General features: G+C 56.4%; 88 protein-coding genes (1 of these 88 cut by a window edge). 32 read left to right on the top strand and 56 right to left on the bottom strand.

All coding sequences use genetic code 11. From position 1 onward, the window contains the following. From B3041_RS12530 to fkpA, 9 genes are all read right to left on the bottom strand, one after another. A partial coding sequence (locus B3041_RS12530; RefSeq protein ID WP_292975240.1) for a GTP-binding protein occupies positions 1 to 114 on the bottom strand: 114 nt, incomplete at its 3' end. Between the two features lie 69 nt (positions 115 to 183). Beyond that, the gene (gene fusA, locus B3041_RS12525; protein ID WP_065648598.1) at positions 184 to 2298 is read right to left on the bottom strand and encodes an elongation factor G; all 2115 of its coding nucleotides are present in this window, start codon (positions 2296 to 2298) and stop codon (positions 184 to 186) included. Positions 2299 to 2391: 93 nt separating this feature from the next. Next, positions 2392 to 2862, bottom strand: coding sequence for a 30S ribosomal protein S7 (gene rpsG / locus B3041_RS12520; RefSeq protein WP_007886246.1), 471 nt, complete (start codon positions 2860 to 2862; stop codon positions 2392 to 2394). Between the two features lie 96 nt (positions 2863 to 2958). Beyond that, on the bottom strand, positions 2959 to 3333 hold the full coding sequence (rpsL, locus tag B3041_RS12515) for a 30S ribosomal protein S12 (RefSeq protein ID WP_010616440.1): 375 nt from the start codon (positions 3331 to 3333) through the stop codon (positions 2959 to 2961). 124 nt (positions 3334 to 3457) lie between these two features. Further along, entirely contained in the window at positions 3458 to 3745 is a 288-nt protein-coding gene (gene tusB / locus B3041_RS12510) for a sulfurtransferase complex subunit TusB (RefSeq protein WP_065648597.1), read from the bottom strand. Between the two features lie 9 nt (positions 3746 to 3754). Further along, positions 3755 to 4114, bottom strand: a complete 360-nt coding sequence (gene tusC / locus B3041_RS12505) for a sulfurtransferase complex subunit TusC (protein ID WP_065648596.1) — start codon at positions 4112 to 4114, stop codon at positions 3755 to 3757. After that, entirely contained in the window at positions 4114 to 4500 is a 387-nt protein-coding gene (gene tusD, locus B3041_RS12500) for a sulfurtransferase complex subunit TusD (protein ID WP_065648595.1), read from the bottom strand. The genes tusC and tusD overlap by 1 nt, the downstream gene beginning before the upstream one ends. After that, complete coding sequence (locus tag B3041_RS12495) at positions 4500 to 5222, bottom strand: helix-turn-helix transcriptional regulator (RefSeq protein WP_065648594.1); 723 nt, start codon at positions 5220 to 5222, stop codon at positions 4500 to 4502. Before B3041_RS12495 ends, tusD begins: the two co-directional genes overlap by 1 nt. Before the next feature lie 196 nt (positions 5223 to 5418). Then, positions 5419 to 6249: an FKBP-type peptidyl-prolyl cis-trans isomerase gene (gene fkpA, locus B3041_RS12490; RefSeq protein ID WP_039380847.1), complete on the bottom strand. Its 831-nt coding sequence runs from the start codon at positions 6247 to 6249 to the stop codon at positions 5419 to 5421. Between the two features lie 279 nt (positions 6250 to 6528). Between fkpA and B3041_RS12485 the strand changes: the two genes are divergently transcribed. Further along, positions 6529 to 6747: a protein SlyX gene (locus tag B3041_RS12485; RefSeq protein WP_039380849.1), complete on the top strand. Its 219-nt coding sequence runs from the start codon at positions 6529 to 6531 to the stop codon at positions 6745 to 6747. A gap of 69 nt (positions 6748 to 6816) precedes the next feature. On the opposite strand, the gene slyD is transcribed toward B3041_RS12485, so the two are convergent. The 4 genes from slyD to kefG form a co-directional block, all read right to left on the bottom strand. Then, the gene (gene slyD / locus B3041_RS12480; RefSeq protein WP_065648593.1) at positions 6817 to 7365 is read right to left on the bottom strand and encodes a peptidylprolyl isomerase; all 549 of its coding nucleotides are present in this window, start codon (positions 7363 to 7365) and stop codon (positions 6817 to 6819) included. A 195-nt stretch (positions 7366 to 7560) separates the two neighbouring features. Then, positions 7561 to 7755, bottom strand: a complete 195-nt coding sequence (locus B3041_RS12475) for a YheV family putative zinc ribbon protein (protein ID WP_006120567.1) — start codon at positions 7753 to 7755, stop codon at positions 7561 to 7563. Between the two features lie 87 nt (positions 7756 to 7842). Continuing rightward, positions 7843 to 9645, bottom strand: coding sequence for a glutathione-regulated potassium-efflux system protein KefB (kefB, locus tag B3041_RS12470; protein WP_065648592.1), 1803 nt, complete (start codon positions 9643 to 9645; stop codon positions 7843 to 7845). Next, positions 9645 to 10196 carry a glutathione-regulated potassium-efflux system ancillary protein KefG gene (kefG, locus tag B3041_RS12465; RefSeq protein ID WP_065648591.1) on the bottom strand — a complete coding sequence of 184 codons (552 nt, stop codon included), beginning with the start codon at positions 10194 to 10196 and terminating at the stop codon, positions 9645 to 9647. The genes kefB and kefG overlap by 1 nt, the downstream gene beginning before the upstream one ends. Before the next feature lie 115 nt (positions 10197 to 10311). Here kefG and B3041_RS12460 point away from each other — a divergent pair, with 115 nt between their 5' ends. Next, positions 10312 to 12216 carry an ABC transporter ATP-binding protein gene (locus tag B3041_RS12460; RefSeq protein ID WP_292975218.1) on the top strand — a complete coding sequence of 635 codons (1905 nt, stop codon included), beginning with the start codon at positions 10312 to 10314 and terminating at the stop codon, positions 12214 to 12216. Between the two features lie 93 nt (positions 12217 to 12309). Here B3041_RS12460 and tauD read toward each other — a convergent pair whose 3' ends face one another. The 4 genes from tauD to tauA are packed head-to-tail and all read right to left on the bottom strand — an operon-like array spanning position 12310 to position 15731. After that, entirely contained in the window at positions 12310 to 13149 is an 840-nt protein-coding gene (gene tauD, locus B3041_RS12455) for a taurine dioxygenase (RefSeq protein WP_292975215.1), read from the bottom strand. Further along, positions 13146 to 13976 (bottom strand): taurine ABC transporter permease TauC, encoded by an 831-nt coding sequence (tauC, locus tag B3041_RS12450; protein WP_292975212.1) that lies wholly within the window; start codon positions 13974 to 13976, stop codon positions 13146 to 13148. Before tauC ends, tauD begins: the two co-directional genes overlap by 4 nt. Next, positions 13973 to 14740: a taurine ABC transporter ATP-binding subunit gene (gene tauB / locus B3041_RS12445; protein WP_065648587.1), complete on the bottom strand. Its 768-nt coding sequence runs from the start codon at positions 14738 to 14740 to the stop codon at positions 13973 to 13975. Before tauB ends, tauC begins: the two co-directional genes overlap by 4 nt. A gap of 10 nt (positions 14741 to 14750) precedes the next feature. Then, on the bottom strand, positions 14751 to 15731 hold the full coding sequence (gene tauA, locus B3041_RS12440) for a taurine ABC transporter substrate-binding protein (RefSeq protein WP_292975209.1): 981 nt from the start codon (positions 15729 to 15731) through the stop codon (positions 14751 to 14753). A 233-nt stretch (positions 15732 to 15964) separates the two neighbouring features. Here tauA and B3041_RS12435 point away from each other — a divergent pair, with 233 nt between their 5' ends. Beyond that, complete coding sequence (locus tag B3041_RS12435) at positions 15965 to 16945, top strand: LacI family DNA-binding transcriptional regulator (RefSeq protein ID WP_292975206.1); 981 nt, start codon at positions 15965 to 15967, stop codon at positions 16943 to 16945. Between the two features lies 1 nt (position 16946). On the opposite strand, the gene B3041_RS12430 is transcribed toward B3041_RS12435, so the two are convergent. Next, positions 16947 to 17549: a LysE family translocator gene (locus B3041_RS12430; RefSeq protein ID WP_065648584.1), complete on the bottom strand. Its 603-nt coding sequence runs from the start codon at positions 17547 to 17549 to the stop codon at positions 16947 to 16949. Between the two features lie 60 nt (positions 17550 to 17609). Here B3041_RS12430 and B3041_RS12425 point away from each other — a divergent pair, with 60 nt between their 5' ends. From B3041_RS12425 to B3041_RS12415, 3 genes are all read left to right on the top strand, one after another. Beyond that, positions 17610 to 18632, top strand: coding sequence for a hydrolase (locus B3041_RS12425; protein ID WP_065648583.1), 1023 nt, complete (start codon positions 17610 to 17612; stop codon positions 18630 to 18632). After that, positions 18629 to 18847, top strand: a complete 219-nt coding sequence (locus tag B3041_RS12420; RefSeq protein WP_065648582.1) for a YheU family protein — start codon at positions 18629 to 18631, stop codon at positions 18845 to 18847. The genes B3041_RS12425 and B3041_RS12420 overlap by 4 nt, the downstream gene beginning before the upstream one ends. 61 nt (positions 18848 to 18908) lie before the next feature. After that, positions 18909 to 19778, top strand: coding sequence for a phosphoribulokinase (locus tag B3041_RS12415; protein ID WP_292975202.1), 870 nt, complete (start codon positions 18909 to 18911; stop codon positions 19776 to 19778). 96 nt (positions 19779 to 19874) lie between these two features. Here B3041_RS12415 and B3041_RS12410 read toward each other — a convergent pair whose 3' ends face one another. After that, on the bottom strand, positions 19875 to 20279 hold the full coding sequence (locus tag B3041_RS12410; RefSeq protein ID WP_039380892.1) for an OsmC family protein: 405 nt from the start codon (positions 20277 to 20279) through the stop codon (positions 19875 to 19877). A gap of 290 nt (positions 20280 to 20569) precedes the next feature. On the opposite strand from B3041_RS12410, the gene crp reads away from it, so the two are divergent. Continuing rightward, a complete protein-coding gene (crp, locus tag B3041_RS12405) occupies positions 20570 to 21202 on the top strand; it encodes a cAMP-activated global transcriptional regulator CRP (RefSeq protein ID WP_000242755.1) in 633 nt (210 codons plus the stop codon). A gap of 59 nt (positions 21203 to 21261) precedes the next feature. Then, a complete protein-coding gene (locus B3041_RS12400) occupies positions 21262 to 23337 on the top strand; it encodes a YccS/YhfK family putative transporter (protein ID WP_065648580.1) in 2076 nt (691 codons plus the stop codon). On the opposite strand, the gene argD is transcribed toward B3041_RS12400, so the two are convergent. The 5 genes from argD to ppiA all read right to left on the bottom strand — a co-directional run bounded on the left by argD (position 23338) and on the right by ppiA (position 26690). Next, positions 23338 to 24558, bottom strand: coding sequence for a bifunctional acetylornithine/succinyldiaminopimelate transaminase (gene argD, locus B3041_RS12395; RefSeq protein ID WP_292974426.1), 1221 nt, complete (start codon positions 24556 to 24558; stop codon positions 23338 to 23340). A gap of 87 nt (positions 24559 to 24645) precedes the next feature. Then, the gene (gene pabA / locus B3041_RS12390; protein WP_292975235.1) at positions 24646 to 25221 is read right to left on the bottom strand and encodes an aminodeoxychorismate synthase component 2; all 576 of its coding nucleotides are present in this window, start codon (positions 25219 to 25221) and stop codon (positions 24646 to 24648) included. A gap of 41 nt (positions 25222 to 25262) precedes the next feature. Next, positions 25263 to 25856, bottom strand: a complete 594-nt coding sequence (locus B3041_RS12385; RefSeq protein WP_292974424.1) for a putative adenosine monophosphate-protein transferase Fic — start codon at positions 25854 to 25856, stop codon at positions 25263 to 25265. Next, positions 25846 to 26016: a YhfG family protein gene (locus tag B3041_RS12380; protein WP_075050720.1), complete on the bottom strand. Its 171-nt coding sequence runs from the start codon at positions 26014 to 26016 to the stop codon at positions 25846 to 25848. Before B3041_RS12380 ends, B3041_RS12385 begins: the two co-directional genes overlap by 11 nt. 101 nt (positions 26017 to 26117) lie before the next feature. After that, entirely contained in the window at positions 26118 to 26690 is a 573-nt protein-coding gene (ppiA, locus tag B3041_RS12375) for a peptidylprolyl isomerase A (protein ID WP_065648576.1), read from the bottom strand. Between the two features lie 260 nt (positions 26691 to 26950). Between ppiA and tsgA the strand changes: the two genes are divergently transcribed. Beyond that, the gene (tsgA, locus tag B3041_RS12370) at positions 26951 to 28129 is read left to right on the top strand and encodes an MFS transporter TsgA (protein WP_292974421.1); all 1179 of its coding nucleotides are present in this window, start codon (positions 26951 to 26953) and stop codon (positions 28127 to 28129) included. Positions 28130 to 28219: 90 nt separating this feature from the next. Here tsgA and trpS read toward each other — a convergent pair whose 3' ends face one another. The 12 genes from trpS to pilM form a co-directional block, all read right to left on the bottom strand. Further along, positions 28220 to 29224 carry a tryptophan--tRNA ligase gene (gene trpS, locus B3041_RS12365; RefSeq protein ID WP_065648574.1) on the bottom strand — a complete coding sequence of 335 codons (1005 nt, stop codon included), beginning with the start codon at positions 29222 to 29224 and terminating at the stop codon, positions 28220 to 28222. 15 nt (positions 29225 to 29239) lie between these two features. After that, a complete protein-coding gene (locus tag B3041_RS12360) occupies positions 29240 to 29917 on the bottom strand; it encodes a phosphoglycolate phosphatase (RefSeq protein WP_065648573.1) in 678 nt (225 codons plus the stop codon). Further along, positions 29901 to 30584, bottom strand: coding sequence for a ribulose-phosphate 3-epimerase (rpe, locus tag B3041_RS12355; protein WP_065648572.1), 684 nt, complete (start codon positions 30582 to 30584; stop codon positions 29901 to 29903). The genes B3041_RS12360 and rpe overlap by 17 nt, the downstream gene beginning before the upstream one ends. Before the next feature lie 65 nt (positions 30585 to 30649). Then, positions 30650 to 31459, bottom strand: a complete 810-nt coding sequence (gene dam / locus B3041_RS12350; protein ID WP_065648571.1) for an adenine-specific DNA-methyltransferase — start codon at positions 31457 to 31459, stop codon at positions 30650 to 30652. Positions 31460 to 31553: 94 nt separating this feature from the next. Then, positions 31554 to 32585 carry an SPOR domain-containing protein gene (locus B3041_RS12345; RefSeq protein WP_065648570.1) on the bottom strand — a complete coding sequence of 344 codons (1032 nt, stop codon included), beginning with the start codon at positions 32583 to 32585 and terminating at the stop codon, positions 31554 to 31556. A 120-nt stretch (positions 32586 to 32705) separates the two neighbouring features. Next, positions 32706 to 33794 (bottom strand): 3-dehydroquinate synthase, encoded by a 1089-nt coding sequence (aroB, locus tag B3041_RS12340; protein ID WP_065648569.1) that lies wholly within the window; start codon positions 33792 to 33794, stop codon positions 32706 to 32708. 39 nt (positions 33795 to 33833) lie between these two features. Further along, positions 33834 to 34355 carry a shikimate kinase AroK gene (gene aroK / locus B3041_RS12335; protein WP_039380929.1) on the bottom strand — a complete coding sequence of 174 codons (522 nt, stop codon included), beginning with the start codon at positions 34353 to 34355 and terminating at the stop codon, positions 33834 to 33836. A 483-nt stretch (positions 34356 to 34838) separates the two neighbouring features. After that, entirely contained in the window at positions 34839 to 36098 is a 1260-nt protein-coding gene (gene hofQ, locus B3041_RS12330; protein WP_292974416.1) for a DNA uptake porin HofQ, read from the bottom strand. Beyond that, positions 36016 to 36357, bottom strand: a complete 342-nt coding sequence (locus tag B3041_RS12325) for a DUF2531 domain-containing protein (RefSeq protein WP_292975232.1) — start codon at positions 36355 to 36357, stop codon at positions 36016 to 36018. Before B3041_RS12325 ends, hofQ begins: the two co-directional genes overlap by 83 nt. A 55-nt stretch (positions 36358 to 36412) precedes the next feature. Further along, complete coding sequence (locus B3041_RS12320) at positions 36413 to 36901, bottom strand: hypothetical protein (RefSeq protein WP_065648566.1); 489 nt, start codon at positions 36899 to 36901, stop codon at positions 36413 to 36415. Next, positions 36894 to 37436 carry a PilN domain-containing protein gene (locus B3041_RS12315; protein ID WP_292974413.1) on the bottom strand — a complete coding sequence of 181 codons (543 nt, stop codon included), beginning with the start codon at positions 37434 to 37436 and terminating at the stop codon, positions 36894 to 36896. The genes B3041_RS12320 and B3041_RS12315 overlap by 8 nt, the downstream gene beginning before the upstream one ends. Then, positions 37430 to 38245, bottom strand: a complete 816-nt coding sequence (gene pilM / locus B3041_RS12310; RefSeq protein WP_292974411.1) for a pilus assembly protein PilM — start codon at positions 38243 to 38245, stop codon at positions 37430 to 37432. Before pilM ends, B3041_RS12315 begins: the two co-directional genes overlap by 7 nt. A 153-nt stretch (positions 38246 to 38398) precedes the next feature. On the opposite strand from pilM, the gene mrcA reads away from it, so the two are divergent. Beyond that, the gene (gene mrcA / locus B3041_RS12305; RefSeq protein ID WP_292974409.1) at positions 38399 to 40948 is read left to right on the top strand and encodes a peptidoglycan glycosyltransferase/peptidoglycan DD-transpeptidase MrcA; all 2550 of its coding nucleotides are present in this window, start codon (positions 38399 to 38401) and stop codon (positions 40946 to 40948) included. Between the two features lie 31 nt (positions 40949 to 40979). Here the strand turns inward: mrcA and nudE are convergent, their stop codons facing one another. After that, on the bottom strand, positions 40980 to 41546 hold the full coding sequence (gene nudE / locus B3041_RS12300) for an ADP compounds hydrolase NudE (RefSeq protein ID WP_065648563.1): 567 nt from the start codon (positions 41544 to 41546) through the stop codon (positions 40980 to 40982). Between the two features lie 388 nt (positions 41547 to 41934). Here nudE and B3041_RS12295 point away from each other — a divergent pair, with 388 nt between their 5' ends. The 5 genes from B3041_RS12295 to pckA all read left to right on the top strand — a co-directional run bounded on the left by B3041_RS12295 (position 41935) and on the right by pckA (position 47604). After that, positions 41935 to 44070, top strand: coding sequence for an intracellular growth attenuator family protein (locus tag B3041_RS12295; protein ID WP_065648562.1), 2136 nt, complete (start codon positions 41935 to 41937; stop codon positions 44068 to 44070). Positions 44071 to 44112: 42 nt separating this feature from the next. Beyond that, positions 44113 to 44403, top strand: coding sequence for a hypothetical protein (locus tag B3041_RS12290; protein WP_292974406.1), 291 nt, complete (start codon positions 44113 to 44115; stop codon positions 44401 to 44403). 13 nt (positions 44404 to 44416) lie between these two features. Beyond that, on the top strand, positions 44417 to 44818 hold the full coding sequence (gene hslR, locus B3041_RS12285) for a ribosome-associated heat shock protein Hsp15 (RefSeq protein ID WP_065648561.1): 402 nt from the start codon (positions 44417 to 44419) through the stop codon (positions 44816 to 44818). A 25-nt stretch (positions 44819 to 44843) separates the two neighbouring features. Beyond that, positions 44844 to 45716, top strand: coding sequence for an Hsp33 family molecular chaperone HslO (gene hslO, locus B3041_RS12280; RefSeq protein ID WP_292974403.1), 873 nt, complete (start codon positions 44844 to 44846; stop codon positions 45714 to 45716). Between the two features lie 268 nt (positions 45717 to 45984). Next, positions 45985 to 47604: a phosphoenolpyruvate carboxykinase (ATP) gene (gene pckA / locus B3041_RS12275; RefSeq protein ID WP_065648559.1), complete on the top strand. Its 1620-nt coding sequence runs from the start codon at positions 45985 to 45987 to the stop codon at positions 47602 to 47604. Between the two features lie 54 nt (positions 47605 to 47658). Here pckA and envZ read toward each other — a convergent pair whose 3' ends face one another. Both envZ and ompR read right to left on the bottom strand, forming a co-directional pair. After that, complete coding sequence (gene envZ / locus B3041_RS12270) at positions 47659 to 49017, bottom strand: two-component system sensor histidine kinase EnvZ (RefSeq protein ID WP_065648558.1); 1359 nt, start codon at positions 49015 to 49017, stop codon at positions 47659 to 47661. Beyond that, the gene (ompR, locus tag B3041_RS12265) at positions 49014 to 49733 is read right to left on the bottom strand and encodes a two-component system response regulator OmpR (protein ID WP_001157751.1); all 720 of its coding nucleotides are present in this window, start codon (positions 49731 to 49733) and stop codon (positions 49014 to 49016) included. The genes envZ and ompR overlap by 4 nt, the downstream gene beginning before the upstream one ends. Positions 49734 to 50230: 497 nt before the next feature. Here ompR and yjbE point away from each other — a divergent pair, with 497 nt between their 5' ends. Next, positions 50231 to 50470, top strand: a complete 240-nt coding sequence (gene yjbE / locus B3041_RS12260; protein ID WP_065648557.1) for an exopolysaccharide production protein YjbE — start codon at positions 50231 to 50233, stop codon at positions 50468 to 50470. A 56-nt stretch (positions 50471 to 50526) separates the two neighbouring features. Here the strand turns inward: yjbE and greB are convergent, their stop codons facing one another. Next, positions 50527 to 51012, bottom strand: coding sequence for a transcription elongation factor GreB (gene greB, locus B3041_RS12255; protein ID WP_065648556.1), 486 nt, complete (start codon positions 51010 to 51012; stop codon positions 50527 to 50529). 191 nt (positions 51013 to 51203) lie between these two features. Between greB and B3041_RS12250 the strand changes: the two genes are divergently transcribed. Both B3041_RS12250 and B3041_RS12245 read left to right on the top strand, forming a co-directional pair. Further along, positions 51204 to 53525, top strand: a complete 2322-nt coding sequence (locus B3041_RS12250; protein WP_414692383.1) for a Tex family protein — start codon at positions 51204 to 51206, stop codon at positions 53523 to 53525. 126 nt (positions 53526 to 53651) lie between these two features. Then, positions 53652 to 55337 carry an alpha-amylase family glycosyl hydrolase gene (locus B3041_RS12245; protein WP_065648554.1) on the top strand — a complete coding sequence of 562 codons (1686 nt, stop codon included), beginning with the start codon at positions 53652 to 53654 and terminating at the stop codon, positions 55335 to 55337. Here B3041_RS12245 and bioH read toward each other — a convergent pair. After that, positions 55318 to 56091, bottom strand: a complete 774-nt coding sequence (gene bioH, locus B3041_RS12240; protein ID WP_065648553.1) for a pimeloyl-ACP methyl ester esterase BioH — start codon at positions 56089 to 56091, stop codon at positions 55318 to 55320. The genes B3041_RS12245 and bioH overlap by 20 nt on opposite strands. A 35-nt stretch (positions 56092 to 56126) precedes the next feature. On the opposite strand from bioH, the gene gntX reads away from it, so the two are divergent. Beyond that, on the top strand, positions 56127 to 56804 hold the full coding sequence (gene gntX, locus B3041_RS12235) for a DNA utilization protein GntX (protein ID WP_292974379.1): 678 nt from the start codon (positions 56127 to 56129) through the stop codon (positions 56802 to 56804). 58 nt (positions 56805 to 56862) lie between these two features. Beyond that, positions 56863 to 57438: a Fe-S biogenesis protein NfuA gene (gene nfuA / locus B3041_RS12230; RefSeq protein ID WP_039380973.1), complete on the top strand. Its 576-nt coding sequence runs from the start codon at positions 56863 to 56865 to the stop codon at positions 57436 to 57438. Between the two features lie 39 nt (positions 57439 to 57477). On the opposite strand, the gene malQ is transcribed toward nfuA, so the two are convergent. The 4 genes from malQ to glpE form a co-directional block, all read right to left on the bottom strand. Further along, positions 57478 to 59532 (bottom strand): 4-alpha-glucanotransferase, encoded by a 2055-nt coding sequence (gene malQ, locus B3041_RS12225; protein WP_292974375.1) that lies wholly within the window; start codon positions 59530 to 59532, stop codon positions 57478 to 57480. A 133-nt stretch (positions 59533 to 59665) separates the two neighbouring features. Next, positions 59666 to 60424, bottom strand: coding sequence for a DeoR/GlpR family transcriptional regulator (locus B3041_RS12220; protein ID WP_065648550.1), 759 nt, complete (start codon positions 60422 to 60424; stop codon positions 59666 to 59668). Between the two features lie 32 nt (positions 60425 to 60456). Next, the gene (gene glpG, locus B3041_RS12215) at positions 60457 to 61287 is read right to left on the bottom strand and encodes a rhomboid family intramembrane serine protease GlpG (protein ID WP_292975229.1); all 831 of its coding nucleotides are present in this window, start codon (positions 61285 to 61287) and stop codon (positions 60457 to 60459) included. A 33-nt stretch (positions 61288 to 61320) separates the two neighbouring features. Next, positions 61321 to 61647, bottom strand: a complete 327-nt coding sequence (gene glpE, locus B3041_RS12210) for a thiosulfate sulfurtransferase GlpE (RefSeq protein ID WP_065648549.1) — start codon at positions 61645 to 61647, stop codon at positions 61321 to 61323. A 228-nt stretch (positions 61648 to 61875) separates the two neighbouring features. Here glpE and glpD point away from each other — a divergent pair, with 228 nt between their 5' ends. Then, positions 61876 to 63384 carry a glycerol-3-phosphate dehydrogenase gene (gene glpD / locus B3041_RS12205; protein ID WP_065648548.1) on the top strand — a complete coding sequence of 503 codons (1509 nt, stop codon included), beginning with the start codon at positions 61876 to 61878 and terminating at the stop codon, positions 63382 to 63384. A 174-nt stretch (positions 63385 to 63558) separates the two neighbouring features. On the opposite strand, the gene iolE is transcribed toward glpD, so the two are convergent. From iolE to iolD, 3 genes are read right to left on the bottom strand one after another with little or no spacing between them, the layout of a single operon-like run. Further along, entirely contained in the window at positions 63559 to 64455 is an 897-nt protein-coding gene (gene iolE, locus B3041_RS12200) for a myo-inosose-2 dehydratase (RefSeq protein ID WP_292974371.1), read from the bottom strand. A 59-nt stretch (positions 64456 to 64514) separates the two neighbouring features. Continuing rightward, positions 64515 to 65528, bottom strand: coding sequence for a Gfo/Idh/MocA family protein (locus B3041_RS12195; protein WP_065648546.1), 1014 nt, complete (start codon positions 65526 to 65528; stop codon positions 64515 to 64517). A 59-nt stretch (positions 65529 to 65587) separates the two neighbouring features. Then, positions 65588 to 67522 (bottom strand): 3D-(3,5/4)-trihydroxycyclohexane-1,2-dione acylhydrolase (decyclizing), encoded by a 1935-nt coding sequence (gene iolD, locus B3041_RS12190; RefSeq protein ID WP_292974369.1) that lies wholly within the window; start codon positions 67520 to 67522, stop codon positions 65588 to 65590. Between the two features lie 538 nt (positions 67523 to 68060). On the opposite strand from iolD, the gene B3041_RS12185 reads away from it, so the two are divergent. After that, positions 68061 to 69974: a bifunctional 5-dehydro-2-deoxygluconokinase/5-dehydro-2-deoxyphosphogluconate aldolase gene (locus tag B3041_RS12185; RefSeq protein WP_065648544.1), complete on the top strand. Its 1914-nt coding sequence runs from the start codon at positions 68061 to 68063 to the stop codon at positions 69972 to 69974. Positions 69975 to 70235: 261 nt separating this feature from the next. Next, positions 70236 to 71081, top strand: a complete 846-nt coding sequence (locus B3041_RS12180; RefSeq protein ID WP_065648543.1) for a MurR/RpiR family transcriptional regulator — start codon at positions 70236 to 70238, stop codon at positions 71079 to 71081. 57 nt (positions 71082 to 71138) lie between these two features. On the opposite strand, the gene iolB is transcribed toward B3041_RS12180, so the two are convergent. The 3 genes from iolB to B3041_RS12165 form a co-directional block, all read right to left on the bottom strand. Continuing rightward, on the bottom strand, positions 71139 to 71957 hold the full coding sequence (iolB, locus tag B3041_RS12175) for a 5-deoxy-glucuronate isomerase (RefSeq protein WP_065648542.1): 819 nt from the start codon (positions 71955 to 71957) through the stop codon (positions 71139 to 71141). Between the two features lie 21 nt (positions 71958 to 71978). Further along, on the bottom strand, positions 71979 to 73484 hold the full coding sequence (locus tag B3041_RS12170) for a CoA-acylating methylmalonate-semialdehyde dehydrogenase (protein WP_065648541.1): 1506 nt from the start codon (positions 73482 to 73484) through the stop codon (positions 71979 to 71981). A gap of 406 nt (positions 73485 to 73890) precedes the next feature. Beyond that, positions 73891 to 75099: an MFS transporter gene (locus B3041_RS12165; RefSeq protein ID WP_292974366.1), complete on the bottom strand. Its 1209-nt coding sequence runs from the start codon at positions 75097 to 75099 to the stop codon at positions 73891 to 73893. A gap of 204 nt (positions 75100 to 75303) precedes the next feature. On the opposite strand from B3041_RS12165, the gene B3041_RS12160 reads away from it, so the two are divergent. From B3041_RS12160 to B3041_RS12140, 5 genes are all read left to right on the top strand, one after another. Further along, the gene (locus B3041_RS12160; protein ID WP_065648539.1) at positions 75304 to 76371 is read left to right on the top strand and encodes an AI-2E family transporter; all 1068 of its coding nucleotides are present in this window, start codon (positions 75304 to 75306) and stop codon (positions 76369 to 76371) included. Between the two features lie 251 nt (positions 76372 to 76622). Then, positions 76623 to 78212, top strand: coding sequence for an EAL domain-containing protein (locus B3041_RS12155; protein ID WP_292974364.1), 1590 nt, complete (start codon positions 76623 to 76625; stop codon positions 78210 to 78212). A 315-nt stretch (positions 78213 to 78527) separates the two neighbouring features. Then, the gene (gene proP, locus B3041_RS12150) at positions 78528 to 80033 is read left to right on the top strand and encodes a glycine betaine/L-proline transporter ProP (RefSeq protein WP_065648537.1); all 1506 of its coding nucleotides are present in this window, start codon (positions 78528 to 78530) and stop codon (positions 80031 to 80033) included. Between the two features lie 135 nt (positions 80034 to 80168). Then, positions 80169 to 81146 (top strand): porphobilinogen synthase, encoded by a 978-nt coding sequence (hemB, locus tag B3041_RS12145; protein ID WP_065648536.1) that lies wholly within the window; start codon positions 80169 to 80171, stop codon positions 81144 to 81146. A gap of 271 nt (positions 81147 to 81417) precedes the next feature. Continuing rightward, positions 81418 to 81852: a helix-turn-helix domain-containing protein gene (locus B3041_RS12140; protein ID WP_065648535.1), complete on the top strand. Its 435-nt coding sequence runs from the start codon at positions 81418 to 81420 to the stop codon at positions 81850 to 81852. Between the two features lie 48 nt (positions 81853 to 81900). Here B3041_RS12140 and B3041_RS12135 read toward each other — a convergent pair whose 3' ends face one another. Next, positions 81901 to 82248, bottom strand: a complete 348-nt coding sequence (locus B3041_RS12135; protein WP_065648534.1) for a hypothetical protein — start codon at positions 82246 to 82248, stop codon at positions 81901 to 81903. Between the two features lie 268 nt (positions 82249 to 82516). On the opposite strand from B3041_RS12135, the gene B3041_RS12130 reads away from it, so the two are divergent. After that, positions 82517 to 83461 (top strand): glycosyltransferase family 32 protein, encoded by a 945-nt coding sequence (locus B3041_RS12130; protein WP_065648533.1) that lies wholly within the window; start codon positions 82517 to 82519, stop codon positions 83459 to 83461. A gap of 3 nt (positions 83462 to 83464) precedes the next feature. Here the strand turns inward: B3041_RS12130 and B3041_RS12125 are convergent, their stop codons facing one another. Further along, the gene (locus B3041_RS12125; RefSeq protein ID WP_075050717.1) at positions 83465 to 84649 is read right to left on the bottom strand and encodes an NAD(P)/FAD-dependent oxidoreductase; all 1185 of its coding nucleotides are present in this window, start codon (positions 84647 to 84649) and stop codon (positions 83465 to 83467) included. Positions 84650 to 84890: 241 nt separating this feature from the next. Here B3041_RS12125 and pitA point away from each other — a divergent pair, with 241 nt between their 5' ends. Beyond that, positions 84891 to 86390 (top strand): inorganic phosphate transporter PitA, encoded by a 1500-nt coding sequence (gene pitA, locus B3041_RS12120; RefSeq protein WP_065648531.1) that lies wholly within the window; start codon positions 84891 to 84893, stop codon positions 86388 to 86390. Positions 86391 to 86467: 77 nt separating this feature from the next. Here pitA and uspB read toward each other — a convergent pair whose 3' ends face one another. Then, the gene (uspB, locus tag B3041_RS12115) at positions 86468 to 86803 is read right to left on the bottom strand and encodes a universal stress protein UspB (protein WP_065648530.1); all 336 of its coding nucleotides are present in this window, start codon (positions 86801 to 86803) and stop codon (positions 86468 to 86470) included. 141 nt (positions 86804 to 86944) lie between these two features. On the opposite strand from uspB, the gene B3041_RS12110 reads away from it, so the two are divergent. Both B3041_RS12110 and uspA read left to right on the top strand, forming a co-directional pair. Further along, entirely contained in the window at positions 86945 to 87154 is a 210-nt protein-coding gene (locus B3041_RS12110) for a hypothetical protein (RefSeq protein ID WP_167350665.1), read from the top strand. 64 nt (positions 87155 to 87218) lie between these two features. Next, entirely contained in the window at positions 87219 to 87656 is a 438-nt protein-coding gene (gene uspA, locus B3041_RS12105) for a universal stress protein UspA (RefSeq protein ID WP_065648529.1), read from the top strand. 50 nt (positions 87657 to 87706) lie between these two features. Here uspA and rsmJ read toward each other — a convergent pair whose 3' ends face one another. Together rsmJ and prlC are read right to left on the bottom strand one after the other, a co-directional pair. Beyond that, positions 87707 to 88456, bottom strand: a complete 750-nt coding sequence (rsmJ, locus tag B3041_RS12100; RefSeq protein WP_065648528.1) for a 16S rRNA (guanine(1516)-N(2))-methyltransferase RsmJ — start codon at positions 88454 to 88456, stop codon at positions 87707 to 87709. Positions 88457 to 88464: 8 nt separating this feature from the next. Next, positions 88465 to 88905 carry the end of an oligopeptidase A gene (gene prlC, locus B3041_RS12095; protein WP_065648527.1) on the bottom strand. Its footprint extends 1602 nt past the window's final position, so 441 of the gene's 2043 nt are visible here — the last part of the coding sequence; the start codon falls outside the window, past its right edge — the gene reads right to left on this strand; it ends in the stop codon at positions 88465 to 88467.

Here is an 88905-nt window from a genome sequence, read left to right as displayed (position 1 = left end):
TTTAGCCAGAGCGGGGGTGATTGCTGCAGTTAGTGTGGTTTTACCGTGGTCAACGTGGCCGATGGTGTCCATGTTTGCGTGCAGTTTGTTACGCTGAAATTGCTCTTTCGCCATGGCGATAATCCTTACGTTATGCCTTCATCATTGATGAAGGCATCAGTTAACAATTTTTAAACCGTAGCCTTATTTGCCACGAGCTTCAATAACGGCCTGAGCGACGTTGTTCGGCGCATCATCGTACTTCAGGAACTCCATGGAGTAAGAAGCACGGCCTTTTGTCAGAGAACGCAGCTGAGTTGCATAACCGAACATTTCGGAAAGCGGAACTTCAGCGTGAATCTGAACGCCAGTAGCGTTAGATTCCTGACCTTTAAGCATACCACGACGGCGGCTCAGGTCACCGATAACGTCACCGGTGTTCTCTTCTGGCGTTTCTACTTCAACCTTCATGATTGGCTCAAGCAGAACCGGGGTTGCTTTCTTAAAGCCGTCTTTAAACGCAAGAGAAGCAGCCAGTTTAAACGCCAGCTCAGAGGAGTCAACGTCATGGTAAGAACCGAAGTGCAGACGCACGCCCAGATCAACTACCGGGTAACCCGCCAGTGGACCAGACTTCAGCTGCTCCTGGATACCTTTATCAACGGCAGGGATGTATTCACCAGGAATCACACCACCTTTGATGTCGTTAACAAACTCGTAGCCTTTCGGGTTTGAGCCCGGCTCCAGTGGGTACATGTCGATAACAACATGACCATACTGACCACGACCACCAGACTGCTTGGCGTGTTTACCTTCAATACCGGTAACTTTAGAGCGGATCGCTTCGCGATACGCAACCTGAGGTTTACCGATGTTTGCTTCAACGTTGAATTCACGCTTCATGCGGTCAACGATGATGTCGAGGTGCAGCTCACCCATACCAGCGATGATGGTCTGGTTAGATTCTTCATCAGTCCATACGCGGAATGATGGATCCTCTTTCGCCAGACGACCCAAAGCCAGACCCATTTTTTCCTGGTCAGCTTTGGTTTTCGGCTCAACGGCGATAGAAATTACCGGCTCCGGGAATTCCATACGCTCGAGGATGATGACGTTATCCGGATCACACAGGGTGTCACCGGTAGTCACATCTTTCAGGCCGATCGCAGCGGCGATATCGCCCGCGCGAACTTCTTTGATCTCTTCACGCTTGTTAGCGTGCATCTGAACGATACGGCCCAGACGCTCACGGTTTGACTTAACCGGGTTAAACACAGTATCACCCGTGTTAACAATACCCGAGTACACGCGGAAGAAGGTCAGGTTACCAACAAACGGGTCGGTTGCGATTTTGAACGCCAGCGCAGCAAACGGCTCGTTGTCGTCAGAATGACGCTCAGCCGGCGTGTCTTTACCGTCGTCCAGCATACCGTTGATCGCGGTAACGTCAGTCGGTGCTGGCAGGTATTCAACTACCGCATCCAGCATCGCCTGAACACCTTTGTTCTTAAATGCAGAACCACAGGTTACCAGGATGATTTCGTTGTTCAGAACGCGCTTACGCAGAGACGTTTTGATCTCTTCTTCAGTCAGCTCTTCACCGCCGAAGAATTTCTCCATCAGCTCATCAGAACCTTCAGCTGCGGATTCAACCAGCTTCGCACGCCATTCGTCAGCCAGATCCTGCATATCAGCCGGGATATCTTCGTAGACGAAAGTAACGCCCTGGTCTTCATCGTTCCAGTTGATGGCTTTCATTTTCACCAGGTCGATAACACCGGTGAATTTCTCTTCAGCGCCGATTGCCAGCTGAAGTGGAACCGGGTTTGCACCCAGACGCACTTTCATCTGATCAACAACTTTCAGGAAGTTAGCACCCATGCGGTCCATTTTGTTAACGAACGCGATGCGTGGAACTTTATATTTGTTAGCCTGACGCCATACGGTTTCAGACTGTGGCTGAACACCACCAACTGCACAGTAAACCATTACTGCGCCATCAAGCACACGCATAGAACGTTCTACTTCGATGGTGAAGTCAACGTGTCCTGGGGTGTCAATGATGTTGACGTGGTGTGGCTCAAACTGCTTAGCCATACCAGACCAGTAGCAGGTGGTCGCAGCGGAAGTGATGGTGATACCACGTTCCTGTTCCTGCTCCATCCAGTCCATGGTTGCGGCGCCGTCATGAACTTCACCGATTTTGTGGTTTACACCGGTGTAGAACAGAACACGTTCGGTAGTGGTAGTTTTACCGGCGTCGATGTGAGCACTGATACCGATATTACGATAGCGCTCAATGGGTGTTTTACGAGCCATTTGATTCCTCTGATTCTGAGACGTTCATAGTTAAAAAAGCCCAGCAGGTAAGCCACTGGGACGCCCGCTGGGTTAATAACAACTACGCGGCTGTTACCAGCGGTAGTGTGCGAACGCCTTGTTGGCTTCAGCCATACGGTGAACGTCTTCACGTTTCTTAACTGCAGTACCTTTGTTCTCTGCAGCGTCAGAAAGTTCGTTCGCCAGGCGAAGAGCCATTGATTTATCACCGCGTTTACGAGCAGCTTCTACGATCCAACGCATTGCCAGAGCATTACGACGAACCGGACGGACTTCAACTGGAACCTGGTAGGTTGAACCACCAACGCGACGTGACTTCACTTCGACAGTCGGACGTACGTTTTCGAGTGCAACTTCAAAAGCTTCCAGACCATCTTTACCAGCACGCTGAGCCAGGGTATCAAGTGCGGTATAGACGATAGATTCTGCAGTAGATTTTTTACCATCTACCATCAGGATATTTACAAATTTAGCCAGCAGCTCTGATCCGAACTTAGGATCCGGCAGAATTTTACGCTGACCAATGACGCGACGACGTGGCATGGAAATACTCCGTTGTTAATTCAGGATTGTCCAAAACTCTACGAGTTTATTTTGACATTAAAGTTAAAACGTTTGGCCTTACTTAACGGAGAACCATTAAGCCTTTGGCTTCTTCACGCCATACTTGGAGCGAGCCTGCTTACGGTCTTTAACACCTGAGCAGTCCAGCGCGCCACGAACGGTGTGGTAACGCACACCTGGCAGGTCTTTAACACGACCGCCACGGATCAGGATCACGGAGTGCTCCTGCAGGTTATGACCTTCACCACCAATATAGGAGGTAACTTCAAAACCGTTGGTCAAACGCACACGGCATACTTTACGCAGTGCGGAGTTTGGTTTTTTCGGGGTAGTGGTGTAAACACGAGTACAAACACCACGTTTTTGCGGGCAAGCTTCCAGCGCCGGCACGTTGCTTTTAGCAACCTGACGAACGCGTGGTTTGCGAACCAGCTGGTTAACTGTTGCCATTAAATAGCTCCTGGATTTAGCTTTTGCTTCGTAAACACGTAATAAATCGCCTCGTATTTCTACGAGGAGGCAGAATTTTAGGGCTGTGCCTATAGGGTGTCAAGAAATAACCAGGTTTTCGCGTTTACCAGGCCACTTGCTGTTGATGCTTTGCCGTCAGCGCAACGAATCCAGTATAGTCCACACGAACAATACTGGTTGAAATTTGAGCAGACAATCCACGTGCAATGACATCCTCTTCCAGTACCCACAGCGTCGCGGGCGATGCAAGGAGCCGGCTGAGCATCGTACTGCCCTGTAGCGCTCCGGTGACGCCATCCTGTAACAGCAGCAGATCATCCTCCGGCCGCAGCAAAAGCAGCAGCGTTTCGATATCACACTGCCAGGGGGAGTTCATCAGCGTATAAAGCATGGCGATTTCTCAAAAACAGATAATGCGATCGAAAGAGGCCAGCGTCTGGCGCAGAGTGTCACTCTCCAGCACTTCAGCAGACAATACGCGTTCTGCGCTCAGGCTCACTCCGCGTGCCAGTAACGAATGCCGGCAGATATAGCACTGCTCAATATCATAAAGTGCCAGCACACCAAAGGTAGCGATATAGTCGCGCGCCAGTATAGTCTCTGGCTGCTGCTGTTCAGCGAGCTGCAGCACACCGTCGCCGATAAAAAAGAGGCCGATATCTTCGCTCAGCGCGCCGGTAGCGAGAACGGCATCCAGCCCTTCTCTGCCGGCGCTGCTGCCGTGCGGAGCACGGGTAAACAGAAACGCAATGCGGTTCATCAGAATTGCACCAGTCTGTCGCAGCTGAGCGCCGCTTCAGCCAGAGCGCCCAGACCACTGAGTTCAAAACCCGGCTGCAGATTACTGCCCGCCAGCTGCAGACGCGTCGCTTCCTGCCGATCGGTAATGCCCCGCCGCAGTGCGGCAGCCACGCAGACGTTAAGCGCAACGCCGCAGGCATCGTGCAGATGCTGCCAGGCGCGCACAACGTCAGTTTCATCACTGGCAGGTGCGCTCAGTTCGCTGGCATTCAGCACGCCTTCACGATAAAAAAATACGCTCTCCAGCACGTGGCCTGCAGCAATCAGCGCACGGGCAAACAGCAGTGCACTGGTTGCATTCTGGGTGCCGTAAGCCGGTCCGGTCACCAGCAGGGTGTAACGCATCAGCGATCCTGCCCCTGAAAATCGCCATTCTTAAACTGACGTATGTAGAGGTAGACCGTATGCCTGGAGATATTCAGACGAGCGGCAACCTGGTTAATGGCATCTTTGATGTCAAAAATACCTTTCTCATACAGATTAAGTACGATCTGCCGGTTCTTGGCGTTGTTAGACACGTTGCGATCCGCGCTGACCTCTTCAATCGTGAATTCCAGCGTCTGCATCACCAGATCTTCAACCGAACTGGCAAAGTTTACGCTTGAATCAACCTGCTGCATCTCTGGCGGCATAAAGGTTGACATGATTTGCGAGAACGGTACATCCAGATTCATATTGATGCAGAGCAGACCAATGACGCGCTGCTGGCGATTACGAATAGCGATGGTGACCGACTTCATCAGAACACCGCTTTTGGCACGCGTAAAATAGGCGCGGGAGACATTGCTGTCAGCGCCATGCATATCATGCAGCATGCGCAGCGCCAGATCGGTAATCGGCGATCCCACTTTGCGCCCCGTATGTTCGCCGTTAGCGATACGCACGGCTGAACATTTCAGATCTTCCAGCGAGTGCAGCACGATTTCGCAGTGCGAGCCAATCAGCATCGCCAGGCCATCAACCACTGCTTCGTAAGATTTGAGAATATCGTAATCAGCTTGCTCAAAAGGGCGCTGCTCCAGTAAATCGAAGTCAGTCAGTTCACCGGGATTAAATGGATTAGACATCGAAGACATTACCCTACGTGGCTGGAGCCTGTCGCGACAGCATTGGGGCAGACTCATCTTATGATCATTATGCAGGCGTTAGTCTGGCAAATGTCGCCCGCTTTAGCCAGAGCTTTGCACATATGCAGCAGGAATTGAACGTACAGGGGAAATGCAGAGGGAACCGCCGCCCGAAGGCGGCGGCAGAACACAATAATTACTGTGCTTTCTTCTCAGCAGCGGCCGGAGCCTGTGCTTTTTCATCCGCTTTTGGCGCTGCTTTAATATCCAGCAGTTCAACATCAAACACCAGCGTAGAGTTGGCCGGAATGCCCGGTACGCCGTTTTTGCCATAGGCGAGGTTCGGTGGGATCACCAGTTTGATCTTGCCACCTTTTTTCACGTGCTTCAGGCCTTCGGTCCAGCCCGGAATGACGCCATCCAGACGGAAAGAGAGCGGTTCGCCACGGGTGTAAGAGTTATCAAACTCGGTACCGTCAATCAGTGTGCCTTTGTAGTTGACCACAACAGTGTCGCTGTCTTTAGGCGCGGCGCCGCTACCCTCTTTCTCAACCTGATAGAGCAGGCCTGATTCAGTCTTCTTCACGCCCTTCTCTTTTGCGAATTTTTCAGCAAAAGCGTTGCCTTTATCAGCATTCTCTTTTGCATCTTTTTCCAGCTTCGCCTGAGCGGCGCCCTTCACGCGGCCTTCAAAGGCCTGCAGGGTCTGCTCGATCTCCTGATCAGAGAGTTTGCTTTTACCGCCAAATGCGTCCTGAACACCAGCAATCAGCTGATCTTTGTCCAGTTTGATGCCCAGTTTCTCCTGTTCCTTCAGAGAGTTGTCCATGTAGCGACCCAGCGAGGCACCCAGTGCATAGGCAGATTGCTGATCTTCATTTTTGAAAGCAGCATTTTTTGGTGCCTGTGGCGCAGCCTGCGCCGCGTCAGCCGGAGCGGCAGCGGTTTCTGCTGCCATCGCCAGCGGTGCATTAAGTGCGACAGCCATAGTGGTAGCTAACAATGTGACTTTAAACAGTGATTTCATCCTTTCTCCAAAACCGAAGCTTCAAACCTCGGGAATCATTGCGGACAGTGGTCCACACTATAACTTTACGCGGCAGTAACGAACACTCCCGCAGTGTAATTACCCGGTTAACCTCCGACCTTTTTTGCTTCAGGAAGTTTCATCTGAGATGTAGGCGCTGCGGGTAAATTCAATGGCAGGAGATAAATGCCGGGTAAATATCAGGTGATTCTGACCACAAACGCCGTAGAATCACGCCGGTTCATATCAATGCGCAGTACGATGACAGGAGGAGTGATGATGCAACAGACAGACTGGGATCGGCGCCTTGAAGCGCTGGAGAGCAAGCTGGCTTTTCAGGAAGACACCATTGAGCAGCTTAATCAGACGGTAGTCGAACATGAACTGGAGATGAGCAGACTGCGGGAACACGTCCGCTTGCTGGTCGACAAAGTTAAAGCGGCAGCGCCCTCAATGGTCGCTTCGCCGTCGGAAGAGACGCCCCCGCCGCATTATTAATGCCTGCCGGCAGCGAAAAGTAAAAAACAGAAAGGCCACCCGCAGGTGGCCTTTTTGTACCGGCAACGCTTAGTGATTGCAGCCGCAACCGCCACCGTGGCCATGATCGTGGTCGTGGTCGTGACCATGCTCGTGGTCATGATGATGACCATCAGCGCCATGCACGTGACCGTGCGCCAGCTCTTCTTCCGTGGCTTCGCGGATAGCAACCACTTCCACGTTGAAGTTCAGGTTCTGACCAGCAAGCATGTGGTTACCATCAACCACAACGTGCTCATCTTCTACTTCAGTGATTTCAACCGGCACCGGGCCCTGGTCGGTTTCTGCCAGGAAGCGCATGCCAACCTGCAGTTCGTCCACACCCATGAAGACATCTTTAGGTACGCGCTGTACCAGATTGTCATCATACTGACCATAGGCGTCGTTTGCCGGAATATGCACGTCAAACTTGTCGCCGACCGCGTGATTTTCCAGCGCTTTTTCCAGACCAGAAATCAGGGAACCATGACCGTGCAGATAGTCTAACGGTGCACTTACCGGCGACTCGTCAACTAACACACCATCTTCGGTACGAACCTGATACGCCAGGCTCACCACCAGGTCTTTTGCTACTTTCATGATATCTCCTAACCGTTGAGAACTAAGGATCCCGTCTCATTGGTCTATTTTTGCGTGCAATAACCAACCAGAAAGGTTTAAGGCTGAACAGATTTTCCCTGCAAAAAATGCAGACCATTCAGCGTTAGTGGCGCCGATTGTAACGGAATTCAACACCACTGTAAGTCTAAGCGTAAAAAAAGCTGTGCCGGCACGCTACTCAGGATGAAAAATGCCAATCACCTGCTCATTACTGCGAACCTGATCGCGCGCCTGCTTATCTGCCTCACGCATCTGATGTCCGCATTTTACGCATTCAACCACATCGACATTGTTTTCGCGCCACATGGCCAGGGTATCTTTTTCCTGACAGTGCGGACAGACCGCACCGGCGATAAAACGTTTACGCATCTTTTTTCCTGCCCGCTCGTTGTTCACGGATACCTTAAGTGTATACCCTGCGCACCGCAAATTGCAGCGATGGCTCTGAATGGCACCTTATTCATCGTCCCAGCCGTTTATCTGTCGCTTCTCATGCTGCATCTCACGCTGGAAGATATCCTCCAGTTCGCGTCGTGCCTCACGCACGCGGGAAACCTGCACGCTGTCATCGTGGCCGGGCATCAGCTCGCGCAGCATTCGCATATCAAGCCGGCGAAAATGCTGCTGCGCACGCTGCGCCTGATGAGGATGCATACCAAGAGAAATCAGCGCCTTGCGGCCAAGTTCCAGCGCACTGGAGAAGGTTTCACGGGAGAAGAGTGTGACGCCCGCCTGCAGTAATTCGTGCGCCTCCACACGCCCGCGCGCCCGCGCCAGGATCTCCAGCTGCGGAAAATGGTGCTGGCAAAGGTGCACAATGGTCATGGCATCTTCCGGATCGCTGCAGGTGATCACAATTGACTGCGCATTCTCTGCGCCAGCGGCGCGTAACAGCTCCAGCTCGGTGGCGTCACCGTAGTAAACTTTATAGCCATATTTGCGCATCAGGCTGACTGCAGAAATATCCCGCTCCAGCACCGTGATGCGTTTGTTGTTGGCCATCAGCAAACGGCCTACGACCTGCCCGAAGCGGCCAAACCCGACCACGATGACCTGTGGCTGATCGTCCTCTACAAAAGGCTTCTCATCACTGTCCTCTTTGTCGTTAAAGCGGCGGGCCAGAATCTTATCCACACCCTGCATCAGCAGCGGGGTGGTCATCATTGAGAGGGTCACCGTGACCAGCAGCAGCGGCAGCTGATCGCCGCTGAACAGATGGGCTGATGACGCCGCAGAGAACAGGACAAACGCGAATTCGCCGCCCTGACTGAGCACGCCCGCAAACTGCAGACGCTCTGAGCTACGCAGGCCGTAAATGCGCGCCAGCACGTAAAGCACCAGCGCTTTTACCGCCACCAGTACCAGCACGCCGATCAGAATCGCCACGATATGCGTGTAGAGCACGCCAAGGTTCAGCGCCATGCCAACAGAAATAAAGAACAGGCCCAGCAGCAGCCCCTTGAACGGTTCAATAGCGACTTCAAGTTCATGCCGGTACTCGCTCTCCGCCAGCAGAATACCGGCAATAAAGGTCCCCAGCGCCATCGACAGGCCAAGCGCATCCATAAACAGCGCCGATCCCAGCACCAGCAGCAGTGAGGCGGCGGTAAAGACTTCCCTGACACCGGAAGCCGCAATAAAGCGCAAAATGGGCCGCAGTAAATATCGCCCGCCAACCAGCATGCCGGCAAAGGCCAGCACTTTCATCGCGACTTTAAGCCAGTCAACATGACCACTGTCGCCGCCAGCCAGTAACGGCACCAGCGCCAGCGCCGGTATCACCGCCAGATCCTGAAACAGCAGTACCGAAAAGCCCAGCTGTCCCGATTCGCTGCGGTTCATCCCTTTATCACGCATCAGCTGCAACGCCATAGCCGTAGAGGACATGGCCACACCAATGCCGCCTATCACGGCCGCCTGCCAGCTGAAATCGCTCAGCCACAGCAGTACGCCGAGGATCGCTGCAGAAAATATTACCTGCGCCGCCCCGACGCCGAAAATGGAGCGCCGCAGTGACCAGAGTTTGGCAGGATTGAGCTCCAGGCCAATAATAAACATCAGGAACACGACGCCCAGCTCAGAGAAGTGCAGGATCTCATCCACATCGCTGATAAAGCCCAGCCCCCACGGACCAATCGCAATACCTGCGAGCAGATAGCCCAGCACCGCACCAATCCCCAGTCGGGCGGCAACAGGCACCACCAGTACCGCCGCCACCAGATAGATGACGCCAGCGGTCAGTAACGTTTCGCCTTGCATTACACTCCTCCCTGCGGCAGTGGTGATGTGAGCCAGTCGCCATAGGCGCGGGCAAAATGACGCAGCGTTTCTGGCGTCTGCCGCCGCGCCCAGTGGATCACCATCGGTGTCATCCAGTGCATACGGCACATCTGCGCTGTGAGCTCAAATGGCCGCATAATATCGCTCATGGGATAGCGGTTCAGGCCGTCGTGATGATAGGCCGCTTCAGGCTCACCGGTCGTCACGACGCTCCGCCAGTATTTACCTTCCAGTGCGTTCCCATCCACGCCGCTGGCAAAACCGCGCGACAGCACGCGATCCAGCCACTCTTTCAGCAGAGCAGGACAGCTGTAGGTATAGAGTGGATGCTGAAACACCACGATCTCGTGATCGCGCAGCAGCTGCTGTTCATAGTGAATATCTATAAAAAAATCCGGATAGTGGGCATATAAATCGTGCACGGTGACGTGTTCAAGTTCCCTGGCCGACTGCAGCAAAACCCGATTGGCGATCGAATCCTGTGACTCCGGATGGGCATAAAGCAGCAAAACTTTTGGTGGCTGCGACATCCTTCCCCTCCAAAGCGTCGTCACCGCAGCGGAATTCCGCTACCATGCTCAACGCAACTAAACATTATTGAATTATGTTGCCGATAAATTACCATATTCTGACGATACGGCGCCTATGATTGTCTTTTCCGCACTACAGATACGACGTGGCACTACTGTGCTGCTGGACAACGCAACCGCAACCATTAATCCCGGCCAGAAAGTGGGCCTGGTGGGTAAAAACGGCTGCGGCAAATCTACCCTGCTGTCACTGCTTAAAGGTGAAATCAGCAGCGACGCCGGCAGCGTCACCTTCCCCGGCAGCTGGGCGCTGGCGTGGGTCAACCAGGAGACGCCTGCGCTGAGTAAAGCCGCGCTGGAGTATGTTATCGACGGCGACCGTGAATATCGTCAGCTGGAATCTGAATTAGCGGATGCCAACGTGCGCGATGATGGCAACGCGATTGCGCTGCTGCACGGCAAGCTGGATGCGATTCAGGCGTGGAGTATACACGCACGCGCCGCCAGTCTGCTGCACGGCCTGGGCTTTAGCCAGGAGCAGCTGACGCGGCCGGTCAGCGACTTCTCCGGCGGCTGGCGCATGCGTCTCAATCTGGCACAGGCGCTGGTGTGTCGCTCTGACTTGCTGCTGCTGGATGAGCCAACCAACCACCTCGATCTCGACGCCGTAATCTGGCTGGAGCGCTGGCTGAAAAGCTATGAGGGCACGCTGATCCTGATTTCGCATGACCGCGATTTTCTCGATCCGGTGGTGGACAAAATTATTCACATTGAGCAGCAGACGCTTATCGAATATACCGGTAACTACAGCTCCTTTGAGCGGCAGCGCGTCGCCAAACTGGCACAGCAGCAGGCGCTCTATCAAAGCCAGCAGGAAAAAGTGTCGCACCTGCAGAAGTATATCGATCGCTTCCGCGCTCAGGCGACCAAAGCCAAACAGGCACAGAGCCGCATCAAGATGCTGGAGCGCATGGAGCTGATTGCGCCTGCACACGTGGATAACCCGTTCAGCTTCAGCTTCCGCGCGCCGGAAAGCCTGCCTAATCCGCTGCTGAAAATGGAGAAGGTCACGGCGGGCTACGGCGAGCGCATTATTCTTGATGCGATCAAACTCAATCTGGTGCCGGGCTCGCGTATCGGCCTGCTGGGGCGTAACGGTGCGGGTAAATCAACGCTGATCAAGCTGCTGGCGGGAGAACTCGATCCACTGGAGGGCAAGGTGGGTCTGGCGAAAGGCATTAAGCTCGGTTACTTCGCCCAGCATCAGCTTGAGTATCTGCGGGCTGAAGAGTCGCCGCTGCAGCATCTGGCGCATATCGCGCCAGCCGTTCTGGAGCAGCAGCTGCGCGATTACCTGGGCGGCTTTGGCTTTCAGGGTGATAAAGTCAGTGAAGCCACCGCCCGCTTCTCCGGCGGCGAAAAAGCACGCCTGGTGCTGGCGCTGATCGTCTGGCAGCGTCCCAACCTGCTGCTGCTGGATGAGCCCACTAACCATCTCGATCTCGACATGCGTCAGGCGCTTACCGAAGCCCTGATCGATTTTGAAGGCGCGCTGGTGGTGGTGTCGCATGACCGGCATTTGCTGCGTTCCACTACTGACGATCTCTATCTGGTCCACGATCGCAAAGTCGACGTATTTGAAGGCGATCTGGACGACTATCAGCAGTGGCTGAGCGATCTGCAGAAGCAGCAGGCGCAGCAGGATGCCGCACCCAGGCAGGATAATGCCAATAGCGCCCAGTCCCGCAAAGATCAGAAGCGCCGTGATGCTGAGCTGCGCGCGCAGACGCAACCGCTGCGCAAAGAGATCGAGAAGCTGGAGAAGCAGATGACAAAGTGGCAGAGTCAGCTGAGCGAGGCAGAAGCCCTGCTGGCCGACAGCGCGATTTACGACCAAAGCCGTAAAGCCGATTTAACTGCCGCCCTGCAGCGCCAGGCGGAAAGCAAATCAGCGCTGGAAGAAGTTGAAATGGCGTGGCTGGATGCGCAGGAGCAGCTGGAGCAGATGCTGGCGAATTAACGGTCAGCCTGCATGCCGCCCCTACAGAGTAGCCTCTGCTACAGGGTCGGCATGTATGCCGACCTGGCCGCCTCCGCAACCAACACTACCCAATCAAACCGGCACATCCCCCAGCACCGTCGCGCGATGCATTACCCGGCGCGCCGGATAATAATCTGCGTTGGCGTAATGCTGCGTCACGCGGTTATCCCAGATAGCAATGTCGTTCTCCTGCCAGCGCCAGCGCACCTGAAACTCTGGTTTAGTGGCGTGCGCAAACAGATAATTCAGCAGCGCGTCGCTCTCTTTTTCACTGACGCCCGTCAGACGTGTGGTGAACCCCTCGTTCACAAACAGCGCTTTACGCCCGCTGACCGGATGGGTGCGGATCGCCGGATGGCAGACCGGCGGATGTTTAGCCACCGCCTGCTGCCAGCGCTGATGCTCCTCCGGCGTGCGGCGATATTTATACTCCTGAAACGACTTCTTAAAGTCGTGCTCCGCCTGCAGCCCGCTCAGCAGCTGTTTAACCGGCTCAGAAAGCGTTTCATAAGCGGCTATCCCGCTGCTCCAGAGCGTATCGCCCCCGCTTTCCGGCAACAGTTTCGCGGCCAGCAGGGCAATGGCCGGCGGCGTTTCAATAAAGGTGACATCGGTATGCCAGTTGTCATTATCCGGCGGGTTATCCTGATGGGTATCCAGCTCGATGATCTCTTCCACGCCTGCCGCATGCGGGTAGACCGGATGAATATGCAGATCGCCAAAACGCACCGCCAGCGCCCGCTGCTGCTGTGGCGTAATCACCTGGTTACGTAAAAACAGCACCTGATAACGCAGCAGGCCGTGATAGAGCTGTTCAAACTGCGCATCGCTCAGCGGGCGGCTGAGATCGACATCGCTGACCTGCGCGCCGATCCAGGGACCCAGCGCGGTAAAAGTAAGACGTTCGTTCATTGCTGCTCTCCATACCAGGGCGTCAGGCGGCGTTGCAGCGCGCGCAGACCCAGTTCTAAACTAAATGCGATAACGGCAATGACGCCGATACCCGCCAGCACCACATCCGTGGCCAGAAACTCTCCTGCCGACTGCACCATAAACCCCAGGCCCCGCGTGGCGGCGATGAGCTCTGCAGCGACCAGCGTGGACCAGCCGACGCCCAGCCCGATACGCAGACCGGTCAGGATTTCCGGCAGCGCGCCAGGCAGGATCACAAAGCGCAGCACCTGCCAGCGGGATGCGCCCAGCGCCTGCGCTGCGCGCACGCGTACCTGACGGCACTGCTTCACGCCGGCCAGCGTCGCCAGCGTCACCGGTGCAAAAATCGCCAGGTAGATAAGCAGAATTTTTGAGGTTTCACCAATACCAAACCAGATCACCATCAGCGGCAGGTAGGCCAGCGGCGGCACCGGCCGGTAAAGCTCAATCAGCGGATCGAGCAGCCCGCGCAGCGCCGGGCTCAGTCCCATAGCAATGCCGGTCGGAATACCAATCAGTGCGGCAAAGAACAGCGCCACCAGCATGCGCGTCAGGCTTGCGCCCAGATGCTGCCACAGCGTGGCGTCCATAAAGCCCTGCGCACTGGCAATCAGCAGCAGTTTCTGCAGCACCTGCTGCGGCGCGGGCAGAAACAGTGGCGCAATCAGCCCCAGCGCCGTCACGCCCCACCACATCACCAGCAGCAGCCCTGTGCTCAGCAGGCTAAGCGACAGCTGGCGCGACAGTGGCCAGCGCAGACCACGGGCGCGCGCTGCACCACGTTTCTCATCGATCACCGCACTCATACAAACGCCTCCCGCCGGGCAAACACCTGATTAAGCACATATTCACGGCGCTCGATAAACGCCGGATCGGATTTGATGCTGCGGCACGGTTCACCGCCAGCGAAGCGCTGGCCAAAGTCGAGCTTCAGCCGTTCCACAATGCGTCCAGGTCCGGGCGACAGCAGCACCAGCTCGCTGGCCAGAAACACCGCTTCTTCAATGTCATGGGTAATCAGCAGGATCTGCTTGCCGGTATCGCGCCACAGCGTCAGCAACAGGGTTTGCATCTGCTCGCGGGTAAACGCATCCAGCGCGCCAAAGGGCTCATCCAGCAGCAGCAGCTGCGGATCGGCCGCCAGCGCACGCGCAATTCCCACGCGCTGACGTTGCCCCCCGGAGAGCTGCCAGATAAAACGTTTTTCTGCCCCTTCCAGACCGACGTTGCGGATCAGCCGGCGGGCAACGGCATGACGTTCCGCTTTTGCCATACCGGCCAGCTGCAGACCCAATGCCACGTTATCGATCACATTGCGCCACGGCAGCAGCCCTTCATTCTGAAACACCACGCCGCGCCCGGCGCCTGGCCCGGTCACCGCCTTGCCATCCAGCGTAATGCTGCCGGACTCCAGCGGCAGAAAGCCGGCAATTAAGTTCAGCAGCGTGGTTTTGCCACAGCCGGACGGCCCCAGCACCACCAGCAATTCACGGCTGTCCAGCTGCAGATGGATATCCTGCAGTACGGGCTGACCGGCATAACGTGCGTTGAGATGCGTGACGCTAAGCATACGGCCTCCGTTATTTCGCTAAAGGTGCAACAAAGCGGCTGGTAACAAAGCGGCTGTAGTCGCCGGCCGCTTCAGGTACCCGCCCCTGCTCTTTCAGGAAATGCACGGTATCGACAATGGCTTGATTCACCGGTTTACCGAGTTGCTCAACCTGCTGTTGTGCCGTCAGGTAGGTATTACCTTTAACCAGGCCCGGCACATCGCCTTCCGGCACGCCGCTCAGACGCGACAGCTTGCTGAGGTTATCCGGCTGCTTCAGCCACTGTTCAGGCTGAGCGAGATAGGCCTGCTGCGCGTTAATGGCGCTGCGGGCAAACGCGGTCACCACCTCCGGATGCTGCTGCGCAAAATCTTTACGCACTACCCAGACATCCAGCGTTGGTGAGCCCCATTGCCCCACCTGCGAGGAATCGGTCAGCACATGCCCCTCTTTTTCCAGTTCATTCACGGCGGGCGCCCAGACGTACGCACCGTCAATATCGCCACGCTGCCAGGCGGCAACGATTGCAGGCGGCTGCAGGTTCACTAACTGCACCTCTGAAGGCTTAATGCCCCAGTGTTTCAGCGCTGCCAGCAGGCTGTAATGGGTCGTGGAGATGAAAGGCACGGCAATACGTTTGCCTTTCAGCTGTGCCGGATCGCTGATCTCTTTTTTGACCACCAGCGCCTCGGAGTTACCCAGCTGTGAGGCAAGCAGAAACGCTTCAATCGGCAGCTGCTGTGTGGCAGCGATCGCCAGCGGGCTTGAGCCGATATTACCAATCTGCACATCGCCCGACGCCAGCGCACGCAGCACGCTGGCCCCGCTGTCGAACTTGCGCCAGTCCACGGTTGCCCCGCTCTCCCGGGCAAAGGTGTTATCCGCCTGGGCGACTTTGGCAGGCTCTGCAGAGGTCTGATACGCCACGGTGACATTGAGCGCCTGCGCCTGAAACGCTATCAGTCCCAGCGCCGCCGCCAGCGAAATTACTGTTTTTTGCATTGCCATCATCCTGTTCCCCGAAGTGAAGTTATGACGGCAGTGTCGCCAGCGGCGAAAGTTTCATAAAGGAATTAAAAATTATCCCTCATGCCAATCAGTTCTTAGATCAACATCAGGCAAGGCTATGCAAAAAAAGCAAATAGGCCGGACAGAAACGGTGACAAATTTGTCAGGCGCTCACATCCTGACTGTGTTATTGATCTCTTCCTGATTTCCTCACCTGACTGGCGGTTGTTATTTCTATGTCCATCGAAAAAGTCGCACGCCTGGCAGGCGTATCAAAAGCTACCGTTTCCCGGGTTCTGAACCAGCACCCCGGCGTGCGCCCCGATACGCGCAGCAAAGTGCTGGCGGCGATCAGCGCATGCGACTATCAGCCTAATTTGCTGGCGCGCCAGCTGCGCACGGCGCAAAGCAACATGCTGCTGGTGCTGATTTCAGATATTACCAATCCCTTCTGCTCACGCGTGGTACAGGGGATTGAAGCGGAGGCAGAGGCGCAGGGTTATCATATTTTGCTCTGCAACAGCGCCTCTCAGCTGCGACGTGAAACCGCTTATCTGGCGCTGCTGGCCGGCAAGGTCGTTGATGGTGTGATCACCATGGATGCCGCCGCCTGTTTGCAGGGATTAAAAGATCTGATTGGCGATGCGCCGTGGGTGCAGTGCGCCGAATATGATCCCTCTATTAATGCATCCAGCGTGACCATTGATAACCGGCAGGCGGCCTTTGAGACGGTGCAGTACCTGGCAGGAAAAGGCCGAAAACAGATTGCGCTGGTCAACTGCGACATGCGCTATCTCTATTCACATCAGCGTGAAAGCGGCTACCGCGAGGCGCTGACAGCGCTGAATATGACGTGGAATCGCGTAGCGTATGCGGAAGATATCTCCTGCGAAGCGGGCAGCGCCGCGCTGCATACGCTGCTGGCACAGCCCTCTCCGCCCGACGCCATTTTTACTGTGTCAGATGTGCTGGCCGTGGGTGTTATTCACGCGGCGCTGGAAGCAGGGCTGCGCGTACCGGAGGATCTGGCCGTGGTGGGTTTTGACGGTATTCCGTTTACCAGTAGCCTGAATCCGCCGCTGACCACCATCGCGCAACCGATGAATCAGATGGGTGCCCGCAGCGTGCAGCTACTGCTGAACCGCATTCGCCAGCCGCATACCGCTATCGTGCACGAAGTGCTCCCCTGGCAGCGTCTGGAGCGCGCATCCAGCTAACCTAGCGCCAGATCAGCAGCACACAGGCAGCGGTCAGGGCGCCCATCGCCAGGTTAAACAGTTTCCAGGCGCGCGGGCTGTGCAGCAGGCGGCCAATCAGTGAACCAAATCCCATCCAGATAAGGCCGGATAGCAGATTCACCAGCGCCATCCCCATGCTGATCGCCACCACGGAATGCTGATAGGCTGCCCCCGCCAGACTGAAACTTGCTATCGCTCCCAGCGCCATCAGCCAGGCTTTAGGGTTAATTAACTGTAGCAGTCCGCCCTGCCAGAAGGGCATCTGCTTTACCGAGCGATCTTCGGTTTCCAGCGTCTCATAAGTGGCCGTCGCAATTTTCCACGCCAGCCAGAGCAGATAGAGACTGCCGGCAATCTTCAGCACCAGATGCAGCGACGGGTAGAGCAGAATCAGGCCGCCGATACCAAATGCCACCATCAGCAACATCACCTGCATACCCAGCATGATACCAATAAGCAGCGGCAGCGTGCGCAGAAAGCCAAAATTAGCACCTGAGGCCGTAAGTAACATATTATTGGGCCCCGGCGTGATGGCCGCGACCCAGAGAAAACCTAACATCGACAAAAAAAGACTGAGTTCCATGAGTATCCGGATGCTCCTCATCCTTAAAAGCAGACAACCCATCGAAGCTATCAGCGAGTTATGCATCAGACAAGCACTATCCCTGGTTATTTAGATTGCGTCACCGGCAATCCTTTTGTTCCGCTGCGCGGCTTCGGCAATGCGCATTTGCAGACCCTGCTGCCGCGCCTGCTGCGGCGGCGCGTCACGCTCAGACCCCACTGGCAGCGGCTGGAGCTGCCGGATGGCGACTTTGTCGATCTCGCCTGGAGCGAGGATCCGGCCCGGGCGCAACACAAACCGCGCATGGTGATGTTCCACGGGCTTGAAGGCCACTTTCGCAGCCCTTACGCACACGGTCTGATGCAGGCGTGTAAAGCGCGCGGCTGGCTTGGTGTGGTCATGCACTTCCGCGGCTGCAGCGGCGAACCTAACCGGCTGCAGCGCATTTATCACTCCGGTGAAACCGAAGACGCGACCTATTTCCTGCACTGGCTGCGGCGGGAATGGGGCAGCGTGCCGACGGCGGCGGTGGGCGTATCGCTGGGCGGTAACATGCTCGCCTGCTTACTCGGCCTGCAGGGCAACGAGGCACCGCTGGATGCAGCCGTGGCGATATCCGCGCCGCTGGCGCTGGCGCCCTGCAGTGAAAAACTGGATATCGGCTTTTCCCGCTTCTATCAGCATTATTTGCTGACGCAGCTGAAAAAGAATGCAATGCGCAAACTGCGCGCCTGGCCCGGCACGCTGCCGGTTGATGTGCTGCAGCTGCGCGCGTTTCGTCGTCTGCGCGAATTTGACGATGCGATCACCGCCCGCGCGCACGGTTTTCTCGACGCCAGCGATTACTATCAGCGCGCCAGCGCCCTGCCGCTGTTGACCGGCGTGCGCAAGCCGATGCTGATCATTCACGCCAAAGACGATCCCTTTATGACAGACGCGGTGATCCCGCAGCCGCAGCAATTGTCTGCCACAATTGAGTACCAGCTGACGCAGCAGGGTGGACACGTTGGCTTTGTCGGCGGCAGCCTGCTTAAACCCCATATGTGGCTGGAGCAGCGCGTGCCGGAGTGGCTCTCAACTTATCTGGATGGACAATTGTGATTATTCCGTGGCAGGAACTGGAAGTAACAACGCTGGAAAACCTGATTGAAAGTTTTGTCCTGCGCGAAGGCACTGACTACGGTGAGCAGGAGCGTAGCCTGGCGCAGAAAGTCGCTGACGTGCGCCGCCAGCTGCAGCAGGGCGAGGTGGTGCTGGTCTGGTCTGAGCTGCATGAAACGGTCAATATTATGCCGCGGCGCGAGTTTCGTGGCTGATGCGCTGCCGGATAATTCATGGTAACAATGCTCATCGCCCGATCTCACAGGGAGCACCCGTATGTCAGCCAGACACCCCGTTATCGCCGTTACCGGTTCCAGCGGCGCCGGTACCACGACAACCAGCCTTGCCTTCCGTAAAATTTTTCAGCAGCTGGGGCTGCATGCGGCCGAAGTAGAAGGCGACAGTTTTCATCGCTATACCCGGCCGGAAATGGATATGGCGATCCGTAAAGCGCGCGATCTGGGCCGTCACATCAGCTATTTTGGTCCGGACGCCAATGATTTTGGCCTGCTGGAGCAGACGTTCCGGCATTATGGTGAAAACGGCATCGGAGAGTCGCGTAAATATCTGCACACCTATGACGAAGCGGTGCCGTGGAATCAGGTACCGGGCACGTTTACCCCCTGGCAGCCGCTGCCGGAAAACACCGACGTGCTGTTTTATGAGGGCCTGCACGGCGGGGTGGTCACACAGCAGCATAACGTGGCAGAGCATGTTGACCTGCTGGTTGGCGTGGTGCCCATCGTTAACCTTGAGTGGATCCAGAAACTGGTGCGCGATACCAGCGAACGGGGCCACTCGCGCGAAGCGGTAATGGATTCCGTGGTACGGTCGATGGAAGATTACATCAATTACATTACGCCGCAGTTTTCCCGCACGCACCTTAACTTTCAGCGCGTACCGACCGTTGATACCTCCAATCCGTTCGCCGCCCGCGAGATCCCCTCACTGGATGAGAGTTTTGTGGTGATCCATTTTCGCGGCCTGGAAGGCATCGCTTTCCCCTATCTGCTGGCGATGATTCAGGGATCGTTTATTTCGCATATGAATACGCTGGTGGTACCGGGCGGCAAGATGGGGCTGGCGATGGAGCTGATTATGATGCCGCTGGTGCAGCGGCTCATCGAAGGCAAGCGGATTGAATAGGGTCAGTGCCTGCCAGTCGGCGTAACATCGGTCGCCATGAATGGCGACCCTGCATAGCCTGTTTCACGGGTACAGAGGGACGTGCAGCGGCGCCTGTTACAGCTCAACCACCTCGTGGCTATGGGTGATCTCCACGCCTTTGCCGAGCATGATCGCCACCGAGCAATATTTTTCTGCCGACAGGTCAACCGCTCGCGCTACCGCTTTCTCGCTCAGCGCTTTTCCACTGACGATAAAATGCAGGTTAATCTGTGTAAAAATACGTGGCGCTTCTTCACGCCGTTCTGAGGTGAGTTTGACCTCACAGTCAGCCACATCATTGCGCCCTTTTTGCAGGATCGACACCACATCAATCGCGCTGCAGCCACCGGCCGCCATCAGTACCATCTCCATCGGGCTTGGCGCTTTATCGCCTGAATTCCCGTCCATTAATAACTGATGTCCCGATGAGGATTCTCCGAGAAAGGTCAGCCCTTCCACCCATTTTACACGTGCCTGCATTATTCTTTCTCCTGAAGCGGCGTTTTGCGCCAGAGTACGCGTTCATCCGGCAAACAGCAATCGCCCGCCTGCTGAAGCGAGACAACACAAGACAGCCTGCAAAAGCTGTGCTACAAACAGAGCTGAAAATTTCTTCGTCGTGGCTGATGAAGACGGGCAGAATCAAAAGCAGAGCTTACACATCCGCCCGGATAATTTTTATTAACAGGACGCGCTGGACGATTTCATCGCCTGACAGGGAATGAATGCCCCTGTATTTTGGGCACGATTACAATAGAGGATAATAGCGAATGGTTCTCGGCAAACCGCAAACAGACCCTACACTCGAATGGTTCCTGTCCCATTGCCATATTCACAAATATCCATCCAAAAGCACGCTGATTCATCAGGGTGAAAAAGCAGAAACGCTCTACTACATCGTTAAAGGTTCCGTTGCGGTACTGATTAAAGATGAAGAAGGCAAAGAGATGATCCTCTCCTATCTCAATCAGGGAGATTTCATCGGCGAACTCGGCCTGTTTGAAGAGGGCCAGGAGCGCAGTGCCTGGGTGCGTGCGAAAACAGCCTGCGAAGTTGCTGAAATTTCATACAAAAAATTTCGTCAGCTGATTCAGGTTAACCCGGATATTTTGATGCGCCTGTCGGCGCAGATGGCACGTCGCCTGCAGGTGACATCAGAAAAAGTGGGTAACCTGGCCTTCCTGGACGTTACCGGCCGCATTGCACAGACGCTGCTTAATCTGGCTAAACAGCCGGATGCCATGACGCATCCTGACGGTATGCAAATTAAAATCACCCGTCAGGAGATTGGTCAGATCGTGGGTTGCTCACGGGAAACCGTTGGCCGCATCCTGAAAATGCTGGAAGATCAGAATCTGATCTCCGCACACGGTAAAACCATCGTCGTCTACGGCACCCGCTAAGCTGTTTCACCCCCACGGCGTGATGGCACCATCACGCCGTTTCTGTTTGCGATAAGCTGATGTGGCGCCGAATCATCTACCATCCCGAAGTCAACTACGCTCTGCGTCAGACGCTGGTGCTGTGCCTGCCTGTCGCGCTGGGATGGCTGTGTGGCGATCTGCAAAAAGGCCTGCTGTTCTCGCTGGTGCCCGCCTGCTGCAATATTGCCGGCCTTGATACGCCGCATAAACGTTTTTTCAAACGTCTGATCGTGGGCGGTACGCTTTTCGCCACCGGCAGTTTCCTGATCCAGTATCTCACTGACGCCGCGATCCCGCTGCCGCTTATTATGCTGGTGCTGCCGCTGCTTATTGGCGTGACGGGCGAAATCAGCCCGCTGCACGGACGTCTGCTGCCCGGCACGCTGATTGCCGCTATTTTTACGCTGAGTCTGGCAGGACGCATGCCGATCTGGGTGCCGCCGCTGCTCTATATTGGCGGCACGTTCTGGTATGGCCTGTTTAACTGGTTCTGGTACTGGCTGTGGAAAGAGCAGCCGATGCGTGAAACGCTGAGCCTGCTCTATCGTGAACTGGCGGATTACTGCGATGCCAAATATACCCTGCTGACGCAGCTGACCGATCCGGAGAAAGCGCTGCCACCGCTGCTGGCGCGTCAGCAGAAAGCAGTTGATCTGATCACCACCTGCTATCAGCAGATGCATATGCTCTCTGCCAGTCGCGACAACAGCCATAAGCGGCTGACGCGTGCTTTCCAGGTGGCACTCGATCTGCAGGAGCACATCGCTGTCAGCCTGCACCAGCCGGAGAAAGTGCAGAAGCTGGTCGAGCAGAGTCATGCCGAAGCCGTTATCCGCTGGAATGCAAAAACCATTTCGGCACAGCTCAGGCTGCTGGCGGATGCCATCCTCTATCATCAGTTGCCCGCCCGCTTTCAGATGGAAAAGCCGCTCAGCGCGCTGGAAAAGATAGCGCGGCAGCATCCGGATAATCCGGTTGGTCACTTCTGTCTTTATCATTTCAGCCGTATCGCCCGCGTGCTGCGCACTCAGAAACCGCTTTATACGCGCGACCTGATGGCCGATCGCCAGCGGCGTCTGCCGCTGCTGCCCGCCCTGCGCAGCTATCTGTCGTTCAGGTCCGGCGCCCTGCGCAGCGCAGCCCGCTTTGCCGTTATGCTGATGTTCGGCAGCTTTATTGCGCTGTTTTTCAATATTCCCAAGCCCTACTGGATCCTGATGACCATTATGTTTGTCAGTCAGAACGGCTACAGCGCTACGCGCGTGCGCATTCAGCACCGGGCGCTCGGGACCTTTGCCGGACTCCTGATTGCCGCCGCCTCGCTGCGTTTCGCCGTACCGGAGTCGATCGCGCTGCTGTTTATGCTGGCCATCACGCTGGCCAGTTATCTGGTGACGCGCAAATATTATGGCTGGTCGATGATTGGCTTTACCGTGACGGCGGTGTATTCACTGCAGCTGCTGTCGCTGAACGGTGCTCAGTTTCTGCTGCCGCGCATGATGGATACGCTGATGGGATGTCTGATTGCATTCGCCGGTATGATCTGGCTATGGCCGCAGTGGCAGAGCGGTTTGCTGCGGCAGAATGCGCACGATGCGCTGGAGGCCTATCAGGAGGCGCTGCGCATGCTGCTGGGGCCGGAACACTCGCCGGAAAAGCTGGCTTATCAGCGGGTAAAGGTGAATCAGGCACATAACGCGCTGTTCAATGCGCTGAATCAGGCGACCAGCGAACCCGGTTTCAACGCGCAGTATCTGAAGGATATGCGACTCTGGGTAACGCACAGTCAGTTCATCGTGGAGCATATCAACGCCATGACCATCCTGGCGCGTGAGCACACCATGCTGACGCCGGCGCTGGCAGAGCGCTATCTGCAGTCGTGCGAAATTGCGCTGCAGCGCTGCCAGCAGCGGCTGACTTACGACGGACCGGGCAGTGAGAACAATGTGATGGAGGCGCCGGAAAACCTGCATGAAGGGCCGGTGACCATTGTCGAGCAGCATGTTAAACGCATTTTGCAGCATCTCAGCGTCATGCACACCATCTCATCTCTGGCGTGGAGCCAGCGGCCGCATCATGGCCGCTGGCTGCGGGCTATCCGTCCGAAAGGATAGTCAGGCCGCGAGAACCTTGCGCAGTGCGGCAGCAAACCGCGTCATACCGGCATCAATCTCCTCCGGTGCGATGACCAGCGAGGGCACAAAGCGGATCACATCGCTGCCGGCGGTCAGGATCATCACGCCTTCTGCCGCCGCCGCATTGAGAATATCGCGGGCTTTACTGGCATGTTCCGGTTTCAGTACCGCGCCCATCAGCAGACCCTTTCCGCGAATTTCGCTAAAGAGGCCCAGCTCACGATCCAGCGCCGTCAGCGCGTCAGTAAACTGTTGCCGCCGGGCTTCCACGCCGGCAAGCACCGCTGGCGTGTTAATGATATCCAGCGCGGTTTCTGCAATCGCACAGGCGAGCGGGTTACCGCCATAGGTGGTACCATGTACGCCAGGCGCCATAACGGATGCGATCTCATGCGTGGTCAGCATCGCGCTGACTGGGAAACCGCCGCCCAGCGCTTTAGCCGTGGTGAGAATATCAGGCTGAATGCCGTAGTGCTCATAGCTGAACAGCTTGCCGCTGCGCCCCATGCCGCTCTGCACCTCATCCAGCACCAGCAGCGCGTTATGCTCATCACACAGCGCACGCAGCCCCTGCATGAATTCCGGCGTTGCCGGCATCACACCGCCCTCACCCTGAATCGGTTCCACCACAATCGCGCAGGTATGATCATCAATCACAGCTTTTACCGCTGCCAGATCGTTGAACGGAACGTGGACAATATCCGCCGGTTTCGGACCGAAACCGTCAGAGTATTTAGGCTGTCCGCCAACGGAGACGGTAAACAGCGTACGGCCGTGGAAAGCATTATGAAACGCGATGATCTTACTTTTAAACGGGGAGTGCTTTTTACAGGCGTAGTAGCGCGCCAGCTTGAACGCGGCTTCGTTGGCTTCCGCACCGGAATTACCAAAAAATACGCGATCGGCGAAGGTGGCGGCAATCAGCTTACTCGCCAGACGCAGCGCCGGCTCGTTGGTAAAGACATTACTGGTGTGCCACAGGGTTTCGCCCTGGCGCTTCAGCGTCTCTACCAGTGCCGGATGGCAGTGGCCCAGCGCGGTGACCGCTATACCGCCAGAGAAGTCGATATACTCTTTACCCTGCTGATCCCAGACGCGGCTGCCTTTGCCCTTTACGGGCACAAACTGCGCAGGTGCATAAACAGGCAAAATAACGTTATCAAACGTCTCCCGGGTTACCGCTATGTTTTCCGCTGCCATTGCTGACCTCATCCGGTTATTAGGTGATTTAAAATGAAATTATAATCACGAAATATGCATAAAAAATCACAGAATGGCAAACGGAAGTTAGCGCTCAAGGAAATTTTTCAGCAGCTGATGGCCCTGTTCGCTGAGCACGCTTTCCGGATGAAACTGCACGCCTTCCAGCGGCAGCGTGCGGTGACGAAAGCCCATGATTTCATCAGGCTGGTTATCACGCAGGCTCCAGGCGGTGATCTCAAATGCGTCAGGCAGCGATTCACTCGCCACAATCAGCGAGTGATAACGCGTAACGGTAAGGGGATTAGCGAGGTTGCGAAACACCCCCTCTCCGTTATGGCGTACCGGAGAGGTTTTCCCGTGCATCACCTGACGCGCGCGTACTACCTTTCCGCCAAACGCCTGCGCGATGGCCTGGTGTCCGAGGCAGACCCCCAGCACCGGCAGCCGGCCGGCAAAATAACGAATGGCATCCAGGGAAACACCCGCCTGATCGGGCGTGCAGGGGCCGGGCGATATGACCAGATAGCTCAGCGGTAATGCCGCCATCTCAGCCAGCGAAATGGCGTCGTTGCGCACGACGCGCACCTGCGCGCCCAGCTCGCAAAAATACTGGTAAAGATTCCAGGTAAAAGAGTCGTAGTTATCAAGCAGCAGCAGCATCATGACCTCAGGTCGATCAAACCGCCGCTATTCTACGCACTTTATCGCGCCGGGCTTACCACTTTTGTCAGCTGTGCGGTCAGTGCCGTAAGATCGCCGGCGACCGCTTCATGGATTGCGTCCCGCCACGGCGCCGGTTCCAGCCGATCCCATTCCAGCAGATAGCCAGCGTGCAGCGCCAGCTGCTCAAAAAAGATACGCTGAGCGCGTCCATTGCCTGCCCGGAACGGATGCAGCACATAGAGTTCACAATAGTAGTGCGCCAGACGGGCAACAAAGGCGTCCGCATCCAGATCGGCCAGCCCCTGCTCTTCCTCCAGCGCGCTCATCAGCGCATTGCCCTCTTTCTCAATGTATTCACAGTGGCAGTAAGGGGTCTCATCGCGCCAGATATCGATGGTGCGGAGCTCGCCCGCCCAGCTGTAGAGATCCTGAAACAGCGTGCGATGAATATGACGTAAACGCGGCAGGCCCGGTATGCGCGGACCTAAATCCAGCGTCGCCAGCCGCGCGGCGCTGAACGCCAGCTCCGCCTTGCGCAGCTGCGCGGCATCATGAATTTCCAGTCGGTTTTTCAGCACATCGTCGTTGTGCCATAGGTAGGGATCGCGTACCGCCAGTGAATTATCCGCCATACTGCCTCCTCAGCGAAGTGAGCCGATCTTCCGCTGTCTCAGCGGTCACAGCAGGCTCAGTCAGGGTATAACCAGACAGCCTGCAGCTGGCCTGATAGCTGGCAGCACGACGCTGCAGCCACAAAGTGGCTTTCTGTTTTTCAGTGAGTTTCTGCGGCATAGCGCCTCCGGCTGACAGGATTTGCCCTAAGTATAAGAGCAAATTCTGGCTTTGCCGGAGCGCGGTCAGCGGCGTCACGCTAAAGGCGACGCTGAAACAGATTAAGGCAGGATTTTCGCGGCGGTAATAACAACCGGTTTTGCCGGTACATTCTGATACGGGCCCACGTCTTTAGTCGGGACCTGGGCAATCTTATCGATCACATCCATCCCTTTCACAACTTTACCAAATACCGCATAACCGAAGTCGCGCTGTCCGTGATCCAGGAAAGCGTTGTCAGCCACATTCAGGAAAAACTGGCTGGTTGCGCTGTCTTTCTCAGCGGTACGCGCCATAGAGATGGTACCGCGCAGATTACGCAGCCCGTTATCAGCTTCGTTTTTGATTGGCGCAGTGGTCTGCTTCTGCTGCATATCCGTGGTAAAGCCGCCGCCCTGGATCATAAAGCCCGGGATCACACGATGAAAAATGGTGTTGTTGTAGAAACCGTTATTAACGTAATCCACAAAGTTTTTTACTGAAACCGGCGCTTTCTGGTTATCCAGCTCAAGTTCAATGTTGCCTGCCGACGTGGTAAGCAGTACATGTGTATCCCCTTTTGCAGCCAGTGCAGAAGCAGATACGGAAGAGAGTGCTAACAGGGCGAGCGCCGCTGTCAAAGTACGTTTAAGCATGGAAGAGTCCTTACCCTGGAGATCGGCTTAAAAAACAGAATTGATTGTAAAGAGCATGTAATACAAGAGCCAGCGTTTTACCTATATTTACCCGAATGTTGCAAACGTCATACTTTTGCCGCTGCGCAATCATTTGCGTGATTGAAATCACACATATCATGAAATTTGCGTAGCTTATTTCACTCCTTGTTTATTAAGATCACAGTTCCATTTACAATTCATGACACTTTCGCTTCATCGTCCCCCCACAGGTTATGAACATGACAAACCGTAATCGCATCGGCCTTACCTGGATCAGCTTTTTCTCTTATGCGCTCACTGGCGCACTGGTGATTGTGACCGGTATGGTGCTGGATAATATCGCGCAATATTTCCAGCTGCCCATCTCAGAGATGAGCAACACCTTCACTTTTCTTAACGCCGGCATTCTGGTTGCCGTTTTCCTGAACGCCTGGCTGATGGTCATTGTGCCGCTGAAACGCCAGCTGATTTTTGGCTTCGTGCTGATGATTCTGGCGGTTGCGGGCCTGATGACCAGCCATAATCTGCAGATCTTTTCCCTCTGCATGTTTATTCTGGGCGTGGTCAGCGGCATTACCATGTCGATAGGTACCTTCCTGATCGCCCATATCTACGATGGCCGTCAGCGTGGTTCACGCCTGCTGTTTACAGATTCATTTTTCAGCATGGCAGGGACGATATTCCCGATCATTGCTGGCGTCCTGCTGGCGCGTGCGCTGCCGTGGTACTGGGTATATGCCTGCATTGGCGTTATCTATCTGGCTATTTTCGTGCTGACGCTGATGGTGGAGTTTCCGGTGCTTAAAAGCGAAGCGGCCGTTCAGGGCGGAGAAAAAGAGAAATGGGGCGTGGGCGTGCTGTTCCTCTCCATCGCTGCGCTTTGTTATATTCTGGGTCAGCTGGGCTTTATCTCCTGGGTACCGGAGTACGCAACCAAATCGATGGGCATGGATATCGCCTCTGCCGGCCAGCTGGTCGGTAACTTCTGGACCGCTTACATGGTGGGTATGTGGGCGTTTAGCTTCCTGCTGCGCTTCTTTGACCTGCAGCGCATTCTGATGGTGCTGGCTGCGCTGGCTACCGGCCTCATGTACTGGTTTGTCTCCTCCCGGGAGGCGGGCATGCTGCACTGGATCATTATGGCGCTTGGCTTCTTCTCCAGCGCAATTTATACCACCATCATTACGCTGGGATCGCTGCAGACCAAAGCGGCATCCCCTAAACTGGTTAACTTTATCCTGACCTGTGGCACCGTCGGCACCATGCTGACCTTTGTGGTTACCGGCCCGATCGTGGCCAAAGGTGGCGCGCATGCAGCGCTCTCTACCGCAAACGGCCTTTATGCCGTGGTGTTTGTCATGTGTGTGCTGCTCGGCTTTGTCACAAAGCACCGTCAGCACGGTCATGTGACCCACTGATGATTCCGGCACTGCCGTCTCCCGCGGCAGATGCGACCTAATAAAAAGGCGAGCCTTCTGGCTCGCCTTTTTTATGTCATCCGCGCTGGTTTACGGCTGTGCGACGAAACCGACGGCGTCGTACACCTTCTTCAGCGTCTCCTGCGCATGCGCACGCGCTTTGGCAGCACCGTCACGCATTACCTGATTGAGCAGCGCTTCATCGTTGCGGAAGTGATGATAGCGCGCCTGCAGTTCAGTCAGCATGCCGGATACCGCATCGGCAACCTCGCCCTTGAGGTGTCCGTACATTTTGCCTTCAAAATGCTGTTCAAGTTCCGGAATCGGTTTGCCGGTAACGCCCGAGAGAATATCCAGCAGGTTAGAGACGCCCGCTTTCTCTTTCACATCATAGCGCACCACCGGCGGCTCTTCGGAGTCAGTGACCGCCCGCTTGATCTTTTTCACAACCGATTTGGTATCTTCCAGCAGGCCGATAACGTTGTTGCGGTTGTCATCCGACTTCGACATCTTTTTCGTCGGCTCCAGCAGCGACATCACGCGTGCGCCCGATTTCGGGATAAACGGCTCCGGAACCTTAAACACGTCACCATAGAGCGCATTGAAGCGGGCAGCAATATCGCGGCTCAGCTCCAGATGCTGCTTCTGATCCTCGCCTACCGGCACCTGATTGGTCTGATACAGCAGAATATCGGCCGCCATCAGTACCGGGTAATCAAACAGACCGGCGTTGATGTTCTCTTCATAACGGGCAGATTTATCCTTGAACTGGGTCATACGGCTCAGCTCGCCAAAATAGGCGTAGCAGTTCAGGATCCAGCTCAGCTGCGTATGCTCCGGCACGTGCGACTGAACAAAAATAGTGCTTTTTTCCGGATCAATGCCGCAGGCCAGATAGAGCGCCAGCGTATCCAGCGTCGCTTTACGCAGCGTGGCCGGGTCCTGACGCACGGTGATCGCGTGCAGATCGACGATGCAGTAAATGCAGTGATAATCATCCTGCATCTGCACCCACTGACGCAGCGCACCCATGTAGTTGCCAATGGTCAGTTCACCTGAAGGCTGGGCGCCGCTGAAAACGATGGGTTTGCTCATGTTATATCCTGATAATCACAGCCCGAGTGCGGGCAGAAGTTCGCTAAAAGTGTCGAGAGTTAAATCGGGCTGGCTGGTGGTAATGGACTCACCGTAGTTGTAGCCAAATGTCATACCGACATTCGGTACACCGGCAGCCTGTGCCGCGAGGATATCATTGCGCGAATCCCCGACAAACAACAACTCTCCCGGCAGTACGCCAAAATGCCCCAGCACGAGGAAGATGCCGGCCGGGTGCGGCTTTTTCACCGCAACATCATCACCGCCGATGATCAGTGAAAAACAGTCGCTGATGCCGAGCGATGCCAGCAGCGGAGCAACAAACGGCGTCGGTTTATTGGTGACGATAGCGAGGGGCAACCCCTGCCCGCGCAGTGCAAGCAGCGTCTCTTTTACCTGCGGAAATAGCGTGCTGCCAGACTCAACCGTGTCAGCATAGTGGCGATCAAAACAGGCGCGTGCATCACGCTGCTCTTCCGCATGCGGCTCACGGCCCAGCGCCCAGGTCAGGGCGCGCGCCATCATGATATCGGCGCCGTTACCAATCCAGGTGGACGCGCGTTCAATACCCGGTGCCGGCAGCTGCAGATCGCCCAGCGCCCGGTCGATCGCCTGTGACAGACCGGGTGCGCTATGCACCAGCGTGCCGTCGAGGTCGAACGCCAGCGCGCGGATATCAGTGAAATGAGCCATTGACTTTCTCCAGTTCAGTGCGCATTTCATCAATGACTTTTTTATAATCGGGATGACCGAAGATGGCTGAACCGGCAACAAACATATCCGCACCGGCGGCGGCAATCTGTCCGATATTGTCAATCTTCACGCCGCCATCCACTTCAAGCCGGATGTTATAGCCGCTCTGATCGATCAGCCGGCGCGCCTCACGCAGTTTATCCAGCGTGCCCGGTATAAATGACTGGCCGCCGAAGCCAGGATTAACTGACATCAGCAGGATGATATCCAGCTTATCCATCACATAGTCAAGGTAGCTCAGCGGCGTTGCCGGATTAAATACTAGGCCCGCCTTACAGCCATGCTCTTTAATAAGCTGCAGGGTGCGATCCACGTGGTCACTGGCTTCCGGGTGGAAAGTGATGTAGCTGGCACCCGCTTTAGCAAACTCCGGGATAAGTGCGTCCACTGGCTTTACCATCAGGTGCACATCAATCGGTGCCGTGATGCCGTAGTCACGCAGCGCTTTCAGCACCATGGGTCCCATTGTCAGATTGGGCACGTAGTGATTATCCATCACATCGAAATGCACGACATCGCCGCCTGCCGCCAGTGCTTTGGCGGTATCTTCACCCAGACGGGCAAAGTCAGCGGCAAGAATTGAAGGGGCCAGTAAAAATTGTTTCATCCGATTCTCCCAATGTTGTGCGCCAGCCTCAACTGACGTAATGCGTTGGTCGCGGACGAAACAGGCTAGCGGAAAAGCGCCAGCAGTTCGTCCACCTGCGTACGACCACTTATGCTTCGGCTGATAGAACGCCGGGCTTTTACTACATGTAAATCCGCGTTCTGATACCACTCCCGGGTCAGCAGCGTATCGTGATTGGAAATCAGGACCGGTATCTGGCTCTGTGCCAGCTTCCCGGCCAGCTCAGCAAGATGCTGCTGCTCGCGCAGGCTGAAACTGTTGGTGTGATAGGCCGTGAAGTTGGCCGTTGCCGACAGCGGTGCATAGGGCGGATCGCAATAGACCACTGAACCTGCAGCAGCCCTGTTCAGGGTAACATCGTACGATTCACAGACAAAGGTCGCTTTCTGCGCGCGCTCTGCAAACCAGAGTAGTTCAGCTTCCGGAAAATAGGGTTTGCGATAGCGGCCAAAAGGCACGTTAAACTCACCGCGCAGATTATAGCGGCACAGGCCGTTATAACCGTGACGATTCAGATAGAGGAACAGCACGGCGCGCTGGTAGGGATCGCGGCTGGCGTTAAATGCCAGCCGCTGCGCATAGTAATGCTCTGCGCTGTTTCCTTCTGGCGTAAAAAGCTGACGCGCATCCGCAATAAAGGTCTGCGTACGCGTTTTGACGATGTTGTAAAGATTGATGAGATCGCCGTTGATGTCCGCCAGATGATAGCGGTCATAATCGGTATTGAGAAATACGGAACCGGCGCCCACAAAGGGTTCAACTAAACAGTCACCTTGTGGCAGGTGACGACGAATATCGTCAAGCAGTGGGTATTTCCCACCGGCCCATTTCAGGAAAGCGCGATTTTTTTTCATGCTGTCGTGGTTATTACATCTTCATTGTAGCTGTGGTGAAACCGACAGCAGATCTGCGCTTAAACGGGGCCGCAGTAGCAGGCCCCACATCAATTTACTGACTCTCTTTTTTAACCTGGCTCAGCGGTTTTACCCACGGATTGACCGCACGTACTTCAGCAGGCAGTGCAGCTACAGCCCTTTTTGCTTCGGCAGGCGTCGCGTAAGCGCCGCTGACCAGCACGTACCAGGGCTGACCATTACGTGTGGTTTTATACACGTGATAACCGCTCAGATTCTGTTTTTTTGCCCACGCCGTCAGGCTTTCCTGCTTCGATGCCCCGCTCAGCTGCAGCGTATAGTTGCCACCTGAAGGCAAAGACTTACTGGCGCTGCTGGCAGGCGGGTTGTGAGCTGCCGTGGTGTGGGTCTGGCTCTCTCGGGTCGCAGACGGTTTTGCCGCAGCCGCAGATTTATGACTGCTCCCGGATGCGGTTGAGCGTGAAGTATTGCTGCTGGCACGCGGCGCGTTATCCGCCCGCACAGCTGGCGGCGTAACCGCTTTTGCTGCTGTGCTGCCAGCATTACCGCTTACGGTAGCCGGCGCGGTGGGCAGAGATGAGCCGCCCTGTGCACCCTGCGCCGCAGCGTCTACCGGGCCCTGCTGATTACTCAGCGCGCTATTGAGATCGCCCGGCAACGTGACGCGCTGCTGATTCGCAGGCGCCTCTGTTACCTGCGCCTGCGTTGGCGTAGATGAAACGGAAGGCATTGAGATCGCCTGTCCCTCACCGCCTGCTGCTGGCTGGGTGGTATCCTGCGGCGCGCTGCCTTCAGCCGTTGGTGCCGCTGTCTGCTGGCCGCTCATGGAGGTGGAGTCAGAGAGATCGATATGTTTTTCACTGCCGCCAGATGTCGCCGCACTGCCGCTGTTACGGTTAGCCGCCGGTTTATCATCCGGCCCGGTCAGCGCTGAACCAATGCCCAGCACCAGAACCAGCAACACCAGAATGCCAATTCCCATCATCATATGCTGACGGGAGACCGGCGCTTTGGCTTTTGGCGCAGAAGACGCTTTACGGGATCGCGCGGGACGGCGATCGCTGGCATCAGGTTTTAACTCATCTTCCGGTTTGAACTCATCCATCTCGCCTCCTCCGTAAAACGGCACGCGTCCGACGCACCGTATCACAACGTTCTTCTTCAGCCTGAACTTGCCTGCCGCAGCGGTCTATGACGGTCTGCTGTCAGAACGCTACCTTCGCGCTCAGTTACTGCGACAATCGTTAATTGCAGCCAGCACCATATCATGAGCAACACCGGCACGCACTTCAGAGCGACCAATAGCGAGAGGCAGCACCAGACGCAGTTCGCCCCCTACTACTTTTTTGTCGCGCATCATATGCGGCAGATACGCTTCCGCTGTCATCTCAGCAGGACCGGTTACCGGCAAGCCCGCGCGCTGCAGCAGCGCAATCACGCGTTCGCTCTCTGCGGCGGTAAATTGCCCCAGCCGTTGCGCCGTTCGCGCGGCCATCACCATACCGGCGGCCACGGCTTCGCCATGCAGCCAGTTGCCATAGCCCATATGCGCTTCAATCGCATGACCAAACGTATGGCCCAGGTTGAGCAGCGCACGCTGGCCGTTTTCACGCTCATCGGCAGCAACCACTTCTGCTTTCAGCTCGCAGCAGCGGCGAATACACCAGGCGATTGCGCGCGCATCCAGCGCCAGCAGCGCATCAAGATTTTGTTCCAGCCAGTGGAAGAATTCACCGTCCAGAATGATGCCATATTTGATCACTTCTGCCAGGCCAGACGCCAGCTCGCGCGGCGGAAGCGTGGAGAGGCAATCGGTGTCAATGACCACCGAGGCGGGCTGATAAAACGCGCCAATCATATTTTTACCCAGTGGATGATTGACGGCGGTTTTTCCGCCTACTGACGAGTCAACCTGCGCCAGCAGTGTGGTGGGCACCTGAATAAATCGGACGCCGCGCTGATAGCTTGCAGCGGCAAATCCGGTGAGATCGCCTATCACGCCGCCACCCAGCGCAATCAGCGTGGTGTCACGGCCGTGTGGCTTCTGCAGCAGCGCGGTAAAGACCTCATCCATGACGGTCAGCGTTTTATACTGCTCACCATCAGGCAAAATCACCTGATCAACATGGATACCCGCCTGAGTCAGCAGCGTTGCTACTTTCCCGAGATAGAGCGGGGCCAGCGTCTGGTTGGTTACCAGCATGGCGCGATCGCCTGCCTTCAGCGGCCAAAAAGAAGCCGGATCATTAAACAATCCGGCAGCAATGGTAATGGGGTAACTACGATCCCCCAGTGAGACAGTGATCTTCTCCATGATGACCGATACCTGTTGCTGAGCCCTCAGGATGCTGGATTAATTTTTTTCCAGCATGTTGATGATCTGATTGGCGACCACTTTGGCACTTTGATCATCAGTGCGAATAGTGACGTCAGCGATCTCTTCATAAAGCGGATTACGTTCATCTGCCAGTGCTTCAAGCACTTCACGAGGCGGTTCATCAACCTGCAGCAGCGGGCGCTTTTTATCGCGCTGCGTGCGGGCAAGCTGCTTTTCGATGGTGGTTTCCAGATAGACAACCACGCCGCGGGCGGAGAGACGATTGCGCGTTTCACGGGATTTGACGGAACCGCCGCCGGTCGCCAGTACGATGCCTTGTTTCTCGGTCAGCTCGTTAATGATTTTTTCTTCGCGATCGCGGAAACCAGCTTCGCCTTCCACATCAAATACCCAGCCTACATCCGCTCCGGTACGTCGCTCAATTTCCTGATCGGAATCGAAAAATTCCATATTGAGTTGCTGAGCTAACTGACGACCAATAGTGCTTTTGCCGGCACCCATCGGCCCAACCAGAAAGATATTGCGTTTCTCTGCCATTTTGTCGGTATTACTAAGAATTCGTTGATGATACCCCGCGTTCAGCGCGTTGCTGGCGGGACAGGAACTGAGACCTCATAAGCATTAGCAAGAGTCAGATAGAAAATTATCTCAACACTCATGGCCGTTTGGCAACCGAATAAATCGCCTCCGGCAACCTGCACACAGGTATGGTCTTTGGTTCGCGAGACGGTAACGCTCTTCCTTACGTGCCTTCATGAAATGGGCTACAGCTGCGCAGGCCGGGGGTTGTCGGTGCTTATCATCGGCTGATATTAGCGCTGAAACCTGCCCTTTATCTGCTTGCTGCTGCCCGCTTTATGCTGGCATATTTCTTTTTTGACGCCAGTATCGCTTGTGACTGACGCCCGTCGGAAGATTATCCTGCCGCGTACCGCTACACCGTTTTAAAATCGCTAAACCTTGTAAGCTAATTCCTCTCCGGCGTCAACGCGCACGGCACTACAGAACGAATTTTCCGCTTTATCCGGCAGAAAGCGCTGCTTCCCTGACCAGTCTGGGGGTAATAAAGATAACCAGCTCACGCTTTTTCTGTTCCTGCAGCTGCTGCCGGAACAGCGCACCAAGCAGGGGCATCTCTCCCAGCCACGGCACGCGTTTTTCACTCTGCGTGCGCTGCTGCTGAAAAATGCCGCCCAGCGCCAGCGTTTCGCCATCACGCAGCGTCACCTGTGTCTCAATTTCCTGCTTTTCAATGCTGAGTACCTGATTCTCTCCCAGCGTCAGGCTGCGGCCAGGCATGTTCTGGCTCAGACGCAGCCGCAGCTGAATGCGGCCGTTGCCCAGTACCGAGGGAGTGACCTCCATACCCAGCACTGCCTCTTTGAACTCAATGGCCGTCGCGCCGCTGTTGCCTGACTTCACCTCATACGGAATTTCGGTGCCCTGCTTAATGGTCGCGGTCTGCTGATGCGCAGTAAAAAGCCGCGGACTGGCGATGATATCGATCTGATTCTCCTGCTCCAGCGCGCTCAGCTCAAGAGTGAGCAATTCACCGCTCATTTTTCCCAGCGTCACTCCGGCGCGCAGTGCAGGCGCACTGACGGCCAGCGGCAGACTAAGCTGCGGATTGCGCAGCGTCGCCGCCACCGCATCTGCCGGTGAGAGCTGCCAGCTGACGCCCAGTTCGCGCAGATGCTCTTCGTTCAGCGTAACGATATGTGCCTGCAACTCCACCTGTTCCAGCGGCCGATCAAGGGCTTTGATCCAGCGCGTCGTGTTTTCCAGGACCTGCGGCATATCGCGCAGCAGCAGTGAGTTAGTACGGCTATCCACCGTAACGCTGCCGCGCGCTGACATCAGAGAGGGCTCGCCCTGCAGGCTGCGATGAATGTCGCTGGCGCTGGCGTAATGCAGCGCAACTGTGCGCTGCTCCAGGGTCCGCTGCGCCTGCTTCTCTTCCTGTTCCTGCCTGACCCGCTGCGTCTGACGCTGCTGCCAGCTTTGCGGATAAACCAGCAGCACCCCCTCCTCTTCTACCAGCACCAGGTCCGCCAGACGTGAAATCAGCGTCAGGGCATGCTCTGCGCTTACCTTCTCCAGACGCAGCGACAGCCGGCCCTCAACGCCGGGCGCAATCAGCAGGTTAGTCTGCTGATAGTCCGCCAGCGCCTGCAGAATGCGCTCCACCGGTGCATCGTCAAATACCAGGCTTAGCGTGCTTGTCTGCGCCTGCAGCGGGGCGCTTAACATAAGCCCCAGCAGCATCCCGATCCGTTTCATAAAAGCCTCCTTTAATTGTCCAGACTATCTGTTGCTGCACACAGCGGCGCGGTGCGGTTAACGTCAGCGTACGCGCGGTTATCTCCGCGACCTGCCAGGGATAAACCGGAAAAGGGGAGGATGGCGCCAGCCGATAGCTTTTCCCCTCGGGAGATATCACCCAGGCGACGAAGTGAGGTGCACGACCTGCTACGCCCTGCAGACGCCAGTTCTGCGGCGCTGCCGCGGCAGGTTCGCAGGCGCGGGTAATCAGAGGCATAAAAGGATCGCGTGCCGCTGCGGCGCCATGCCAGAGCAACAGACACAGCAGTGCGCTACTCCGCATCAGATGGCTCCAGCCACAGCTCTGCCGTCAGCAAACGCGGTCCGGACCGCAGTGAGAAACGCTGCGGTATCGGCTGCGCGGTTCCGGCCAGCTCACCAAACAGCGGCATAAATTCACGCCAGGCTAACTGCAATACCAGTTCTGATGGCTGAGCCTGCGGCTGCCAGTTTTGCAGCTGCGCGCCACGCGTGTTCACCAGTTGCTCCAGCGACGACGTTGTCGCGCTCTCGCGCTGCCGTGCCTGCAGCTTAGCGATCTCTGTTGCAAGGCTGTCTATTGACGGATGTAACGCCTGCTGCAGCTGACGCTGCTGCACGGTAAGCTCTGCCAGCGCTGTCCGCTGCTGTGCCAGCGCCTGGTGTTGAGGACGCAGCTGCAGCAGCCAGAGCAGCAGCAGCATTGTTGCGACAACCAGCACGCTGCAACCGGCACGCCAGGCAAAAGGCCACAGCACATAGCGCCACATCAGCTCATTCACCGGGCTGCTCCCGCAGTCGTGCCTGCAGCGTAAACCGGTATCTGCCCTCTGACTGCCGGACTATTGCCCTCTGTCTGACGGCCGCAAACAGCGGCTGCGCCAGCAACCGGTGGCGCAGCTCACTCACCGCCGCCACGCTGTCACTCCACCCTTCTATCCGCAGCAGCAGCTGCTGACGCTCAATACGCTCCAGCCATAACGCTTCCGGCAGTAGCGCCGGCAGCTGCTGCCAGAAATGTTGCCAGTGCTGATATTGCCGCATTACCTGCTGTCGCTGACGCTCTGTCTCCAGCAGCCTGTCGCGCGCCTGCAGCAGTGATTGCTGCTGCGTGCGCAGGTGCTGCAGCGTAAGCAGCTGCTGCCGGACCTGCTCTGTCGCGCTTTCTGCCTGAAAAAGCTGTTGTCTGTTATACCCTCCTAGGATCAGGGCAGTGAGCAGCGGCAGCGTTAACGCGGTAACCAGCAGATATTGCGTCTGCCGGCAGCGTTTCTGCCACAGCCGTTCGCGCCACGGCAGCAGATTAACGCTTAGCATGCGCTGTCTCCGGGACGCAGTGCCAGCCCCAGCGCCAGGGTAAACTCTCCCTGTTGTGCGGGCAGTGGCGGCTGCTGATAGCGTAATAGTGACAGCGGCAGGCACAGCTTTGCCTGCCGCGCGGTCGGGGCTGACGTGGAGGTACAAAGCTGATCGGACACCTGCGGAAACAGCTGCGCAATGATGTCTGCATTGAGCGTCCCTGCAACGGCCCCGCAGCGCAGCGTGCCGTCATTAAACGCCCAGAAGGCGTGATCGCCTGTCGGGTGGATCAGCAGCGTATGCAGGGCAAGCGGCAGCTGTTGTGCGACCTGCATCAGAGCCTGCGTGCTCAGTTCAAAGATGTCAGGCTCAAGACCGGCCTGCTGCAGCGGCTGAAGCCACTGGGCCATCACGTCCCGCCGGGCAGCCGTCACCTGCAGCGTGTTTGCAGCAGCGTCACACTGGTAGTCAAACGCCAGCAGCGCGGTTTCCATCGGGAAGAGATTGCGGGCGGCGGCAGTGACATAACGATTTAACGCGGGTTCACGCAGCGTGGTGCCAGGCAGCGGCAATGTCCGCTGCAGCACCAGTTGTGGCGGCAGGCCAACGCGCAGTGAGAACTGCGCCGGTAGCTGCCGCCGCCACGCCGCTAACATCTCCTGTAACAGCGGCGAGCTTTGCAACACACCGTTGCGTAACGTATCGTGCGGCAGCGCTTGCTGCCACCAGTGTCGCAGCTGCCAGCCATGACGACGGCGTTCAATACCCAGCGCACACAGGTGCCTGTTCTGAATATCCAGTCCAATTTGCCAGCGCTGAAAAGCCATATGCGCAATATCCTTATTATCAAAGGTCAACGCTAAACCCGGCTATGCTGAATGACAGACAAATGACGGGTATATCAAAGCGTCAGGCTTGCCTTTATACTACCGCGCGATTGTTTATAAACTGCCCAAACGCCAACAGATGGGAATTCTCAGGTGAAGTTCGTAAAGTATTTATTGATTCTTGCAGTGTGTTGCATTTTGCTGGGAGCCGGTACGGTTTATGGCTTGTACAAATACATAGAGCCACAGCTGCCCGATGTGAACACATTGAAAGATGTGCGTCTGCAGACGCCGATGCAGGTTTACAGCGCCGAGGGCGAGCTGATCGCCCAGTATGGTGAGAAACGCCGCGTACCGCTGACGCTGAAGCAGATGCCGCCAGAACTGATCAAAGCATTTATCGCTACCGAAGATAGCCGCTTTTATGAGCATCACGGCGTCGATCCGGTGGGGATTTTTCGTGCTGCCAGCATCGCACTGATGTCAGGCCATGCGTCGCAGGGAGCCAGTACGATTACTCAGCAGCTGGCGCGTAACTTCTTTCTGAGCCCTGAACGTACGCTGATGCGTAAAATCAAAGAAGCGTTCCTGGCGATCCGCATTGAACAGCTGCTGAGCAAAGATGAGATCCTTGAGCTCTACCTTAATAAAATCTACCTCGGCTATCGCGCTTATGGCGTTGGCGCGGCGGCTCAGGTCTATTTTGGTAAAACGGTCGATCAGCTGTCGCTGAGTGAAATGGCGATGATCGCGGGTCTGCCAAAAGCGCCCTCAACCTTTAACCCGCTCTATTCGCACAGCCGGGCGCTGGCGCGCCGTAATGTAGTACTGGCGCGCATGCTGGATCAAAATGACATCACACAGCAGCAGTATGAAGAGGCCCGTAATACGCCGCTGACCGCCAGCTATCACGGTCCTGAGATCGCTTTTTCTGCCCCTTATCTCAGTGAAATGGTGCGTCAGGAGATGGTGAAACGTTACGGCGACCGCGCCTATGACGACGGCTACAAGGTGTATACCACCGTAACCCGTCGCCTGCAGGAAGCGGCGCAGCAAGCGGTACGTAACAATGTCATGGCTTATGATATGCGCCATGGCTACCGCGGCCCGACCACCGTGTTATGGAAAGTCGGTGAGACAAGCTGGGATCAGGCCCGTATTCTGAAAACGCTGAAAACGCTGCCTGCCTACGGACCACTGAATGCGGCAGTGGTGACCAGTGCCAGTGCTCAGGAGGCCACGGCCTTACTGAAAGATGGCAGCACGGTCGCGCTGAAGCTCTCCGGCGTGCGCTGGGCTCGGCCTTATAAATCAGACACGCTGCAGGGACCGACACCGCGCACCATTACGCAGGTGCTGCAGGCCGGTCAGCAGATCTGGGTGCGTAAAGTGGGCGATGAGTGGTGGCTGGGTCAGGTTCCGCTGGTGAACTCTGCGCTGGTATCACTGAATCCGGAAGATGGCGCGGTGCGTGCGCTGGTGGGCGGATTCGATTTTAATCAGAGCATGTTTAACCGTGCTACCCAGGCGCTGCGTCAGGTGGGATCAAACATCAAGCCGTTTCTCTATACCGCCGCGATGGATCGTGGCCTGACGCTGGCTTCGATCCTCAATGATGTTCCAATCTCCCGCTGGGATGCCGGTGCCGGCGCTGACTGGCGGCCTAAAAACTCGCCGCCAACCTATGCCGGCCCTATCCGTTTGCGTCAGGGGCTGGGAGAATCTAAAAACGTGGTGATGGTACGCGCCATGCGCGCCATGGGCGTCGATTATGCTGCAGAATATCTGCAGCGCTTTGGCTTCCCGGCGCAGAATATTATTCATACCGAATCGCTGGCGCTGGGTGCCGCTTCATTTACCCCGCTGCAGGTGGCGCGTGGCTATGCGGTCATGGCAAACGGCGGTTTTCTGGTTGACCCCTATTTCATCACCCGCATTGAGGATGAGCAGGGCGGCGTAATTTTTGAAATCCGGCCTAAAATCGCCTGTCCGCAGTGTAATCTGCCGGTGATTTACGGCGATACCAGGAAGTCAGTCGCGCTGAATGAAGAGAGCGTGGAGAACGTTGCCACCTCTGATGAGTCGCAGAACCAGTCGGTGCCAAAGCCGGCGCTGGAGCAGGTTCCGGCACAGTCGCAGCCAGCAGGCGATCAGCAGTATGCACCGCATGTGATTAATACGCCGCTCTCGTTCCTGATCAAAAGCGCGCTTAACTCCAATATTTTTGGCGAGCCCGGCTGGATGGGTACAGGCTGGCGTGCCGGACGCGATCTGAAGCGGAATGACATTGGCGGAAAAACCGGTACGACCAACAGCTCTAAAGATGCCTGGTTCTCCGGCTATGGTCCGGGTGTGGTGACGTCGGTCTGGATCGGATTTGATGATTCACGCGCGCTGGGGCGTTCAACCGTGTCGGGAGCAATTCCGGATCAGATTTCCGGTTATGAAGGCGGCGCCAAGAGCGCGCAGCCGGCGTGGGATGACTACATGAAATCTGCGCTGGAGGGCGTCCCGGTGCAGCCACTGACGCCGCCGGATGGCGTGGTGACCGTTACCATCGACCGTGCAACCGGTAAACTGGCTAACGGCGGTGGCAATACGCGTCAGGAATATTTCATCAACGGTACACAGCCCACGGAGTATACGGTGCACGACGTCGGCACGACCATTATGGACAATGGCGAAAGTCACGAACTGTTCTGATAACAAGGCGCCTGCGGGCGCCTTTCTTTATTCAGTAATCAAGCCGGCCCTGTTTTACCAGCCATTCGCGCACCAGAAACAGCGCACTGACATTACGCGCCTCGCTGAAATCAGGTTCTTCCAGCAGCGCCAGCAGGTTCTTCAGCGGCCAGCGCCGTACCACCAGTGGCTCAGGCTCATCACCTTCCAGTTTCTCTTCATAGAGTCCTTCCGCCACAACGATATTCATTTTACTGGAGAAGTAAGAGGGTGCCATCGTGAGCTTGCCCAGCGCTTCAAGGCGGGTCGCTCCGTAGCCGACCTCTTCTTTCAGTTCGCGGTCAGCCGCCTCAAAGGCGCTTTCGCCCGGATCGATCAGTCCCTTAGGGAAACCAAGCTCATAGCTTTCCAGCCCTACCCCATACTCCTGAATCAGAATCACGTCGTCGCCGAGAATCGGCACAATCATTACCGCTTCGCGTTCAGAAGGTTTCATGCGCTCATAAACACGGCGTGCACCATTGCTGAAAGCGAGATCGACGGCTTCAATGGTAAACAGGCGGGAGCGCGCCACCGCTTCTACCTTGAGGATGTCAGGTTTTTTCAATGGAGTGGTCATATCAGCCTCAGACGTTGCACAACCTTGTGAAATGCGATAGCGCCAGCATACCGAAGGCTGCGCAAATGTGCGACAGGCAACATAGGCTAAGCCGCCGCCGGATTGCGCAGCCCGGAGTACGGCGTGTTCTCTGCCTGCCTGTTTTAAGCGTAAGTCAACGCTTTGGATCCAAATTCAGAAAATGCCGATATTTAATTGAGTATTGCCTGGTTAACATCCTATCAGGGATTAATCTAATAATTTATAATCCGATGATTTAGCGCATTATTTTATCTGTGTTTCTTCTTGTCAGAACCTCATCTGCTCGCCAGAATTGACACATCTTACGATTTTCGCCGGGAGTAGAACGTTAACGTGAAGGCATTTCGTTGGCTGGAATGAGCGTAGCATGAGCACTTTTATTGTCATCCTGACAGTGATGCTGGTCGGCTCATCATTAGCTGGTATCGCTTACTGGTACGCTATGCGGCATCGTCCGCCGTTAGCGCGACCCCTGCCGTTTATCAGTCCGCCCTGCCGCAAACTCTCTGATGATGAGCGCACTGCAGTAGAAAAGTATCTGGCTGCGCTGGCTAAACGTCAGCCGCCGCGCACCCGTGCGCGCTTTACCAGGGAGGCGGAAGCGCTAACGCTGACGGCACAAAGCAACAATGTCTATCCTGTTACCCGTTCTATTACCCGTTACGGCCTCTCAACCGACGATCCCCATAAATGGCGCTACTATCTGGATGAAGTTGAAGTACATCTGCCGCCGCTCTGGGAACAGTATATTGCAGACGAAAACTACGTTGAGCTGATCCGCACGCAGTCGCTGCCGCTGGTCATCTCTCTGAATGGTCACTCGCTGGTTAATTACGCCATTGAGCAACCTGCTCTGCCGCCGCTGATACAGCCTGCCAGTACCAACGCCTCTATCCGCAAAGCAGAGAGCGAAAACGTCGAATTACTGCGGGTACGCAAAGAGTCGCATGAGGAGTACCAGCTTTCGCGGCCTGACGGTACGCGTGAAGCCGTGGTTATCTGCTGCGCTTTTCTGCTGTTTTTTCTCGGTCTGGTGCTGCCAGGCAATCTCCTGATCTGGCTGGTAGCTCCCGGCTGCGTGATGATCGCCGTCAGCCTCTGGTTTCTCTGTCGTTTTCCCGGAGAGAAAGGCCTGCGCGATATTCACTGTCTGCGCGGCGCACCGAAACGCTGGGGCCTGTTTGGTGAATCGAACCAGGAGCAGAGCAATATTTCGCTGGGTATTATCGATCTCATTTATCCGCCGCACTGGCAGCCCTACATTACCCACGATCTTGGACAGATCACCGAAGTGGATATCTATCTGAACCGCCAGGTCGTGCGTCAGGGGCATTTTTTGTCGCTGCAGGATGAGGTCAGAAATTTTCCGGTACAACGGTGGCGCAAGAATCTGGTACTGACCTGCGGTTCACTGCTGGTGCTGGCGATGCTGCTGACCTGGATCCCGCTCAGTATGCCGCTCAAGCTGAGTCTGGCATGGGTCAAAGGTACGGAGAGTATTCAGGTCGACAGCGTAGATAAGCTCTCTGCCCTGCCGCTGCACGTCGGCGATGTACTCAGAGTAACGGGGACCGGTATGTGCTCTGTGCCAGGCAATTACCAAAGTAATCGCACCTACACTTACATGCCTTTTGACTGCTCGGCTATCTACTGGAACAAAGCCGCTCCGCTGCCGCAGCCGCAGTCTGACATTATCGATAAGGCCGCCGCGCTGCTGGATACCACCCTGCGCCAGCTGCATCCGGAAACCAGCACCGATCCCAAGCTTAATCCGCAGCTCGCCTCCGCGATTCAGAAGTCAGGCATGATTCTGCTGGATGATTTTTCAGAGCTGGTGCTCAGGACACAGGATCTCTGCAGTCAGCAGCAGGATTGTGTCCGGCTGAAAAATGCCCTGGTGAATCTGGGCAATGCCAAAGACTGGGATTCGCTGATCCATCGTGCAGATACCGGCAAACTCAGCGGCATGAATGTGCTGTTAAGGCCTGTCAGTGCCGAAGCGCTGGAAAATCTGGTGAATACCGCGACCTCGACCTTCTTTTCCCGTGAGACCCGTCGTGCTGCGGAAACGCTTAACAGTCCGCCGCCGGGCGGTTTTCTCATTATCAGCGATGAAGGACGTCAGCTGGTGACGCAGCCGCAGCCTGCCGTTTCCCTGTTTGATCTTGACGCGCCTTCGCAGTGGCGCGAGCTGCAGCGTATCGCGGGCATGCTGCTGCATACCCCGTTCAGCGCCAGCGGTATTATCACCAGCATGAGTACGGATGCGAACGGGACGCGCCATATCATGCTGCATAACGAACCCGATGCAATGGCGCAGTGGCGCTACATTGGCAGCGTTGTGCTGATGCTGATACTGCTGATTTCAGCGGTGGTAAACGGCTTGCTGACGCTGCGACGCATCCATCGTAACCGGCTGCGTATGGCGGAAATTCAGCAATATTACGATAAATGCTTTAATCATAATCTCAGCACTATGCAGAGCGTGCGCTCGCTGTTCTGACCCTCCGCCCTTGTGTGCTACCCTGTCGCGCGTTTTTTGGCAGTGGCTGACGGAGCCGGCATTTACGCTAAACTGATAGAGTGCGGCATCGCGTCGCACCTTGATTTCTCACTTTCTGCCCATATTTCCGGATATCTGCCGATTTGTCTCTGCGGCGTGTCGCCGCATAGCCTGTCGCATACTGCGCGACACGTTAATGACAGTGAACCCGTTCCGGCTAACGTCCGGCGCAGAGACTCAGGCGTCAGCCGCTTCGACGCCAGTCGGCCGCTACCCTTTTTCAGCGCCGCGCTGCCGGACCCGTTTACCGGTAAAGATGAAACGCTGCGTTAAAGCAGGAGCCACAATGAAAGAAAAAATCAGCGACGGCGTACGCCTTGATAAATGGCTGTGGGCCGCGCGCTTCTATAAAACCCGCGCGCTGGCACGTGAAATGATCGAAGGCGGCAAGGTTCACTATAACGGCCAGCGCAGTAAACCCAGCAAGCTGGTTGAGTCCGGCGCAGAATTAACGCTGCGACAGGGAAACGACGAGCGGACGGTTATTATCAACGCCATCAGCGATCAGCGCCGTCCCGCCAGCGAAGCGCAGCTGATGTATAGCGAAACCGACGCCAGCGTGGAAAAGCGGGAAAAAACGGCGCTGGCGCGCAAGATGAATGCGCTGACCATGCCACATCCGGATCGCCGGCCTGATAAAAAAGAGCGCCGTGATTTGATGAAATTTAAACTGTCGGGTGATGAATAGTTCGCACCCCTGTGAGAGAAAACTTATGTCTGTTCAAGATCAATTACACCGTTACCTGTTTGAAAACGTTGCCGTACGCGGCGAGCTGGTCAATGTCTCCCACACCTGGCATGAAATTGTGCGTAACCATGACTACGCAGAGCCGGTAAAAACGCTGCTGGGCGAGCTGCTGGTCGCAACCAGTCTGCTGACCGCCACGCTGAAATTTGACGGGGACATTACGGTACAGCTGCAGGGCGACGGCCCGCTGACGCTGGCAGTGATCAACGGTAATAACCGCCAGGAGCTGCGTGGCGTGGCGCGTGTAAAAGAGGATGCAGAGATTGCCTCCGGCAGTACGCTGAAAGAAATGGTGGGTAACGGCTATCTGGTGATTACCATTACGCCAGAAAAAGGCGAGCGCTATCAGGGTGTGGTAGGACTGGAGGCGGATACGCTGGCAGGCTGCCTGGAAGACTATTTCATGCGTTCTGAGCAGCTGCCTACCCGCCTGTTTATCCGCACCAATGAGCAGGGCGCGGCCGGTATTTTACTGCAGGTTCTGCCTGCGCAGGATACCAGTCAGAATGATTTCAATCATCTGGCCATGCTGACTGAAACGGTTAAAGCGGAAGAGCTGATTACGCTGCCGGCAAACGATGTGCTGTGGCGCCTCTACCATCAGGAAGAAGCCACCGTTTACGATCCGCTGCCCGTTATCTTCAAGTGCACCTGCTCACGCCAGCGCTGCGGTGAAGTGCTTAAAACGCTGCTAGAAAGCGAAGTGGATGAGATCCTGGCGGAAGATGGCAAAATCGATATGCATTGTGACTATTGCGGCACGCACTATGTCTATGATGCAGTGGATATTGCCGCCATCCGTAACGAATCTGTCAGCGACAGCGACCAGCTGCATTAATCCCGCTGCGGGCGGCCACGCCGCCCGTTTTGCATAAAACTATACCTCTATGTTTTTTCACGGAAATTAACTAATTTTCGCTAACTTTACTTTTATAAGTAGCCGATTTCTCCGCTTGTCACGTTCCAGTTCGCATTTTTAACTATCTTCACTTTCCGCTTCTGCTCAGATGTGTACACTGCGCGCGATCTGTTCTGCGCAACCGAGTGCGCCACGCGGCAGACACCCCCTAAAAATGCAATGAAGTACCGATTTAAGGAGCAGTCACATGCGCGTTAACGGCCTGACATCGCAAGACCTCGCCGACCTGGGCATCAGCGGCACTACCGAAGTGGTGTATAACCCTGACTATGACACGCTGTTTCAGGAAGAAACCCGCCCGGAGCTGGAGGGTTATGCGCGAGGCACCCTGACGCAGAGCGGCGCTATCGCCGTGGATACCGGCATTTTCACTGGCCGCTCACCGAAAGATAAATATATTGTCCGCGATGACACGACGCGTGACACGCTGTGGTGGAACGGTACCGGCAACGGTAAAAACGATAATCAGCCGCTTTCCCAGGAGACCTGGCAGGCGCTGAAGGATCGCTGTACGCAGCAGCTTTCAGGCAAACGCCTGTTTGTGATTGATGCATTTTGCGGTGCCAATCCTGACTCCCGCCTGAGCGTACGCTTTGTGATGGAAGTCGCCTGGCAGGCGCACTTTGTCAAAAACATGTTTATCCGTCCGACCGATGAAGAGCTGGCCAGCTTCACGCCTGATTTTGTGGTGATGAACGCGGCGCAGTGCACCAATCCGGACTGGCAGGCGCAGGGGCTGAACTCAGAAAACTTCGTTGCATTTAACCTCACTGAGCGCATGCAGCTGATCGGCGGCACCTGGTACGGCGGCGAAATGAAGAAAGGCCTCTTTGCCATCATGAACTACCTGCTGCCGCTGAAAGGCATCGCCTCAATGCACTGCTCCGCAAACGTGGGTAAAGCGGGCGACGTGGCCGTGTTCTTTGGCCTCTCCGGCACCGGTAAGACCACGCTCTCCACCGATCCTGAGCGGCAGCTGATTGGCGATGATGAGCACGGCTGGGATGACGACGGCGTCTTTAATTTCGAAGGCGGCTGCTATGCAAAAACCATCAACCTGTCTGAACAGGCAGAGCCGGAAATCTATCGCGCCATCCGTCGCGATGCGCTGCTGGAAAACGTGGTAGTGCGTGCCGACGGCAGCGTGGATTACGCCGATGGCAGCAAAACCGAAAACACCCGCGTCTCTTATCCGATCAATCACATCGAAAACATCGTGCAGCCGGTGTCCAAAGCGGGTCACGCGAAAAAGGTGATTTTCCTTACGGCTGACGCGTTTGGCGTGCTGCCGCCGGTGTCACGACTGACGCCAGAGCAGACGCAGTATCATTTCCTTTCCGGCTTTACGGCCAAGCTGGCCGGCACGGAACGCGGCGTCACGCAGCCAACGCCCACCTTCTCTGCCTGCTTTGGCGCCGCATTTCTGACCCTGCATCCGACGCAATATGCTGAAGTGCTGGTTAAGCGCATGGAGGCGGCAGGCGCACAGGCTTATCTGGTTAACACCGGCTGGAATGGCAGCGGCAAGCGTAACTCATTGAAAGATACGCGGGCGATCATCAATGCGATTCTGGCAGGCGAGCTGGATAACGCCGCGACCGAGACCCTGCCGGTGTTCAATCTGCAGATCCCGACGCAGCTGACCGGGGTGGACGCCGCCACGCTGGATCCGCGCCGCAGCTGGCAGAGCGAAGCGGAGTGGCAGCAGGCCGCGCAGGATCTGGCACAGCGTTTTATCACCAACTTTGAGAAGTATACTGACAACGACGCGGGTAAAGCGCTGGTACAGGCGGGTCCGCAGCTGTAAGTACGGCTGAGCAGTGGCAGCGGGCGGCATTATTGCCGCCCTTTTTTTATCTGTTCAGGCGCTGTGCGCGACGCTGGCCAGCGCGGTGCTGTTTTCCGGCATCGGCAGCCACGCGCGGATACGTAATCCGCCACGCTCGCTGGCCCCGATCTCCAGCGACCCTTCATGCGCATCGATTATGCGCTGCACAATCGCCAGCCCCAGCCCGGTGCCGCTGGTGCTCCGGGCGCTGTCGCCGCGCACAAACGGCTGGAACAGATGCTGCAGCTGATCGGGTTTAATGCCGGGACCATCATCATCCACCTGGAACCAGGCGCGGTTAAGCTCCTGACCGCTGCTGACTTTGATCCAGCCGTTACCATAACGCGCAGCGTTGACCACCAGATTCGCCACCGCGCGTTTAATAGAGAGCGGATTGATATCCAGTATGAGCTCATCGGTCATGACCGCATTTTCAATCTCGCGTTCATAACCGCTTTCAGCCGCAACCACTTCTCCCAGCACGCTGTTGAGATCGGCCCGCTCGGTCTGCATCTCCTGCCCGGTGCGCAGATAATCGATAAACTGCTCAATGATGGCGTTGCACTCTTCGATATCTTTATTAATCGACTCAGCCAGATAGCCATCCTGCTCACCCATCATTTCGGTCGCAAGACGGATGCGCGTCAGCGGCGTGCGCAGATCGTGGCTGACACCCGCCATCAGCAATGTGCGATCGTCAGCCAGCTGCTTGACCCCTGCCGCCATCTGATTAAAGGCGCGTGTCACCGAACGGACCTCAGAGGCACCATATTCACGCAGCGGTGGCGGAATAATGCCTTTGCCCACCTGCAGCGCCGCGTGCTCCAGATCCACCAGCGGCCGGTTTTGCATCCGGATAAACAGCCAGGCTCCGCCAATCGCCAGCAGCATAATCGCCAGCGTGTAGCGGAACAGCGGTGAGAAGTCGCCCTGATGAATTTCCGTCAGCGGCACCCGTACCCAGATATCGGGCGAAAGCCAGGTTTTCAGCCAGACGACCGGCGAGTTTTTGTTGACCTCGACGCGCACATCGGTCGGGCCGCCAAGCTGCTGCGCCATCTGCTCACTAAGAAACTCATAGTGCTGCGCCCAGCGCAGCCCGCTCTCCTCTGCCGCCGCGTTGGTATAGAGCGAAATCCCCAGCTCGCGGTAAATTTCGCGCCGGAAGGCGGGTGGCACTTCCAGCTGTGTCCCATCTTCCAGCTGCAGCCGATCGGTCATCAGCATACGCACTTCGTAGGCCAGTACCTTATTAAACTGCTGCAGGCTGGGAAGAATAGCGAAGTTCAGCACCACCAGATACGTCGTTACCAGGCTGACAAACAGCAGGGTAACGATCAGCAGCAGGGTGCGGGCAAAGGAGCTGCGGGGCGAGAAGCGCAGTCGCCTCATGCTTTACTGCCGTCCGGCACAAAGACGTAGCCCAGACCCCAGACGGTCTGGATATAGCGCGGATGCGCGGGATCTTCTTCCACCATGCGGCGCAGGCGCGAAATCTGCACGTCGATTGAACGTTCCATGGCGCTGTATTCACGCCCGCGGGCCAGGTTCATCAGCTTGTCACGCGAAAGCGGCTCGCGCGGATGACTCACCAGCGCTTTCAGCACGGCAAATTCTCCGCTGGTCAGCGGCATAGGCTCATCTTCACGGAACATTTCACGTGTGCCGAGGTTCAGTTTGAATTTACCAAACGCGATTACCGCCTCTTCCTGTGACGGCGCACCCGGCAGCTCGTTGGCCTGACGGCGAAGTACCGCGCGGATACGCGCCAGCAGTTCACGCGGGTTAAACGGCTTGGGAATATAGTCATCGGCGCCGATTTCCAGTCCGACAATGCGGTCAACCTCTTCACCCTTAGCCGTTACCATGATAATCGGCATCGGGTTGCTCTGGCTGCGCAGACGGCGACAAATAGAGAGGCCATCTTCACCTGGCAGCATTAAATCCAGCACCATCAGATGAAAAGATTCACGCGTCAGCAGGCGATCCATCTGTTCAGCATTCGCGACACTGCGCACCTGAAAGCCCTGTTCGGTGAGATAGCGTTCCAGCAGCGCGCGCAGACGCATATCGTCATCAACGACCAGAATTTTGTAGTTCTCTTGCATGTTCAACTCCCAAAGGCGCCATTGCCTGAAGCAATATTGTGAGGATAAGGGACCTGTCTGTGACAGACATTTATGGTTTATATTCTAAGCGAAATTGTTACAAAGCATATTAAACAGGAGCTTATATTTAATTTCTCGCCTGAAATGCGGCTCTGCTCCCGCTTTTGGGCGCTGATTTTACCCTGTTTAGCGCTTGTCTGAAAAAACGGCACTTTTTCTCACTGCGCGTGGTTCAGTCACACTTTTCTGGCTGTGTGACGGCCTGCCCTGTACTTTCCCCCCAATTCAGCGGGATAGCGCCCCCAAGCAGCACAAAACTGCGCAGATTCCGGTTAGCGCCTGATAACGCTCTCGGAAGAGTGCCAGCAGCGGTACAATCCAAGACCACTTATAAATAAAGACAGTTAAATCAGCGAGTAAACACCACTTTCGTCCGGCCCGATGATCTCCGACACTTCTGCTGTATCGACCCTATCGGTGTCATGTGGAGAAGAAAAATGAAAAAAGTTGTTCTGCTGAGCGCGCTGGTTCTCTCCAGCCTTACCCATGTTCAGGCGGCAACGTCAGTCGGTGAAGCCGCGGGTGCGCAGGCGTCAACGACGGCAAAAGGCAACTCGGATGCAATTGGCGTGGGCGCGGTAGCAGCATTGCTGGGTGTGGCGCTGGCGACCATGGGCGGTGGTGATGGTAATGGCAGCAGCACCTCAACCACGACCGCAACGGTGCCGGGCAAGTAAGCGTCATAAAGCGGCCTGCGCTGCCTGTGACTGTCGTCACGTGCAGCGCAGTTCACTCATGCCGGGTTGTGATAGTTAATCTGATTCACAAACCAGGTCTTTTGTCCTTCAGGCGTATTAACGGTGACTTCATCATCGACCTCTTTTTTGATCAGCGCCCGCGCCATGGGTGAATCAATGGAGATGTACGCTTTCACATTGTCGCCATAGATCTCATCCGGTCCGACGATGCGAAAACGCTTTTTCTCACCCTGCTCATTCTCCACTTCAACCCACGCGCCGAAAAAGACCTTGCCCTCCTGCTGTGGGGCGTAATCAACAATTTTCAGTTCAGCGAGGCATTTGCGCAGGTAGCGTACCCGCCGGTCGATCTGCCGCAGCAGGCGCTTGTTATAGGTGTAGTCCGCATTTTCTGACCGATCGCCGAGGCTGGCGGCCCAGGAGACGATACGGGTGACCTCCGGACGCTTCTCATTCCACAGATGATCGTGCTCGGCACGCAGCTTGTTATAGCCTTCGCGGGTTATCAGTTGAGTTTTCATTACATCGGCTCATTCATGTCAGTTTTGCAGGTCGCCAGCTGCGTACAATAAGCGACGCTGCCGCAGGCAGCAAGATGCGGGCGCCATTCAGAAAAAGATGGATTGCCGCCCTGCCGGCTGGCAATTTACGCCCTCAGTCCGTATAACTGTCCCCTGTTTTTAACCCCGGATAAGCAAGATCGTTACTGATGATGAAAGATTCGCTGAGCCAGATTATCGCAGGTGAGCTGCAGGCACGCGCCGAACAGGTCGATGCCGCCATACGCCTGCTGGATGAAGGGAATACCGTCCCCTTTATTGCACGTTACCGTAAGGAAGTCACCGGCGGGCTGGATGATACCCAGCTACGCGCGCTGGAGAGCCGCCTGAGCTATCTGCGCGAGCTGGACGATCGCCGCCAGTCAATTCTGAAGTCGATTGACGATCAGGGCAAACTCTCGCCGGAACTGGCGCAGGCTATCAACAGCACGCTGAGTAAAACCGAGCTGGAAGATCTCTATCTGCCCTATAAGCAGAAGCGCCGTACGCGCGGGCAGATCGCCATTGAAGCGGGCCTGGAACCGCTGGCTGAGTCATTGTGGAACGATCCCTCGCAGCAGCCGGAAGCGGTTGCGGCAGGCTTTGTGGATGCGGATAAAGGCGTGGCGGATACGCGCGCAGCGCTTGATGGTGCACGCTATATCCTGATGGAGCGGTTTGCCGAGGACGCTGCGCTGCTGGCTAAAGTGCGCGACTATTTGTGGAAAAATGCCCACCTGACGGCACGCGTCATTGAAGGCAAAGAAGATGCGGGCGCTAAATTCCGCGATTACTTCGATCATCACGAGGCGCTGAGCAGCGTGCCTTCGCACCGCGCTCTGGCGATGTTTCGCGGCCGCAACGAAGGTGTACTGCAGCTGTCGCTGAATGCCGATCCGCAGAGTGAAGAGGCACCACGTGAAAGCTATGGCGAAACGCTGATTGCCGATCACCTGGGTCTGCGCCTGAACAATGCGCCGGCTGACAGCTGGCGCAAAGCGGTGGTGAGCTGGACATGGCGCATCAAGGTGCTGCTGCATCTCGAAACCGAACTGATGGGAACTATCCGCGAACGCGCTGAAGATGAAGCGATCAACGTCTTTGCCCGCAATCTGCACGATCTGCTGATGGCCGCTCCGGCCGGGATGCGCGCGACAATGGGGCTTGACCCTGGCCTGCGCACCGGTGTGAAGGTTGCCGTAGTCGATGCGACCGGCAAGCTGGTGGCCACCGATACGGTCTATCCGCACACCGGTCAGGCGGCGAAAGCTGCTGCTGCCGTTGCAGCACTCTGCATAAAACATCAGGTTGAGCTGGTGGCGATTGGTAACGGAACCGCCTCGCGTGAAACCGAGCGCTTTTTCCTCGATGTGCAGAAACAGTTCCCGCAGGTCAGCGCGCAAAAAGTGATTGTCAGTGAAGCGGGCGCCTCTGTTTACTCCGCCTCCGAGCTGGCAGCTCTGGAATTTCCCGACCTCGACGTCTCGCTGCGCGGTGCAGTCTCTATTGCCCGCCGCCTGCAGGATCCGCTGGCCGAGCTGGTGAAAATCGACCCTAAATCAATTGGTGTCGGCCAGTATCAGCATGATGTCAGTCAGAGCCAGCTGGCGAAAAAACTGGATGCGGTGGTTGAAGATTGCGTCAACGCCGTCGGCGTCGATCTCAACACCGCCTCGGTCGCGCTGCTCACGCGCGTGGCGGGCCTGACGCGCATGATGGCGCAAAATATTGTCAGCTGGCGCGATGAAAACGGGCGTTTTCAGAATCGTCAGCAGCTGCTGAAAGTGAGCCGTCTCGGGCCAAAAGCGTTTGAACAGTGCGCCGGCTTTCTGCGGATCAATCACGGTGATAATCCGCTGGATGCCTCTACGGTGCATCCGGAAGCGTATCCGCTGGTGGAGCGCATTCTGTCTGCCACTGAGCAGGCGCTGGATGCGCTAATGGGGAATCCCGGCAGCCTGCGCGATCTTAACGCGCGCGACTTTACCGATGAACGCTTTGGTCTGCCAACCGTAACCGACATCATCAAAGAGCTGGAAAAGCCAGGCCGCGATCCGCGTCCTGAATTCAAAACCGCGCAGTTTGCCGAAGGCGTGGAAACCATGAACGATCTGCTGCCCGGCATGATTCTGGAAGGTGCCGTCACCAACGTGACGAATTTCGGTGCTTTCGTGGATATCGGCGTGCATCAGGACGGACTGGTGCATATCTCTTCCCTCTCCGATCGCTTCGTGGAAGATCCGCATCAGGTGGTGAAAGCGGGTGATATCGTGAAGGTCAAAGTCATGGAAGTGGATCTGCAGCGTAAACGTATCGCGCTCACGATGCGTCTGGATGAGCAGCCGGGTGAGAGCAACGCGCGCAGCGGTAGCCGTCCGGCTGCCAGAGAACCGGCGCGTGCAGCGAATCCGGCCAAAGCACGCGGTAAGCCTGCGGCGGCGGGCAACAGCGCAATGGGCGATGCGCTGGCTGCGGCTTTTGGTAAAAAGCGCTGATTTCAGCCCCCTGATCTGCCTGCAGCCGGCCCGGGGCTGCAGGTAACGGGTTGCGAAATCGCCCTGTCAGGCTACGCTGAAAAAATCTGTGTGATCCACTGACCTTCCGCGTGGCCTGACAATCTGATGGATAAAATCAACGCCCTGCTCGATGAGATCTATGAAGGACGCCTGCCCGCCATGGCGCGCGAGCGCCTGCTGTCACATATTCGCGCCGCACGTGACAGCGTAAAGCTGCCGCGCAAAGCGCACTGGGATGAGAAAGATGTGGTGCTCATCACTTACGCCGATCAGTTTCGTGAGCCGGAACAGCCCACCCTCGCCAGTTTTACGCGCTTTTATCAGCAGCACCTGCAATCGGCCTTTAACCTGGTGCACCTGCTGCCCTTTTTCCCCTATTCGTCCGATGATGGCTTTTCGGTTATCGACTACCATAACGTCAATCCGATCTGCGGTGACTGGCAGCAGATTGCGGCGCTGCACAGCCAGACGCGGCTGATGTTCGATTTTGTCTGTAATCATATCTCGGCGCACAGCGCCTGGTTTCGCCACTATCTGGCGCAGGATCCGGGCTGGGATGATTTTTTTATCAGCATGCCGCCAGCCACCGATCTCAGCGCCGTAACCCGCCCGCGCACTTCGCCGCTGCTCACGCCTTTTACCCTGGCCGATGGTACCACGCGCTATATCTGGACCACCTTCAGCGCCGACCAAATCGACCTTAACTTCGCCAGCCCGGATGTGCTGATCCGCATGATCGGGGTACTGCTCGACTACCTGAAAAAAGGTGCGGACTATGTGCGGCTGGATGCGGTTGGCTATATGTGGAAAACACCAGGCACGCGCTGCATTCACCTGCACAAAACCCATTTGCTGGTGAAGCTGTTCCGGGCCGTCGCCGATGTCGTCGCACCGGGTACGGTGATCATCACAGAAACCAATGTGCCGCATCAGGATAACATCAGCTACTTTGGCCGCGGTGACGACGAGGCGCAGATGGTGTATCAGTTTTCTCTGCCGCCGCTGGTGCTGCAGGCGATCCATGCCGGTTCAGCGCGCGCGCTGCGTCAGTGGGCCGCCTCGCTGACGCCTGGCAGCGGCAGCACCACCTTTTTTAACTTTCTCGCCTCGCACGACGGTATTGGCCTGAATCCGGCGCGCGGCATTCTGTCAGAGCCTGAAATTGTTGCGCTGGTGCGTGAACTGGCGCTGGAGGGGGCGCTGGTGTCGTATAAAAATAATCCTGACGGCACCACCAGCCCTTATGAAATCAACGTTACCTATCTCGATGCGCTTAACCACCAGACCGATGATGATGAGACGCGCCTGCGCCGTTTCCTGCTGGCGCACGCCATTCTGCTGGCGTTTCCGGGCGTGCCCGCCATTTATATTCAGAGCATCCTCGGCTCGCGTAACGATAACGAAGGGGTGCGCGCTGCCGGCCACAACCGCGCCATCAATCGCGAAAAATATAGCCTGCGCGAAATGGAGCAGTGGATCAGCGGTGGCGACTGGCTGCGTCAGCAGGTGTTTGAACGGCTGAGTGCGCTGATCCAGCTGCGCACCCGTCAGCCCGCGTTTCATCCTGATAATGCCATGACGCTGCTGGAGAGCGACAATGCACTCCTGCTGTTTCGCCGCCATGCGCCAGATGAGGAGGGGCTGCTGTGTCTGTTCAACCTGAGCAGCCGTGAAATGACCACCACGCTGCCCCAGGCGCGCCATTATCAGGATCTGGTCAGCGGCCAAAAAGTGGACGGCGGCGCGCCGGTGACGCTGGCCGCATGGCAGTTTATGTGGCTGCGCGGATAAACTGCGTCACGTGCCCGCAGAACGCCTCAGGGTGTGAAATAAACGGTGCGTGCGCCGCCTTCTCCATTATCACCGACGGGGAGCCGGGCCAGCGCGTATCCAGCTCACCGGCAATACGGCGCGGGACCAGCCCATCCAGTGCGCCATACAGTCGCAGAAACGGCACGCTAAGGTGGTCCAGCGCCTGACGTAAATCACTCTGTCGCAAAATCTCCAGACCGCCCTGCAGCGCCGCCACTGACGGCATCGGCTGCGACAGCACCACCTCTTTCAGCTGACGCGCATCCTGACGGGCGTTTTCTGTCCCCATAGTCTGCAATGCCAGAAAGCGCTCAACGGTACGCCGGAAATCGTCACTGAGCTGCTGCTGAAAGCCGGTCAGCGTGTCGGGTTTAATACCCGGCCAGCTCGCCTGTGCGGTGAAGCAGGGTGAGGAGGCCACGCTGATTAACGCAGCCACACGCGCGGGCTGCAGCAGCGCCAGCTGACTGGCCACCAGCCCGCCCAGTGACCAGCCCAGCAGCGTGGCGCGATCAGGCAGCTGCGGCAGCAGGTGTTGCGCCATCTGCATCAGCGTCAGCGGACCAGCCGCGGCGCTGCGGCCAAACCCGGGCAGATCCACCAGATGCAGGCGAAAATGAGGGCTGAGTCGCGGAACAATGTGTTGCCACACTTCGGCGTTCAGTCCCCAGCCGTGCAGCAGCACAAGATCGCGATCGCCCGTGCCCGTGGTGTGCCAGTAAAGCGAACTCATCGGTTACACTCCTGAAAAGAGAAAAAGAGGTCGCTATGCTATCAACCCCGGCCCGCTGCTGGCTATGCCATCTTCCGCTGCAGATTGCCCATCACGGTCTGTGCAGTCTTTGTCTGCATCAGCTGCCCGCTCTGCCCGCGCTCTGCCCCTGCTGCGGCCTGCCTGCCACCACACCGCAGCGCTGCGGACGCTGCCTGAATCAGCCGCCGCCGTGGCACAGCTTAACCTGCGTCAGCGATTACATTCCGCCCCTGAGTCACTGGGTACAGCAGCTGAAATTTTCCCGCGCGATAGCACTCAGGGTGATGCTGGCGCGGCTGCTTTTGTTAAAATTGTTAACAAAGCGCCGGAGTGAACCCGATCCCGCGTTCGATTTGGTGCTGAGCGTGCCGCTGCATCACCAGCGCGCCTGGCAGCGTGGCTTTAATCAGTCTGCGCTGCTCGCGCAGCCGCTGGCTCGCTGGCTGCGCTGTGAATATCGTGAAGGTGTCAGCCGGATACGGCAGAGCAGCGTCCAGCATCAGCTTGATGCCCGCGCGCGCCGTCATAATCTGCGCAGCGCATTCCGCCTTGAAATGCCGGTGCAGAATCGCCATATCCTGCTGATTGATGATGTGGTCACCACCGGCAGCACCGTAGCGGAAATCAGCCGCCTGCTGCAGGCTCAGGGCGCTGCCAGCATCCATATTGGCTGCCTGTGCCGTACCTTGTAGAGCGTCGGTGTTGGGCGTATTATAACCAGGTAATTTAGTCAACTATTGAGCAATCGCCATGATCCGTATTACTGATACTGCGCAAGAGCATTTCGCAAAACTGCTGTCAAAACAGGAAGATGGCACCCAGATCCGCGTATTCGTTATCAACCCGGGTACGCCAACCGCCGAGTGCGGCGTCTCCTACTGCCCGCCTGACGCGGTAGAAGCCACGGATACCGAACTGAAGTTCGATAAACTCTCCGCCTATGTGGACGAGCTGAGCGCACCCTATCTTGAAGATGCAGAGATTGACTTCGTTACGGATAATCTCGGCTCCCAGCTGACCCTGAAAGCGCCAAACGCGAAAATGCGTAAAGTCTCTGACGATGCACCGATGGCAGAGCGGGTAGAGTATCTGCTGCAGGCACAAATCAATCCGCAGCTGGCCAGCCACGGCGGCCGTGTTTCGCTGATGGAGATCACTGATGATGGCATCGCCGTTCTGCAGTTTGGCGGCGGCTGTAACGGTTGCTCGATGATTGATGTCACGCTCAAAGATGGCATTGAGAAAGAGCTGCTGGCGGCCTTCCCGGAACTGAAAGGTGTCCGCGATCTCACTGAACATCAGCGCGGCGAACACTCCTACTATTGATGGTTTCATGCGGCAGCACGCTGTGCTGCCGCATTTTCGCTACGCTTTGCGCGCCTCGCTTACCGTTTTCAGCAGCTTCTTCACGTTGTTATCCGCAAACGCCTCTTCCAGCGTAAAGCTCCATTTGCGTCGCCAGTTAGGATACTCATCTGTCGTGCCCGGTACGTTAACCGGGGTCGTCATGCCCATCCAGTCTTCCGGCTGCAGGCCCAGCAGCGCGCTGCCGGTGAGCGCCAGAAAACGATGGATAGCCTGATTAAACGCCGGCGTCAGCGCCTGCTTTTCCGCCTGCTTTACACTGCGCGCCGGCATTGCGCCAGCCTGATGCAGCGCATCCAGCAGCGCCTGCTTCTGCTTAACGCGCTGCGCCTGCAGCGACTGCAGCGTGCTGCCTTTATACATCCCCAGCTTCTCACCCAGCGCCAGATCGTCTGCCTGCCAGAAGCCGCTCAGCGTAGGCAGATCGTGGGTGCTGGCACTGGCGATAGATTGCTGCGGATAGCTGTCGGGCAGGCGATAGCGCCCCTCTTTTTCCTGCTCAAAGAACAGTACTTTCCAGGAAAAAACGCCGCTGTCACGCAGCAGTCTGACAATTTCCTGCGGCACGGTGCCGAGATCTTCACCAATCACCATGCAGCGCAGCCGCTGACTCTCCAGCGCCAGAATCGCCAGCAGATCGTCTACCGGATAGGAGACATAGGCACCTTTATCCGCGTTTTCCCCGTGCGGGATCCACCACAGCCGCAGCAGGGACATCACATGGTCGATGCGCAGCGCGCCACAGTCGCGCATATTTGCGCGCAGCAGGTCGATAAACGGCTGATAACCACGTGCGCGCAGCACGTGCGGATCGAGCGGCGGCAGCCCCCAGTTCTGTCCCAGCGGTCCCAGCGGATCGGGCGGCGCACCGACCGAGGCGCCAAGTTTATAGAGCTGCGGATCCTGCCAGGTTTCTGCACTATGTTCAGCCACACCCACCGCCAGATCGCGGTAGAGACCCACCGCCATACCCAGCTCCTGACTGCGCAGCCAGCAGTCGCTGAACTGCTGATGCGCCAGCCACTGCAGCCAGCTCCAGAAGCCAATTTCTTCTTCATGCTGCGCGCACCACGTCTGTACTTCAGGCTGTGCGGCATTGCGCCAGCCCTCCGGCCACGTTTCCCAGCCCCACGCCTGCCGATCCTGCCCGCTGCGCTCAGCCAGAATGCCGTCAAACGCCGCCTGGTAACGTAAAGGCTCGCCGCCCGCCGTCAGAAATGCCTGGAACGCCGTGTCATCCGCTGCCTGCGGCTGATACTGCTGCCAGGCGAGACGCAGCGCCTCCAGCTTGAGTGCCGCTACCGCCGCATAGTCAACCGCCTCTGCCGCACGCGCATTCTCCAGCGCCTTACGGGTTTTGGCACTTTTCCACCAGCGCTGCGCCGCTGCGCTCTGCTGAAACCCTGCCACCTGGCTGACGTCAATATAGAGAATATTCAGCCAGCGGCGCGATGCCGGACTGTAGGGGCTGGCAAGTTCAGGCTGCGCCGGATAGAGCGCATGCAGCGGGTTAAGGCCGATAAAATCGCCACCGTGCGCCGCCACCTGTTCCAGCATGCGCTTTAAATCGCCAAAGTCGCCGATACCCCAGTTCTGCTCTGAGCGCAGCGTATAGAGCTGCACCAGCGCCCCCCAGCGCTTTTCTCCCTGTGCCAGCGGCTCAGGCAGATAGCAGCGACGCGGCGCGATAATCAGGCGCGACTGCCACTGCTGACGTCCCTTACGCAGGCTGAGCTGATGGTAGCCCTGCGCCAGACGCGGCGGCAGCGTCAGCCTCTCACCGCCCTGTACCGTGCCGCTGTGGCTTTTACCCTGCTCGGTGGTCAGCTGCCAGGTAAATTCTCCTTTGCCATTCACCGTGAGTTCACGTCGTGCGCGTGCCACAAAGACCTGCACCGGCGGCACCGGCGGCGTTTTGCCGGCAGGCGCTTCCATCACCGTCAGCAGCGCCTCTTTAGTCTCATCGCTGATGGTTTCCTGTTCCCCTCTGGCATTCACAAAACGCAAAGCAATTCCCGCCGCTTCTGCGGCCTTATCCAGTTTACTGAGAGACATCAACGCTCCTTTCGCGTCCGGGCTGGCGGATAGAGATCAAAAGGATAAGTAAAGTCGCGCCTGGTGAAAAAAGCGACCGGATCAGGACGGAGAGGATAAAAATAGCTGGCCGGGCACACAGCCCGGCACAGGATCAGCAGAGTTCGAGATGGACCTCGTGCTGCTCGATCACTTTAAGCACGCTGGCAGGAGGCTTCTGATCTGTATACATATAATCAATCAGTCCCATGTTGCCCAGATTGACCATGGCGTTACGCCCGAACTTTGAGTGATCCACAACCAGCATTACGCAGCGCGAATTGTCGATGATGGCCCGTTTGGTGCGCACTTCATGATAGTCAAACTCCAGCAGCGAGCCGTCCATATCGATGCCGCTGATACCGAGAATGCCGTAGTCGAGGCGGAACTGAGAAATAAAGTCGAGCGTGGCTTCGCCCATAATCCCGCCATCACGCGTGCGCACTTCTCCGCCGGCAATGATCACCCGGAAATCGGGCTTGCCCATCAGCAGAATGGCAACGTTCAGATTATTAGTGACAATGCGCAGATCGTTATGGTTCAGCAGCGCATGGGCTACCGCTTCCGGGGTGGTGCCGATATCAATAAACAGCGTTGCGCCATCGGGGATCTGGCTGGCCACGCGCGCGGCAATGCGGGCTTTTTCTGCTGACCACATCATTTTGCGATCCTGCCAGGCGGTGTTTTCCGAACTGGAGGGGAGTGCCGCGCCGCCGTGATGGCGCTGAATTTTGTTCTGATCGGCCAGATCGTTTAAATCGCGGCGGATGGTTTGCGGACTGACCGCAAAATGCTCAACCAGCTCTTCCGTACTGACATACCCCTGACGCCGGACCAGATCGATAATGGCGTCATGACGTTGCGTCTGCTTCACATCTCTCTCCTCGGCTTGCAGCCGTGTTCTTTTTATCTCTGATGACGGACGGCGCGGCGGGTATCCATAAAAGCCATGGCCAGCCCGACCAGCAGGCCGGTCACGTGCGCGGCGTTGGCAATTGCCAGACCAAACGCGCCATACCAGCCAATCACCAGCCATACAATAGCGAAACCAATCAGTCCGCGCTCCAGATAAATACCGCTTTCGGGATCGCGCTCGCCGCGCAGCCAGCAATAGCCCATCAGCGCATACACCACACCTGAGAGACCACCAAAGAGCACGCCGCTGAATTTGGCCTGCATCCAGCCGCTGAGCAGCGCAGAAATCAGCATAATAACAAACAGCTTACCGCTGCCGAGTCGTTTCTCTACCGCCCCGCCCAGATACCACCACCACATCAGGTTAAACAGGATATGAAGCAGCGAAAAGTGCAGCAGCGCATGGCTGAACCAGCGCCACACCTGAAAATATTGCGAGGCGTCAGCCGGCCACCCCAGCCATGCCAGCGCGACATCATCGCCTGCTATCTGCATCAGAATAAACACGGCGACGCAGAGCGTCATAACCGAAAGCGTCAGTGGTCCGGCACGCTCCCGGATAGCGGCCCAGATATTGCTGCGCTCATAGCGCAGCCCGCTGCGGGTAGTGCCGCTGTGCCAGCTGGCCGCCTGATAGCGCGGGTGATTGGGGTCGCGAACGAATTGTGCAAGTTCGTTTTCGACCATCTGCAGCTGGCTCTCATCATCCAGCACGATCACGGAGTGACTTTCCTGCTCTATGCGCAGCGTCACACCGCGCGTCGCCATATAATCCACAAACGCCTGCGCGGTGCGGGCGTGACTGAACTGAGTAATACGCATCATGCGGTGCTCTCCTCAGGATAAAATGGCGGATCAGAGACTGCCGGTCGCGGTCTGCGCAGGAAACGCTGCACGCCAGGCATCAAAACCGCCATCAATGCTGTATACCTCGCTGAAACCCTGCCCCAGCAGAAATTGTGCTGCGCCTTTACTGCTGTTGCCGTGATAACACATCACCAGTACCGGCAGGTCATGGCGGGCCTGCGCAATAAAGTCTGCCAGGTTGTCATTAGAGAGATGCTGCGCGCCAGCAGCATGTCCCATGGCGAAACTTTGCGGGTCGCGAATATCGACTAACTGTGCGCCCTGCGCCAGCTGCGCGTTTGCCTGCTGAACATTAATACACTCGAAGGTTTCCATCGTTATCTCTCATTCCGCTGTTCTGTTTGCGCCTAGTTTACCCTGAGAAACAGGTGCCATAACCTGATAAAGAAAAGGGTTATCTGTTTTTTTTCCTGCCGGAATGTTAGCTGCATCACGCAGGAATGTTTTTATTGCGTTAAAGACTGGCGAAAATGTTGGTTTCCGATTATTATTACGCTCGAAAACGAACATTTTAGAACTATTCCGAACATCGGAGGAGATGACGTGGAAACCAAAGACCTGATCGTGATCGGCGGCGGCATCAACGGAGCCGGCATTGCAGTGGACGCTGCAGGACGCGGACTGTCTGTGCTGATGCTGGAGGCGCGGGATCTGGCGTGTGCCACCTCCTCCGCCAGTTCAAAACTGATTCACGGTGGCCTGCGCTATCTTGAGCACTACGAGTTTCGCCTGGTCGGCGAAGCGCTGGCAGAGCGTGAAGTGCTGTTAAAAATGGCGCCGCACATCGCTTTCCCGATGCGCTTTCGTCTGCCGCACCGCCCGCACCTGCGCCCGGCGTGGATGATCCGCATGGGCCTGTTTATGTATGACCGTCTCGGCAAGCGCACCACGCTGCCAGGCAGTAAAGGCCTGCGTTTTGGCGCGGAGTCAGCGCTGAAGCCGGAAATTACGCGCGGTTTCGAATATTCTGACTGCTGGGTGGATGATGCCCGTATGGTGGTGCTGAATGCGCAGGAAGTTGAGCGCAAAGGTGGCGAAGTGCGCACCCGTACCCGCGTTAATCGCGCATGGCGTGAAGGCGGCATGTGGATGGTTGAGGCAGAAGAGGTCGATACCGGCAAAATCCTGACCTGGCGCGCTAAAGGCCTGGTCAACGCAGCCGGTCCGTGGGTTAAACAGCTGTTTGACGACGGCCTGCAGCTGAAATCACCCTACGGTATTCGCCTGATCAAAGGCAGCCACATTGTGGTGCCGCGTGTGCACACCGAGAAGCAGGCGTATATTCTGCAGAACGAAGATAATCGTATTGTGTTTGTGATCCCGTGGATGGATGAATTTTCTATCATCGGTACCACTGACGTAGAGTACAAAGGCGATCCGAAAAACGTCAAGATTGACGAGGAAGAGACGCGCTATCTGCTGAAGGTGTTTAACGCGCACTTTAAAAAGCAGCTGACCGCAGACGATATCGTCTGGAGCTACTCCGGCGTGCGCCCGCTGTGTGATGATGAGTCAGATTCACCGCAGGCGATCACCCGTGATTATACGCTGGACGTGCGTGACGATAACGGTGAAGCGCCGCTGCTGTCGGTGTTTGGCGGCAAGCTGACCACTTATCGCAAGCTGGCTGAACACGCAATGGAGAAACTGGCGAAGTACTATCCGAACGCCGGTCCGGCCTGGACGAAGAGCGCCGTGCTGCCGGGCGGTGACTTCTCCGGCACGCGTGACGACTACGCTGCCAGCCTGCGTCGCCGCTATCCGTTTATCAGTGAAAACATGGCGCGGCACTATGCCCGCACCTACGGCAGCCGCACCGAAATGCTGCTTGAGGGTGCCACCAGCCTGACCGATCTGGGTGAGAACTTTGGCCATGAGTTTTATGAAGCTGAACTGCGCTACCTGGTGAAAAACGAGTGGGTACGCGAACTGGATGATGCCATCTGGCGTCGTACCAAGCAGGGTATGTGGCTGAACAAGGCCCAGCAGGCGCGCATCAGCGAGTGGCTGGCCCGCAACAGCCAGAAGCCGGCGCTTTCGCTCGCATCATAAACGCCGTTATTCGCTTTCCCGACCCCGCACACGCTGCGGGGTTTTTTTATGTCGCCGGATAAGCGTTTCAGTCAGGGGCGCAGACACCGGCGGTACGGCGTGGCAATAAGCGAGCGCCGCGGCGGCTCCGGGGAGCGGCAGCGGCGCAGGGGTGCAGGGGCACAGCAGCCGTTGTCAGAGTCCGGCGTGTTCCCGGATATAGTTGCGTGCTTTTACCGCATACTCAAACGGGTTGGCAATAGCCGGATCCTGCTCCGCCTCTACCACCATCCAGCCTTTATAGCCCGCATCGTCGAGAATTTTAAACACCGGCGCGAAATCGATCGCGCCATCTCCCGGCACGGTAAAGGTGCCTTTCTTCACGCCATCAAGAAACGACAGGGAGTTCTCACGTACTTCAGCCACCACTTCGTCGCGGACATCTTTCAGATGCACGTGGAAAATACGCGGCAGATGCGTGGTCAGCACATCCAGCATCGCCTGCTGTGAGCCTTCGGAGTAGTAAATATGGCCGGTATCATAGAGCAGGCCTACATTGTCATGGGTCAGCGCCATAAAGCGGTCAATCTCTTCCGGCGTCTGGATCCCGGTGCCCATATGGTGATGCAACGTCACGCGCATGCCCTTTTCTGCAGCCAGCTGCGCCAGTTCGTTATAGCCTTCTGCCGTCAGACGCCACTCTTCATCGCTGAACACCGGTTTCTGCTCAAACACCGCCAGCGTAGTGCCCTGAATACTTTTGCTCTGCTCTGAACAGCCGATAACGCGCGCGCCCATGGCGTGCAGAAAGTTCATATGATTGACGAACTCATCGATGGTCTTCGCTTTATCGCCATTAGCAAAAAAGGTGCTGAACCAGGCGTTGCAGATCTCAATGCCGCGGATATCAAGCATCGGTTTCAGAATAGCCGGATCGCGCGGGTATTTACTGCCGACTTCGCTGCCGGTAAACCCGGCCAGCGCCATTTCACTGACGGTCTGCTGGAAAGTATTCTCTTTGCCCAGATCGGGCATGTCATCATTGGTCCAGCCGATCGGTGCTATCGCCAGCTTTACATTCTCTTTGTTCATCTTCAGATCCCGGAATCAGGGCGGCGGGACAGCCGTGCCGCCGCAAAATAGGTAGCAGGTTAGTTGCTGTAGAATGCCGGACGCGGCGGCATTTCAACCGGCTCAATTGCGCCGCTGTTCTGCGCTTTCAGGCAGGCGTCAGCCGCAACGGAAGCAGCAAAGCCGTCCCATGCAGAAGGTCCGGTAAGCTCACCGGCTTTGACGTCGTTGATAAACGCCTGCAGCTCAACGTCATAGGCGTCGATAAAGCGATCTTTCCAGTCGGTCAGCAGCGGGGTGCCGAGGCAGGCGTTTTTACGCGTCTGGATCGCCGACGGCTCCGGCAGGCGGGCAATCCCCTCTTCGCCCACCACTTCACACTGGATATCGTAGCCATAGGCGCAGTTCACAAAGATCTCCACATCGATGCGGATCCCTTTCTGCGTTTCAAACAGGACAATCTGCGGATCCTTCAGCTGCGCATGCGATTTTGATGTGGTACGCGGAAAGACCACCTGCACTGATTTGTAGTCATCTTCAGTCAGCCAGCGCAGCACGTCCAGCTCATGGATCAGCGTGTTGGTGATCGCCATATCGGTAGTGTAATTCTCACCCACGCTCTGATTGCGGTGCGCGCAGTGCAGCATCAGCGGTTCGCCAATCTCACCTGCGGTAATGACTTTTTTCAGGGCGCGATAGCCCGCATCATAGGGGCGCATAAAGCCTACCTGCACCAGCCGTTTGCCGTGCTGAATTTCCGCATCCACAATACGGCGGCAGCCTTCCGCACTCATCGCCAGCGGCTTTTCGCAGAACACCGGCTTGCCGGCGGCGATGGCCGCCAGCGTAAATTCTTCATGGGTCGGATCCCAGGAGGTCACCAGAATGGCGTCCACTTCCGGTGAGGCGATGACCTCATGACCATCCTGATAAACCTCTGCGCTGATGTTCAGCCGCTGCAGCGCCGCCCGCGCTCCCTCAACGTTGATGTCGGAAACCGCCACCACTTTTGCGCCCTGCAGTACATTATTACAGCGGCGGATATGCTCCTGACCAATTGCACCGGTCCCGATTACCCCGAGTTTGAGCGTCATGATTACACCTGTAGAGTCAGATAAGAGATAAGACGGCCGGTCTGCGCCGGCCAGAAGCGTTAATATTTACGTGCCTGCTGAATGTGCTGATTCAGCTTGTCAGCAACCTGCTGCGTACGTTCAGATTCAGAGGTTTGCGCTACGCCGACGTTCCACCAGCTGAAGTATTTGTGCACCATGGTTTTTGGCAGCACTTTGATATCGATCAGGGTGGACACGCTTTGCTGCTGTGCATCGGTCAGCGCCGCCTGCAGCTGCTCAAGCGTGGTAACGCGGTAGGTTTTGCAGCCGTACCCGGCGGCAATGGCCGCAAAGTCTACCGGCACAAAGCCCCCATCCAGCCGGCCCCCTTCCGGATTGCGGAAGCGGAATTCGGTCGTAAAGCTGTCCATACCGTGTTCCATCTGCAGATTGTTAATGCAGCCGTTGGTCATGTTATCCAGCAGGATGACGTTGATCTTTGCGCCCTCCTGAATCGACGTCACCAGCTCTGAGTGCAGCATCATAAAAGAGCCATCACCGACCATGGCATAGACCTCACGCTGCGGCTGAGCCAGCTTGGCGCCCAGTGCGGCGTTGACTTCGTAGCCCATGCAGGAGTAGCCATATTCCACGTGATAATCGTTGTAACTGCGGGTGCGCCAGACGCGCTGCAGATCGCCCGGCAGGCTGCCCGCTGCGGCAACTATCACAGCATCATCAGGCAGCTGCTCGTTCAGGGTCCCGAGTACGCTGCTCTGCGTCAGCACGGATTGAGTGAGGCGCTGAAATTCAGCAAACAGCGCGTCGCGATCGATATGATCGGCAATTTCCGGCACAAAATCATGGCTGTTCCAGGTGGCAGCATAAACGCGCTGCGTCTCCTGCTGCAGCTGACGCTGCGCCTCTTCAATCTGATCGCCCCAGTGGCTTTCAAAACCCTGCAGCTGCTGCGCCAGCGCGGTCAGACCTTCACGCGCATCGGCCAGCAGCTGTACGCCATCCAGCTTGTAGCTGTCGAAGTTACTGACGTTGAGGTTAAGGAAGCTGACCTCCGGATGACGGAAAATCCATTTTGAGGCGGTGGTGAAGTCGGTGTAGCGGGTGCCGATACCGATGACCAGATCGGCCTCTTTCGCCAGCAGATTCGCAGCCAGAGAGCCGGTTTCCCCCACGCCCCCCAGGTTCAGCGGATGATCGGAAATCAGGGTGCCCTTGCCCGCCTGCGTTTCCGCAAACGGAATGGCAAAGCGTTCAGCAAACTTCAGCAGCGCCTCGCCCGCGCCGGAATATTTCACGCCGCCGCCCACCACAATCATTGGCTTGTGCTTGCGCGCAATCAGCGCCAGCGCTGCTTCCAGCTGCGCAGGAGAAGGCAGCCGGCGATCGAGCCGATGCACCCGCTTCTGAAAGAAATAGTCCGGAAAATCCCAGGCTTCACCCTGCACATCCTGCGGCAGTGCGAGCGTTACTGCGCCGGTTTCGGCGGGATCGGTCAGCACGCGCATGGCGTTAATACAGGCGGACATCAGCTGCTCCGGCCGGCTGATGCGGTCCCAGTATTTGCTGACGGCACGGAAAGCATCATTGGTACTGATGCTTAAATCATGGCTCTGCTCAATCTGCTGCAGCACCGGATCGGGCTGGCGGGTCGCGAATACATCTCCGGGCAGCAGCAGCAGCGGAATACGGTTAGCCGTGGCAGTAGCCGCAGCCGTAATCATGTTGGCTGCGCCCGGGCCTACCGACGAGGTACAGGCGATGATTTGACGGCGCAGCGACTGTTTAGCAAACCCGGTCGCGGCATGCGCCATACCCTGCTCGTTACGCCCCTGATACACAATCAGATCGCCGCTATCCTGCTCCAGAGCCTGGCCCATACCGAGTACGTTACCGTGGCCGAAAATGGCGAACACACCTTTCACAAACTTGTTCTCTGCGCCATCGACATTCAGATACTGATTATCGAGAAACTTCACCAGCGCCTGTGCCGTCGTCAGTCTGATCGTGCCCATATCTCTTTTCCTTTACTTGCCGGTCTCCGCAGAGGAGCCTTGCGACCCGGAGCAGAGTGTCTGGCTGCCCCGCGCATAAGTGAAACATGCGGCGATTATAAACAAATATTTTTTCCATAAAATACAATTACAGAAGAAACATTTCATTTTGCGATGGAGATCAAATTCAGCAGAGTAACGGGGCTGAGCAGCCGTTTCTGCGTGGCTAAAGTGGAACAGAAGACAGAAAGAGGGGCAGCGCTGTGAACTTTTGTTTCACCCGGAGAGCTTCCGCTATTTGCCAGATATTTCCTGCGATCGGGTTCACAGCCCGGAAATACCGGGCCTGTTTACGGTGTTGTCCCTGAGCTGCTGTGCAGCACGGTAATTTTACCTGGCTCACAAAATAAAGATGTATGTTTCATTTTATGTTGTTTATGAAATATTCATTCCTCATACTGATTTTCCAGCCAGTCAGGCAATCTGAGAACCCGACAGCAGCGCACCCGACACGGGTGATGACGTTCGTGCCTGCTTATCACAGAAGGAAACTATAGGTATGAGTACACAACAGAAGCGGCTTGATGTGATTTGTATCGGACGCATCGCCGTTGATCTCTATGGCCAGCAAATTGGTTCGCGCCTGGAAGATATGACCAGCTTTAATAAGTATCTGGGTGGCTCCTCAGGCAATGTTGCTTATGGCACGGCCATTCAGGGGCTGAAATCTGCGATGCTGGCGCGCGTCGGCGATGAACACAATGGTCGTTTTTTACGTGAAGAGCTGCAGCGCGTCGGCTGTAATACTGACGGCCTGATCACCGATAAAACGCGTCTGACCGGACTGGTGATCCTGGGTATTAAAGATGAAGAGACCTTCCCGCTCATCTTCTACCGCGATAACTGCGCAGATATGGGACTGGTGCCGGATGATATAGAGGAGGCATTTATTACGTCCTCACGCGCGGTAGCCATTACCGGCACGCACCTTTCCCATCCGGATACCCGCGCCGCCGTACTGAAAGCGCTGGATATTGCCCGCCGCAACGGGCTGCGTACCGCGCTGGATATCGACTATCGTCCGGTATTGTGGGGACTGACCTCACTGGGCGACGGTGAAACACGCTTTATTGAATCGGGCCAGGTGACCCGCCAGCTGCAGGAAGTCCTGCACTACTTTGACCTTGTTGTTGGCACCGAAGAGGAGTTTCACATTGCCGGCGGCAGCACCGATACGCTGACGGCGCTGAAAAATGTGCGTCAGGCAAGTCAGGCCACACTGGTGTGCAAACGCGGCCCGCTGGGCTGTGTGGTGTTTGAGGGCGATATTCCGGACAGCTGGGAGCAGACCCGGCTGCAGAGTGGCGTGCAGGTTGAAGTGCTGAATGTACTGGGCGCGGGCGACGCATTTATGTCCGGTCTGCTGCGCGGCTGGCTGAACGATGAGAGCTGGGAGCAGGCGTGTCGCTACGCGAATGCCTGTGGCGCGCTGGTGGTGTCGCGGCACGGCTGCGCACCGGCAATGCCAACCAAAGCGGAGCTGGATGATTTCCTCAGCCGCGACCGTGAGGTTAAACGACCGGATCGCGATACGCGTCTTACTCACCTGCATCGTGTCACCACGCGCCGGCAGCAGTGGCCGGAGCTGAATGTGTTTGCCTTCGACCACCGTAAACAGCTGGCCGATATGGCGCAGGAAGCAGGCGTCAGCGAAGAGCGCATTCCGCAGTTAAAACTCCTGCTGCTGCAGGCGGCGCAGGAGGCGGCGACAGAAGCGGGCCTGAATGAAAAGAGCGGCATTCTGGCAGATACCACTTACGGGCAGAAAGCGCTGAACGCCATTACCGGCAAAAAGTGGTGGATTGGTCGTCCGATTGAGCAGCCTGGATCGCGGCCGCTGCGGCTGGAGCATGGCAATATCGGCTCACAGCTGATCGACTGGCCGGCAGAGCATGTGGTGAAATGTCTGGTGTTTTACCATCCGCATGACAGCGCGGAGCTGCGCAATGAGCAGGATGACCTGCTGCTGGATGTGTGGCGCGGCTGTAACAAAAGCGGTCATGAACTGCTGGTCGAAGTGATCCTGCCGGAGAGTAATCCCGATCATAACGAGTCTTACTATCATGAGATGCTGAGCCATTTCTACAGCCTGGGCATTCAGCCCGACTGGTGGAAACTGCCGCCGCTTTCTGCAGAGAGCTGGCAGGCAATAGGTGCACTGATTGAGCAGCAGGATCCGTACTGTCGCGGCATACTGCTGCTTGGCCTGGACGCGCCGGAAGATAAGCTCAAGGCGGGCTTTGCCGCTGCGGCGCAGGCGGAGTGGGTAAAAGGATTTGCCGTCGGGCGCACCATCTTTGGTCAGCCGTCACGTCAGTGGCTGAAAGGTGAGCTGGATGACCAGACGCTGATTGAGACAGTAAAAGGCAACTATCTGCGCCTGATTGGCTACTGGCGCGCAGCGCGCGGTTAAGCCAGACAGGTAGTGTTTCAGCACACCCTCTCCCCTGGCGGAGAGGGTGAAAACCCTCTGCACACGCTGTTTTTCCGCTTCTCTCTATCCGGTCCCGATCCCTTTAGCGCAAAATGTGCCGCCGCCGCGCGGTTTTGTGAGGTATTGCATAATCCGATGAAATAGATGCGCTGCAGATGACAATTGAATGAAATTTTCCATCCATCTGATACTATAGCGCTCATTATCCAGCCATTTTTTCTTTGTTAACGGGCCGAAGTCATGACCAATAATCCAACCCAGCTGACCCTGTTACAGGACGATATCCGTCGTCGCTATGAGACGCTGAGCAAGCGTCTGAAGCAGGTGGCTCGTTATATTCTTGATAACAGCAATAGTATTGCCTTTGATACCGTAGCCTCTATCGCGCAGCAGGCTGATGTGCCGCCCTCCACGCTGATCCGTTTTGCTAACGCCTTTGGCTTCAGCGGCTTCAATGAAATGAAACAGGTATTTCGTCAGCACCTGATGGAAGAGACCGTTAACTATACCGAGCGTGCCCGGCTGTTTCGCCAGACGGCAACCGATGACAGCGCCAGCTCGCCGGAAAGCCCGATGGAGATCCTCAACGTCTTCACCATGGTGAACAGTCAGGCGCTGCAGCAGCTGGCGATGCAGATTAACCCTGAGCAGCTCAACAAAGCGGTACAGATGCTGAATGAGGCGGAGAATATCTACATCATTGGCCTGCGCCGTTCATTTAGCGTGGCTTCCTATCTGGTTTACGCGCTGCGTCACCTTGAGCGCCGTGCGTTTCTGATTGATGGCCTCGGCGGCATGTTTGCGGAGCAGCTGAGCATGGTGAATCCCAAAGATGTGGTTATCGCTATCAGCTACTCGCCTTATGCGCGTGAAGCCGTTGAGCTGGTCGAGCTGGGTGCCCGGCGCGGCGCACATCAGATCGCCATCACCGACAGTCAGGTCAGCCCGCTGGCCGCCTTCAGCGACGTCTGCTTTGTGGTACGTGAAGCGCAGGTCGATGGATTCCGTTCTCAGGTTGCCTCACTCTGCCTGGCGCAGACGCTGGCCGTATCGCTGGCGCTGAATAACAGCAGCGAGCAGGAATAACCGCATCCATAAAAAAGGGCAGCGCGCTGGCTGCCCTCTTGTCATTTATGCCGCAACTCAGCGGCTGCGCGGGTAGTTTTCGCTATTTACCCAGGCGTGATCTTTCTCCCAGGTAAATTTCCACAGCCGCACCGGCCCTGCCATCACGTTCAGATAGTAGTTGTCATACCCTGCCAGCGTGGCGACCGGGTGATAACCGCGTGGCACCATGACAACATCGCGATTGCCGGGTGCCATACAGACATCGAGTGAGCGATCGTCGGTATAGACCCGCTGCATAGCAAAACCGGGTTCCGGGTCAAAGCGATGATAGTAAGTCTCCTCCAGATAGGTCTCATCCGGACTCGCTTTCTCATCATGCTTGTGGCTTGGCCAGGAGCTGGTTGCCCCTTCATCGGTATAGACCTCGACCACCAGCAGACTGTCCGCCGCTTTGTTATCCGGCAGAATATTATGCACCAGACGCTGGTTATGCCCTTTGCCGCGATGCTCAATGCCTACGTCTTCCGGCGGGATGAGCCGGGCCGGCAGATCGCCATGCCCCGGCGCGCTGCATACGGCCAGCTCAAGATCGGTTTCTGCGGTGATCTCCGCTTCATCGTGATGCGGCACATAGACCGACCACGGGGGAATGCGCTCAAACGGCGACATGCGTTTGCCAATGCCGGCAAAGGCAGCGTGACGGGTTTTCACCGACGCCCGCCCGGCAACCAGCACCAGGCAGAGCTCGTTCTCACCGCTCTGCAGCGTCAGCGTCTCGCCCTGTTTTAGCAGGTAAGCCGCAAAACCAACATATTCCCAGCCCGCGCTCTGCGGCGTGACGTGCTGAATACGACCGCTGCTGTCAGGCTGCTGTGCTTTTGAAATCAGGGACATGCTTTCCTCCTGTGCGTCGCCTTAACCCAGCGTCGGCATACTGAATTCCGATACGGTCTGCTGACCGCTGGGCCAGCGTACGGTGGCGGTTTTCATCCGCGTATAGAAGCGTACGCCATCCGGGCCGTGCACGTTCAGCGCGCCAAATACAGAGCGTTTCCAGCCGCCAAAGCTGTGGAATGCCATTGGAACCGGGACCGGAACGTTAACGCCCACCATGCCTGCCTCAACATTCTGGATAAACTCACGCGCGGTGTGGCCGTTGCTGGTAAAGATGGCGCTGCCGTTACCAAACTCATGGCTGTTGACCAGCTGCAGTGCGCTGCTGTAGTCGCTGGCGCGCATAATGCTCAGCACCGGACCAAAGATCTCTTCACGCCAGATCACCATATCTGACGTAACATTATCGAACAGCGTGCCGCCTACATAGTAGCCCTCTTCATGGCCCGCGACCCGGATAGCGCGGCCATCGACCACCAGCTTCGCCCCCTCCTGCTCACCTTTGTCGATGTAGCCCAGCACTTTTTTCTGATGGGCGGCAGAGACCACCGGTCCCATCTCATTCTCTTCTGCACCCTGCTGCATACCCGGCCCCACGCGCAGCGCTTTGATCAGCGGCGTCAGGCGGGCGATCAGTTTATCTGCCGTATCATCACCGACGGCAACCACCACCGGCAGCGCCATGCAACGCTCGCCTGCTGAGCCAAACGCGCCGCCCATGATCGCATTCACGGTGGCATCCAGATCGGCATCCGGCATGACGATAGCGTGGTTTTTCGCCGCGCCAAACGCCTGTACGCGTTTGCCGTGCGCGCTGGCCGTTTTATAGATGTGCTCCGCCACGCCGGACGAGCCGACAAAGCTGACAGCCGCGATGCGCGGATCTTTATACAGCTGTTCTGCATCATCATTAGATGAGTGCACCACATTGAATACGCCATCCGGCAGGCCTGCCTCTTTCAGCAGCTCCGCCATGCGTACCGATGCGGATGGATCCAGGGCCGGTGGTTTGAGAATAAAGGTATTACCGCACGCCAGCGCAATCGGGAACATCCAGAGCGGCACCATCGCCGGGAAATTAAATGGCGTAATGCCTGCCACCACGCCCACCGGCTGCATCAGTGAATAGCTGTCAACGCCAGTGCCTACGCCCGGTGAGTTTTCACCTTTCAGCAGGTGCGGAATGCCGCAGGCAAACTCAATCACTTCAATACCGCGCGTCAGCTCACCCAGCGCATCAGACCAGACCTTGCCATGCTCTGAAACAATCAGTTCTGCCAGCTCCTCACGATGCTTTTCCATCAGCGCTTTGAAATTAAACATGACGCGCGCACGACGCAGCGGCGCGGTTTTTGACCATTCCGGAAAGGCAGCGTGCGCTACCGCAATCGCCTGCTCCACTTCTGCAGCGGTGCTTTGCGTCAGCTCACGCACCACTTTGCCGGTTGCCGGATCGTAAACCGGAATGGTTTCATTACTGGCGCTGTGCGTGATGCTGCCACCGATAAAGTTTCCAATAATAGTCATGTCGATGCCTCATTGATGTAAAGGGCCCTGCAGGCAGCAAAGGGGTTAGCGTCAGGCTACCCGGGCAGGTGAGATGAAAAGCGTGCTATGAAGCTATTACAATGAAATAAATTTTTCAAATACTCTTTTTTGAAAGATTTACTTTTAGCGGACTGGATCGCATTTTTTCTGGCTGGCGGGCCGCTGTCCAGCACCTCAGACAAAAAATTGCGCGCGCTTAATGAAATCAAATGCACAATTTTGCGAAGCGGATCTAATCTTTTACGTTTCAATATTCAATTATTATGAAATAAATGTTCTTATTGTTTTCCATCAGTGCATTCGCCTCTGCAGATGTCTCAGCGATCCTTATTGGTGTCCTTTCAGGATACATTTGCCGTTGCTGGCCCCGGTCGGGGGCCTTTTTTTATGGCGTATCTGCGTCATCCTGCAGGCGGGATTTCATCATATGCAGCGTGCAGCCCAGCGCAATACAGACCAGCAGCGCCGTCAGCAGATAGACCAGTGATACGCCGGCGTAGTTCATGATCAGGCCGGCGAGTGGCCCTGTGATGCCCAGCGCCAGATCCATAAATGCGGTATAGGTTGCCAGCGCACTGCCCTGGTTTTGCTGCGGCACCGCTTTAACCGCAACGACGCCGATAGCCGGAAACACCAGGGAAAATCCTGCGCCGGTCAGAAAAGCTCCCAGCTTTGCCATCCACGGTTCGGCCGCGCCTGCGACCAGAAACAGGCCCGCAGCCTCAATGGCAAAGCAGACGCTGGCGACGCGCAGCCCGCCCCATTTGTTAATCGCATCCGGAAACAGCAGGCGCATGCCCACGAACGCACTGCTGAACAGCGTCAGGGCAAAGGCCGCGCCCTCCCAGCCACGTTCGCGATAAAACAGGGTAATAAAGGTCGCAATCACGCCAAATCCGGCCGAGCCCATCGCCAGCAGCAGTCCAAAACCATATATTTTGCCCAGTACCGCCCGGAACGGCAGCGGGCGCGCTTTACTGCCTTTGACCGCTGCCCGTGGCAGCGCCAGCACCATCGCCAGCAGACTAATGGCCACAATTACTCCTGAGAGCTGCAGCAGTCCGCCGCTGCGAAACAACGCGACACCCAGCGGTGCCCCCAGCGCCATGGCACCGTAGGTCACGATCCCGTTCCAGGAAATCACACGCCCGATGTGCAAAGAGCCCGCTTTTGCCACGCCCCAGAGCGACGTGCCGGTGCCGCAAAAGCTCTGACCGACGCCGAGAATAATGCGTCCCAGGCAGAGCAGCGTCAGACTGAGTAACGCCTGCTCCTGCGTCAGAGCGGAGAGCAGCATACAGAGGCCGCTTAGCAGGCTGCCTGCCAGCCCCAGTACCACAACGCGTTTAGGTCCCCAGCTGTCGGCAAAGCGTCCGGCATAGGGCCGGCTGAGCAGCGTGGCGATATACTGCAGACTGATGACCACCCCGGCCCAGAACGCGCTATACCCCAGATTGTCATGTACGAACCCGGGCAGCACCGCCAGCGGCAGTCCGATGGTCAGATAGGTGGCAAAATTAAATTTTACGACAGACAGAATCTGCAGATTCAGCCGGAGACGGCTGTGCTCTGCAGCAGCAGGCAGGTCAGGCATAAATAAACGCGCTCACGACAGGCATTTGATAACAGAAAATTAACTATACGCCTTTTCAGAGGGTATGCATCTGCTGAACGCCCTGGATTGCCGCCCACTTTCTGGCGCTGTGCCCTGGCGTCTCTGCTGCCTGCATGTGTATAAACAACCTCTTACCCGCCTTCGGCTACACTTGGATCAGAAAAAATCCCCTCAGGAGCAGCAATGAACGAAAAGCCACAGGAGAGAATTGGCCAGAATATTTTGGTCAAGCTGGCGATGTTAGTGATTATTCTGGCTGGCGTCCGCGCCGCGTCAGACATACTGGTGCCCTTTCTGCTCGCCAGCTTTCTGGCTATCGTGCTGAATCCGCTGGTCAGTACACTGATGCGTCGTGGTTTACGACGCGGTGTGGCCATCTCACTGGTTATCACCGTTATCTTTATTATGATGCTGCTGCTGGTGGCTGTACTGGCAAGTTCAGTCGGAGAGTTCAGCGATACCTATCCGCAAATCCGCGCCATGCTGGAGCAGAAACTTACGGTGATCCAGCATCTGGCAGCCGGTTTTCACATTAATATTTCAACCGAAACGCTGGCGCAGCACTTTGATCCGAATCTGATCATGAACATGGCGACCACGGTACTGGCGCAGTTTTCCGGCGCGATGACCAATATAGTGCTGCTGATCCTGACCGTGGTCTTTATGCTGTTTGAAGTGCATCACCTGCCCTATAAAATGCGTAACGCCCTGACTAACCCGCAAATCCGCATCGCGGGCCTGCACAAAGCGCTCAAAGGCGTGACCCACTATCTGGCGCTGAAAACGCTGGTGAGTCTGATAACCGGATTCTCCGTGTGGCTGGTGCTGCTGCTGCTGGACGTGAAGTTTGCGCTGTTCTGGGGGGTGGTTGCCTTTATTCTTAATTTTATCCCCAATATCGGCCCGATTATCGCCGGCATTCCGCCCTTTATTCAGGCTCTGGTGCTGAACGATATTTACGATGCGATGCTGGTCGCGTTTTTGTTCAGCGCAATCCATATGGTATTTGGCAATATGCTGGAACCGCGTCTGATGGGACGCGGGCTGGGCCTTTCCACGCTGGTGGTCTTTCTGTCCCTGATCTTCTGGGGCTGGCTGCTGGGGCCGGTCGGCATGCTGCTCTCGGTGCCGCTGACCAGCGTGACGAAAATTTTGATGGAAACCACGCCGGGCGGCAGCCGTCTGGCGATCATGCTGGGCACCGGCAGGCCACGTCTGAAACGGCGCGAACCACCGCGACAGAGCAGATAGTCTCTGGTTCCGCTGCCGTTTTTCTTTTACCGGGGAATACCGCGTTATCGTTGCTTTTAACTGTAAGATCGCGAGTTATCTGCTGAATAAATCCAAACGGAGCAGAAAAAAACGGGCATTAAGCGCAACGGGCAGCGATCATCAGCGCCGGCTGACTGCACAGCCGGCGAATCGCTGCCCTGCACAGCGTCAATAAGATGTTATGCTGCTGGCGCGGCGGATAAACGCCTAACCCCACCGAGGAGAGTCTGGTGCCTCTGCGAAAAAAACGTCGTGATTTTGGCTGGCTCTATATTGTCTGCGCCGGACTCCTGCCGCTGGTGCTGGGTATCGTCTGTACGGCGATTGAGGCGCGCCATATGGTCCGGCAGCAGCAGGTGGCGACAGCCACTATTTTGCTGGCTCAGGCAGAAAAGATGAGCGACAACGCCTGGAACATGATTGCTGAACTGGGACAATACCCGTCTCGCCCCTGCAGTAACATTGAACAGCACCTGCAGCGTATCGGCACGCTCAACGCCTATTTCCGGTCGGTGGGGATCTTGCAGGGCGATAACATCACCTGCTCCTCTGCTTACGGCATCAGTGACGGCACGCTTGAAGCGATGATGATGCGTCCGCTACCGATAACCGGTAAAGCCTCGTGGAGCCTCTCGCTGCCAGGCACCTCGGGCGTACCGCATCGTCCGGCAGTCATATTTGTACGCCAGTTACCGGACAGCAGCGGCGTCTGGGCGGTCATTGATGGCCAGTATCTGATGGACTTTATGCACGCAATGGGAGAGTCACGCGGCTATCAAATGAGCCTGCAGTTCGGCGAGGGCGCAATTATCGCCAGCGGTAAGAGTGAAGCACCCGTTGAACGCTATATGCAGAGCACGCCGTTTCAGCGCGAATCACAGCGTTATCCTATTCGCGTTAGCGTAATTGTGCCTCCGGCAGAGCTGATCGCCGCCTGGCGGCAGGCGCTGTTTATCTTCCTGCCGATGGCTTCCATCTTCTCGATCATGCTGATGATACTGACGGCGAACTGGCTGCGCCGCCGTATTTCCTGGGCCGATGAGATCCGCCGCGCCATGCGTAATCGTCAGTTTTCTGTTCACTATCAGCCGGTTTATAACAATACGCTTGCCCGCTGTTCAGGGGCCGAGGCGCTGCTGCGCTGGCAGCTGCCCAATGGTGAAATGGTGCGGCCCGATATTTTTATTACGCACGCGGAGTCGGAGGGAGTGATTGTGGATCTCACCCGGCATCTGCTGGAACTGATGAGTGAAGATATTGCCAGCTGGCCGGTGATGCCGGGTTTTCACCTCGGTTTTAATCTGGCGGCAGATCATCTGCAACACGCAGACTTTACTCAGGACATCATGCAATTTGCGCAGGCTATCCGCGACAAGCAGATGCTGATCACCCTTGAACTTACCGAGCGCAGTTTGATTAAGGATGGCGAAGCAGTCGCGCGCAAGCTGCGTTTTCTGCAGGCGCAGGGCATGAAAGTCGCCATTGACGATTTTGGCACCGGACACTGCTCCCTTTCCTACCTGATGACCTTCCCGCTCGACTATCTGAAAATCGATCGCGGCTTTATCAATGCCATTGAAGGGCTGGAAATAGAAACGCCGGTGCTGGATGCCATTATCAATCTTTGCCACAAACTGAAGCTGGAGGTGCTGGGCGAAGGGGTAGAAACCGCGCTGCAGCTCACGTATCTGCAGCAGCGTCAGGTCACCTTTATTCAGGGCTATTATTATGCCCGTCCTGTTGCCAGCCAGACGTTCCTCCGCTGGATGGAAGAGCACGGTACTCAGCCGCTTTCCGGTATGACTTCCGCCCCGCATTAATTCCCGCCGCAGCCCGCATGGTGTGTGGGTTATGTCAAAAAAAGTAAAATATTTTTCACCCTTATGACACTGCTTTACGACCATATAATTAGTTAAAAAGTAACCACTTACTGGTGAAAACATGACAAATATCACATAAAAACGGTATACTCTGTCGCGGTTCGCAATAATTACCTGAGTAATAATTGCTGTGGCTGGCCAGGGGAAAACCCTTTTTCACGGCTATGCTTTAATCTTCTCAACGCCGCGGACTGAGTTGATAGCAAACAGCCTGCGGCGTTGAGGATTTTTCGAATTCCAATACAGGGTAACATCATGAAATTACGTAGGAAGCGTGTAAAACCTATCGGGCTGGATGACGTCACCATTATTGATGACGCCCGCTTACGCAAGGCTATTACTGCAGCATCGCTGGGCAATGCGATGGAGTGGTTCGATTTTGGTGTCTATGGCTTTGTTGCCTATGCGCTGGGTAAAGTCTTTTTCCCTGACGCCTCCCCGGGCGTGCAGATGATCGCGGCGCTGGGTACCTTTTCGGTTCCCTTCCTGATCCGTCCGCTGGGCGGGCTCTTCTTCGGCATGCTGGGTGACAAGTATGGCCGGCAGAAAATTCTTTCTATCACCATTGTTATTATGTCGATCAGTACGTTCTGTATCGGCCTGATCCCCTCCTACGCCTCCATTGGCATCTGGGCACCGATTCTGCTGCTGCTGGCCAAAATGGCACAGGGCTTCTCGGTCGGCGGCGAGTATACCGGCGCATCGATTTTTGTCGCAGAGTACTCTCCGGACCGTAAGCGCGGCTTTATGGGCAGCTGGCTCGACTTTGGTTCTATCGCCGGTTTCGTACTGGGTGCAGGCGTTGTGGTGCTGCTCTCGACCATCATCGGGGAAGATAACTTCCTTGAGTGGGGCTGGCGCGTACCTTTCTTCCTGGCACTGCCGCTGGGTCTGATTGGCCTCTACCTGCGTCATGCGCTGGAAGAGACCCCGGCTTTCCAGCAGCACGTTGAAGGTCTGGAGCAGGGTGACCGTGACGGTCTGCGCGATGGCCCGAAAGTGTCATTTAAAGAGATCGCCACCAAACACTGGAAAAGTCTGCTGGCCTGTATCGGTCTGGTGCTTGCTACCAACGTGACCTACTACATGCTGCTGACTTACATGCCGAGCTACCTGTCGCATAACCTGCACTACTCGGAAGATCATGGGGTGCTGATCATCATCGCCATCATGATGGGTATGCTGTTTGTACAGCCGGTAATGGGTATGCTGAGCGACCGCTTTGGCCGTCGTCCGTTTATCATTCTCGGCAGTATTGCGCTGTTCTTCTGTGCCATCCCTGCGTTTACGCTTATCAACAGCAACGTGCTGGGGCTGATTTTTGCCGGCCTGCTGCTGCTGGCAGTGATCCTCAACGCCTTTACCGGCGTGATGGCCTCTTCCCTGCCGGCGATGTTCCCGACGCATATTCGCTACAGTGCGCTGGCCAGTGCATTCAACATCTCGATTCTGGTTGCCGGTCTGACGCCAACCGTGACCGCCTGGGCAGTAGAAGCGACCAATAATCTCTATATGCCAGCTTACTATCTGATGGTGGTAGCTGTGGTGGGCCTGATTACCGGTCTCTATATGAAAGAGACGGCGAACAAGCCCCTGCGTGGCGCCACGCCTGCGGCGTCTGACCTTGATGAAGCGCGTGAGATCCTGCAGGAGCATCACGACAATATCGAACAGAAGATTGAAGATATTGATGCAGAGATTGCACGCCTTGAGGCTAAACGTCGCAATCTGGTCGACCAGCATCCGGTTATTAAAGAGTAATATCCACCAGTCCCGCCGCCCGGCGGGACTTTTTTATCTCCCGCCTGAACCTGTCAGCAGCACACATTCTTCATTACCCGGCGCGAAAAAGAGTAAACTGTAGTCACTATTTTCATCCGAATAAGTTGTGTGAGCATGTCTGAATTTAATCTGATCCAGCGCCCGAGAAGGCTGCGTAAAAGCGCGTCAATGCGCACAATGTTCCAGGAGTCCGGCCTCAGCATCAACGATCTGGCGCTGCCGATCTTTGTCGAAGAAGAGGTGGATGATTACGTCCCGATCAACGCCATGCCGGGCGTGATGCGTATTCCGGAAAAACGTCTGGCGTATGAAATTGAGCGTATTGCCAAAGCGGGTATCCGTTCTGTCATGACCTTCGGTATTTCCCATCATACCGACGCTACCGGCAGCGACGCGTGGCAGGAAAATGGCCTGGTGGCGCGTATGGCGCGCATCTGTAAAGAGACGGTGCCGGAGATGATCGTGATGTCCGATACCTGCTTCTGTGAATACACCAGCCACGGCCACTGCGGTGTGCTGTGCGATCACGGTGTGGATAATGACCAGACGCTGATTAATCTGGGTAAACAGGCGGTGGTTGCCGCGCAGGCAGGTGCTGACTTTATCGCTCCCTCAGCGGCTATGGATGGTCAGGTTAAGGCGATCCGTCAGGCGCTGGATGGGGCGGGCTTTACCGATACGGCGATCATGTCTTACTCCACTAAGTTTGCGTCCTCGTTCTACGGCCCGTTCCGCGAAGCGGCAGGCACGGCGCTGAAAGGCGATCGCAAAACGTATCAGATGAACCCGATGAACCGCCGCGAGGCGATCCGCGAATCCCTGCTGGATGAAGCGGAAGGTGCGGATTCACTGATGGTTAAACCTGCCGGTGCCTATCTCGACATTCTGCGTGATATTCGCGAACGCACCACGCTGCCGCTGGCGGCTTACCAGGTGAGCGGTGAATATGCGATGATCAAGTTCGCCGCGCAGGCGGGCGCCATTGACGAGCGTAATGTCGTTCTGGAAAGCCTGGGCGCCATTAAGCGTGCCGGCGCCGACCTGATATTCAGCTACTTTGCGCTGGATCTCGCCGAGCAAAAGCTGCTCTGATAAGCATTTTACAGCCCGGCGATCGCTAACGCCGGGCTGGCCTTACTCAATAATCATACACACGCGAATAATGCTTTCTGAGCATAAATTAAAATAATTAACGCTGCTTTTATTCTGTTATTTCCAGAAGGCGCGATAAATCACTTATATAAATACAAGACTATTCCCGATATAAAAATATATTACTTAAAAATAAAAAAATAATTTAGCACGCCTCTGCTTTATACCGTTTAATTGACTTTCATGATGACGCGTGAAGGAAAACATCGGCATGAAGCAGAAATATAATCAGCAGGTTATCACCACGATCAAAGAGTGGCTCACTGACAATCTGGAGCAACGCTTAAGCATCGACGATATCGCACAGAAATCAGGATATTCGAAATGGTATCTGCAGAAATTATTTGCCCGCTATTATAGTGAAACCCTGGCGCGCTATATTCGCAGGAAAAAGCTGACACAGTGTATTGCCGACCTTAAATACAGTGACACGCCGATAATTCGCCTGGCGCTGAAATACCATTTTGAAAGTCAGCAATCACTGACCCGTTCGTTTAAGCAGACGCTGGGCTGCACACCGCTGCAGTGCCGCAGACGCAGGCTATGCCGCGAAGCGGAAGCGCAACTCCGCAGCAGTGATGACCCCTGCGCAATTTGCCGGCGGATGGAGGGTCAGCCGGGTTCTCCGGAGGAAGACACGGCATAACCATCCGGTGAGACGCTTTGCGTCTGCCGCGGATCAGCGCTATAGCCTCTACTCTACTGGCTTACCCGGCAGCATCACGGCTGACATGAGCTGCCGGCAGCGCAGCGCTTCCTGATGCGCCTGCTGCTGCTGCGGCAAGGTCAGATCCTGCCACACCTGCTGCAGATGTGTTGCCAGATCAGCCTTAAAGCGGATTTTCTGCAGGGCATAATCGGAGTTACTGCCTTCAATAATCTGCTGCATCGCCTGCGGGCTGTTATCGCGCCCGTCGTGCGTCAGCGTACAAAATACGGCAATATAATAAGCTTTATCTTCATCATCATAATGTGGCATCAGCCACCATACTGCGGCGCTCAGCAAAAGCAGAACCGGCAGCAGAAATTTCATTTTTAACATAGTGTCACAGCATCAGCGGAGTAAAAAACCTGCCGATAATAGCAGATTAGCGGCATGGCTACCCGCGCGTATCGGCCATCAGCGCTGGTTTCTGCGGATTCTCTTAAAGTTGTTGTTTTACGGTTTATTGATTGAGCAACTTCCCGCCCTTTGTTAATTTTAACCTTCATTTCGCGCCGCTCAGGGTGCATTCAGGACGTTGCCACAGGGCCAGTTTTTTTGCCTGCATAAAAACTGCGATAGCTGACGGCCTGCGACAGGAAAAAGCATGAACAAAAATAATCTTAAAACTCATCTGGTCTCGCTGGGTCTGCGGGCAGAGAAGATGCTGACGCGGCGTAAACAGCTGGCAAGCTATAATCCGCGCGATGAGCAGGATATCAATATGTGCAGCCAGCCCGCCACCGGCACGCCGATCCCGCAGCAGATCTGGATGTACTGGGAGAGCGAAACGCTGCCCGCTGAAGTGCAGATTTTTGTGGATAAAATTGTCCGGGAAAACCCGGGTTATCAGATGACGGTGATCAACAATCGCAATCTCGCCCGCTATCTGCCGGACCTGCAGTTTACGCATCCCGATATGCGTCCGTCGCACAAAAGCGATGTCATCCGGCTGGAGTTGCTTTATCGCTATGGCGGCATCTGGATGGACGCCACCATTATTCTCAACCAGACGCTGGATGCACTGCTGGCCGTTAACGCCGATGCGCGTTACGACCTGATTGCATTTTACCGGGCCGGCTCAACGCACGATATGGCGTATCCGGTGATTGAGTCGTGGTTCCTTGCGGCCCCGGCGCATAATGCTTTTATTGGTCGCTGGCTGCACTATTTCCGCCCGATTGTCACGCTGGGTGCTGAAGCTTTCTTCCGGCAGCTGCTGGCGCAGCCTGACTATGACACCCTGGTACAGGGCATTACGCCGCCTGATTACCTGGTGGTTTATCTGGCACAGCAGCAGGCGCTGCGCGAAAGCAATGATTACAACCTTTATCTGCGTAAGTGCGAAGCCAGCGCGCTGCTCTATCAAAGTCTGAGCGAGTGGCGCCCGGTCCGGCTGAGCCGCATGCTGATGGTTGATCGCCTGCCAGACGTGCTGCCGCCGCTGACCAAGCTCACCGGATTTGATCGCAAATATCTCGCTACCAATCTGAAATATGGCGTGGTTAACCGCGACAGCCTGCTGGGCCAGCTGCTGCTGAGCCGCCAGTAATGCTCAGAGTGCCTGGGCGCAGGCCCAGGCAGAACTCCACGCCCACTGGAAATTATAGCCACCCAGCCAGCCGGTCACATCCGCGACTTCGCCAATGAAATAGAGGCCCGGTACGTCACGCGCTTCCATGGTTTTTGAAGAGAGCTGGGTGGTATCAACACCGCCCAGCGTAACCTCCGCGGTGCGATAGCCTTCGGTGCCGTTTGGCTGTACGCGCCACTGGTGCAGTAACTGCGCCAGCTCAGCCTGCTGTTTGCTGTTGAGCTGCTTCAGGGTGACATCCGGGATCTGGTTCATCGCCTGCAGGACCTCCACCAGTCGCTTCGGCAGGATCTTCGCCAGGCTGTTTTTCAGGCTGAGGTTGGGGTGCGCGCTGCGCTGCTCATCGAGGTAATCCGTCAGCGCCAGTGCCGGCAACAGGTTAACGCTGACAAACTCCCCTGGCTGCCAGTAACTGGAGATCTGCAGCACTGCCGGACCAGAGAGGCCGCGATGGGTAAACAGCATCGCTTCCTTAAACAGCGTGCCGTCCTGCGCTTCAATGGTGGCTGGCAGCGCAACGCCCGACAGCGTGCTGAGCTGCTCCAGCAGCGGTTTATGCAGCGTAAACGGCACCAGTCCGGCGCGGGTCGGGTAGACGCGCAGACCAAACTGCTCTGCCACTTTGTAACCAAACGGCGACGCACCCAGTCCCGGCATCGATAATCCGCCGCTGGCGATCACCAGCTTCTCTGCCCATACGTCTGTGCCATTAAGCTGCAACCGGAACCCCTCGCCGTCGCGTGCCGTGCTCAGCACTTCGCTGCGCAGCCGCAGCGTCACCGCACCCGCCTCACACTCTTTCAGCAGCATATCGACAATGTGCTGCGCTGAGTCGTCGCAAAACAGCTGACCCAGCGTTTTTTCGTGCCAGGCGATGCCGTACCGGTTAACCAGATCGATAAAATCCCACTGGGTGTAACGCGCCAGCGCAGATTTGCAGAAGTGCGGATTGTGCGACAGGTAGGCCGCCGGCTCGGTATACAGATTCGTAAAGTTGCAGCGGCCGCCGCCTGACATCAGGATCTTACGGCCCGCTTTTTTGCCGTTATCCAGCAGCAGTACGCGGCGCCCGCGCTGTCCCGCCTGCGCTGCACAGAACATACCGGCTGCACCTGCCCCTATTACGATAACGTCAAACTTTTCCACTGCGATGTCCACCTGATTACGAAAGGCGCTGATTGTAGTGATCTGCGGCTTTTTGCGCCACCTTCAAAAAAATGCTGTAAATATGTCATAATGTAACTGTTTCATTTTTAGGCTCTTTTACCTTGTTTTGTCCTCCGGGTTATCATTTTAAGACAAAAAAAGGCTATATTTCTCTTTCCCATACAGTGCGTTGTCGCAGATAATGCGCCGCGTTCATGTCCTCCAAAATGGCGTAACGTTTATGCTACATCTGTTTGCTGGTCTTGACCTGAGTACCGGCCTGTTATTGGTTCTTGCCCTGCTGTTTGTATTGTTTTATGAGGCAATCAACGGCTTCCACGACACAGCCAACGCGGTCGCTACCGTCATCTACACCCGTGCGATGCGGGCGCAGCTGGCAGTGGTGATGGCAGGTGTGTTCAACTTTTTTGGCGTGCTGCTCGGCGGTCTGAGCGTGGCCTACGCTATCGTACATATGCTTCCTACCGATCTGCTGTTGAATGTCGGTTCGGCGCACGGCCTCGCCATGGTCTTTTCCATGCTGCTGGCTGCCATTATCTGGAACCTCGGCACCTGGTATCTGGGCCTGCCGGCCTCCAGTTCTCATACGCTGATTGGCGCGATTATCGGTATTGGTCTCACCAATGCACTGATGACCGGCACCTCTGTGGTGGATGCGCTCAATCTGCCGAAAGTGATCAATATCTTTCTGTCGCTGATCCTGTCACCGATTATTGGATTGATCATCGCCGGCGGCCTGATTTTCCTGCTGCGCCGTTACTGGAGCAGTACGAAGAAACGCGCGCGTATTCATATGACTCCCGCTGACCGTGAAAAGATTGACGGCAAGAAAAAGCCGCCGTTCTGGACGCGCATCGCGCTGATTGTTTCGGCCATCGGCGTCAGCTATTCACACGGCGCTAACGACGGACAGAAAGGCATTGGTCTGATCATGCTGGTGCTGATTGGCGTGGCTCCGGCGGGTTTTGTCGTGAATATGAATGCGTCAGGGTATGACATCACCCGCACGCGCGATGCGGTTAATCATCTCGAACAGTATTACCGCCAGCACGGCGATTCACTGACGCACATTGTGCAGATGGCACCGCCTGCACTGCCAACGCCGGAAGAAGTTCCGAGCGGCCCGCAGGAGTTCCACTGTGACAGCGCGCGTGCGCTGCAGGCAATCGGTCGGGCTCAGGGCCTGCTGAACAATCTGCAGAGCTACGATCAGCTCTCTGTCGATCAGCGTAGCCAGATGCGTCGTCTGCTGCTGTGCATCTCTGATACTGCGGATAAAGCGGCCAAGCTGCCGGAAACCGGCGCGGATGATAAGCGCTTCCTCAGCAAGCTGAAGGGCGATCTGCTTGGCACTATCGAGTATGCGCCGGTCTGGATTATCGTTGCCGTGGCGCTGGCGCTGGGCATCGGCACCATGATCGGCTGGCGGCGTGTGGCGACAACCATCGGTGAAAAAATCGGTAAGAAAGGCATGACCTATGCGCAGGGTATGTCAGCGCAGGTGACTGCTGCCCTATCGATTGGGGTGGCAAGCTATACCGGTATGCCGGTTTCAACCACGCATATCCTCTCTTCCTCTGTGGCCGGCACCATGCTGGTTGACGGCGGCGGACTGCAGAGTCGCACCATCAAAAACATCGCTATGGCGTGGATCTTCACGCTGCCGGTCTGTATTTTGCTGTCAGGCGGACTCTACTGGATTGCATTGCATCTGATCTGATACCGCAGTATTCCGGCAAAAGGGCGACAACCGTGTCGCCCTTTTTTATTGCCGGCGTCCGGCATGAGGAGGCCGTTTTACTGCCAGATCGCCATGGCCACCAGGCTCACCACGACCAGAAAACAGAGCCCGCTGGTCAGCACAAACTGACCGCGTACGCGTTCGCAGCGGCGGATAAACTCATCGTCATGATGGTCAAGATAGCGTTTCAGCCAGATATAGCGTACCAGCCGTACCTGCTTGCCCGGCTGACCGTGAGACGTAAAAAAGCCAGCCCCGTCAACATACTGGTATAACAGCGGATCGCAGCCGCGCAATACGTAAAGCAGCGCACGTAAAGAAGAGAAGTAGCGCGCCATATTCACCAGACAAACCACACAAAGAGCCCAAAAAAGCGCGATAGTGCTGATCATAGTTCCCCCTTCTGGCTGGTACCGCAATGACGTGTTCTGCAGCGGGGAAGTGCTGCAAACGTCCTGTGGAAAATAAGCCAGCCATCGATAAGCAGATTGGCATTGTTGTTTTACAGATCTGCGCCTCGCCACCAGAGAAAAGTGGCACGCAATTTCAGTGTAGAATATCTGCTCAAATTTTTTCCAGCGACGCGTATCGTCACTCTACACCTGCTCCCTGCTCTGCGCATCGTCATCACACTCAGGCGCAGCGGTGCAGCATTTGCCGGTGACACTGGCTATACTCAGCAGATAACAACAGATCCTGCCGTTTCATTGAGTCACCGGCGCATCATCGCCGCTTCGCGCTAAGGAAAACGCCCGCCGTGGTTTGCGGGAGGGTGGCCCCCCAGAATATTGAGAAAGGAGTTTTATCATGGCCTATAAACATATCCTGATTGCAGTCGATCTCTCTCCGGAAAGCCAGCTGCTGGTGGATAAAGCGGTGTCTCTGGCGCGCCCTTATGACGCCAAAATCTCGCTTATTCACGTTGACGTTAACTATTCCGATCTCTATACCGGCCTGATTGACGTGAATCTCGGCGATATGCAGAAGCGTATTTCTGAGGAGACGCACAGCGCCCTGAAAGCCCTCTCTGCCAGCGCAGGCTATCCGGTTGGCGAAACGCTGAGCGGCAGCGGCGATCTGGGCCAGGTGCTGGTGGATGCAATCCGGAAATATGACGTGGATCTGGTGGTCTGCGGTCATCACCAGGATTTCTGGAGCAAGCTGATGTCATCCGCGCGTCAGCTGATTAACACCGTGCATATCGATATGCTGATTGTGCCGCTGCGCGACGCCGAAGAAGAATAAAAAAACAGGCCGGAAGAACCGGCCTGTTTTATTTTTGCTGCTCTGCCGCTTCAGGTTAGCGGCGGATAGATATCGAAGCGGTGGCTTTTTGTTACCACGGCAGACTGTGTTGCCACGCCTGCCAGCGGCGGCGCGTAGTCAGGACGCTTAACCACGATACGCTTTTTCGCCAGACGACGGGCAGGCTCCAGCAGCGCATCGGCATCCTCATCGGCTCCGACCAGCGACTGAAATACGCGCATCTCTTTTTTTACCATCGCACTTTTCTGCCTGTGCGGATACATGGGATCGAGATAGACCACATCCGGCGCGGGTGCGATATCGCTCAGCGCCTGCTGGCTCGCTACGTGCAGCAGCGTCAGCCGCTCGCGCAGCCAGCCGCCAATTTCGCTATCGGCATAGCCGCGCTGCAGGCCATCCTCAAGCAGCGCGGCGACCACCGGGTGGCGCTCCAGCATCCGTACCCGGCACCCCAGCGCAGCAAGCACAAACGCATCGCGTCCGAGACCGGCCGTTGCGTCGACCACATCCGGCAGATAGCCGCCTTTAATACCCACCGCTTTGGCCACCGCCTCACCGCGTCCGCCGCCGAATTTGCGCCGGTGCGCCATGGCACCGGAAACAAAATCGACGAAAATACCGCCCAGTTTTGGCTCATCGCGCTTGCGCAGCTCAAGATGCGCAGGGGTGAGTACCAGCGCGAGCGGCGCGGTCTCATCCTGCTCAAGCCCCCAGCGCGTTGCCAGTTGTAATAAGGCGCCGTTTCCGGCGCCTGTTTCATCCACTAAACCAATGTTCACCAGCCGGTTTATCCCTGAATCCCGTAGCTTTTCAGCATGGCATCAAGCTGCGGCTCCCGGCCGCGGAAGCGTTTGAACAGCTCCATCGGCTCTTCAGCACCGCCGCGCGTCAGGATATTGTCAAGGAAAGCCTGACCGGTTTCACGATTGAAGATACCCTCATCGCTAAGGCGCGCCCACGCATCGGCTGCCAGCACGTCGGCCCATAAATAGCTGTAGTAACCGGCGGCATATCCGCCTGCAAAGATATGGCTGAACGCATGCGGGAAGCGTCCCCACTGTGGCGCTTCCACAACGGCAACCTGTTTTTTGACCGCATGCAGGGTGTCCATCACCTTCGCTCCGTGCTGCGGGTCAAAACCCGTATGGAGCCGCAAATCGAACAGTCCGAATTCAAGCTGACGCAGAATAAACAGCGCCGCGTGATAGTTCTTCGCTTTCAGCATTTT

The organism is Pantoea sp. UBA4549 (genome assembly GCF_002387285.1).
Classification (GTDB): domain Bacteria; phylum Pseudomonadota; class Gammaproteobacteria; order Enterobacterales; family Enterobacteriaceae; genus Pantoea; species Pantoea borealis.
Note: the sequence above shows the minus strand (reverse complement) of the source record. Positions and strands in the feature narration are given on the sequence as shown.

Coding starts and splice junctions, on each gene's coding strand:
- fusA (WP_065648598.1), bottom strand. CDS start 2,298: ATGGCTCGTAAAACACCCATTGAGCGCTATCGTAATATCGGTATCAGT.
- rpsG (WP_007886246.1), bottom strand. CDS start 2,862: ATGCCACGTCGTCGCGTCATTGGTCAGCGTAAAATTCTGCCGGATCCT.
- rpsL (WP_010616440.1), bottom strand. CDS start 3,333: ATGGCAACAGTTAACCAGCTGGTTCGCAAACCACGCGTTCGTCAGGTT.
- tusB (WP_065648597.1), bottom strand. CDS start 3,745: ATGCTTTATACGCTGATGAACTCCCCCTGGCAGTGTGATATCGAAACG.
- tusC (WP_065648596.1), bottom strand. CDS start 4,114: ATGAACCGCATTGCGTTTCTGTTTACCCGTGCTCCGCACGGCAGCAGC.
- tusD (WP_065648595.1), bottom strand. CDS start 4,500: ATGCGTTACACCCTGCTGGTGACCGGACCGGCTTACGGCACCCAGAAT.
- B3041_RS12495 (WP_065648594.1), bottom strand. CDS start 5,222: ATGTCTAATCCATTTAATCCCGGTGAACTGACTGACTTCGATTTACTG.
- fkpA (WP_039380847.1), bottom strand. CDS start 6,249: ATGAAATCACTGTTTAAAGTCACATTGTTAGCTACCACTATGGCTGTC.
- B3041_RS12485 (WP_039380849.1), top strand. CDS start 6,529: ATGCAACAGACAGACTGGGATCGGCGCCTTGAAGCGCTGGAGAGCAAG.
- slyD (WP_065648593.1), bottom strand. CDS start 7,365: ATGAAAGTAGCAAAAGACCTGGTGGTGAGCCTGGCGTATCAGGTTCGT.
- B3041_RS12475 (WP_006120567.1), bottom strand. CDS start 7,755: ATGCGTAAACGTTTTATCGCCGGTGCGGTCTGTCCGCACTGTCAGGAA.
- kefB (WP_065648592.1), bottom strand. CDS start 9,645: ATGCAAGGCGAAACGTTACTGACCGCTGGCGTCATCTATCTGGTGGCG.
- kefG (WP_065648591.1), bottom strand. CDS start 10,196: ATGTCGCAGCCACCAAAAGTTTTGCTGCTTTATGCCCATCCGGAGTCA.
- B3041_RS12460 (WP_292975218.1), top strand. CDS start 10,312: ATGATTGTCTTTTCCGCACTACAGATACGACGTGGCACTACTGTGCTG.
- tauD (WP_292975215.1), bottom strand. CDS start 13,149: ATGAACGAACGTCTTACTTTTACCGCGCTGGGTCCCTGGATCGGCGCG.
- tauC (WP_292975212.1), bottom strand. CDS start 13,976: ATGAGTGCGGTGATCGATGAGAAACGTGGTGCAGCGCGCGCCCGTGGT.
- tauB (WP_065648587.1), bottom strand. CDS start 14,740: ATGCTTAGCGTCACGCATCTCAACGCACGTTATGCCGGTCAGCCCGTA.
- tauA (WP_292975209.1), bottom strand. CDS start 15,731: ATGATGGCAATGCAAAAAACAGTAATTTCGCTGGCGGCGGCGCTGGGA.
- B3041_RS12435 (WP_292975206.1), top strand. CDS start 15,965: ATGTCCATCGAAAAAGTCGCACGCCTGGCAGGCGTATCAAAAGCTACC.
- B3041_RS12430 (WP_065648584.1), bottom strand. CDS start 17,549: ATGGAACTCAGTCTTTTTTTGTCGATGTTAGGTTTTCTCTGGGTCGCG.
- B3041_RS12425 (WP_065648583.1), top strand. CDS start 17,610: ATGCATCAGACAAGCACTATCCCTGGTTATTTAGATTGCGTCACCGGC.
- B3041_RS12415 (WP_292975202.1), top strand. CDS start 18,909: ATGTCAGCCAGACACCCCGTTATCGCCGTTACCGGTTCCAGCGGCGCC.
- B3041_RS12410 (WP_039380892.1), bottom strand. CDS start 20,279: ATGCAGGCACGTGTAAAATGGGTGGAAGGGCTGACCTTTCTCGGAGAA.
- crp (WP_000242755.1), top strand. CDS start 20,570: ATGGTTCTCGGCAAACCGCAAACAGACCCTACACTCGAATGGTTCCTG.
- B3041_RS12400 (WP_065648580.1), top strand. CDS start 21,262: ATGTGGCGCCGAATCATCTACCATCCCGAAGTCAACTACGCTCTGCGT.
- argD (WP_292974426.1), bottom strand. CDS start 24,558: ATGGCAGCGGAAAACATAGCGGTAACCCGGGAGACGTTTGATAACGTT.
- pabA (WP_292975235.1), bottom strand. CDS start 25,221: ATGCTGCTGCTGCTTGATAACTACGACTCTTTTACCTGGAATCTTTAC.
- B3041_RS12385 (WP_292974424.1), bottom strand. CDS start 25,856: ATGGCGGATAATTCACTGGCGGTACGCGATCCCTACCTATGGCACAAC.
- B3041_RS12380 (WP_075050720.1), bottom strand. CDS start 26,016: ATGCCGCAGAAACTCACTGAAAAACAGAAAGCCACTTTGTGGCTGCAG.
- ppiA (WP_065648576.1), bottom strand. CDS start 26,690: ATGCTTAAACGTACTTTGACAGCGGCGCTCGCCCTGTTAGCACTCTCT.
- tsgA (WP_292974421.1), top strand. CDS start 26,951: ATGACAAACCGTAATCGCATCGGCCTTACCTGGATCAGCTTTTTCTCT.
- trpS (WP_065648574.1), bottom strand. CDS start 29,224: ATGAGCAAACCCATCGTTTTCAGCGGCGCCCAGCCTTCAGGTGAACTG.
- B3041_RS12360 (WP_065648573.1), bottom strand. CDS start 29,917: ATGGCTCATTTCACTGATATCCGCGCGCTGGCGTTCGACCTCGACGGC.
- rpe (WP_065648572.1), bottom strand. CDS start 30,584: ATGAAACAATTTTTACTGGCCCCTTCAATTCTTGCCGCTGACTTTGCC.
- dam (WP_065648571.1), bottom strand. CDS start 31,459: ATGAAAAAAAATCGCGCTTTCCTGAAATGGGCCGGTGGGAAATACCCA.
- B3041_RS12345 (WP_065648570.1), bottom strand. CDS start 32,585: ATGGATGAGTTCAAACCGGAAGATGAGTTAAAACCTGATGCCAGCGAT.
- aroB (WP_065648569.1), bottom strand. CDS start 33,794: ATGGAGAAGATCACTGTCTCACTGGGGGATCGTAGTTACCCCATTACC.
- aroK (WP_039380929.1), bottom strand. CDS start 34,355: ATGGCAGAGAAACGCAATATCTTTCTGGTTGGGCCGATGGGTGCCGGC.
- hofQ (WP_292974416.1), bottom strand. CDS start 36,098: ATGAAACGGATCGGGATGCTGCTGGGGCTTATGTTAAGCGCCCCGCTG.
- B3041_RS12325 (WP_292975232.1), bottom strand. CDS start 36,357: ATGCCTCTGATTACCCGCGCCTGCGAACCTGCCGCGGCAGCGCCGCAG.
- B3041_RS12315 (WP_292974413.1), bottom strand. CDS start 37,436: ATGCTAAGCGTTAATCTGCTGCCGTGGCGCGAACGGCTGTGGCAGAAA.
- pilM (WP_292974411.1), bottom strand. CDS start 38,245: ATGGCTTTTCAGCGCTGGCAAATTGGACTGGATATTCAGAACAGGCAC.
- nudE (WP_065648563.1), bottom strand. CDS start 41,546: ATGACCACTCCATTGAAAAAACCTGACATCCTCAAGGTAGAAGCGGTG.
- B3041_RS12295 (WP_065648562.1), top strand. CDS start 41,935: ATGAGCACTTTTATTGTCATCCTGACAGTGATGCTGGTCGGCTCATCA.
- hslR (WP_065648561.1), top strand. CDS start 44,417: ATGAAAGAAAAAATCAGCGACGGCGTACGCCTTGATAAATGGCTGTGG.
- hslO (WP_292974403.1), top strand. CDS start 44,844: ATGTCTGTTCAAGATCAATTACACCGTTACCTGTTTGAAAACGTTGCC.
- pckA (WP_065648559.1), top strand. CDS start 45,985: ATGCGCGTTAACGGCCTGACATCGCAAGACCTCGCCGACCTGGGCATC.
- envZ (WP_065648558.1), bottom strand. CDS start 49,017: ATGAGGCGACTGCGCTTCTCGCCCCGCAGCTCCTTTGCCCGCACCCTG.
- ompR (WP_001157751.1), bottom strand. CDS start 49,733: ATGCAAGAGAACTACAAAATTCTGGTCGTTGATGACGATATGCGTCTG.
- yjbE (WP_065648557.1), top strand. CDS start 50,231: ATGAAAAAAGTTGTTCTGCTGAGCGCGCTGGTTCTCTCCAGCCTTACC.
- greB (WP_065648556.1), bottom strand. CDS start 51,012: ATGAAAACTCAACTGATAACCCGCGAAGGCTATAACAAGCTGCGTGCC.
- B3041_RS12250 (WP_414692383.1), top strand. CDS start 51,204: ATGAAAGATTCGCTGAGCCAGATTATCGCAGGTGAGCTGCAGGCACGC.
- B3041_RS12245 (WP_065648554.1), top strand. CDS start 53,652: ATGGATAAAATCAACGCCCTGCTCGATGAGATCTATGAAGGACGCCTG.
- bioH (WP_065648553.1), bottom strand. CDS start 56,091: ATGAGTTCGCTTTACTGGCACACCACGGGCACGGGCGATCGCGATCTT.
- gntX (WP_292974379.1), top strand. CDS start 56,127: ATGCTATCAACCCCGGCCCGCTGCTGGCTATGCCATCTTCCGCTGCAG.
- nfuA (WP_039380973.1), top strand. CDS start 56,863: ATGATCCGTATTACTGATACTGCGCAAGAGCATTTCGCAAAACTGCTG.
- malQ (WP_292974375.1), bottom strand. CDS start 59,532: ATGTCTCTCAGTAAACTGGATAAGGCCGCAGAAGCGGCGGGAATTGCT.
- glpG (WP_292975229.1), bottom strand. CDS start 61,287: ATGCGTATTACTCAGTTCAGTCACGCCCGCACCGCGCAGGCGTTTGTG.
- glpE (WP_065648549.1), bottom strand. CDS start 61,647: ATGGAAACCTTCGAGTGTATTAATGTTCAGCAGGCAAACGCGCAGCTG.
- iolE (WP_292974371.1), bottom strand. CDS start 64,455: ATGAACAAAGAGAATGTAAAGCTGGCGATAGCACCGATCGGCTGGACC.
- B3041_RS12195 (WP_065648546.1), bottom strand. CDS start 65,528: ATGACGCTCAAACTCGGGGTAATCGGGACCGGTGCAATTGGTCAGGAG.
- iolD (WP_292974369.1), bottom strand. CDS start 67,522: ATGGGCACGATCAGACTGACGACGGCACAGGCGCTGGTGAAGTTTCTC.
- B3041_RS12185 (WP_065648544.1), top strand. CDS start 68,061: ATGAGTACACAACAGAAGCGGCTTGATGTGATTTGTATCGGACGCATC.
- B3041_RS12180 (WP_065648543.1), top strand. CDS start 70,236: ATGACCAATAATCCAACCCAGCTGACCCTGTTACAGGACGATATCCGT.
- iolB (WP_065648542.1), bottom strand. CDS start 71,957: ATGTCCCTGATTTCAAAAGCACAGCAGCCTGACAGCAGCGGTCGTATT.
- B3041_RS12170 (WP_065648541.1), bottom strand. CDS start 73,484: ATGACTATTATTGGAAACTTTATCGGTGGCAGCATCACGCACAGCGCC.
- B3041_RS12165 (WP_292974366.1), bottom strand. CDS start 75,099: ATGCCTGACCTGCCTGCTGCTGCAGAGCACAGCCGTCTCCGGCTGAAT.
- B3041_RS12160 (WP_065648539.1), top strand. CDS start 75,304: ATGAACGAAAAGCCACAGGAGAGAATTGGCCAGAATATTTTGGTCAAG.
- proP (WP_065648537.1), top strand. CDS start 78,528: ATGAAATTACGTAGGAAGCGTGTAAAACCTATCGGGCTGGATGACGTC.
- hemB (WP_065648536.1), top strand. CDS start 80,169: ATGTCTGAATTTAATCTGATCCAGCGCCCGAGAAGGCTGCGTAAAAGC.
- B3041_RS12140 (WP_065648535.1), top strand. CDS start 81,418: ATGAAGCAGAAATATAATCAGCAGGTTATCACCACGATCAAAGAGTGG.
- B3041_RS12135 (WP_065648534.1), bottom strand. CDS start 82,248: ATGTTAAAAATGAAATTTCTGCTGCCGGTTCTGCTTTTGCTGAGCGCC.
- B3041_RS12130 (WP_065648533.1), top strand. CDS start 82,517: ATGAACAAAAATAATCTTAAAACTCATCTGGTCTCGCTGGGTCTGCGG.
- pitA (WP_065648531.1), top strand. CDS start 84,891: ATGCTACATCTGTTTGCTGGTCTTGACCTGAGTACCGGCCTGTTATTG.
- uspB (WP_065648530.1), bottom strand. CDS start 86,803: ATGATCAGCACTATCGCGCTTTTTTGGGCTCTTTGTGTGGTTTGTCTG.
- uspA (WP_065648529.1), top strand. CDS start 87,219: ATGGCCTATAAACATATCCTGATTGCAGTCGATCTCTCTCCGGAAAGC.